This is a genomic window from Mesorhizobium sp. WSM4935 (assembly GCF_029625735.1).
Classification (GTDB): Bacteria; Pseudomonadota; Alphaproteobacteria; order Rhizobiales; family Rhizobiaceae; genus Mesorhizobium.
In genome coordinates, this window is the sequence record NZ_JARTVR010000010.1 from 53557 (window position 1) to 163266 (window position 109710).

Here is a 109710-nt window from a genome sequence, read left to right on the forward strand (position 1 = left end):
CGAGCGCGCCCGCTGCCGCCAGGCTGAGCACGATGAACGGTATGCCGATGCCATAGGCCGAGCGGATGCCCCAGTGGTCCGATACGAAGCCGAGCAGCGGCGGCCCAAGCAGGAAGGCGACGAAGGATATCTGCGACAGCGCCGCCACGTTGATCGCCGCGGGACGGTCGGTTCGCTGCGCCGCCGCCGAGATCGCCAGCGGGAAGATAGCGCTGCTGCCGATCCCGAGAAGCGCAAAGCCGAGCATCGAGATGACGGGCAGGGGCGAGAAGAAGACGATGAAGACGCCGGCCATCATTGTCGCCAACAGCACGCGCGCCACGCCGCTCGGCGAGTGGCGGTCAACGAAGCTGTCGGCGAAGAAGCGCGTCGTCGCCTGCGAGAAGGCGAACAACGCGACCGTGATCCCGGCAACGAACGGGCCCGAGTCGAACACGGTGCGCATATAGATCGCCGACCAGTCCATGCTGGCGCCTTCCATCAGCATGGCCGACAGCGTCACCCCGACGAGGATCAGGATCGGCAGCGTCGGCCGGGCGAACATCGGCGCTTTGTCGCCGGACGCGGCGAAGCGGGCAGGAGCCGGTTCGAAGCCGCTGAGGAACAGCGCCACCGCAACCGACACCATCGGCACCACCACCGCCAGATGCAGTTGCGGCGACAGGCCGAGATGCGCCAGCGCACCGCCGAACAGCCCGGCACCGAAGAAGCCGATGCTCCAGAACGAATGCGCCCGGTTCATGATGCGGCGTTTGAGCAGGAACTCGGTCCTGTCGGCCTCGACATTCAAGATGATCTCGATGCTGCCGATCATCAATCCGACCGGCAGCAGCATCAGAAACAGCGGCGCCGGGCCTGGCGCGTGCACGGCGAGGGCATAGGCAAGGCCAAGCAGCGGCACCAGCCACAGCAGCGCACGGCGAAAGCCGACGCGTTCAAGGAGCGGCGTCGCCAGCGTCAGCGCGACCAGGGTGCCGATCGGCGTGCCGATCAGCGCGAGCCCGAGCGTGCCGTCCTCGATTCCCATGGCACGCTTGATGTCGGGCAGTCGCGGGAAGATGTTGCCCATGGCAAAGGAATAGATCGCAAAACCGGCATAGACGCGGTGCTGCGGGGCGAGTTTCAGGCCAAGGGTCATCGCGGACAATCCAACAGGGAGATTTTGGGCGGGCCGCTCTCGGCCCCGCCAGCGGGTCCTTTCTTGCACAAACAGGCAAAACATGCAATAACATGCATAAATAAATAGGATCATGCATGCTCACCGAAGAACGCCACCAACTTATTCGCGACCAACTTGCGGCGGACGGAAAGGTGCTGGCCGGCGAACTCGCCAGCCGTTTCGGCGTCTCGGAAGACACGGTGCGCCGCGATCTGAGGGAATTGGCCAAGGCCGGGCTGTTGCGCCGCGTCTATGGCGGTGCGGTGGCTTCGGCGCCCTTTGCCGCGGCGAGCGTCAGCCAGCGCAGCGCTCATGCGGTCGAGGAGAAGGCACGCCTTGCGAAGACGGCGGTTGGGTTGCTTGTGGCGGGGCAGTCGCTGTTCATCGACGGGGGGACGACCAATGAGGCGATCGCCAGGGCGATCCCACGCGACATGGAACTGACCATTGCCACCAATTCGCTGGGCGTCGCCTCGGCGCTGGTCGATCGTCCTTTGGTCGAACTGATCGTGCTCGGTGGCCGCTATGTGCCCGATCTCGGCACCTGCGTCGGCGCCGATACGCTCGCCGCCGTGGCGCAGCTCGGCGCCGACCTGTTCTTTCTGGGCTCCTGCGGGCTCGATGTCGCGCGTGGCGTCACCGCCTTCGATTCGGCCGAAGCCGAGGTCAAACGCGCCATGGCGAAAAACAGTGCCGGCATAGTCATTGCCGTCACCAACGATAAGCTTGCGACTGCTGCGCCGTATCGTGTCGCCGGCGCCGATGCGATCCGCCATCTGGTGGTAGAAAAGACCGCGCCTCCCGCTACGCTCGCCGATTTCCAGAGCCTGGGTGCGCAAATCCACTTTGCCTGACGGCCGAAGCGCGTCCGTGCGACCGGTTGCCTTGACAAAGCCGGCCTCTCATGCGCTTTTCGCGCCAATTTTCGAGCCGGGCAGACGCCCGCAATTTCCGGACTTTTACCCATGACCACGCATCGTTACCGCAGCCACACCTGTGCCCAGTTGAGAAAGAGCGACGTCGGCAATTCCGTCCGCCTGTCGGGTTGGGTGCATCGCGTGCGCGACCATGGCGGGCTGCTCTTCATCGACCTGCGCGACCATTATGGCTTGACCCAGATCGTCGCCGATCCGGATTCGCCGGCCTTCAAGGTCGCCGAGACCGTGCGCGGCGAATGGGTGATCCGCGTCGACGGCGAGGTCAAGGCGCGGCTGCCGGAAACAGTCAATCCGAACCTGCCGACCGGCGAGATCGAGATTTTCGCACGCGAGATCGAGGTGCTCTCGGCGGCCAAGGAACTGCCGCTCCCCGTTTTCGGCGAACCGGAATACCCCGAAGACATCCGCCTGAAATACCGCTTCCTCGACCTGCGCCGCGAGACGCTGCACAAGAACATCGTGGCGCGGACAAAAATCATCGCCGAGATGCGCAAGCGCATGGGCGAGGTGGGCTTCACCGAATTCTCGACGCCGATCCTGACGGCGTCGTCGCCAGAAGGCGCGCGCGACTTCCTGGTGCCGTCGCGCATCCATCCCGGCACCTTCTACGCGCTGCCGCAGGCGCCGCAGCAGTACAAGCAGCTGATCATGGTCTCCGGCTTCGATCGCTATTTCCAGATCGCACCCTGCTTCCGCGACGAAGATCCGCGCGCCGACCGGCTGCCCGGCGAATTCTACCAGCTCGACCTCGAGATGAGCTTCGTCGAGCAGGACGACGTTCTCTCCACCATGGAGCCGGTGCTGCGCGGCGTCTTCGAGACCTTTGCCGCCGGCAAGCCGGTGACGCAGAAATTCCGCCGAATTCCCTATGACGAGGCGATGCGCACCTACGGCACCGACAAGCCGGATCTGCGCAACCCGATCGAGATGCAGGCGGTCTCGGATCATTTCCGCGATTCCGGCTTCAAGGTGTTCGCCAACATCCTGGCCAACGACGCGAAGGCCGAGGTGTGGGCGATTCCCGCCAAGACCGGCGGCAGCCGCGCTTTCTGCGACCGCATGAATTCCTGGGCGCAAGGCGAGGGACAGCCCGGGCTGGGCTACATCTTCTGGCGCAAGGAAGGTGAAAAACTCGAAGGGGCCGGCCCGATCGCCAAGAACATCGGCGAGGAGCGCACCGAAGCGATCCGCCAGCAGCTCGGCCTTGCCGATGGCGATGCCGCGTTCTTCGTCGCCGGGGACCCGAAGAAGTTCGTCAACTTCGCGGGCGCCGCGCGCACGCGCGCCGGCGAGGAACTGAACCTCGTCGACCGCGAGCGCTTCGAGCTCTGCTGGATCGTCGACTTCCCGTTCTATGAATGGGACGAAGAGACGAAGGCTATCGATTTCGCGCACAATCCTTTCTCGATGCCGCAAGGAGGCATCGAAGCCCTGACGACTAAGGATCCGCTCGAAATCAAGGCGTTTCAGTATGACATGGTCTGCAACGGCTTCGAGATCGCGTCGGGCGGCATTCGCAATCACTTGCCGGAGACAATGGTCAAGGCTTTCGAGATTCGTGGCCTAGATCGCGCGACGGTGGAGGAGCGCTTCGGCGGTCTCTATCGCGCCTTCCAGTATGGCGCGCCGCCGCATGGCGGCATGGCGGCGGGCGTCGATCGCATCGTCATGCTGCTCGTGGGGGCGAAGAACCTGCGCGAGATCACCATGTTCCCGATGAACCAGCAGGCCTATGACCTCTTGATGAACGCGCCCTCCGAAGCGACCCCGCAGCAGCTGCGCGAGCTGTCGCTGCGCGTCGCGGTGGCCAAGAAGGAAGGTTAGGACTCACAGTCAAGCCTTTCTTTCTTCTCGACGAATCAGGCCAGACAAAAAAGCCCGGCATCGGTGCCGGGCTTTTCGTTTGGGGCTGACGCGTCCGATCAGTCCTGGTTCGCCTTGACCTTGACGCCCAGCGTCTTCGGCAGGTCGAGCGGGTTGGACATGGCGCCGGCCATGATCAGCGCGAATGGCACCGACGACGGCGGCTCGGCCGAGATTTCCAGGCTCTTTGGGTCGTCGAGGAAGGTGTTGACGGCAGCCGACACCTCGGCCGTCAGCTCGGGATTGTTGAGCTGCGCCATGCCGAACGGCACGATCGCCTTGGCCTGGTTGGCGACGTCCTTGCCCGACATGCCCTGCTGCTTGCCGACATAGTCGAGCACTTTGCCGGTCAGCGAATCGTCCTTGTAGCGGATCGAAGCTCCGTTGAAGGAGAGCTGCTGCATCAGGCCGAGCATGGCCATGCCCTGCGCCGATTTGTCGGCGCCTTCCGGCTGCGAGGCGAGTTGCTTCTGCATGGCCTGCATCGACTTGATGAAGTCGAGCGTGTAGCCGCCGAGATTGAAAGTCACGCCGAGCGTGCCGGCATTCTCGACCGAGATGTCATATTTCGACAGTTCCATCTTGCCGTCGCTCGGCTGCCAGGTTCCGGCCATCGCGATGTTGCCGGAGATGTTCTGGTAGCCCAGCGCCTCGATCGCTTCCTTCGACTTGGGGTCGTCGATCAGCGACAGGTCAGCGGTGAATTTCTGGGTATTGGCGGTGAAATCCATCGCCTTGCCGTCGGCCGGCGGCGTGATCTGGACGGCAAGCCCGTCCATCGCGAACGCCGTCTTGTCGCCGACCTTGACCGTCATGTTGGAGAGCTCTGCCGATTTGTACATCATCAGCGAGCCGAGCGGGTCGGTGCTGCCTTCGGCCGGGACCTTCATGTCGTGGATGACCACCGGGCTGAGGTTGAGCGTCACGCCGTCCTTGCTGTGTTCGAAAGGCGAGGTCGAGACGGTGGCGATCTCATAGCCGCCATTGGCTTCGGTGACCCCTTCCAGCTTCACGTCGCCGATCGGCAGTGCTTCCTTCTCAGCCGCCGGCTTGATGGAAACACCTTGCAGCACGGCGTTCGAATCGTCGCCGGAGACGCCGGTCCAGGAAATGTCGACGCCTTGGACGGCGAGGGCTGCCTTGATGCGCTCGGCCACCGCCGGATCGGCGGCGAAGGCCGCATTGAGCGGCAGCGTCAGCAGAAAGGTCGAAAAGGCCAATTTCTTGAGCGTTGAGCGTTGGCTTGTCATGGCGAGTTCCCTGTCCTGATTTGGCTATGATGAAATTTGTTTTGAAACCTGCTTCATCCCATTCCGTGACGAACGGGACGGGAAAAAGGCATTTCCCGGCACATTTGTCGAAAATGGCGATGAAAGGCAAACGCGGCCGGCAGCCATTGCCCGATGCGGTGAATTTGTCATGAAGACCGCGGTATCCTCCGCCAGCGCGTTGCATGCCAGATAGCGGCCGCATGTAACGGATTGATGTTGGTCGGCGTGATGGTGCCGCCGCAGCCTGTTGCAGATCGGCGGCAAATTGCAGCCGCCGCGACGCGGCTTCCGTGAAATCCTTCACATCACGGTCGCGCTTACGGACCGCGACGAATGCGCCGATGTTCACGCGACGCTTGCCGCGAATCACCCGCTCGGCTAGTCCAAATTCATGGGAAAGAGGCATTTGCCGCCCGATGACAATGGCGGCGGCGACAAAATCGAACCGGTCGATCTGAAGGAAGCGCTCGAGCGGCGCTATCTCTCTTACGCGCTGTCGACCATCATGCACCGGGCACTGCCGGATGTACGCGACGGGCTGAAACCGGTCCATCGCCGCATCATGCATGCCATGCGGCTGCTCAGGCTCAACCCCGATCAGGGTTTTGCCAAATGCGCCCGCATCGTCGGCGACGTGATGGGTAAGTTCCATCCGCATGGCGACCAGTCGATCTACGACGCCCTGGTGCGCCTCGCGCAGGAATTCTCGATGCGTTACCCGCTGGTCGACGGGCAGGGCAATTTCGGCAATATAGACGGCGATAACGCCGCCGCCATGCGCTACACCGAGGCGCGCATGACCGAGGTGGCGACCGAGCTGCTTGCCGGCATCACCGAGGACGCGGTCGACTTCCGGCCGACCTACAACGAAGAGGACGAGGAGCCGTCCGTTCTCCCCGGCGCCTTCCCCAACCTGCTTGCCAACGGCTCCTCCGGCATTGCCGTCGGCATGGCGACCTCGATCCCGCCGCACAACGCGGCCGAGCTTTGCGATGCCGCGCTCCATCTGATCGAGCACCCGGAAGCGCCGGTGGCGAAGCTGATGGATTTCGTCCAGGGACCGGATTTCCCGACCGGCGGCGTCATCGTCGACAGCCGCGCCTCGATCCTCGAAGCCTATGAGACGGGCCGCGGCGGTTTCCGCGTGCGCTCGAAATGGGGCCAGGAGGACCAGGGCAGGGGCACCTGGAGCATCGTCGTCACCGAGATCCCCTACGGCGTGCAGAAGGCCAGGCTGATCGAGAAGATCGCCGAGCTGTTGATGGCGCGCAAGCTGCCGCTGCTCGAGGACATCCGCGACGAGAGCGCGGAAGACATCCGCATCGTGCTGGTGCCGAAGAGCCGCACCGTCGATCCCGGTATCCTGATGGAATCGCTGTTCAAGCTCACCGAGCTCGAAAGCCGGTTTCCGCTCAACATGAACGTGCTGTCGCGGGGCAAGGTGCCCAACGTCCTGTCGCTCAAGGGCGTGCTGAAGGAGTGGCTCGATCACCGCCGCGAGGTTCTGGTCCGCCGCTCGAAATATCGGCTGGGCGAGATCGAGAAGCGGCTGGAAATCCTCGCCGGCTACCTGATCGCCTATCTGAACATCGACGAGGTCATCAGGATCATCCGCGAGGAGGATGAGCCCAAGCAGGTGATGATGGCCCGCTGGTCGCTCACCGACAACCAGGCCGAAGCCATCCTCAACATGCGCCTGCGCGCGTTGCGCAAGCTTGAGGAGATCGAGATCCGCAAGGAGTTCGACGGCCTCACCGCGGAGAAGAAGCAGATCGAGGCGCTGCTGGCGTCGGACGCCAAGCAGTGGGCGACGATCAAATGGGAGGTCACCCAGCTTCGCGACAAGTTCGGCCCCGAGACAGAGCTCGGCAGACGCCGCACCCAGTTCGCCGATGCGCCCGAGCATGACCTGACCGACATCGCGCATGCGATGATCGAGCGCGAGCCGGTCACCGTGGTGGTGTCGGAAAAAGGCTGGCTGCGCGCCATGAAAGGCCACCTGACCGATCATTCGCAGCTCGCCTTCAAGGAAGGCGACAGCCTGAAGCTTGCCTTCCATGCCCAGACCACGGACAAGATCCTGGTCTTCACCACCGGCGGCAAGTTCTACACCATCGGCGCCGACCGGCTGCCGGGTGGACGCGGCCATGGCGAGCCGATCCGCATCATCGTCGACATGGAAAACGACCAGGACATCGTCACCGCCTTTGTCCATGATCCGAAGCGTAAGCTGCTGCTCGTCTCCTACGACGCCAATGGTTTCGTGGTTTCGGAGGAAGAGGTCGTCGCCAACACCCGCAAGGGCAAGCAGGTGATGAACGTCAAGGCGCCCGACGAGGCCAAGCGCTGCATCCCGGTGTCGGGCGATCATCTCGCCATCGTTGGCGAGAACCGCAAGATGCTGATCTTCCCGCTCGCCGAAATCCCGGAAATGGCGCGCGGCAAGGGTGTGCGCCTGCAGAAATACAAGGACGGCGGCGTACTGGACCTGAAGACCTTCACCCTGGAGACCGGCCTTTCCTGGCAGGATTCGGCCGACCGCACCTTCACCAAGTCACGCGAGGAAATGGCCGAGTGGATCGGGGCGCGGGCCGCCGCCGGCCGCATGGTGCCGAAAGGTTTCCCGAGGACGGGGAAATTTGGGTAGCAAGGCTCCCCTTCTCCCCTTGTGGGAGAAGGGGCCGAGCGAAACTCGGCCAGATGAGGGGTGTTGGAAGGATCGCTGCCTTTCAGACGCAAGCGCTTCAAATCCTTGAATGTTTTGGCGCCGCGTTCCTTCCAGCACCTCTCATCCGTCTCGGCGCTGCGCGCCGATCCACCTTCTCCCACAAGGGAGAAGGCAAGGCGCAACATTTGGACTATCGTCACGAATGCTGCACTATGGTGGTGCATAAGCATCCAATGAACCATTGGGCAGCGGAGAAACGCCGGGTTGAAGCGGACTGAAATCCAGAAGCCGGGACAGCGGCTGTTCGGCCTGTCGACGCCGCTGAGGGCTGCCGTCATCCCGCCGCTGTCGGCGGCGCGCTGGCTCCTGGTGCTGATCGTCGCCGCCGGCGTCTATTTCTTCCACGGTTTCCTGTTTCCCGTGCTGGCGGCCCTCGTCATCGCCTTCGCCAGCTGGCCGCTCTATCGAAGGCTGCTCGCAGCCGTCGGCGGCAATCGCACCGTCGGCGCGACTTTGGCGATCCTTTTCATCCTCACCTTCCTGGTGGTGCCGATCGCGCTTGCCGGCACCTATGCCATCAATGAGCTGCGCGAGTGGGTCACCTGGGCGATCGAGACCAATCGGCACGGCGCGGTGACGCCGCAATGGATCGCCACAATGCCGGTGATCGGCGAGTGGTTGAACGAGCAGTGGACGGCCTATCTCGGCCATCCCGGCGGCATCGGCGAGTTGATTCAGCTGATCAGCGGCTCCAACATCGGCACCATCTATCGCGGCGCCTTGGCCGCCGGCGGCAGCGCCTTCGGCCTGCTCCTGACGCTTCTGTTCATGATGATCGCGCTGTTCTTCGCCTATCGCGACGGCGAGTCTTTCGCGGCCCAGGTCGATCGCCTCGGCGAACGCATCCTGCCGACCCGCTGGGAGCGGATCTCGCGCGTCGTGCCGGCCACCATTTCCTCGACCGTGACGGGCATGACCATCATCGCGATCGGCGAGGGCCTGGTGCTGGGCGTCGCCTATTGGCTCGCGGGCGTGCCGTCGCCGGTCACGCTCGGCGCGCTCACCGGCATCATGGCGTTGATCCCTGGCGGCGCGCCGCTCTCCTTCACCCTGGTGTCGATCTACCTCGCCGCCAGCGGCAAGCTGATCGCCGGCGCGGCGCTCTTCATCTGGGGCGCGGTCGAGCTCTTCATCGTCGACAAGACGCTGCGGCCCAAGCTCGTCGGCGGTCCGATCAAACTGCCTTTCCTACCGACCTTTTTCGGCCTGATCGGCGGCGTAAAGACGATGGGTTTCCTCGGCCTGTTTATCGGCCCCGTCTTGATGGCGCTGCTCGTCGCCATCTGGCGCGAATGGCTGCGCGAGGTGGAATTGATGGACGAGATTCCTCCGGTCGCCGACGAAGCCGGCGCGCCGCCCCGGATCGAGGCGACCCCCGAACCGAGGAAAATTCAGACAGGGTGATGCACTGCCAGGTCGGTCCGGCGCTTGCGGCCCTCATGCAATTGCCAGAGCGAATGCGCCACCAGAGTCACGATCAGGATCGTGCCGCCGATCAGGCTGTTGCGTGAGGGCACCTCGGCGAAAATCAGCCAGACCCAGACCGGAGCAAACACCGTCTCCAGCAGGTAGAACATAGCCACCTCCGGCCCGGAAACGTATTTCGGTCCGTTGGCCAGGCAGAAGAATGAGATCGGCATGATCACGGCGCCGTTGAGGAGGATCCACCATGGCGCCTCGACATAAAAGCCGGTCTTGGAAACCATGAAGAGTGCCACAGCGAACGGCAGGATCACGCCCACGAGGGAGGTGAAGCCCATCTCCCTGCCGCTGGCTCGTGAGACAGTGATGGCGCACGCGACGCAGAGCGCGGAGCACAATGCCATCATGTCGCCGAACAGGTTTCCGGTGCCGATCGAATCCCCGACGATTATGGCGACACCGACGATCATCAGCGCCAGCGCCGCGAGCGTCACCGGTCGCGGCCTTTCCTTCAGAAAAAGCCAGGACAGCAGCGCCGAGAACATCGTTGTGAAGGCTAGGATGAAGACGAGATCGGCGGTTGAGGTGTGATAGACGGCGGTAATGAACGCGATCGAGCCGAGCCCATAGAGCGCGGCGACCACCAGGCCCAAGAAGCCCGGGATGAGCTTCGGCGCCCTGTCGTTCAACGAGCGCCAGACCGCCCAGATGACAAGCGCGGCAATGAACATGCTTCCGGTGCGCAGCAGAAGGATTGTCCAGGCCTCGCCATGAGCAAGTCGGATCAGCGGAATATCGACCGTGAGCGTCACCCCGCCAAGGGCGGTAAACAGCAGGCCTTTCTGGTGGTCGGTATGGGCGGACACGCGGTTATCTCGCAACAATTTGAGGGGGGCGCACAGCAGCTGTGCCGCAGTGCTTCCGGCCTGGCGGCCGAAAGACCAGCGTCCTCCTCCTTGAAACAGTTTAAGGATGAAGCGTAAGGCGGGTCAGCGGCTGACCGCTTCGTGGTCGTAGCGTTCCCACCCTTTCGGGCCGAGATGCTCCTGCGGCATGAAGCGCATCTTATAATTCATCTTGCGCGAGCCGTTGACCCAGTAGCCGAGATAGACGTGGGGCAGGCCCATCGCCTTGGCGCGGGCGATGTGATCGAGGATCATGAAAGTGCCGAGCGAGCGGTCCTCGAAGTCCGGACTGAAGTAGGAATAGACCATCGACAGGCCATCGGCCATCTTGTCGGTGAGCGCGACAGCTATCAGCTCGCCATGGCCCTTGCCGGTGATGAACGTGTCGGGGCCGCGACGCCGGTATTCGATGATCTTGGTGTCGACATGCGTGTCCTCCACCATCATCGCATAGTCGAGCACGGTCATGTCCGACATGCCGCCGCGACGGTGGCGGGCATCGAGATAGGCGCGGAAGAGCGAGTATTGCTCGGTCGAGGGCTGCGCGTCATGCATGGCCCCGACGAGGTCGGCATTGCGCTGGATGACGCGACGCATGTTGCGGCTGGGGGCGAATTCCTGCGCCAGGATGCGCACCGAGACACAGGCGCGGCACGATTCGCAGGCCGGGCGATAAGCGATGTTCTGCGAGCGCCGGAAGCCGCCTTGCGTGAGCAGGTCGTTCATCTCCGGCGCCTTGTCTCCGACAAGGTGCGTGAACACCTTGCGCTCGAACTGCCCCTCCAGATAGGGGCATGGCGACGGCGCGGTCAGGAAGAACTGCGGCGACTGGGTCGGATGCTGCGTCATCTAATCTTGGAAACGCTCCTGCGAATCGCTCTACCTTTGGCCCGGTCCGCGAAAAATTCAACAGGATTGTGCTGCCGCGATGGCCCCGGCCTGTTCATATTTAAGCACAGGTGACGCAGCGGTTCGATGAACGCGGCTGTCGACACGCTCAGACGTCGGTGCGGGTGACCACGGTGCCGAGCAAAAGATCGTGCAGCGTGCGCTTACGGTCGGAGAACAGCGTGACGAGCAGCACCAGCGGCGTCAGGATGACGTTGCCGGCCCAGAACAGCACCGAGTGAACCACGGCCGTCATGCCGTCGATGCGGCTGCCGTCAAGCTTTTCAAGGCGGATGCCCATGATCTTCATGCCGGTCGTCGCCTGGTCGCGGCTGCCCAGCGTGTTCCAGATGTAGAGAATGGCGACCATCGGCACCAGCACCGAAAACAGCGCCCAGCCGAGGCCGAAAGTCAAAAGCCCGAGAATGGCGACCAGGATGGCGAAAGGAATGGTCAGCAGCGCGACGAAGAAATAGTCGAGGAGGAAGGCAAAGATACGCCTTGTCCGCACACCGCGATAGGCGCGGGTGTCCTCGAACCTGGTCGTGATGATCTCGCCGTCCAATACGCGTGCGTTCATGTCCGTTCCTCGATCGCGACATCCGCATGAGGGATGCCTGCCGCCTTCTCAAATGGTGAGAGCGGCCCGGAATTCAAGGAACATACCCGTCGGCGGACCGGCGCGGTGTCAGAAAATCCCGGGGCAGAGCCTGTAGCGGACCCGCTCGAGATAGGCGCGATATTCCTGCGTCAGCGCCAAGATACGTTCTTCGCGCAGGATGCGATGGATCTGGAACAGCGTGATGATCGCATAGACGGCGAAATTGTAGACCGAGAAGCTCGACAGCAGGAAAAGGATGTGTCCCGCCAGGTAGCCGGCATAGATCGGGTGGCGAACGAAGCGATAAGCGCCGCCGGTGACGACGCCGCGATTGGCAGGCAGGATGGCGAAGGAGCGGCCGAGCGACATCTTGCCCCAAATCACCAGCCATAGCGCCAGGAACTGCAGCGGCGCCGCGATGTATAGCGGGACGATCTCGACGCCCTCCTGCAGCGATACGAAGCCCGAGCCAAAGCCTGCGGTCAGCGAGATGAAGACAGTGAAAGGGCTCCAGTCACGCACCAGCGGGCGGCGCGCCAAGAGCAGCCAGATAAAGGTGAGCGTCTCCGAGATCAGCAGCATCAGGACGTTGAGCCGGCCGCTGTCGATGACGAGGTTATTCACGCCGCGGTAGATGAAGATTGCCGCGACTGTGAGCGCGATGAAACGGAACAGACCCTCGCGGAGGTCGGTGAGGACCGCGCTGCTCTGAAGGCCGGACCAGAAACCCGTCTCTGCGCCAGGCAGCGCCTCGCTTTTGGAAATCGCCAACTCTGCTACCCCGGTGGTCCCCTCATCATGGACCATCGCACGGCAAGCGTTGCCGTCCGGTTAAGGGTTTCGCGTGCTTTGGCTACATCGGCGGATTGGTCTGCCGAGGGAATGGTGTTGCCTGTTGAACATGACATTCCTCCCGGTCTAGCTTGCTGCGGCGCACAAAGGGAACGGGGACATGGACTACGACATGCTGGTCATCGGCAGCGGCCCTTCGGGGCGCCGCGCCGCGGTGCAATCGGCCAAGCTCGGCAAGTCGGTGCTGGTGGTCGACAGGGGCCGCCGCCTGGGCGGCGTCTCGGTGCATACCGGCACCATCCCATCGAAGACCCTGCGTGAGACGGTGCTCAACCTCTCGGGCTGGCGCGAACGCGGCTTCTACGGACGCGGCTACCGGGTCAAGCAGGATATTTCGATCTCGGATCTGGTCGACCGTTTGCACAAGACGCTCGACCACGAGGTCGAAGTGCTGCAGCACCAGTTCATGCGCAATACGGTGAAGAGTGCGCGCGCCGCGGTGAAATTCCTCAGCCCGAACAAGGTGAGCCTGACCACCGACAATGGCGACTACAGCGAGGTCGGCTTTGCCAACGCGCTGATCGCCGTCGGGACCAGGCCGCACCGTCCGGCCGACGTGCCTTTCGACAAGAAGCGCGTCTTCGACAGCGACGAGATGCTGGAACTCCATCATCTGCCGCGCACGCTGACGGTGATCGGCGCCGGCGTCATCGGCGTCGAATACGCCACCATCTTTTCCGCGCTCGACGTGCCGGTGACACTGGTCGAGCCGCGCAACACCATTCTCGACTTCATCGATCGCGAGATCGTCGACGACTTCATCCACCAGATGCGCGACCGCGGCGTGACCATCCGGCTGGGCAGCACGGTGAAGGAGATCGCCTCGAAACCCGATCATGCCGAGGTGACGCTTGCGGATGGCCGCACCATCCGCTCCGAGATGGTGCTCTACGCAGCCGGCCGCACCGGCAATGTCGCCAGCCTCGGCCTCGAGACGGTCGGCATCGAGGCCGACGCCCGAGGCCGCATCAAGGTCGACCCGCACACCTTTCAGACCAGCGTGCCGAACATCTACGCTTCCGGCGACGTCATCGGTTTCCCGAGCCTCGCCTCGACGTCGATGGAGCAGGGAAGGGTGGCGGCCTGCCACGCCTTCGGCGTCAACCTGCCGCCGCCGCCCGAGAGCTTTCCCTACGGCATCTACGCCGTGCCGGAGATCTCGACGGTCGGCCTTTCGGAAGAGCAGGTGCGCGAAAGCGGCGCCGCCTATGAGGTCGGCGTCGCGCGTTTTCGCGAGACCTCGCGCGGCCACATCATGGGCGTCTCAAGCGGTTTCCTGAAGCTGTTGTTCTCGATCGAGACGCGCCGCCTGCTCGGCGCCCACATCGTCGGCGAGGGCGCCACCGAGCTCATCCATATCGGCCAGGCGGTGATCAATCTCGGCGGCACGGTCGACTTCTTCGTCAACAACACCTTCAACTATCCGACGCTGGCGGAAGCCTACAAGATTGCGGGTTTGGACGCCTGGAACCGGATGGGGCAGGGCTGAGGGCACTCGCCGGGGGGGATCGAATAACTCCTTAACAGGTGCCTGGCCGGCGCAGTCATGCGATCGCTATGGGAGCTGCCACCCACTGCCGCACGATCGCGCCGTCCGCATCGCCGAATTCATGGCCCGAGGCGACGATGCGCGCGTCGACCTCGGCGTGGCGCTGGCTGAACAGCGTCACAAGGGCCGGCGCGAACGGGCCGTAGGTCTGGTCGGTGGCGCCGGCGATGATCAGCACGCGCGTTCCGCCGAGATCGGTCATCGGCGAAATGTCGAGCACCGGCATCGCCCGCAGGAGCGCCGCTTGCCGGACCAAGCCGGGATGAAGCAGCATCAGGCTGGACACGACATTGGCGCCGTTCGAATAGCCGAGGAAGGTCGCGCGCTGCAGGCCGAGTCCATGTTGCCGCGCTGCTTCCGTCGCGAACCGGGCAAAGGCGGCTGTCTCGGCATGGATGCTGGCCTGCTCGAAACTGGTCGGCGTGATTCGCTCGAACCAGCGAAATCCCTCCTCTTGGCGGATGCGGCCGCGCGCTGCGACGACCACTGAACGCGGCGCAATCTGCCTCGCCAGCGGCAGCATCGTCGTCTCGTCGACACCGGACCCGTGCAGCACGAACAGGCACTCGCCGCTTGCGTTTGCCGGCCTCAGCAGACGGTAGGGGAAGGTGAGGTCGCCGCGCAGGATACTGTTTTCGTCGCTATATTCGGAAGTACTCATATCCGATTGATTCCATAAGAGATTTGTTGATTTGCCGGCTTCAAAACGGAATATTTTTGCGCTCCGCGAAAGTTGATTGAACCAGGCGCATTTCGGTCCGTTTCTGCGCCGATACACTCCCGATGGGAGGAATCGAAGCGGTGCGCCCCGGGGGTCGCATTGCTGGCTATGAACAACCAGCTTTGAGGCCTTTTGTCGATGACCACCCCTGTTCCCAACGATCGCGATAAGCGTGTCGGAGAGCGTGACACACGTATCGACGTGCTGCGCGCCCTCGCGCTGCTCACCATTTTCGTCGACCATGTGCCGGGCACCGTCTTCGAGAACTGGACCTACAAGAATTTCGGCTTTTCCGATGCAGCCGAAGCCTTTGTGCTGATTTCCGGCATCTCGGTGGCGCTGGCTTACGGCACGAAGTTCAAGCCGGGCGGCCGGTTGCTCGCCACCCTGAAGATGTGGCGGCGCGCTGGTGTGCTCTACGTCTCCCACATCGTCATCACGATGCTGGTGATCGCGCTGTTCTGCGCCGCCGCGCTGTTCGCGCACCGTCCGGAAATGCTGACGATGATCAACATCGAGCCGTTGATGAAGAACACGCCGCAGGTGCTGCTCGGCATCGTCACGCTTGGCCACCAGCTTGGGTACAACAACATCCTGCCGGTCTATGCGGCGCTACTTCTGGCGGCGCCCGCATTCGTGCTGTTCGTCAGCTATCGTCCGGTGCCGGCGCTGATCGTGTCCGGCCTGCTCTGGCTCGCCGCCGGCATCTGGCAGATCGCGCCGCCCAACTATCCGGAGCCTGGCCTCTGGTTCCTCAACCCGCTGTCCTGGCAGTTCCTGTTCAACATCGGCCTTGCCGCCATGCTGCATGTGAAGCGCGGCGGTCGGATCCCGGTCAATCCATGGCTGTTGGGTGCTGCCGGCGCCTATGTGATCGGCGCGGCGATCTGGGTGCGCAGCCCGCTCTGGGGGCAGATCACCTGGTTCGACCTGCCGGTGGTGATCGGTGGTTTCGACAAGACCTTCCTGTCGCTGCCGCGGCTCTTGCACATTCTGTCGGTCAGCTATCTGATCGTGGCGCTGCCGGCGGTCTCCAACTTCTTCCGCGTCCGGCCCGACAATCCCCTGGCGATCCTGGGCAAGCGCTCGCTGCCTGTATTCATCGCCGGCACGCTGCTTGCCATGGCGGCGCAGGTTCTGAAGCTGATCAACCCGGGCGGCCTGGCCTACGACACGCTGCTGATCGCGGCCGGCATCGCCATGCAGCTTGCGCTTGCGCTCTACCTCGAATGGCTCGCCGGCCTCGGCCCGTCCCGCGCCAAGCCGGCGCGCGAGGAGCCTGCGCGTGCGCCGTTCGGCGCGCAACCGGTGCCGGCGAGGATGGGCTACTGATCGTGGAGCAAGGAAGGTGCCCGGCGGTGTGGCCGGGCGGACCACCTGAGATTGCTCAGGCTTTCGGGGCCGGACCGGTCGAGCCTCTGACGACGAACTCGACCCCCATCGTCTCGCGCCGCACGGCGCCGTCATGGTCGAGGATCATACGCGCGGCGCGGCGGCCGATCTCGGTGATCGGCTGGGCGACCGTGGTCAGCGGCGGCGTGGACAGCGCGCCGTCCGGCACGCCGTCGAAACCGACGATGGAGACATCGCCAGGGACGTCGAGCCCTTTTGCTCTCAGCCAGTCGATGGCGATCAGGGCCATGCGGTCGGACATCGCCAGAATGGCGGTCGGCGGTTCGCCCCTGGCGAAGATCGCCTCGAGGCCGGCCCTGGTGCTTTTTTCCTCGTTCTCGGTCTCATAGACCGGGATGGTCGCCGTATCGATGCCGAAGCGGGAAAGCTCCTCGAAATAGCCGGCAAGGCGATCGCGCGTACCGGTGTAGACCGCGCTGCGCACGACGTCCGGCGTCGCGAAGCCGGTGCGATTGTCGGCGAAGCCGAGCGACAGGACGGCGAAGCGGCGATGGCCGAGCTCGGCTAGATGCCGCGCGGCGAGCTTTGCGCCGGCGACATTGTCGACGCCGATCGCCGATACGGTCTCGTCCTGGAAACCGAGTTCCAATGCAACAAAGGGTAGCTTGCGCTCGCGCGTCAGGTCGACGAGGCGCGAGCCGCCTTCGATGCAGAACAGCACAAAACCGTCGACCAGCGCGCTCCGGATGTTCCAGGCGAGCTTTTCCTGATTGGCGGCCGACACCAGCGCGATGCCCGCACCGGTGGCGTCGCAGGCTTCGGAAATGCCGGCCATCATCACGCGCGCGAACGGATCGTCGAAGAAGTAGGAGAGGGGCTCGGTGGTCGCGACGCCGATGGCGTTGACCTTGCCGGCCCGCAGCAGCCGGCCTTTCGGGTCCGGCCCGGCATAGCCCATCTGCTCCGCGACCGCCTTGACCCGCTCGCGCACCTCGGCGCGCACGATCTCGGGGCGGCTGAAAACATTCGAGGCCGTACCGTGTGAGACGCCGGCTGCCTTGGCGATATCGGCCAGCCTGATCGGTCTTGTCTGGCCTTCGAGGAGTGATGCCATGTCGTTCCTCCGAATCCGGTCACGCGACGAACATGACCGCTGAATTGCTGCCGGTCATCTAACATTTTTGTTGGATCGATTCAAATTTCGCTTGACCTTACGTGATCGAGGGCTATGATTTGAATCGATCCAAGATACCGCCTCAATGGTGAGCGGGTTTCAAAGGGAGGGTGCCATGCATCCGGTGAGCTATTTGTTCGAAGACATCTACCGCAACGATTGGGGCATCGCCTCGGCCGCTGTCAGTGAGAAGCGGCGGGGCAGAGTGGGCCCTTGGCGTCGCGAGCCGCGCTTCCTCGTGGAGCGCAAGCGCGGCTGAACCCCAGCCATTTTCCGCACCTAGGTGTTGGATCCATTCAATTCAAGGAGGAGCAGCCATGCATCCGATTGGTCATCTGTTTCAGGACATCTACCGCAACTACTGGGGCATCACGCGCGGAACCGAGCAGCCCGAACGACGACGCCGCGACGAACCGCCTGCGTGCTCGCACAAGCGGCGAACCGGCCGAAAATAGCCTAGGGGCGAGGGCGCCATAGCGCCGAGACGGCGATCGCCACCCAGCCAGCGATCAGCAGGGTGCCGCCGATCGGCGCCGACATCGGGAACAGCCGCGAGGCGAGGAAGTCGCGGGTGAGCAAATCGCCGCAAAACAGAAGCAGGCCCGCGAGCAGGACGAGGCTGGCGATCCTGAGACAGCGGTTGCCGCCGGCCAGGCCGATGGCAAGAAGTACCGGCGCATGCATCAGCAGGAAACTGGCCGCCGTGCCGGTGAAGGCGCCGCCGCGATGCGCGGCCGCCGCCGACAGCGCCACGCCGGCCGCGCCGACGAGGCCGGCTGCCAGCACAAGGACGCGACTCCCGTTGTCTGGCGTTTGCCCGGTAAGGCTCATCTTGGATGCTCCATGCTGCGGTTGGGCGGAGGCGCCGATCAGGATTCACCGGCCTCGAGCAGCATATGCCGTGCCCGACGCGACTGGACAATCCAGTTGTACACCGCACCCAGCGCCATCAGCACCGCTGTGCCCAGAAACACCGAGCGCATGCCGAAATGCCCGCCGACGAAGCCGCCGGACAGCGGTCCCGCGACCTGGCCGACATATTGCGCCGAGATCGCCAGGCCAAGCACATTGCCGCCGATCCCGTCGGGGATGTTGTGACGGATGACGCTGGTGATGCAGGGCAACAGTCCGCCCAGCGCCAGACCCATCAGGAAGCGCAGGCCGATCAACTGCCAGCCATTGGTGACGAAGGCTTGCGGGATGAGCAGCAATGCCGAGACCGCCAGCGCGCCGACCACAACGTTCCAGTGGCCGATGCGGTCGGCGAGTTTCCCCAGCCAGGATGAGGACAGGATGGTGCCGAGCGCCGCCGCGGACATGACGACGCCCGCGACCATGGTCACCTTGCTCTGATCCTTAACGAGCTGCTGCACATAGACGGTGATGATCGGCTCGATCGACATGGTGGCGAAGGCGAGTAGCATGCCGGTGGCCAGCATGGCGACGATCGGCCGCTTGTCGGGGATCTGCGACCAGCCGCTTTTCGGCTTCGCCGTCGAGGCGGGCTTGAGCGCCGGCGGATTTTCCTTGATCAGGAAAGTCGTCGCCAGGAAAGCCAGGAAGATGACGCCGCCGGAAAGCAGGAAGGTCGCGCGAATGCCGATCAGCGGCGGCAGCAGGCCGCCGAGCAATGGTCCGACCAGCGAGCCCGCCGTGATGCCCGCCGCCAGCACGCCCAGCGCCCAGCCCGAACGCTCCTTCGGCGTTTGCATCGCCACCAGGATCGTCGAGCCCGAGGAATAGCCGCCGGCAAAACCGATCAGCAGCCGGAGCAGCACCAGCTGCCACACGCTCTGGACCATGCCGGTCAGCGACATGCAGATCGCCATGCCGAACGAAGCGCGCACCAGCATCAGCTTGCGGCCGTAGCGGTCGCCAAGCCGCCCCCACAAGGGCGCGACCAGCGCGGCCGCGAAGAAGGTCGCGCCATAAGCGATGCCCGACCACTGCGCGATCGCCGCGTGGCCGTCGGCGCCGAGCTGCTCGACATAAAGCGGCAGGAACGGAAGCAGCAGCGTCATGGCGACAAGTGTGCTGAACGACCCGGCGAAGCATACGGCGAGGTTGCGCCGCCAATGGATGTTGAAGCCGCTTCGTTCGGATTCGCTGGGCGCCATGTCATGCATGCCAATGCTGGGTTGTTACGAATACCAACTTGGGATACCAAGTCGGTATCCGTCATGGACCCTGGCACTTGCCGCTGTCAATGCGGCTTTGAAGAGCGGAACGACAATGTCGCAGATGCAGAATGTCGAAAGGCAGCTTCGCGAGATGATCCTCGGGCTGGAGATCGGCCCGGGCGAACGTTTGACCGAGCGTTGGATCGAGAGCCGGTTCGGCGCTTCTCGCACCCCGGTGCGGGCGGCGCTGCTGCGCCTGGAAACGGAAGGGTTGATCGGCCGCGACGGCCGCGGCTGGACGGTGGCGCCGATCAATCTTGCCGAACTTGGGCAGATCGCCGTCTACCGTGAAGCGGTCGAGGTGGCTGCGGTCCGCCTGACGGCGGCGCTCGAAGACCGCAGCGGGATCGACGTGATTGCGGCGATGCTCGATTCCTGCGACGCCGAGACGCCGCGTGAAGAATGGCATCGCGTCGGCCTGGATTTCCACATCGAATTGGCAAGGCTGTCCGGCAATGAGTTCCTGCTCAGGGCCGTGCGCGACGCGATGACCAGGCTGTCGCGGGCGCGTTGGTTGGAGGTGCGGGACGAGAAGGCGCTCGGCCGCGCCTGGGCCGAGCACCACGCCGTCCTCGCCGCCGTCAGGAGCGGCGATGCCGACGAAGCGGCGCGGCTGCTTTCGGCTCACATCGCGGGCAGTCGCGATCGGCTTGTCAGCTCCTTGCATGACGACCGGCGCGGCTTGCGCGCCAGAGGGTTCGCCGTCGTCGCGGCCTAAGTTGCCTTGTGGCCATTCGCATTAGCAGGCTTGCAACATGGCCGAGAGAATGCTGTAGGGGACGAGGGGGATGAAGGCCGACTACCATTGATTATCTTGCTGAACTCGCGGACGCATGGCCACACTCTCCCGAACCGCCGCAAAGCTGTTCTACTACGCGCGCAATTTCGCGCGCGACCGCGCACCGCAATCGCTGTTCCGCGACCGCCTCGCCAGCCGGCTTGAGCAGGCGAGGCTTTCAGGCAAGACGGTTCGCGAGCGACTGAACTACTACAACAAGCTGGAACAGCCGTTCGTGCCCAGTCCGGACGCCATAGCCGTCGGCAAGCTGCCGACCTCTTCCAGCATGTATTATTACGACCTCAAGGAATTCGCCCGCTATTTCGATCCCGGTCTGCTGATCGACTTCGAGTTCGGCGACGTCGTCGGCGTTCCGGAACTCCCTAGGATCGTCAAGGACCGGCCCATCGGCGACTACAACGCGAACGCCGTGCTGATGAAGCTGAACAAGTTCCGTCACTTCTACATGCCGCCCGACAGCCTGTCTTTCGCCGACAAACGGCCTATGGTGGTCTGGCGCGGTCATCTCAACAATCCGCTTCGCACTCGCTTCGTGGAAAAAGCCGCCGACCTGCCGATTTGCGATGCGGGTTCCCACAGGGCCGATGCGCCCGACGGATACCGCAAGCCGTTCCTGAACATCGAGCAGCAGCGGCGCTATCGCTACATCGTCTCGCTGGAGGGCAACGATGTCGCGACGAACCTGAAATGGATCATGAGCTCCAATTCGCTCTGCCTGATGCCGGAACCGACCTACGAAACCTGGTTTGCGGAAGCCCAGGTCGAGCCCAACGTCCATTATGTGCCGCTGCAGCCGGATTTCTCCGACCTGGTCGACAAGGTCGCCTATTTCGAAAAACATCCCGCCGAGGCGGGACGGATAACCGCCGCCGCCAACGCCTATTGCCGCAAATTCGGCAATGAGCAGGACGAGCAGGCGATCTCGCTGCTCGTCCTTTATAAATATTTCGTGCTGAGCGGGCAGATAAAGCCCGACCCGGAAGTCTGGTGCTTCATCGCCGGCTAGGCATGGGAGCGGTCGAGCACCTGATCGGCCGGGCCAAACCGGTCCCTGGCGGTGAATTGCTGGTGCCAGTAGGGATAAAGCACCGGCGGCCGGCTGACCGCGTCAAGGCGCTGCCGTTCCTCCTCGGAGAGCGACAGACTGGCCGCGGCGAGGTTGTCCTTGAGCTGCGCCTCATTGCGGGCGCCGATCACCAGCGAGCTTACCGCCGGACGGCCGAGCAGCCAGGCAAGCGCCACCTGCGCTCCTGAGACACCCCGTGCCTTGCCGATGTCGGAGAGCACGTCGACGATGCGCCACAGACGGTCCTCGTCGCGGATCGGCGGCTCCGTCCAGCCGCCGAGCTGGCGCGCCGTCGGGCTGTCGCGGTGGTATTTGCCGGAGAGCAGGCCACCGGCCAGCGGGCTCCAGACCAGCACGCCGAGGCCCTGGTCGACCGAAATCGGCAGCAGTTCGTATTCGGCCTCGCGGGCTTCCAGCGTGTAGTGGATCTGCTGGGTGACGAAACGGGCCTGATGGCGGCTGTCGCTGACGGCAAGCGCCTTCATCACCTGCCAGCCCGACCAGTTGGAGCAGCCGATGTAACGGATTTTGCCCTGGTTGACCAAGGTGTCGAGCGCCGCGATCGTCTCCTCGACCGGCGTGAGGCCATCCCACTGATGGACGAAGTAGATGTCGATGACGTCGGTCCTCAGCCGCTTCAGGCTCTTTTCGCATTCGCGGATCAGATGATGGCGCGACAGGCCTTCGTCGTTGGGGCCGGTGCCGATGCGCATGCGCGCCTTGGAGGCGATCAGCACGTCGTTCTTGCGCTTGCCGCCAAGCGCCTCGCCGATGATCTCTTCCGACAATCCGTTGGAATAGACGTTTGCCGTGTCGATGAGATTGATGCCGGCATCGATACAGGTGTCGATGATGCGGCTGGCCTCCGCGAGGTCGGAACTGCCGACGGCGGCGAACGGGCCGGTACCGCCAAAGGTCATGGTGCCAAACGTCAATGTCGAGACTTTCAAGCCGGATCGGCCCAGCGTGCGGTATTCCATGTCGTCCTCGCGATTTTGTTTGAAGAGGCGCGGTGGCGCCCTGAAAGAGGCGAGGGGATTTGTAGGACAATTCCCGCCGCTTGTCGCCCCGCTATCGATACGGTTCGATCACATATCGGCTACATCGATCCGCGCGGGCGGGCGCTTGCAATAAAACCGTCATTGCGCCTCTGTATCTCAGTCGGCTTACGGAGTTGCGTTTGCGGTTCGCGGCCGGGGCGCATCCGAGGCGAGGTGGCTGGCAGGCAGGAGCTGCGCGATGAACGAACTCAAAACAAATTCCGGGGCGAAGGACTGGCTCGAAGCCGAACTCGAGGATACGCTCGACGAGGATTATGAGCTGGAGATTTCCGAACCGGCACTCTCGCTCGAGATCGCCAAGATCTACAAGAAGTCGCATCCGCCTTCCATCGATCGGATGACCTATTTCCGCGAGCTGCTCCGGCTGCAGTCCGAACTGATCAAGCTGCAGTCATGGGTCGCCTACCACAAGAAGAAACTGGTGGTTGTCTTCGAGGGCCGCGACTCAGCCGGCAAGGGCGGCGTCATCAAGCGCATCACACAGCGGCTCAACCCGCGCATCGCCCGCGTCGTGGCGTTGCCGGCGCCGACCGAGCGCGAGAAATCGCAATGGTATTTCCAGCGCTACGTGCCGCATCTGCCGGCAGGCGGCGAGATCGTGCTGTTCGACCGCTCCTGGTACAACCGCTCCGGCGTCGAGCGCGTGATGGGCTTTGCTACGCCGGATCAGGTCGAGGAGTTCTTCCACGACGTGCCGGAATTCGAGCGCATGCTGGTCCGCTCCGGCATCACGCTGGTGAAATACTGGTTCTCGATCACCGACGAGGAGCAGCAGATGCGCTTCCTGATGCGCATCCACGATCCGATGAAGCAGTGGAAGCTCTCGCCCATGGACCTGCAGTCGCGCGTGCGCTGGGAGCAATACACCAAGGCCAAGGAAGAGACCTTCGCCCGCACCAACATTCCGGAAGCGCCCTGGTTCATCGTCGAGGGCAATGACAAGAAGCGCGCACGGCTGAACTGCATCGACCATCTCTTGCAGCAAATGCCGTATGAGGAAGTGCCGCATGAGGAGATCACGCTGCCGGAGCGTGTCTTCAACCCGGACTACGAGCGCCAGGTGCTGCCGCGCGAGCTCTACGTGCCGCAGAAATATTGAGGCGGCTTTCCTTCTCCCACAACAACTGGAGTAGGAAAGGGCGCTACGCCCGCCCGATCATCACATGTGTCGCATCGGCGGTCGCCACCTGCCCGGTGCAGCGATATCCCAGCTTCGGCATGTCGAGTCCGGCGAACAGATGCTCACCGGAGCCGAGCAGGACAGGCGAGATCGCCAGGTGCATTTCGTCGATGAGCTTCTCTTGCAGATATTGACGGACGGTCGAGACACCGCCACCGACCCGCACATCCTTGCCGTCGGCCGCCGCCTTCGCCTGCTCGAGCGCCGAACGGATGCCGTCGGTGACGAAGTAAAAAGTCGTCCCGCCTTCCATCTCGATCGGCGTGCGCTTGTGATGCGTCAGAATAAAGGTTGGCACGTGATAGGGCGGGTTGGCGCCCCACCAGCCTTTCCAATTATCGTCCGGCCATTCGCCGCGGCTCGGCGCGAACATGTTGCGGCCGAGGATCCAGGCGCCGACATTCTCGAAGCTGCGCACGGCAAAATCGTCGTCGGTATCCGTCGTCCCGCCCTCCTTGCCGATCATCTGGTGGAACGAGCGGGTTTTGATCATCCATTTGTGCAGGTTTTCGCCGCCCACGCCGAGCGGGTTATTGAGGCTCTGGTCGGGGCCAGCGCCGTAGCCGTCGAGCGACAAGGTGAAAGCGTTGACACGCAGCTTGGACATGGCCGCCTCCTTAGCTAGTTGCAATTCGCAAGCGGTTATGGACTAGCCTGACTGATTGCATAATGCAAGCGGCATTTTCCGGCGGGCTACTTGCGAACCTATTGGTCGGCGGCATCAAGAATGCGTTCGATGGCAACGCGTAGCGCCGGCAAGTTGTCCGTCACGACGGTCCAGACTATTGCGTCGGAAGTCTTGTGATATTCATGACGCAAAATGTTACCTATGCCCCGGACCTGCTTCCAGGGGATTTCCGGAGCAAGAGCAGTCAGGTCGTCTGGAAGGTGCCTCGTCGCCTCGGAAATGATCTCGATACCCCGCTCGACGCCGTGGCGAAGCAGCCAATCGCGGCGGAAATCTTCCAGCGTCTTGTCAGCCGTGGCGTTGGCGATGCCATCCAGGGCCGCAATGATCTCTGCGAGGATCGGCTTGATCCGACGTGGTGCCATTAAAACACGCGCACGGCCGATCGTTCGATATCCGCCCTCAGCATCGGGTGAAGGCTATCCCTTGTGGTGATGTCGATTTCGGTCGACATCTTCTCTTCCAGAAATTGTTTGATGCAGACGAGATCGATCAGGGAAAAACGCCGCGCCGGATCATAGTCTATGAAAAGATCAAGATCGCTGTCCGAACGTGCATCGCCGCGGGCGGCCGACCCGAACAGATAAAGCGATATCGCGCCCATGCCCCTGATTGCATCTGCGTTCTTCTGCAACTGTTCGATGACTTCATTCCTGCTCATGGATGCATTCTAACGAATCCCGCTAGAATTCCAAAATCGCGAAGTGGACCTAACCCTTCAGCATCTGCGCCACCACGGGCGCGAAATAGGTCAGCACGCCGTCGCAGCCGGCGCGCTTCAGCGAAAGCAGCGATTCCAGCATCGCCTTCTCGCCGTCGATCCAGCCATTGGCGCTAGCTGCCTTGATCATGGAATATTCGCCCGACACCTGATAGGCGAAGGTCGGCATCTGCAGCTCGTCCTTCAGCCGGCGGATGATGTCGAGATAGGGCAGGCCGGGTTTCACCATCAGCATGTCGGCGCCTTCGGCGAGGTCCTGCTCGGCCTCGCGCACCGCCTCGTCCGAATTGGCGTGGTCGATGTAATAGGTCTTCTTGTCGCCCTTGAGCAGGCCGGCGGTGCCGACCGCCTCGCGGTAGGGCCCGTAGAATGCCGAAGCGAACTTCGTCGCATAGGACATGATCGCCACGTCCTGGAAGCCGTTGGCGTCGAGCGCGTCGCGGATGGCGCCGATGCGGCCGTCCATCATGTCCGAAGGCGCGATGATGTCGGCGCCGGCCGCTGCCTGGATGACGGCCGCGGCGGCGACCTGCTCCACCGTCTCGTCATTGACGATGATGCCGTCGCGCAGGATGCCGTCATGGCCGTGGCTGGTGAAGGGGTCGAGCGCGGCATCGGTGATGATGCCGATCTCCGGCACCGCGTCCTTGATGGCGCGCGTGGCGCGGTTGATGACGTTGTCCGGGTCGAGGATGTGCGAGCCGGTCTGGTCGCGCAGCGCAAGCTCGACATTGGGGAATGTGGCGATGGCCGGAATGCCGAGCTTGGCCGCGCGCTCGGCTTCCTTCACCGCGAGGTCTACGGACAGGCGATAAACGTCCGGCATGGCGGCGATCGGCTCGCGCGTGTTCTTGCCGTCGATGACGAAGATCGGCCAGATCAGGTCGTTCACCGAAAGCTGGTTCTCCTGCACCAGCCGGCGCGACCAGTCGGCCTTGCGCATGCGCCTGAGCCGCCGGCTGCCGGTGATCTCGTCGACGCTGCGCGCGCCGGCAGGCTTTGCGGGGGTGAATTTGTTCATCGCCGAAACTCTCTTTTGGCCTGGCTTTTACCACGCGTCTCCGCCGCTGACCAATGCGACACGATTGTGCCAGTCACGCGCCAAGGCAGGGTAGGTTGAGATTCAGGTCAGGCCGAGTCGAAAACGGTGGCCGCCGAGAACCGGAACGGAGCGTACGTTCGGGTACGCGAGAGCGTTTCACCGTTTCACGGAAGCGGCTAACCGCTCTATCTCCTTGTTTTTACGCAATTCCGAACGGAAAACCGCTCACACTTTTCTTGGAATTGCTCGAGTACCGGAAGCGCAGGAAGCCGCCGCTTGCAGACCGGCATCACCTGAATATCAAGCTGCCCTAGGGCTGCCCGTGCCCCGACAAGATCTGCGCAGCGCCCCTGATCGCAACCCGGAAGGCCTCGTCGAAGCTGACGCCGCGCACCTGCCAGCGATAGGTCTTGCCGCGGTCGGCCAGCCGCCAGTCGGCGACCCAGCCCAGGTCCTTGTCGCTCCACACGATGCTGCCCGCGAGCGCCCGGGCCGCCCCCGCCTTTTTCGCGAGCTTGTCCAGCCTTGCCATATCGGCTCCGGAGAGCGCCTTCTCATCGAGACCGCCAAGCTGCGCGGCCTTTGGAAAGGTGACGCGCATCAGCAGCGGAAAGGTGGCGTTGGAAAAGGATTCACGCATCGTCTTGCCCCGATCCTCATCCGCCGTCAGCACGAAATGCCGCGAGCCTTGCTCGGCGGTCATGAAGACGGCGATCACAGGTCGCTCGCCGAGCCAGGGCCTGCTGCCGAGCTGCGCCAGGAGCTTGTCGACGACGGCCGGCTTGTAGATGCAGGTCAGGTCGTGCGGCCTGTCATGCGTGCCTTGCTCGTCATGGATCGGGATGCCTTCGAGCCGGTCGCGATAGCGGAAGGACTGGACGAAGTCGGCCGCCTTGTCGCGCAGCGCCAACATCTCCGTCTTCTGCGTCAGCCGTTGGTCGCCCGAGACCTTGACCAGCACCTTGTCCAGGCAATCCTTGAACCCGATCTGCCGGTTCACGTCCCCGGTGCCGGTAACGATCGTTTGCGCCTGGTAGAGCTCGGCGATCGCCGCCGCGCGGACGGGCACTCCCAGACACAGGAGACCGACCAATCCAACCACGAAGCGGGAAATTCCAGGCATGTCGATCTGCTCGAAACCGGCCGGACACAGTCCTTTGCCGGTTACCTAACACTTGGCGCGGCCGCCCGCCAGCGCAACAACCCCGCCCAGGAACCGCTACCATTGACGCGTCTCCATGCCGCCTTTAGCACTTCTCTCCCCCGACGGGCGGAAAGAGGGATTTTCTGGCGATGGATTTTGGCGGAGGCGACGAGATCCGCTTCGAGCAACTGGGCAGAGCGGGCGTGGTCACGTTGACCCGGCCTAAGGCGCTCAACGCCGTCACGCACAACATGGTGAGGGCGCTCGGCAAGGCGTTGGACACTTGGGAGCAGGATCCGGGCATCGGGGTCGTCGTCGTGAAGGCCGAGGGCAGGGCGTTTTCCGCCGGCGGCGATATCCTGCACATCTATGAAGCCGGCCGCGCCGGCAAGCCGCCGGTCGATTTCTTCGCCGACGAGTACCGGCTCAACGCCCGCATCGCCCGCTTCCAGAAACCCTATGTCGCGCTGATCGACGGCATCGTCATGGGCGGCGGCGTCGGCATCTCCTTCCATGGCTCGCATCGGGTGCTGACCGAGAATGCGCAGTTCGCCATGCCGGAGGTCGGTATCGGCTTCTTCCCCGATGTCGGCGCCAGCCACTTGCTGCCGGATCTGGGCGGCTCTTTCGGCATGTATCTCGGGCTGACGGGAAATCGCATCCGCTATGGCGACGCGCTGTGGTCGGGGCTGGCCACCCACACCATAAAGGCCGAGGACCAGGCGGGCCTGCTCGACGAATTGGCGACGAGCGGCGACGCCAATGCGGAGCTGCGCGATTTCTTCATGCCGGCCAAACGCGAGACGGAGCGGCAGGACCTGGAGGCGATCGCGCGCCATTTTTCGCAGAGCTCGCTGGCCGGCATCATCGACAGTCTGGAGCGGGCAGGGGCCGAGGATGCTTTTGCCGCAAAGACGCTGGCGACGCTGAAAACCCGCTCGCCGACCAGCCTCAACGTCGCCTGGCGCCAGATCAGCGCAGGGTCGACGCTGTCGATGGACGAATGCATGAAGATGGAGTTCCGCATCCTCAACCGCATGCTCGCAGGACATGATTTCTACGAAGGCATCCGCGCCGCCATCATCGACAAGGGGTCGACGCCTGAGTGGCGGCCCGCAGGCCTTGCTGATATCAGCGTAGCCGACATCGACGCCTATTTCGCGCCGCTCGGGGATAAGGAGCTCGCCCTGTGAGCGAGGTCACCTCCCGGCGCGTGGTGCTGCAACCCTCGACCACCGAGGTCATCTTCGCCTGGTTCCAGCGCGTCATCGCCGGCTACTGCCTCTTGTTCGGCATCCTTTACTGGATCCGCCTGATCGGCATCTACCCCGGCGCGCTATGGCGCTTTGATCTGATGCCGGTGCATTGGCAGGTGGCGGCCGCGACGCTTGCCGTCTTCTTCCCCTTCGCCGCGGCGGGTCTGTGGATGCTGGCGTCCTGGGGGCCGGTGATCTGGTTCATCTGCGCGGTGACGGAGACGGTGATGTATGCCGGCTTCCCCGATCTCTTCGGCCACCGGATTCTGATCGTGATCTCGCACGCATGCGTCGCGCTGCTTTACGTCGTCTTCCGCGTGGCCATCTGGCTGCGGAAGCGCCAGCTCCGGCAGTAATGCATTCGCCCGAAAGTGGGCAGCGATTTGGGGAGAACGACATGCATCAAAAGAAGGCCTAAAGCGCGTCGCCTGGATCCACTTCAGCGCGACGCGCTTTAGGTTGCCGGGAGGCTCCAGGGCCTAGATTCGGAGTTGGCGACTGCCCAAAACCGTTGGCTAAATCTTTAGGTTAATTGTTCTTGCTCGGGTGACCGATCGTTAAGCGTCTTCCGAAACCTCTTACCGGTAAGCTCTTGTTAGCCCTGGCGTTTAAGTCGAATTTTATGAGTATTCGATAGTGTCGCGATCAAGGTGAAAAACAAAAAATCACCAAGGCGACAAACGAGAGGCAAAGACAATGATCAATTCGCGTCCGGCGGCGAAAACCGCAAACGTATCCGACGATCGCCGCGAGGCTATCCGTTCGCTGTACATGGAATCGCTGCAGCTGGTGGAGCGCCTGCACCGCCGTCTGCTTGACGTGATCAAGGACGAGTTCGACCGCAACGGCCGTTCCGACATCAACGCCATCCAGGCGCTGCTGCTCTTCAACATCGGCAACTCCGAGCTGACCGCCGGCGAGCTGCGCTCGCGTGGCTACTATCTCGGCTCGAACGTCTCCTACAATCTGAAGAAGCTGGTCGACCTCGGCTTCATCAACCACCAGCGCTCGCGCATCGACCGCCGTTCGGTCCGCGTCTCGCTGACGCCGAAGGGCAGCGAGGTGGCCGACGTGGTCGCCGGCCTCTACGAGCGCCATGTCGGCTCGATCGAGGCGGTCGGCGGCATCAACACCGACGAGTTCAAGCAGATGAACCGCGCGCTGCAGCGGCTGGACCGTTTCTGGAACGACACGATCGCGTATCGGATGTAAGTGGTTCGGAATTTGACGGGAAAGCCGTGCCGAAGAAGCGCAGCCCGGGGAAAGAACATGGGGCCGGTGCCGAAACGCGCCGGTCCTTTCTTTTCGCGAAGGCGGCATCCGCGGGAGTTTGACCGTCGCTTCGCGCGCATTCAAGCTCTACGCGTGAAGGGCGCAGACTTCGCAAGGACACGTCAGCACCCGCCGATGCAAAAAAGCATCGCTGTCATTTCTTCATCTGGCGGGCGCATGCAAATCGCGGGGCAAGGCCACGTTGCCGCCATAATCCCGTTGGAAGCGGATTGCGGGTGATGCTGCGGGCCTATGCCCTGCACTCCTTGGAACTTGCGTGGCGGCAGCGCGTTTCTGGCGGCCGAACGATGCGGGTCATGGTTGGCGAATTGTTAAGTTTGCCGCCCCTAGAGTGCGGACAAGCCGCCCGGCAAGCGATTGAGCGAGAGCGATCAAACAAAGAATGTCTGCCATGAGAACCAGCCGCCGTTTCTTCCTTACCGGAGCCTCCGCGCTCGCCGCCGCCGTCGTCGCCGGCCATGCGAGCGCCCAGGACGTGATCGGGGATATCCTGAAATCCTCGACCCGCGGCAATTGGGACGACCAGTTCGATGCCCGCGCCAACGACACCAACAAGGTCGCCTCGACGCTGCCAATCTTCAGCCAGCAGACGGTGGCCTTCACCGAGCAGGCAGTGGCGCAGTACCAGAACATCGTCTCCCAGGGCGGCTGGGAACAGGTTCCGGCAACCAAGAAACTGCAGCTCGGCGATGACGATCCCGATGTCGTGCCGCTGCGCAAGCGCCTGATGGTCTCGGGCGACCTGCCGCAGAGCGCAGGCATTTCGACGGCCTTCGATTCCTATGTCGACGCGGCGGTCAAGCGCTTCCAGCTCCGCCACGGCCTGCCGGCCGATGGCGCCATGGGCAAATACACCTATGCCGCCATGAACGTGTCGGCGCAGGTCCGGCTCGGCCAGTTGCAGACCAACCTGCAGCGTCTGAAGGAAAAGGCCGGCACGCTCGGCAACCGTTATGTGCTGGTCGACATTCCAGGCGCCCAGGTCGAAGCGGTCGAGAACGACCGCGTCGTGCTGCGCCACACGGCAATCGTCGGCAAGATCGACCGCCAGACGCCGATCGTGAACTCGAAGATCAACGAGATCATCGTCAACCCGTACTGGAACGCGCCGGTCTCGATCGTGCGCAAGGACATCATTCCGCTGATGCGGAAGGACCCGAACTACCTCAAGGACAGCCACATCCGCCTGTTCGCGCCCGACGGCAGCGAGGTCGATCCGATGACCATCGACTGGTCGACGGACGATGCCGCGAAATACCGTTTCCGCCAGGATCCGGGCAGCAACAACGCCATGGCCTCGGTCAAGATCAACTTCCCGAGCCCGGACGGCGTCTATATGCACGACACGCCGCAGCAGAGCCTGTTCGGCAAGCTGATGCGCTTCGATTCCTCCGGCTGCGTGCGCGTCCAGAACGTGCGCGACCTCGTCACCTGGATCCTGCGCGACACGCCCGGCTGGGACCGCCAGCATTTCGAGGCGGCGATCAAGACCGGCGAGAACACGCCGATCCAGGTCGTCAACCCGGTGCCGGTCCACTTCCTCTATATCTCCGCCTGGTCGACCGCGCCTGGCGTCGTGCAGTTCCGCGACGACATCTACGGCCTCGACGGCGCCAGCGAGCTGCAGATCAGCTCTGCGCTGTAAGTAGCTAATCTTAAAACAAAAAGGCCGCTCTCGTAGCGGCCTTTTTGTTTAGGGTCGGCCGCGCGGCTACCGGCAAGCGGAACGACAGCCTCGGCGCTGGACGGCGGGCGTTCGATTGCGCATGGTTGGATTGATTTAGCTCGGCAATCGGGCAGCTGGAATCGCGCCATGGACGTCGCCGTCTTCATCCTCGTCGTGCTCGCCTTCGTGACGGTCTCGGGCGCGCTGGTGCGGCTGGTGCGCGTGCCGCTGCCGGTGCTGCAGATCGCCATCGGCGCCGCCCTTGCCTGGCCTGCGCGAGGTCTTCACATCGAAGTGGATCCGGAGCTTTTTCTCCTGGTCTTTATTCCGCCGCTTCTGTTCGGCGACGCCTTTTCGGCGCCGAAGCGTGAACTGATGGCGCTGCGCGGTCCGATCCTCGACCTCGCCATCGGGCTCGTCTTCTTCACCATCGTCGGCTTCGGCCATGCGTTGCACTGGCTGGTGCCGAGCATTCCGCTGGTGGTGGCCTTCGCTCTGGCCGCCGTGCTGTCGCCGACCGACGCGGTCGCCGTGTCTTCGATCGTCGACCGCAATGTCGTCCCGGCGCGGCTGATGCACATATTGGAAGGCGAGTCGCTGCTCAACGACGCCTCCGGCCTAGTGATGTTCCGTTTCGCCGTCGCGGCGGCGCTGACCGGCAGCTTTTCGCTAGCCGCGGCATCCCTGAGTTTTGTCTTTGCCGTCGCGGTCGGTATCCTCGCCGGCCTCGCGGCGTTGTTCATCGCCGCGAAGTCTTTGCAGATCCTCAGCCGCATCACCAGCACGCCGGCCGAAGCGCAGGTGCTGGTCATGGTCTTGCTGCCCTTCGTCGCCTATCTGCTCGCCGAGCATTTGAACGCGTCGGGCATTCTCGCAGCGGTCACGGCCGGCCTTCTGACCGGCTACTCCGGCATCGTCCGCCATATGGCGGTCTCGGCGCGTATCCAGACGATCTCGCTCTGGTCGATGCTGATCTTCATGTTCAACGGCTCGCTGTTCATCCTGCTTGGCCTGCAACTGCCCGACATCATCCGCAAAGTGCCGCCGGAGCTGACCACCCGGCATTGGCTGTTCGAGCCGGCATTGACCGTGCTGTTGCTCACGCTCTGCCTCATTGGTCTTCGCTTCGTCTGGATCTGGATCGGGGATATCAGCGCCATGCTTGCCGCGCGGCTTGGCAAGCGCAAGGCTGAACCCTTCGGCTTCCGCGTCAGGCTCGCCGGCTCGATGGCCGGCGTGCGCGGCGCCGTCACACTGGCCGGCATCCTGTCCCTGCCGCTCACCTTGCAGGATGGCTCGCCCTTTCCCGCGCGAGACCTCGTGATCTTCCTCGCTGCCGGCGTCATCATCTGCTCGCTGGCGATTGCAAGCCTTGCCCTGCCGGCGGTCGCGCGTGGTCTCGTAGAACCGGGCGAGCATCCGGGTGCCGCCGAAGAGCGCAGGGCCAGGGTCGGCGCCGCCAATGCCGCCATCGCCAGGATCGAAACCTTGGCCAGCGACGGCAATGAAGGAGAGGGGGCTGAGATGAAGCTCGCAATCGCCGAGAGCGTCGCCTCCATCTACCGGCGCCGCATCTCGCTCTCCGACGGCGCCGACGAAGCGCGCGCCGAGGCCCGCGAATCCGGCCGGATCGAGATGGAGCTCAGGCTTGCCGGCATTGAGGCCGAGCGCGCCGAGCTGCGGGCCATGCTTCGCCGCGGCGACATCAACGACCAAACGGCGCGCAAGCTGTTCACCGAGATCACCTTCTCGGAAGCGGTCCTCAGGGGCCGCGAGCCGCGGAATTAGAACCGGCTGCGCCGTCTTGGCGCAAACCGGCCAGCAAATTTCGCGCCGCAAACGTGGCGGCCCGAAAACAACTGTGTTAATGGCGCGGCGACCTCGCAGACCTCCGGCCCCAAGGGAAAGCAAGCCATGTCAAATGCCGCGGCAGCCTCCAGCACATTCGAATCCTTCTTTGAGACAACGCTTGCCGACGCCGATCCGGAAATCTTCGGCGCCATTCGCAACGAGCTCGGTCGTCAGCGTCATGAGATCGAGCTGATAGCATCGGAAAACATCGTATCGCGCGCCGTGCTCGAAGCGCAGGGCTCGATCATGACCAACAAATATGCCGAGGGCTATCCGGGCAAGCGCTACTATGGCGGCTGCCAGTTCGTCGACGTGGCCGAGGAACTGGCCATCGAGCGCGCCAAAAGGCTGTTCGGCTGCAACTTCGCCAATGTCCAGCCGAATTCGGGCAGCCAGATGAACCAGGCGGTGTTCCTTGCGTTGCTGCAGCCGGGCGACACCTTCATGGGCCTGGACCTCAATTCGGGCGGCCATCTCACCCACGGTTCCCCGGTCAATATGAGCGGTAAATGGTTCAAGGTCGTCTCCTACGGCGTGCGCAAGGACGATCATCTCCTCGACATGGATGCCATCGAGAAGACCGCGCACGAGACGAAGCCGAAGCTGATCCTCGCCGGCGGCACCGCCTATTCGCGTATCTGGGACTGGAAGCGTTTCCGCGAGATCGCCGATTCGATCGGCGCCTATCTGATGGTCGACATGGCGCATATCGCGGGTCTGGTCGCCGGCGGTATGCACCCGTCGCCGCTGCCCCATGCCCATGTCGTGACCACGACGACGCACAAGTCGCTGCGCGGCCCGCGCGGCGGCATGATCCTGTGCAACGACGAGGAAATCGCCAAGAAGATGAATTCGGCGGTGTTCCCGGGCTTGCAGGGCGGTCCGCTGATGCATGTGGTCGCCGCCAAGGCGGTGGCGCTCGGCGAGGCGCTGAAGCCGAGCTTCAAGGTCTATGCCGAAAGCATCGTCGCCAACGCCAAGGCGCTCGCCTCCAGCCTGCAGGAGACCGGCCTCGATATCGTCTCGGGCGGCACCGACAACCATCTGATGCTGGTCGACCTGCGCCCGAAGAACGCCACCGGCAAGCGCGCGGAGGCAGCCCTCGGCCGCGCCAACATCACCTGCAACAAGAACGGCATCCCGTTCGATCCGGAAAAGCCGTTCGTCACCTCGGGCGTGCGCCTCGGCACGCCGGCCGGCACCACGCGCGGCTTCGGCCAGGCCGAGTTCCGCGAGATCGGCAAGCTGATCGCCGAGGTGCTGGACGGGCTGAAGGTGGCGAATTCCGACGAGGGCAATGCGGCGGTCGAGGCCGCGGTGAAGGCCAAGGTCACTGCGCTGACCGACCGCTTCCCGCTCTATCCTTACCTCGGTTGATTCTTCCGCCGGCTGGCCGCCCTCGGTTGACCGGGCGCCGCGTGTCATCTTTTATCCTTGCGCTTCGCGCCGCTTACGATCCGGCGGCGCGGCTTACCGGAGACTTGATGATGCGCACTTCCCGCCTTGCCGCCTTGGCCCTGTTCGGCTCGCTGTCTGCTTCCGGCGCGGTCGCCCAGGAGCAGACGAACGCCGATTTGCCGGCCACCAATACCTTCGGCAAATGGACCACCATCATCGATACGCTCGATACCGGGCAGGACGCGCACAAGACCTGCGCTGCCTCGACGGCTTTCCTCGACGGCACCGGCAATGCGGGCTCCCTGACCCTGTCGATCTCGACCGGCGACGCGCTGCCGCCGGACGCGTATCCGGCCATCATGTTCATTATCGACAACAAGACCCTGCCGACCGGCAAAAAGATCGCCGCGACCTTCGGCGACCCCGGCGTGAAGGTTGCCGCGACCGTAAGCTCCAACGCGGCCGCAGGCGGTCGTCCCAGTTGGATGGTCGACAGCGATGCCAAGACCAGCCTTGCCTTGCTGCGCGCCATGCGCAAGGTTACCTCGCTCGATGTGGTCTTCGGTAAGCAGACCGTCGCGAGCATCCCGATGGACGGGTTCACCAAGGCCTATCGCAATCTCGGCACGTCCTGCGGCTTTTCGACCAAGGACGTCGCGCCCTGACACATGCCCGCCGGCGGGCAGGGGTGCTGGCAATCTTGCTCCTGCCTCGCTATCTCTGAGGCATAAAAGGCTCTAAGCCATCGCCGACCAGAGTGAGATGACGCTTCCTTGAATCGCCCTCTCACTCTAAAATTTTGTTTTTGAAACATGATCTTCTCCGAAAAGTCTGCAACTTTTCGGGATCATGCCTGAATCGCGAAACCCAAGGCTCTCCATGCGCTGTCCCTATTGCCAGTCCGAAGATACGCAGGTGAAGGATTCGCGTCCCGCCGAAGACGGCGCGGCGATCCGCAGGCGGCGGGTGTGCCCCGATTGCGGCGGCCGCTTCACCACTTTCGAGCGCGTCCAATTGCGTGACCTCGTCGTCATCAAGAAGTCTGGCCGCAAGGTGCCTTTCGACCGCGACAAGCTGCTGCGCTCCGTCGAGATCGCCGTGCGCAAGCGCAATGTCGACCCCGAGCGCATCGACCGCGCCGTTACCGGCATCGTGCGCCAGCTCGAAAGCTCCGGCGAGACCGAAATTGCGTCGGGCGAGGTCGGCCGGCTGGTCATGGAAGCCCTTAAATCGCTGGATGACGTCGCCTATGTCCGCTTCGCCTCGGTCTATCGCAATTTCCGCGAGGCCAGGGATTTTCACGAGCTCTTGGGCGAATTGAAGGGCGACGAGGAAAAGAGCGAAGAGGACGCCGGCTGATTATGGTGGGACCGCGACTGGATGAGGCCGCGCAGGCGGCCCTTGATCGCCGTTTCATGGCCGCGGCTATCAGGCTGTCGCGCCGCAATGCCGGCCGAACCTCCACCAACCCCTCCGTCGGCACCATCATCGTGCGCGACGACGGCGCCGGCCCGATGATCGTCGGCACTGGCGTGACGGCCGTGGGCGGGCGCCCGCATGCCGAGACCGAGGCGCTGGCCGAGGCCGGAGACCTCGCGCGTGGTGCCACAGCTTACGTTACTCTGGAGCCTTGCGCCCATCACGGCCGCACGCCGCCTTGCGCCAACGCGCTGGTCAATGCCGGTGTCGCGCGCGTCGTTGGCGCGGCCAGCGATCCCGATCCGCGCGTCTCCGGCAAGGGCTACGCCATCCTGCGCGCCGCCGGTGTCGAGGTGGTTGAGAAGGTGCTGGCCACCGAGGCCGCCGAGCAGATGGCCGGCTATCTGACTCGCTCTCGGAAGAAGCGCCCGGAAGTAACTCTGAAGCTTGCGCTTTCGAGCGACGGCAAGATCGGTCGCAAAGGCGCCGGCCAGGTTGCCATCACCGGCGAGATCGCGCGCCGCGATGTTTATCTGATGCGCGCCGAGGCAGACGCCATCCTGGTCGGCATCGGCACTGTGCTGGAGGATGATCCGGCGCTGACCGTGCGCCTGCCGGGACTGGAGAACCGCTCGCCGGCGCGCATCATCCTCGATCGGCAGATCCGGCTGCCTGAAACATCGAAGCTTGTTTCCGGCGTCGACCGCGTGCCGCTCTATGTCGCCGCTTGTCTGGAGGCCGACCCGCATCGGCGCGCGGCCCTCGAGCGCGCAGGCGTGCGCTTCATCGGCACCGAAACATATCAGAGCGAAGTGGCCTTGCCGGAATTGCTGGAAGACCTTGCCGCGCTTGGCATGGCAAGCGTCTTGGTCGAGGGCGGCGCCAAGGTGGCCAAGGCCTTCCTGAAGGAAGATCTTGTCGACCGCATTGTCCTTTTCCAAGGTCCGGACGCCATTGGCGAAGACGGTATTGCATCGCCCATTGACGCCGACCATATCCCGGCTGGATTTCGCAAACTGCGCGACATGCGCTTCGGCGAGGACAGTTACGCCGAGTGGGTAAGACCATGACCCCAAGAAGCGGGAACCGGTTGTTGGATCAGATCATGGTCAAAACGAAAGACACTCCCTGATGTTTACCGGAATTGTCACGGACGTGGGCACTGTCGCTTCGGTAAAGCCGTTGGCCGAAGGCGTCGGCCTGCGCATCGACACGGCCTATGATCCCGAAACCATTGCGATCGGCGCTTCGATTTCCTGCGGCGGCGTCTGTCTCACCGTCACGGCGCTCCCGGAACACGGCTCGAATGCGCGCTGGTTCGAGGTCGAGGCCTGGGAGGAAGCACTGAGGCTGACCACCGCTTCGAGCTGGAAATCCGGCACCCGGATCAATCTCGAACGCGCGCTGAAGATCGGCGACGAGCTCGGCGGTCACATCGTCTCTGGCCATGTCGACGGTACCGCCGAGATCGTCGAGCGTAAAGAGGAGGGCGATGCCGTGCGCTTCACGCTGGAAGCGCCGCGCTATCTGGCAAAATTCATCGCGCCTAAGGGATCGGTCGCGCTCGACGGCACCTCTCTCACCGTCAACAAGGTCGAAGGCACCCGCTTCGACGTGCTTCTCATCCATCACTCGCTGAGCGTCACGACCTGGGGCGAGCGCCAGGCCGGCGACCGCGTCAATATCGAGATCGACACCATGGCCCGCTACGCAGCGCGCCTGGCGGAGGCGGCGAAAGAAGGGCTTTGAACACGGTCCGGCGAGGCGGCGACCAAAGCAGGTCGTGAGGGCAGCGCCGTTCAGAACGGCTTCCCGCTTCACTTCTGCCCAGACCCCACGTAAGCTTTCCCCTGGTGGAGGGGAAAGCCATGAGCAGCCCATCGCAACAAGCAGCGAAGCTCGGCTTCGGATTTGCGGTGTCGCAGGCGCTGCGCGTCGTTATCGAACTCGGCATTCCCGATCTTCTGGTTTCCGGCGAGCAGTCGGTTGAAGACTTGGCTGCCGCCACGAAGGCGGATGCGGAGCCGCTCTACCGCGTGATGCGGCTTCTGGCACCGGAGGGGGTCTTCACTGAGAATCGCCCTCGTCATTTTGCCTTGACGGAGGTCGGCGCGGCGCTTCGTTCCGATCGGCCCGGGCCACGCGATTTCATCCGGATGATCAACAGCGAGGCTTACCTCGCCTTCGAGCAGCTTCTGCATTCCGTCCGCACCGGAAAGCCGGCCTTCGACAAGGTATTCGGAAGCCCGAGATTCGATTGGCTTTCGGCCCACCCGGAACAGGCCGCCCTGTTTCAGCGCGCCATGGTCGCGTTGAGCCAAGGCACCAACGAGGCGGTCGCCGACGCCTATGATTTCAGTCGATACACACGGGTCGTCGATGTCGGCGGCGGACATGGGCAGCTTCTCTCGGCTATCCTCGCCCGCAATCCCCATTTGAGCGGCGTTCTGCTCGATCTGCCGTCCGGGGTGGCGGCGGCGCGCCGGGGCGCGGGCGGCGATCTGCCGCGCACCGACTTCGTCGCGGGCGACTTCTTCGAGAATGTCCCGGCTGGCGATATCTATGTGATCAAGAAGGTCATCCACGACTGGAACGATGAACGTGCGGGGCTGATCCTGCGACGTTGCCGCGAGGCCATGCCAGCCCATGGCAGGGTGCTCGTGGCCGAAACACTCGTGCCTCCGGGCGATGAGCCGGATCAGATCAAGGCCATCGATGTGGTCATGCTCGCGGTCACAGGCGGCCTTGAGCGGACCGAGGCACAATACGCCAGGCTGTTCGACGGTGCGGGACTGAAGCTCGAACGGGTGATCGGCACCCGAGCAGCGATCTCGATCCTCGAGGCTGCGCCTGCCTAGCCAAAGAAAGTGCTGATAGATCGTGCTGCGCGGGGTCTGGACCTGTCGAGAGACGCGGCGGCAGTGCCGCTTCGGCAATCTTGTGCTTGCGATCAATCCGGCTTCGGCCTAAGTCACCGGCAACCCCCGGAGACTTTTATGGCTGGCACATCCCAACACGGCAAAGCGTTCATTCGCCCGAAGGCGAGAGCGCATCTGCTCATCGTCGAAGCGCGCTTCCACGATGACCTTGCCGACGCGCTTCTGGAAGGCGCGACAGGCGCGCTCGATGAGGTCGGCGCCACCTATGACGTGGTGACGGTTCCCGGTTCGCTCGAAATACCGGCCGTCATCACCTTCGCGCTCGATGGCGCCGCCGAAGGCGGCACGCATTATGACGGCTTCGTCGCGCTCGGCACCATCATCCGCGGCGACACTTATCATTTCGACATCGTCGCCAATGAATCGAGCCGCGCGCTGATGGACCTTTCGGTGCAGGAGGCGATCGCGATCGGCAACGGCATCCTGACCACAGAGAACGACGCGCAGGCATGGACGCGCGCGCGAAAGGCGGAAGGCGACAAGGGCGGCTTCGCCGCGCGCGCGGCGCTGACCATGATCGCGCTCAAAGAGAAATTCGGAGCCCGATCGTGACCGAGCCTGCCTCGACCGGAGCGGTGCGCCACGCCAACAAACGTGGGGCCGCCCGACTTGCCGCCGTCCAGGCGCTCTATCAGATGGACGTAGCCGGCAGCGGCGTCTTCGAGATCACGGCCGAATACGAAGCCTTCCGTCTCGGCAAGGAAGTCGATGGCGCGCTCTATCGCGAGGCGGACGCGCAATGGTTCCGCGCCATCCTGACCGGCGTCGTCGAGAACCAGAAGACCATCGATCCCGTCATCCGCCAGGCGCTGACCGAGGACTGGCCGTTGTCGCGGCTGGATTCGACCCTGCGCGCCATCCTGCGCGCCGGCGTCTATGAGCTGATGAAGCGCGAGGATGTGCCGGTTGCCGTCATCGTCTCCGAATATGTCGACATTGCCAAGGCGTTCTACGAGGAAGACGAGCCGAAGCTGGTCAACGCCGTCCTTGATCGCGTCTCGCGCCGGGTACGCGGCGAGGGACGTGGCAAGGACGCTTCGTGACAACCGCGACGGCGGCGGTCGCCGAGGCCGGCAGGGAAGGGCGCCGCACTGCTATCCTGCTCGCCGCCGCGCAGGCGATCGTCGGTTCGGCCGCTCCGATCGCCATTTCGCTCGGCGCGCTAGCCGGCCAATACCTGCTCGGTCCCGACAAGTCGCTGGCGACGGCTCCGATCACGGGTTTCAACATCGGCGTGGCGCTCGGAGCGTTGCCGGCCGCCGCCATCATCCGCAGCCTCGGCCATCGCGGCGGCTTCATGACCGGCACCGTGGTCACCGCGCTTGGCGGCCTGATCTCGACCCTCGCGCTCTTCCAGGGCAGCTTCTGGCTGTTCGCCTTCGGCCTCTGCGTCATCGGCGTCGGCGGCGCCTTTGTCCAGCAGTTCCGCTTCGCCGCCGCCGACAACGCGCTGCCCGAATTCAAGGCACGGGCCATCTCCTTCGTGCTGGCCGGCGGCATCATCACAGCCGTCCTCGGGCCGCAGATCGTCATTTACACGCGTGAACTGCTGGCCCCGGTCATGTTCGCGGGGTCCTTCGCCTCGATCCTGCCCCTGGCAGCGGTTGGCGCGGTCATCCTGTCGTTCCTGCATGTGTCTTCAAGGGCCAAGGCCGTCACGGAGACCGCCGCAAGCGATGCCCGCCCGCTGATTGAAATCGTCACTCAGCCGCGCTTCGTCGCTGCACTTTTCTGCACCGTCGGAAGCTACGCGCTGATGAGCTTCGTCATGACGGGCGCGCCGCTCGCCATGGTCGGCTGCGGTCTGTCGGAGGACAATGCCACGCTCGGCATTTCCTGGCACGTCATGGCCATGTTCGGGCCGAGCTTCTTCACCGGTGCTTTGATTCATCGCTTCGGCGCCGAGCGCATCGTCGCCACTGGCCTTATCCTGTTGATCGGCTGCGCCGCCGTGGCGCTTTCCGGACTGGCGCTGTGGCAGTTCTGGACCGCGCTGATCCTGCTCGGGCTCGGCTGGAATTTCGGTTTTATCGGCGCCACGGCGATGGTCGCCGCCAGCTATCGGCCCTCCGAAAAGAGCAAGGTTCAGGGCTTCCACGACTTCGTTCTGTTCGGCTCCGTCGCCTTTGCCTCGCTGATGTCGGGCGCGATCTACAATGCCTGGGGCTGGACCATGTTGAACTGGATCGTCTTCCCGGTCGTACTGCTTTGCTTCATCGCGCTCGGCACGTTGAAGTTCGTGGGCGTTCCCAAATTCTGAAGAAGGTGCCCGACCAGCTCTTTCGGCCACTTGAACAATCTCCTGCAACGACCAGCATCATGCGTCCGGCGGGAGCACCTGCAGGACCCGCGCGATGAACATGTGGAACTCCTGCATATAGTTGCGCAGGAATGTCTTTGTTGACTCCACCGTCACCTCGCCATCATCGGTGATCAATCCCGGAGTGAATTGAATGTAGGCTTCGGGCGAGTTCATCTGCGGTGCGTTGCAGAAGCTGAGCACGCTGCGCAGGCTCTGCTGGGCGACAGCGGTCGCGATCGCGCCGGGTGACGTTCCGATGACGGCAGTCGGTTTGCGGGCAAAAGAGTTCTTGCCGTAGGGGCGACTGGCCCAGTCGATCGCATTTTTAAGGCCGCCGGGGATCGATCGGTTGTACTCCGGCGTGACGAAAAGCACCGCCTGGACGGACGCGATGGCCTTCTTGAACTCCAATGCGACCGGCGGAAAGTTGGCATCATAGTCGTAGCTGTAGAGCGGCAGGTCCTTGAAGGAGATTTCCGTCATTTCAAGTTCGGGCGGCGCCAGTTTCACGAGGGCCTTCGCAAGCTTGCGGTTGATGGAGCCCTTGGCAAGGCTGCCGATGAGGTAGCCGACTTTATGTTTGGCCATGACACACTCCTGTTTTGGCCGCCGACCCGCCTTTCCTAATATTCCGCAGAACAGGACAAGCCGCCAGCCGGCCTTAGGTCAGCATTGCGCCATGTCGGGTGGAACAGCGCTTTTGTCGGATCGAACAAAATTATTGCGCCTTTCCCCTTGGTTATGAAACCGTGTACCCCGACTGCCCATTATAACCGTGCTCATATGCAGCCACCGGTCAATCGGTTCATAGCAAGGGATTTCACAATGTTTTCAATCGGGAAGCTCGCCGTAGCAGCCATCGCGCTCGGCCTTGCCACTGCCTCGGCCAGCGCCCAGGTGGTTGTCTCCTCGAAGATCGATACCGAAGGCGGCGTGCTGGGCAACATCATTCAGCTCGTGCTCAACGCCAACAACATCAAGACCACCGACCGCATCCAACTCGGCGCGACGCCCGTGGTGCGCGAGGCGATCATCGCCGGCGAGATCGACATCTATCCCGAATACACCGGCAACGCCGCCTTCTTCTTCCAGAAGGCCGACGATCCGGTCTGGAAGGATGCCGCCAAGGCTTACGAAACCGCCAAGAAGCTCGACTATGACGCCAACAAGATCGTCTGGCTGTCGCCATCGCCGGCCAACAACACTTGGGCGATCGCGTTGCGCAAGGAAGTGGCCGACGAGAACAAGCTCGTCACCTTGACGGACTTCGGCAAATACGTCTCGGGCGGCGGCAAGGTTGTGCTCGCGGCCTCCGCCGAGTTCGTCAATTCTGCGGCGGCGCTCCCGGCCTTTCAGACCACATACGGCTTTACGTTGAAGCCCGACCAGCTGATCACGCTCTCCGGCGGCGACACCGCGGCGACCATCGCGGCTGCCGCCAACCAGACCAACGGCGCCAACGCCGCCATGGTTTACGGCACCGATGGCGGCATCCAGCCCTCCGGCCTTGTCGTTCTCCAGGACGACAAGAACGTGCAGCCCGTCTACCAGCCGGCACCGATCATCCGCGAGAAGGTGCTGAAGGAACATCCCGAGATCGAGACGCTGCTGAAGCCGGTCTTCGCCAAGCTCGACCTGACCACGCTGCAGCAGCTCAACGGCCGCGTGCAAGTGGGTGGTGAGCCTGCGAAGGGGGTGGCCGAGGACTTTTTGAAGAAGAACGGGTTCTTGAAGTAGATAGCGGCAGAATAAATGCGAGCCGGAGAGGTGCGGCTGGCGGAACTGCTGATCTCCCCCCGCAAGGGGGAGATTGGATGTCGCTTGGGCTTTCGCCAATCACCAAAGACGGAAAACTTTCATCTGACTGTTGGGCGGGGCTTCGATGATGCCGCGCTTCGATAAGCTCGGCGTCGTTATCGCCGCGATCGTCGCTTACGCTGCCTTGGCGGCACCCTTCGCTACGTTTCGCGCCAACCGAATCGTGCCCGGACAGGCGCGCTCCATCCTCGAGGCCCTGCCGTCTCCGCTCGGCATCCTGCTGCTGGCGATAGTGATCGCCGGCGGCATGGTCGCGCTGCTGAGGACGCCGCTCGTCCCGAGGCTCGCTACCGGCATCGTCGGGCTTGTCGCTCTCGCGATCCTGATCGGCGTCGCCGGCGGTTTCCTGACGCCCGACGGTAACACGTTCGCCCGCATCGCGCCGGCCTCCGGTTTCTGGCTGCTGATCTTTGCCTTCGCCTTGCTTCTGGCCGATGTGCTGACTAGGCTGAGCCTGTCGCCTTTGGCGCGCATCGGCATTCTTGCCGTCGCCGCGCTCGCCATCGGCGCGTTGCTGGCATCGGGGCTTTGGGACAGTCTTTCCATCCTCAAGGAATATTCCAACCGCGCCGATAGTTTCTGGGCCGAAGCGTCCAAGCACGTCACGCTGGCGCTCGGCTCGCTGGCGGCGGCGGTGGTCGTCGGAGTGCCGCTCGGTATTCTCTGCCACCGCGTCGAGCGGCTGCGGGATGGCGTCCTCAATGTGCTCAACATCATCCAGACCATTCCGTCGATCGCGCTCTTCGGTCTGCTGATCGCGCCGCTCGGCTGGGTCGCTCTGCATGTGCCGGGTGCCGCAGCGATCGGCATCAGGGGCATCGGCACCGCGCCCGCCTTTGTGGCGCTCTTCCTCTATTCGCTGCTGCCGGTGGTGGCGAACACCGTCGTCGGGCTGGCTGGTGTACCCCGCGGGGCCAACGATGCCGCGCGCGGCATGGGCATGACCGATCGCCAGCGTCTGCTCGATGTCGAGTTCCCGCTTGCCTTTCCTGTAATCCTCACCGGCATCCGCATCGTTCTGGTGCAGAACATCGGCCTGGCCACGATCGCGGCGCTGATCGGCGGCGGCGGCTTTGGCGTGTTCGTCTTCCAGGGCATTGGCCAGACGGCGATGGACCTGGTGCTTCTCGGCGCGGTGCCGACCGTGGCGCTGGCCTTCGCCGCGGCCATCATCCTCGACGCGATTATCGAAATGACCTCCACCAAGCGCAGGACGGACTCCGAATGATCGAGATCCAAGGCATCACCAAGCGCTACAACGGAACGGCGGTCGTCGACGATGTTTCGATGGTCATCGAGCCGCGCACCATCGCGGCCATCGTCGGCACGTCGGGATCCGGCAAGACGACGCTGCTCAGGATGATCAACCGGCTGGTCGAGCCGACCTCCGGCGTCATCAAGATCGACGGCGCCGACAATCGCTCGCTGCCTGGATACCAGCTGCGCCGCAGCATCGGCTATGCTATCCAGGGCCATGGCCTGTTCCCGCATCGCACGGTGGCCCAGAACATCGCCACGGTGCCGCAGCTGCTCGGTTGGGACAAGGACCGCATCAAGGCGCGCGTCGAAGAACTGATGACGCTCTACCAGCTCGATCCGCAGGCCTATGGTCCGCGCTATCCCCATGAGCTCTCCGGCGGCCAGCAGCAGCGCGTCGGCGTTGCCCGCGCGCTCGCCGCGGAACCCAATGTGCTTTTGATGGACGAACCGTTCGGGGCGCTGGACCCGATCATACGCACCAAGGCGCAGGAGGATCTGCTGGCGATCCAGAAGCGTTTCGGCACCACCATCATCCTGGTCACGCACGACATGGAGGAAGCGGTGCATATGGGCGACAAGATCGCCGTCATGGACGCCGGCAAGGTGCTGCAATACGCCAAACCGGCGGAGATCCTGGCGAGGCCGGCAAATGGCTTCGTCGAGACCCTGGTCGGCTCCAGCGAGCGGCCGTTCCGGCTGCTTTCGCTCGGCCGCGCGCGCGATGCCGTGGAGCCCGGCGGCGCGGAGGGCGAGGCGATCCCCGCCGACGCCAGCCAGCGCGACGCTTTGGCCGAACTTCTGTGGTCGGGTCGCCCGGCGCTGCCGGTGAAGGACGGCAACGGCAAGCTCATCGGACGCATCACCATGGAAGGGCTGGTGAAGCGGGCGAGGCCGGCATGAAGGCCTGGCTGCCCGCGCTGCTGAGACTGGCCATTTTCGCGCTGCTGGTGGTCTTCATCACCAGCCCGAACTGGTTCGAGCCGCTGCTGAAGCCGCTGACCGAGAACGGCGCGCCGGCGATCTATAACCAGGGCAGCCTGCTGACGCTGACCCTGCAGCATCTGCGCACTGTCTTGGTCGCGACGGTGGCGGCGACGATCGTCGCGGTGGCCCTGGCCATCCTGGTCACCAGGCCGGCCGGCGCCGAGTTCCTGCCCTTGTCGCGCAGCCTGGTCAATATCGGCCAGACCTTTCCGCCGGTTGCCGTGCTGGCGCTTGCGGTGCCGGCCGTGGGTTTCGGCGAGAAGCCGACGCTGATCGCGCTCTTCCTCTACGGCCTGCTGCCGATCTTCGAAAACGCGCTGACGGCGCTCACTACGCTGCCTGGCAATGTGATGGAGGCAGCGCGCGGCGCCGGCATGACCGGCTGGCAAAGGCTGGTGAAGGTCGAGCTGCCGCTGAGCGCCCCGGTGGTCCTCGGCGGCATCCGGCTCTCGGTGGTCATCGGCCTCGCCACCGCGACCATCGGCTCGACGGTTGCCGCCAAAACATTGGGCGAGGTGATCATCGCCGGCCTGATCTCGAACAATCTTGCCTTCGTTCTGCAGGGCGGCCTGATCGTCGCGGCGCTCGCGGTGCTGATCTATGACGGGCTGTCGGCGATCGAGCGCTACGCCGCGCGGCGGATGGGCCAGGAAGCGGAGTAAGCCGCGGGGTTCTGGGTCAAAACGAGCGGGCAGGGTGGTCCAGCGTCAGCTCGAGCGTTGCGCCGGCTCCGCTGGCGATCCAGCGGCGACGGACGATGGCGAAGTCGTGTCTGGTGCCGGTGTCTTCCAGCGAAACAAGATCACCTACCGCGCAATCGCTATCGAGACGAAGCGCTGCCAAGATCCCGGCGATCGAATGCTTGCCGGCATAACGGCTTGCCGCCGATGTGAGTGTGATGATGACCGGCCGACCAGTTGCGCGATCTTCGGGACTCGGCGATTGATCTTCTTGATGCCCCGACCTTTCAGCAGGAGTTCTTGCCATGACCTTGCGTCTCTCCAAGATCGTCATGTGTCTGTGTCTTGCGGCGTTCGCCTTCCTGGTCGCCTTCGGCAACATCACCGATTACGGCTCAAACTTCGCCTTTGTCCAGCATGTGCTGAGCATGGATACGACCTTTCCGGGCAACGCCCTGATGTACCGCTCGATCACCAACCCGGCGCTGTGGACAGCCGGCTACTGGCTGATCATCCTCGGCGAGGCGTTGACCTGCCTGCTCTACCTCATCGCCGCCTCGGCCCTGTGGCGGGCGCGCAAAGCCAGCGGGCAGGACTTCAACGATGCCAAGAAATTCGCCGTCATCGCCGCCACCATGGGCTTCCTGATCTGGTATTTCGGCTTCATGGTTGTGGGCGGCGAGTGGTTCGCCATGTGGCAGTCGAGCATATGGAACGGCCAGCAGAAGGCGTTCATGTTCTACATGACCATGCTCGCCGTGCTGATCTTCGTGCGCGCTGATTTACGCAGCGTGATTTCAATCGATCTAAAAGGACGGTGGGTGTCCGCCCATGAGTTGCCGCCGTCCTCTTTTGGGCGAAAGCCGGGCAAAAACCGAACAATATCTTGACGTTCCGAGCCCTGTTTCGCATACACGCCAGCGAAGGGGCGGATTCCGGCTGCCGGCAATCCGTCTCCCGTTCAAACGGCCCAGGGAGGGGTTCTTTTGGGCCATCAATCGAGGAAAATCCGGCAATGACCATCATTACCGCCGTCATCGCCTGCGGCTTGCTGTCAGTTCTGTACGCCATTTGGGCGACACGTTCGGTCCTTGCGTCCGATCAGGGCAATCAGCGCATGCAGGAAATCTCCGCGGCCATCCGCGAAGGCGCCCAGGCCTATCTGGCGCGCCAGTACACCACCATCGCCGTCGTCGGCATTGTCGTGCTCCTGCTCGCCTGGTGGCTGCTCTCGATCACCTCCGCGATCGGCTTCCTGATCGGCGCCGTGCTTTCGGGCGCCGCCGGCTTCATCGGCATGCATGTTTCGGTGCGCGCCAATGTGCGCACCGCGCAGGCCGCATCGAACAGCCTGGCCGCCGGCCTCGACATCGCCTTCAAATCCGGCGCCATCACCGGCCTGCTGGTCGCAGGCCTGGCGCTGCTCGGCGTCTCGATCTACTACGCCATCCTGACCGGCCCGATGGGACTGCAGCCGAATGACCGCGTCGTCATCGACTCGCTGGTTTCGCTCGGCTTCGGCGCATCGCTGATCTCGATCTTCGCTCGTCTCGGCGGCGGCATCTTCACCAAGGGCGCGGATGTCGGCGGCGATCTCGTCGGCAAGGTCGAGGCCGGCATTCCGGAAGACGATCCACGCAACCCCGCCACCATCGCCGACAATGTCGGCGACAATGTCGGCGACTGCGCCGGCATGGCGGCTGACCTGTTCGAGACCTACGCGGTGACGGTTGTCGCCACCATGGTTCTGGCCGCCATCTTCTTCGGCGGCACGGCGGTTCTGGGTGCGGCAATGCTCTATCCGCTCGCCATCTGCGGCGCCTGCATCCTGACCTCTATCGTCGGTACCTTCTTCGTCAAGCTGGGCTCCAACGGCTCGATCATGGGCGCCCTCTATAAGGGCCTGATCGTCACCGGACTGCTGTCGATCGTCGGCTTGGCCATTGCCACCTCGGCGGTACTGGGCTGGGGTGAGATCGGCAATGTCGGCGGGCTCGCCATCACAGGGAAGAACCTGTTCATCTGCGGGTTGATCGGCTTGGCCGTGACCGGCCTCATTGTGGTGATCACCGAATACTACACCGGCACCAACAAGCGCCCGGTGAACTCGATCGCTCAGGCGTCGGTGACCGGCCACGGCACGAACGTCATCCAGGGCCTCGCCGTCTCGCTGGAGGCGACCGCCCTGCCGGCCATCGTCATCGTCGGCGGCATCATCGCCACCTACCAGCTTGGCGGCCTCTTCGGAACGGCAATCGCCGTCACGACCATGCTCGGCCTCGCCGGCATGATCGTGGCGCTCGACGCCTTCGGCCCGGTCACCGACAATGCCGGCGGCATCGCCGAAATGTCCGGCCTGCCCAAGGAAGTGCGCCACTCGACCGACGCGCTCGACGCGGTCGGCAACACCACCAAGGCGGTCACCAAGGGCTATGCCATCGGCTCGGCCGGCCTCGGCGCGCTGGTGCTGTTCGCGGCCTACTCGAACGATCTCCGGTTCTTCGCCGCCAATGGCGACAAGTACCCCTACTTCCAGGGCATGGGCGAGATCTCCTTCGACCTCTCCAATCCGTATGTCGTCGCCGGCCTGATCTTCGGCGGCCTGATCCCCTATCTGTTCGGCGGCATCGCGATGACAGCCGTCGGCCGCGCCGCGGGCTCCATCGTCGAAGAAGTGCGCAAGCAGTTCCGCGAGGACAAGGGCATCATGGCCGGCACGTCCAAGCCGAACTATGCCCGCGCGGTCGATCTTCTGACCAGGGCGGCAATCCGGGAAATGATCGTCCCGTCGCTGCTGCCGGTGCTTGCGCCGCTCGTCGTCTATTTCGGCGTGCTCCTGATCTCCGGCTCCAAGGCCTCGGCCTTCGCGGCGCTCGGCGCCTCGCTGCTCGGCGTCATCGTCAACGGCCTCTTCGTCGCCATCTCGATGACGTCCGGCGGCGGCGCCTGGGACAACGCCAAGAAGTCGTTCGAGGACGGCTTCACCGACAAGGACGGCGTCAAGCACCTGAAGGGCTCCGAGGCTCACAAGGCCTCGGTCACCGGCGACACCGTCGGCGATCCCTACAAGGATACCGCCGGCCCGGCCGTCAACCCGGCGATCAAGATCACCAACATCGTCGCGCTGCTTCTGCTCGCCGTTCTCGCGCACGGCTGATGGCGGCGATGTTCCAGGACAAAGCCCGCGGGAGCGATCCCGCGGGCTTTTTTCGGCACCACATCATGCATTCTGCGTTCCGCCGGGGCACTCAACTGGCTTCCGGCCTTTCGCTGCCATGGCTGTAGCGGGCGAGCAACTCGTCGGCATCCGGTTCTCGCTCTGGCATCGGCGGTAAGCCGCGTGTCTGGCGCAGCATGGCCATGAACGCGCCGCGGCGAAATTGGCGGCGGAAGGAACGCGCCCGCGGATGGACGCCGAGGGCAGCCAGCAGCCTGCGTTTGAGGTAGCGGGAGCGCTTGAGGGGAGCAGGTTCTTCGGCGTTGCCGAGAATCCTCACGCGCAACGCGTCTGGCGCATTCATCGCGTCCATGAGTTCTTCCTGCTCCCGCGCCGTGTCTCGCGCATAGCTGCCTTCGCGCTTGCCCGAATGCAGCATGAGCACGGTCAAATGAGGCATAGTCGCGATCACCGCACCCTTGCGCCAGGCACGGAACAGCCAGTCCTGGGAACTTTCGCAAACGCACTGGCTGGCCGGGCGCCATGGCCCAAGCCTTGGCAGCGACGTCCGCCGGATCATTTGCGCGGAGCCGAATCCGACGGTGGTGACCGGATCATAGAAGCCGTCACGCCCCATCCCGAGGATCATATGCCTGGAACCTTTGCTCTCGGACGACTCGATGACTGCTCCTCGGGCGATCACCACATCGGCGCCGGTGGCGTCGATCCAGCCGCTCATGGACGTCAGATGGTCGGGGAACCAGAGGTCGTCATGGTTCAAGATGGCCACGAAACGGCCGCGTGCTCTGGCAAAGCCGATATTGTTGGGCCCCGACTGCTCGCCAAAATTCACGGGAAGATCGATATAGGAGATCCGGGCGTCGCCGAAAGCGGCGACCGTTGTCGCGGTGTCCGGCCGGCAGGCGTCGCCAATGACTATGGCTTCCCAGTTCTGCAGAGTCTGACCGACGAGGCTCTTCAGCGTCTGGCGCAGGACCGCCGGGCGGTTGTGCGTCGCGATGACGACCGAGACAAGCGGTTCGATCCGCCCTGTTGGCGCGTCTTGACCGGCCTGTTCCACGCTACACCAGCTTGTAGGGAATCTGTTCCGTGTCCGGCGGCAGGCGCCAATGATCGGGCGCGTCATAGGCGTAGGCCTTGTCGACGAGGTTGAGCACCAACGCCGTTTCCGGTCCGAGCGCGACCACACCGTGCCAGACGCCGGGCGGAATGACGACGATGGCGGGCCTGACCGCTCCGACAATCTTGTGCCAAAGCGTGCCGAATGTCGGCGAGGCCTTGCGACCGTCGAACAGTGAGATGCGAACGCTGCCCGCCGAGCAAAAAAGCCGGTCGGTTGTGACGCCATGGGCATGCCATCCCGTCACCGCGCCGGGATAAAGCGTGCGCTGAAACACCTGTCCAACGGGAAGTCCGTCGAGATCCCATTCTTCGCGAAAGACCTCAGTGAGGTAGCCGGTCGAAGTCGCGACAGGTCGGATTTCCTTGAGCGCGACGCCGTCGATTGTCGGCGGATCGACGACAAGCCAGTCAGGTGTCACGGTCTGCCGGTCAGGCGTGCCCGTCGCCATCCAGCCTTGCGGCACAGTGCGATCGCTGTTGCTCATGATAGATCCCCAATCCCCAGCAAATTGATAGGGGGACGCCGGAATATAAGCAAGTATGCGTCCTGGCCGCGCGTAAACAAAACCCGCCGGCGAGGCGGCGGGTTCTGATTGTTCTGCAGCCGTCGATAGACTTAAGGCGTACCCCCGCTGCCGCCGCCGGGGATGCCGGGTGCCAGCTTGCTCGCACCGCTGATGATCTGGCTGAGGAAGTTCTGGTCCTTGCCGCCGGTCGGCGTCGTCCGCGAGATGAAGTCGAAGATCTTGCCGTCCTTGAGACCATAATTGGCGATCTGGGTGACGCGGCCGTCCGCGCCGAAATAGACCGCCAGCACATGCTGGTCGATGATCCGGGGGTTGTCGAAGGCGACGTAGCGCTTGCGCGTTTGCGAGATGTAGTAGAAGGCCTCGTTATCGAAGGTCGCCGTCGTCGACGGCGTGCCCAGCGCCAAAAGCACCTGTTCGCGGCTCGACCCGACCGGTACCGAATCGATCGCCTGCTGGTCGATGACGTAGCCTTTCGTCAGCGTCTCGCTTGGATGGAGATCGCCGAACATCTTGGACGAATTGCAGGCGGAAAGCGCTGATACCACGACCAGCAGCGAAGCCACGCCCACCTGGGCGGGCGCAAAGAACGACTTGAATTTCAGCGCACCCAACAACAATTCTCCATAACATCCCCGCAACTTGCGCTGGGCCGCAAAACCGGTAAACCAGCTTCGATGCCGATGCAACAAGGCCAAATTAAACAACAGGTCCCCGGGAGACCGCCCTCGATGTTCCAGCGCCTTTTTGGCCGCGAACGCAATGCCAACCGCGCTATCACCGACGCGCTCTACGCACAAATCGTGGCGGCGGCGCGGCAAACGGTGTTTTATTCCGACTGGAATGTGCCGGATACGCCGCTCGGCCGCTTCGAGATGCTGTCGCTGCACATGTATCTCGTCCAGCATCGGCTGCATGGCGAGCAAGGTGTGGCCGCCGAGGTCGCGCAAGTGCTGATCGACGAGTTCTTTCTCGATGTCGAGCATTCGCTGCGCGAGCTCGGCATCAGCGATGTCGGCGTGCCCAAGCGCATGAAGAAGCTGGCAAAGATGTTTTACGGCCGCACGGCCGCTTATGACGACGCGCTCGGGCAGGACGATCGGGTGGCGCTTGCGGCGGCACTTGCCCGCAACGTCAGGCCGGACGCCGGTTCCTGGCCGCACGCGCCGCTGCTGGCGGACTATGTCCGCGAGGCCTCGCGGAAGCTTGCCGCGCAGCCGACCGAATCGATTGTCGCCGGCACCGCCGCGTTCCCGGCCGCCGGGACCGCGTGAAGGAGGCGCTGATGAAAGACGCCGAATTGCAAAGCCCGGTATCCTTTGTCGCCAATGTCGCGCGGCTGCCGCAAAAGGGCCTGCCCGTCGTGGTCGAGGCCGATGAAGCCCAGCGTCAATCGCTTGCCGCCGAACATGATCTGCTTTCGGTCGAAAGCTATCGCGCCGAGCTGCTCGTGACCTCCTGGAAACGCAATGGCGTCAAGGTCACCGGCCGCGTCGAGGCCGACATCACGCAAGCCTGCATCGTCACCCTGGATCCGGTTGCCGCGCATATCGACGAGCCGGTCGAGGCGCTGTTTCTGCCCGAGCAGTCGAAGCTTGGGCGCGAAGGTTTCGAGGGCGGCGGCGAGATCATCCTCGACGCCGACGGACCGGACAGTCCGGAGACATTTTCCGGCGACACCATCGACGTCGGCGCGCTGGCGGAGCAGTTTTTCGGCCTGGCGATCGATCCCTATCCGCGCAAGCCGGGGGCGTCGCTCGATGTTGCCGGCGACGACCAGCCTGAGGAAAGCGAATTCCAGAAAAAGCTGCGTTCGCTGCTTGGAAAATCCTGAGGTTGGTCCGGATTTTGGAAAAGTTGGTTGTGCGTCAGCCCAAAACCGCTATTTTCGCCGAACCTTCGCGAGCCCCCTTACCTTGGCAGGCGTTCGCCGCAAGCCAGGCAAACCGTGAGAAAAATACCACGTGATCAGGATTTCCATCGATGCCATGGGCGGCGATCACGGACCGAGCGTGGTCATCCCGGCGCTGATGACGGTCGCCATACGCCGTCCTGACATCCGCTTCGTCATCTACGGCCGCGAGGACGTGGTGCGTCCCGAGCTTGCGAAATTTCCGAAACTCGGCGAGGTGAGTGAGTTCGTCCATTGCGAGGTCGCCGTGCGCATGGACGACAAGCCGAGCCAGGCCTTGCGCCACGGCCGCTGGAAGTCGTCGATGTGGAAGGCCGTCGAGGCGGTCAAGAACGGCGGGGCGCAGGCCTGCATCTCGGCCGGCAACACCGGCGCGCTGATGGCGATGTCGAAATTCTGCCTGCGCACCATGGCCACCATCGACCGCCCGGCGATCGCGGCGCTCTGGCCCACGACGCGCGGCGAAAGCGTGGTGCTCGATGTCGGCGCCACCATCGGCGCCGATGCGCATCAGCTTATCGATTTCGCCATTCTGGGCACCGGCATGGCGCGCTCGGTGTTCGGCGTCGAGCGGCCGAGCGTCGGCCTACTCAATGTCGGCGTCGAGGAGATCAAGGGCCAGGAAGAGGTCAAGGAAGCCGGCCGCATGCTGCGTGAGGCCAACATGGCCTCGATGAACTATCGCGGCTTCGTCGAGGGCGACGATATCGGCAAGGGAACGGTCGACGTGGTGGTCACCGAAGGCTTTGCCGGAAACATCGCGCTCAAGACGGCCGAAGGCACCGCAAGGCAGATCGCCGGCTATCTGCGCGCCGCCATGAGCCGCACGCTCATGGCCAAGATCGGCTATGTCTTCGCCAAGGGCGCCTTCGACAGGCTGCGCGAAAAGATGGATGTCGGTCGCTCCAATGGCGGCGTCTTCCTGGGGTTGAACGGCATCGTGGTGAAGAGCCATGGCGGCGCCGATTCGGATGGCTTCGCGGCAGCCATCGAGCTCGGCTACGACATGGTGCGCAACAATCTGCTTGACCGGATCGAGGCCGACCTCGATCTGTTCCATGCGCGCAACCCGACTGCGCAGGCAAACAGGAAATCCGGTGTCGCCGCCGACGCCGAGGAATAGGAACGAGCTTTGATCAGATCAGTCGTGCGCGGCAATGGTGCCGCGCTGCCCCGCCGCATCATGAAGAATGCCGATTTCGAAGGCATGGTCGAGACCTCCGACGAGTGGATCGTCCAGCGCACCGGCATTCGCCAGCGCCACGTCGCGGCCGACGACGAGACGACGGCCTCGCTCGGAGAGGCGGCCGCGCGCGCCGCGCTCGACAGCGCCGGCATGACACCCGCCGATATCGACCTCATCATCCTGGCGACCTCGACGCCCAACAACACGTTCCCGGCGACTGCCGTCGAAATCCAGAACCGGCTCGGCATGCATCACGGCTTCGCCTTCGACATGCAGGCCGTATGCTCGGGCTTCGTCTACGCCGTCGCCACCGCCGACCTTTATATCCGCGGCGGCCTCGCCAAACGCGTCCTGGTGATCGGCTCGGAAACATTCTCGCGCATCCTCGACTGGAGCGACCGCTCAACCTGCGTGCTGTTTGGCGACGGCGCCGGCGCGCTGGTTCTCGAAGCGGAAGAGGGCGCCGGGGCGATCACCGATCGCGGCGTTTTGGCGGCAAGCTTGCGCTCGGACGGCGTGCACAAGGACAAGCTCTTCGTCGACGGCGGCCCTTCGACCACGGGAACCGTCGGTCATCTCAGGATGGAAGGCCGTGAAGTGTTCAAGCATGCCGTCGGCATGATCACCGATGTCATCGAGGCGACCTTCGGCCAGGCCGGCATAACGGCCGAGGACCTCGACTGGTTCGTGCCGCATCAAGCCAATAAACGGATTATTGACGCTTCCGCCAAGAAGCTCGGGATTGCCGAAGAGAAAGTGGTGGTCACCGTCGATCTACACGGTAACACCTCGGCTGCCTCGGTGCCGCTCGCTCTCTCGGTGGCCGTCGCCGACGGCCGCATCAAGAAGGGCGACCTTGTGCTTCTCGAGGCGATGGGTGGAGGTTTCACCTGGGGCGCGGTATTGCTCCGCTGGTAAGTGCCGAACGCGCCGGTTCGGTTCTTGACCTTGCCGGATCAATTACTTAGGCTCTGCCTTTACCTGTATCGATTTACGTGTTGCGAGCAGATGGGACGGTCGCATGGGGGGAAAGACACTTACGCGTGCCGACCTAGCTGAAGCCGTTTACCGGAAGGTTGGCTTGTCGCGAACTGAATCGGCCGAGCTCGTCGAGGCCGTCCTGGATGAGATCTGCGAGGCCATCGTTCGAGGCGAGACGGTGAAGCTGTCTTCCTTCGCCACCTTCCATGTCCGTTCCAAGAACGAGCGCATCGGCCGCAATCCCAAGACGGGCGAGGAAGTGCCGATCCTGCCGCGCCGGGTGATGACGTTCAAATCGTCGAATGTGCTCAAGAACCGGATCCTGCGTTCGCACCAGAACAGCAAGGGCAAGGGCAGCAAGTAGTTTGCTGGCGAATACGGTTGAAAACCGCCGGCGGTTTTGACGCTGGGCTTGAATATCGTTTCATAAATCGCTGAAATAAGGGGCGATTCGGTATCATGCCCGGATCGTGGTCCAGTGTGGAGGATTGGCCCATGGACAAGAGCCCCGATGCTTTCCGCACCATCAGCGAAGTCGCGGAAGACCTCGATTTGCCGCAGCATGTGCTGCGTTTCTGGGAGACGCGCTTCACCCAGATCAAGCCGATGAAGCGTGGCGGCGGCCGGCGCTACTACCGGCCGCAGGACGTCGAGCTCATCAAGGGCATCAGGCATATGCTCTATGATCAGGGCTACACGATCAAAGGCGTGCAGAAGCTGTTGCGCGAGAACGGCAACCATTTTCTGGTCGCCATTGGCAATGGCGACATGGCCGCCGTGGAGGCGATCGCCCAGCGCCGCCAGGCCGAGCAGGTGCCGCTGACGGCGGCCGCCCAGCCGCGCGGCGACGAGGACGCGCTGGTCGGCCAGCCCAAGGTTAAGCCCAGCCGCCGTTTCTTCGGCCTCGGCAAGAGCGACGACGAAGGTCCGGTCCAACCCGACTCCTCGAAATTGTCGCGTGACAATCGCGCCCTGCTGCAGGAGGCGCTGTTCGATCTGCTGGAGTGCAAACGCCTGCTCGACCAGGTCCGTTGAACGGTCCGCTTGATGGGGCGCGGTCGGCCCGCAGGAACTGGCTTGTCGTCCATGCGTTAGGCCTTCTCGAAGAGAAGGACAACAAGCATGGCATCGTTTTCGACACTCTCCGACGTCGATATCGACAAGCAGGTCGCGGCGCTTTCGCGGCAATTGCACGATCTCAAGAAAGTTTTGGCCAGGCGCGGTGGCGCCTATTACGAGGACGGCAGCGAGATGGCGTCCGACTATTACACGCAACTTGCCGATCGCCTCCAGGAGGCGTTACCGGCAATGAGCCGCAGGGGCAGGGCGATCGAGCGTACGGCGCGCGATCATCCGGCAACGGCGGTGGCCGTCGGCCTTGTCGTGGTCGGATTGCTTGCCGGGCTTCTTATCAGCCGGCGCTGATCGATCTACGAGATTGAAACAGAAATGGCGGCCATCCTCGACGGCCGCCATTTCCATGCCACTCGGCTACAGATGATCAGTTCGCCAGCTTGAGCCGGGTCTTCGGGTCGGCCTTCATGACCTGGCTGCACTTGCCGTAGACGGTGCCGTTCTTGTCGGTGGCGTCGGTATAGGTGCCCTTGCAATCGAGCTGCAGCACCAGGCACGAGCCGTGGCCTTTACAGACCGCGCCGCCGTCGCCGGTCGGATGCGTGCCCGCGAAAGCCGGCGCCGAGACCGAGCCGAACGCCGAGACGACGAGAGCGGCGGCGAGCGTGATACGCTTGAAGTTGGTCATTTTGAGCATTTCCTTCCATTGGTTGAGGGATCGCCGTCCAGGCGTCCCGTGGGGTTGAGGAGCGCCTTCGCGGCGCCCATGACCGCTTAGTGCTGCCACCGATGGAAAGGTTCATGTGCCGCGCGATTTTTTCGATTGGCCGGCGATATCGGCGGACTGGACGGTCCGGGGTGCGTCTCTTGTTGCCGTTGCGCGGCACGCATTCCTGCGCGCATCGCCCGGCAAAGAAGCGGCTCACTTCGCCGCCAGCTTGTCGGTCAGCGTCACGACCAGCGGATTGCGGCGACGATCTTCCGCCACAACATTATCTGGTTGTAGCGCGTCGGGTGGCGGGATTTGGCAGATAGCCGAGCTTCAGGCGAAGCGGGCAAAGCCGGTTGGCCGGCGTCAGGAGGACACAGCAGACCGCCGACATCAGGCGGTGTCTGGCCGGCGGATCAGGGATGCTTAAGGAGACAGATCCGATGGGAAGGCTGGTCCGCTCTGGCAGCGAAGGCCTGCCTTCCCATCGGCAAAAAGGAAGGATCAGGCCTTCTTCGGAGCCATCTTGTGGTGGTGGCGATGATGATGGTGACGGTGGTGATGCCTGTGGTGATGACGATGATGATGATGCTTCTTCATCGGGGCCGCGTCGGCACTGGTGGTGCCGAGGATCGGCATGGTGAAAGCCAGCGCCAGAGCCAGCCCGAGCGCGGAGAGAAGGGACTTCTTCATGACTTCGTTTCCTTTTTACGCGGGCGTTCCGAGAGTCACCGGAGCAAATCGGTGACCCAAGCCTCGCGATAGGGACTATCCTCCTGGTTTTTTTCGACAATTTTTCCCAAATGTAGATTTTTGTTTCTGGATTGTTTCTGAGGAGACCTGTTGCGCTGGGTGCCCGCCCCGAGAGGCGAAGATTGCGCGATCTTTTGGAAATCCGAGGATGCGGCCGCTTGGGCTCACATGGGCGGCGCGACACCATGATTCCCGACCACGACGCGATTGGCGACGAGCTTGCCGTCGCCGCCGCGCTCGGCGTTGACGAACACTGTTACACCCGGCGTGAGATCCGCCGGTGTGGCGGTGGCGAACGTCACGATCGGTGTGGTCTGCGGGATCGCGATCCGTTTCTTCTGGCCATTGTCATAGGTGAGCGTGACCGTGCGGCCCTCGATTTCGGTGACGTCTGCGACGGTGCCGTTGGTCATGCGGCTGTTGGGCTGCAAATCCCAGTCGCGATCGCCTTCTCCCGTACCCTTCAGTGTGGCCGGGAAGATCACGACTTCCAACGCGCCGCTGCCGCCGTCGGCCTTGGATATCGAGGCGATGCCGAGAAAATCACCCTGCTTGATATCGGCCCCCGATGCCTTGGCGACACCCGAAATCTTCCAGCCGTCCGCAAGCGTGATCGTATCGGTCTTGCCGTTGCGATCCTTCACCGTCAGCTTTGATCCGGCGACGCTGACGACAGTGCCTCGAACACGCACTGCATCCGCTGCCCATGCTTGCGTCGCGCCGATGATGCTTGAGATTGTGCCAAGCACAATTGCGAACGATTTCAAATTCATGGCATCCGATCCTTTCGAGAAGCTTCCGGCGCCGTCTGTCGGCAGCCGGTGACGGCAAGCTAACGAATCGGAATGTCGAAAATGCCGGCGAATCCGGTCTCGGACCTTCAAAAGAACTTGATCGAGCGCCACGCGACCTTACATGTGCAGAGCCTGAGGCATTCGGCCAAAACGCCGCTTCACGATGGCGTGACGCCGCATCGGTGCTCTTGGCAAATCATGTGTTAACGAGCATTCTCCCGCCCGTCTCAGGCAACACCATTTCATCAGACCCTGTTTCATCTCAAGGAGTTGCCATGCCCAACACCGCACGAAACACTGTTTCGAACGACGTCATTGCCGCGTCCGGCCTCAACCCGTTGAAAGCCGCTCGCGAAACGAGGGGATATACGATCGAGGAGCTTTCTTTGACCTGCGGCCTGGCCGTGGGCGAGATCGTCGACATCGAGGACGGCAAGGACGCCGACCCCGCCAAGCTCCGCCGCATCGCTTCGGCGCTGCAGATGCCGGAAGATGAATTGATCAAAGTGCCGGCCGAAGAGAACCGGCCTATCCAGCAATAGAGACGCAAAAAGCGTCCACCGAAAAGCCCGCCGGGATTTCGCCCGGTGGGCTTTTTAGTGCCTGCACGCATAGGCGCTGGCTCTTGCCAAGATCGGCCGCATCATGCGATTCGCCGACCGCCGCTGTTCGACAAACTTGACGAGGGGTTCATCATGAGCTTGGAATCGGTTCGCGCCTTCTTTGCCGAGCGCGCGCCGGACGTGGAGGTCGTCGTCACCCAGGCGAGCTCGGCCACTGTCGCGCTGGCGGCGGAGGCGCATGGCGTCACGCCGGCGCAGATCGCCAAGACGATCTGCTTGCGCGTCGGAGAAGAGACCATGCTGGTCGTGACCAGTGGCATCGCGCGGCTCGACAATCGCAAATTCAAGGACAGGATGGGCGGCAAGCCTCGCATGCTCGGCGGCGAGGAGGTGCTGGCCGTCACCAGTCATCCGCCGGGCGGCGTCTGCCCGTTCGGCCTGCCGGCGCCGCTGCCGATTTATTGCGACCTGTCGCTCAAGCCCTTCGATGAAGTCGTTCCCGCCGCCGGCGCCACCAATGCCGCAGTGCGCATCACGCCCCAGCGCATGGCCGATCTGGTCGGCGCCGTTTGGGTCGACGTTTGCCAGTAACAATTGCCGCCTAGATATCCTTTCGCGGCCCGCGAAAGGGCCGCCGCGCGCCTTGAGCGGCGCCCGGTCGCGAGCGCTCGTTTTCCATTTGGCTCGGTACAGGGGGCTCGCCGTCGACGCGTTTAGCCGTTGCGCCCCGACCACCCCGAAAAGAGTCGATCGATGGCCAAATTGTGGACATTAGTCTTGACAGGAATACATATGTTCAATACCCGTCAAGCAACCGAACAGCATGCGATATGGGAGGAATACACGGTATGGCGTCCAATATTTCGTTGACGGGCCTTGCCCACGATCTCGAGGAACGAGCCAGGTCCGGCAAGCCCATCCGCATCGGCCTGATCGGTTCCGGTGAAATGGGCACCGATATCGTCACCCGTGTCGCCCATATGTCCGGTATCGAGATCGGCGCCATCTCCGAATTGAACCTTCCCGCGGCCAGCAAGGCCGTCGACATCGCCTTCCAGGAAACCGGGCACGCGCGGGAAGTGTCGAACGCCTCGGCGATGACGTCGGTCATGGAGGCCGGTAAGATCGCCGTAACCAACGACTCCAGCCTGATCATCGGCAACGAGCTGATCGACGTCGTCATCGACGCGACCGGCGTTCCGGCCGTCGGCGCCGAGATCGGTCTGCGCGCCATGGAGCACGGCAAGCATCTGGTGATGATGAATGTCGAGGCGGACGTCACCATCGGCGCCTATCTTAAGAGCGAAGCCGACCGCCTTGGCGTGACCTATTCGCTGGGCGCCGGCGACGAGCCGTCTTCCTGCATGGAGCTGATCGAGTTCGTCTCCGCCATGGGCCACCCGATCGTTGCCGCCGGCAAGGGCAAGAACAACCCGCTTAACATCGACGCCACGCCTCCGGACTATGAGGAGGAGGCGAACCGCCGGCATATGAATGTGCGCATGCTGGTCGAGTTCGTCGACGGTTCGAAGACCATGGTCGAGATGGCGGCGATCGCCAACGCGACCGGGCTCGTTCCCGACAAGCCCGGCATGCACGGTCCGTCCGCGACGCTCGGCGAATTGTCGAAGGTGTTGGTGCCCGAGAAGGACGGCGGCGTGCTGTCGAAGGTCGGTGTCGTCGACTATTCGATCGGCAAGGGCGTGGCGCCTGGCGTCTTCGTCGTGGCCGATATGTCGCATCCGCGCATTTCGGAGCGCATGGAAGACCTGAAGATGGGCAAGGGTCCGTATTTCACCTTCCATCGCCCCTATCACCTAACGTCGCTGGAAGTGCCGCTGACCTGCGCCCGCGTCGTGCTCTACGGCAAGGCCGACATGGTGCCGCTGGCGAAGCCCGTGGCCGAGGTCTGCGCGGTCGCCAAGAAGGATCTGAACCCCGGCGACAAGCTCGATGCCATCGGCGAATATTGCTATCGCGCCTGGATCATGACGGCGCCGGAAGCCCATGCGGCGCGCGCCATCCCTTGCGGCCTGCTGCAGGGCGGCTCCGTCACGGCGCCCGTCAAAAAGGGCGAGCTCATCACCTATGCCAACGCCGCGCCCGCGCCGGGTTCGAAGATCGCCGAACTGCGCGCCCGCCAGGACAAGCTCGTCTACGGCGCTGTGGAGGCGTGATCATGGCCGGAGCCAGCAAAGCGGTCGTGGATAGCCGGGCCAACCTGCCTTTCGTCTATCGCCAGTACAGCCCCGAGCAACTGAGGCAGGTGCTCCATAAGATGTACCTCATCCGCCGTTTCGAAGAGGGCGCGGAAGAGTGCTACATGCGCGGCCTCATCCACGGCACCATGCACCTGTCGATCGGCCAGGAAGCCAGCGCCATGGGCATCTGCATGCCGCTCGCCGAGGATGACCAGATCACCTCGACGCATCGCGGCCATGGCCATTGCATCGCCAAGGGCGCCGAGGTCAGCCGCATGTTCGCGGAGTTCTTCGGCAAGACCACGGGCTACTGCAAGGGCCGCGGCGGCTCCATGCACATCGCCGACGTCGCCAAGGGCAATCTCGGCGCCAACGGCATCGTTGCCGGCGGCATTCCGATCGCGGTGGGGGCCGCGCTTTCGTCCAAGATGATGAAGACCGGCAAGGTGGTGGTCTCCTTCTTCGGCGACGGCGCCAACAATGAAGGCGCCTTCCACGAGGCGCTGAACATGGCGGCGATCTGGAAGCTGCCGGTGATCTTCGTGTGCGAGAACAACGGCTACGGCATGTCGACCTCGACGGCGCGCTCGACCGCGGTGAAGAACATCGCCGAGCGTGCGGCCGCCTATTCGATGCCCGGGGTCATCGTCAACGGCAACATCTTCTCCGAGGTGGCCGAGGCGTCCTTCAAGGCGGTCGAGCGCGCGCGCGCGGGCGAGGGGCCGACGCTGATCGAATCCAAGACCTACCGTCATCGCGGCCATTCCAAGAGCGATCGCAACCGCTACCGCACCAAGGAAGAGATCGAGGATTGGATGGCGAACCGCGATCCGATCACGCTGTTCGAGACCGAGCTGCGCGATTTCGGCTTCATCGACGACCAGGGCATCCAGGCAATCCGCGACGCGGTCGCCAAGGAGATCGCAGACGGCATCGAGTTCGCCAAGGAGAGCCCGGCGCCGGAGATCGCCACTCTTCAGAATTATGTTTACACGGAGCATGCGTGATGGACGCCGCGGTGCGTGAACTGAGCTACGCCCAGGCGATCCAGGAAGCCATGGCGATCGCCATGGATATGGACGAGCGCGTCTTCCTGATGGGGGAGGACATCGGCGTCTATGGCGGCGCCTTCCAGGTGACCGGCGATCTGGTCGAGCGCTACGGCACCGACCGGGTGATCGACACGCCGATCTCCGAACTGGGCGGCGCCGGCGTCGCGGTGGGGGCGGCCGTCACCGGCATGCGGCCGATCTTCGAATTCCAGTTCTCCGATTTCGCCACGCTAGGCATGGAGCAGATCGTCAACCAGGCGGCCAAGATGCGCTTCATGCTCGGCGGCGAAGTCTCGGTGCCGGTGGTCATGCGTTTTCCCGCGGGTTCCGGCACCGGTGCCGCGGCGCAGCACAGCCAGAGCCTGGAGGCCTGGCTCGGCCATGTGCCCGGCCTCAAGGTCATTCAGCCGGCGACACCGCACGATGCCAAGGGCATGCTGCTTGCCGCGATCGCCGATCCGGACCCGGTCATGATCTTCGAGCACAAGCTCCTCTACAAGATGAAAGGCCATGTGCCGGAAGGCCACTACACCGTTCCGATCGGCAAGGCCGAGACCCGCCGCGAGGGCCGCGATCTCACCATCGTCGCCACCTCGATCATGGTACAGAAGGCGCTCGATGCCGCGGCCGCGCTCGAAGGCGAGGGCATCGACATCGAAGTGGTCGACCTGCGCACGATCCGCCCGATCGACCGGCAGACCGTCATCGACAGCGTGAAGAAGACCTCGCGCCTGCTCTGCGTCTACGAAGCGGTGAAGACGCTGGGCATCGGCGCGGAAGTGAGCGCGCTGGTCGCCGAAAGCGAGGCCTTCGACTATCTTGACGCGCCGATCGTACGCCTCGGCGGCGCCGAGACGCCGATCCCCTACAATCCGGATCTGGAAAAGGCCACCGTGCCGCAGGTTCCCGACATCATAGCCGCCGCCCGCGACCTCGTGAAAGGGGTTCGCTGAGCGATGCCGACCGAAGTCATTCTTCCCAAGGTCGACATGGATATGGCGACCGGCCAGATCTCGCGCTGGTTCGCCGAGGAGGGCGCTCACGTCAAGAAGGGCGACGTGCTCTTCGAGATTGAGACCGACAAGGCGGCGATGGAGATCGACGCGCCGGCCAGCGGCACGCTGCGCAACGTCACCGGCAAAGAGCGCGTCGACATTCCCGTCGGCGAGCCCGTCGCATGGATCTATGCCGACGACGAGGTTTATGAGGCCAAGCAGGGTGAGGCGCCAATCTCCCCCCTCGTGGGGGAGATGTCGGCGCAGCCGACAGAGGGGGGCGCTGTCCCGCCAACGTCTCGTTCCTTCGCCCCCCCCTCTGCCCTGCCGGCCATCTCCCCCACAGGTGGGGAGATCAGCCAATCGCCGTCGACCGCGCGTGCAACGCCGCTTGCGCGCCGTTTGGCGCGCGAGGCGGGTCTTTCGATTGCCGGCATAAAAGGCAGCGGTCCGCGCGGCCGCGTCGTGCGCGCCGACGTTGAAGCCGCAGCCGCCGCGAAAGGCGCGGCCGCCCCTGCCCAGCCGGCCGCCGAGATTGCGGTTGAAGTCCCGTCCGCTCCGGTGCCCGCGCCGAAGCCGATGTCGGACGACCAGGTGCTGAAGCTGTTCGCCGAAGGTTCCTACGAGCTCGTGCCGCATGACAACATGCGCAAGACCATCGCTCGCCGCCTGGTCGAGGCAAAGTCCACCATCCCGCATTTCTATTTGACGCTGGACTGCGAGCTCGATGCGCTCTTGGCGCTGCGCACGCAGTTGAATGCCGCCGCCCCGATGAGAAAGACCGACAAGGGCGAAGTTCCGGTCTACAAGCTCTCGGTCAACGACATGGTCATCAAGGCCATGGCCATGGCGCTGATGGCGGTGCCGGATGCCAACGCCTCCTGGACCGAGAACGCCATGGTCAAGCACAAGCACGCCGATGTCGGCGTTGCGGTGTCGATCCCCGGCGGCCTGATCACGCCGATCATCCGCAAAGCGGATGAAAAGACGCTGTCGACCATCTCCAACGAGATGAAGGACTTGGCGAGCCGCGCCAGGAGCCGCAAGCTGACGCCGGAAGAATATCAGGGCGGCACGACGGCGGTGTCGAATCTCGGCATGTTCGGCATCAAGGACTTTGCCGCCGTCATCAACCCGCCGCATGCGACGATCCTGGCGGTTGGCGCGGGCGAGGAGCGGGCTGTGGTGAAGAAGGGCGAGATCAAGATTGCAACGATCATGTCGGTGACGCTCTCGACCGACCATCGTGCCGTCGACGGCGCGCTCGGCGCGGAGCTGCTGGGCGCCTTCAAGCGCATGATCGAAAACCCGATGGGCATGCTGGTGTAAGCCGACCCAGCCGGCTGTTGATCCGGCTTGTTCTTACGCCTTTGATCACCGACTTGTCAGGCCGGCAACTTGCGTGAATGCCGGCCCGGTGCTTGAAGCCGCCGTTATTTCGTTCCACATCGGGCGCAATGAACGGCAAGATGCGGGAATGGTTTCGGAATTGGCGGTGGGCCCTGGCCGCATCGCTGTTCCTGCATGCCCTGATCGCACCGTTCTTGTTCTTGGGCTTGCCGAGACCCGACCAACAGCCGGACCAGCAGGAACAGCCGGTCAACGTCGCGATCGTGCCGCCGCCCGATCAGCCCAAGCCGAAGCCTGTCCCAAAGCCGCCGGAGCCGACGCCTGAAAAGAAGGCCGAAAAGCCGCCTGAGCAGCCCGTGCAAAAGCCACCGCCTCCGCAGCCGCCGAAACCGCAGGACATACCGGTTCTGAAGCGGGTCTTTCAGTATGGCGAGAAGGATACCGGCCCGCAGAAATCTCCCGACGGCGGCAGCGCGCCAGCCAACGCCCCGTCGCCGGCCAAGGATCAACCCGCGAAGCGGCCTGAGGCATCGCAGCCCGCGCCCAACCAGTCCGCTCCGCCTGCAACACCCGAACAGCAGGCGGACACGAATAGGGCTAAAGAGAAACCGGGAACCGCCGCGCCGGAGGAAAAACCCGCACAAAGCGAGGAGACCGATACACAGCAGCCGGAAACGCAGGAGGCAGCTCCGCAAACCGCGGAAAAGCAAGCTGCCGAAGCGCCAAAGCCCTTGGCGGCCCAAGCCGGCGACAAGCCTGCGCCGGCCGAAAAGGCAAAGCCTAAAGCTTCCAAGGCAACGAAGTTCAAATCCGCACGGGCTTTGAGAGCGCCAAGCGGGAGCCCGGCAAGATCAAACCCCGCCGGCAGCGAGGTCGCGGGATCGCCGATCTATTCCGGCCTGCCGGGCGTCAGAAAGCTTTACTCGCCGGGTGCCACCGGCAACGCGCTGGCCACAAGCTCAATGGAGAACGTGCCGCGCGATCAGCGCGTTGCCAATCTTTGCGCTAATGTGCTGAACCAGGAATTGCAAAGCGCCGATTACTCGCCCAAATGGCTGCCGACCATTCCGCTGAAGCAGGGCAATGTTCTTAACCCTACGCAGACCGCCTTCAGCACGACAACCCAATGGTACGATCTGAGCTTCCGCTGCGAGGTCGACGCCGACGCGACGAGGGTCCTGTCCTTCAACTTCCGCGTTGGGGGATTGGTCCCGCCCGGTGAGTGGACGCGGCGTCGCTTCCCCAGCCTGCGCTAGAGCATCACCCGAACCGAAGGTCAGCGAACGCAAAAGTGGGAACCGGTTCGGAGAAGATCATGCTCCAACAAAGAGTTAGCTCAGGCCGGCACGCCCAGTCTTGGCTAACTCTCGGCTGACTTCGTGCCAGTCGGCGCAAACAAAATCCGCGCCGGCTGCCTTCAGCCGCGCGCTGTGTTCGGGATAAGTGTGCCCGCCGCCGGTATAGCCGATCGCGATCATGCCGGCCGCCACCGCGCCCTGAATGCCGAAAGGCGAATCTTCGATCACGATGCAGTCGGCCGGCTTCGCGCCCATCTTTTCGGCGGCGTGGAGGAAGATGTCGGGCGCCGGCTTGCCGTTCTTGACCATCGAGGAGGAAAAGATCGCCTCGCCGAAGAAGCGCGACAGTCCGGTCACCGACAGGCTGTGGTTGATGCGTTCCACCGACGACGACGAGGCGACGCAGCGGTTCCCGGCAAGCTCGCTCAGGAAAGGTTCGATCCCCGGCGTCGGTTTCAGTTCCTCGGAAAAGAGCAGCTTGGTTTCCGCCCAGATGTCGCCGTCGGCTGCCGGCGGAAACTGATGGCCGGTCAATTCCTTGATCTTCATGATGATGTCGGACTGCTTCATGCCAATGCATTGTGCAATGATGCCGCCATGGACGCCGGGCATGCCGTGTTTCTCGTAAACGCGCTCATAGGCCTTGGCGGCCAGCGGTTCGCTGTCGACGAGAACGCCGTCGCAGTCGAAAATCATCAGTCTAGCTTGCGCCACGCGCCACTCCCGGCCTCGGTTCGAACCCGCACATCGCTATCGATAAAAAGTCAGATGTTCAATAGTAAGGCCCCAACGCCTCAAAGCTGGCGCAGCGCCTCGCTGACTGGCGAGGATCCAAGCGCACGCTGCATGGCCTGGCGCGACTGCGCGCGGTCGGGGGTGATCCAGTTGGGCTCGGCGCCGAGGAACCGGTCGAGGAAAGCGACCGCATAGGCGGGCATTTCCGTCGCGTTCTCGCGGTAGGACCACCAGGTGCGCAGGTCGTCGGCGCATTTGTCGATGCCGGGCGCCGTGCCGAACTCCTGCTCGTGCACGGCAAGAATCGCCGACACGCAATAGTTCGTATAGAGAAATCCCTCCGGCCAGAAGCGCACGATTTCCGCCGTGCCGGCATTGGCTTCGGTCTGGATCATTTCGCCTAGGCCTGAGACCTCCCGCGCCGGCGCCTGCCGGATCAGCTCGCGCAGCACCAGCCCGGCGGCGAAGACGATGAAGTCCGCGCGGTCGACCGCGGCGAATCGCTTCTGCGCTTCCATGACTTCGATCCAGTCGAGAAAGGCGCGCGTCAGCTTGGCCTCATCGATCTCGAAACGAACGCCAAACGTTTCCGACACCACCTTCGCGCTGCTGCGGAAGGTGGCGCGAAACCAGCGCAACTGCCGCAGCCGGTGGCGAAGGTCCGGCATAAGCGCGAGTTCGTGCCTGAAAGGCAGATCCATGTCTCATATCCCGTTTGAAGACAGGCTAGCACAGGGGCCGCCAATGCCGAAATCGGCCAGCCGGCTGTGGAGCGGTATAGCGGCTAATATAATACATGTTGACATTCGAGGAAACAAATGTTCTCACTTTCGGGTCGTCTCCGCTCCGTTCAATATGTGCCGGAGAAAGCGACTCGGGAGGAAACCGAAATGGCGATCTGGCAGTGGGCGCTGCTTCTGCTGTTTGTTGTCTGGGCGCTGCAATCGCTCGGTGTCTGGCTGCAGATGCGGCATTATTCGGACGTCTTCAAAGGTGTCACCGGAGAGTTCAAGGACGGTTTCGTCGGCGCGGGCAATTTCCGCGGACGGCTGGCCAAGGGCACGATTGCGCTGATCGTCGTGACGCCGGATCTCATCGTGCGCCGCATGATGGTCATGAGCGGCCGTTCGGTGCTGACCAAGTTCAAGCGACATGAAGAATTCGAGGGCATCCCCCTCGATCGACTCCGGTCCAACCCTGCGATCATGGGGGAGGGGGAACCCGGTGTGGCCGAGGCCGTGAAACGGGCGATCGAGCAGATCGATCGCGCGCGGTCGGAGCCGGGGAAGAAGCCGGGCCTGTCCGGCTTGAACGTAGCAAGGGCATAAACGGACGCCGGCAGCCGGCTGGGAACGACCGGCGGGGGTCATAAGGAGGAGAAATGTCTGTAATCACATTATTGGCGCAGCATGCCGACCTGGCGGTGCATAACCTGCATGTCGCAGGCACCATGGTCTCGGATGCAGCCTGGCACGGCAAGCTCGGCGTCGAGCATGCCACCGATCATCTCGTGGTCCTGGCGCAGGCGACCACCGACAATGCGCCGGTCACCGCCGATCAGCTGAAGGAACAGCTGAAGAACGTGCAGCAGGAAGAGCAGCTCGGCTGGCTGACCGCGATCGGCAAGTATTTTATCGGCATCTTCCAGAAGGGCGGCGAAGTGTTCGCCGGCTTCCTCACCGGCATCATCCCGACGCTGGTGGTGCTGATGACCGCCTTCTATGCCGTCACCGAACTGGTCGGCGAGCAACGCGTCCACGGTCTCGCCCGCGGCGCCGGTCGCATCGCGCTGACCCGCTATACGGTGCTGCCGGTCCTGTCGGTGTTCTTCCTCACCAACCCGATGGCCTATACCTTCGGCTCCTTCCTGGAAGAAAAGCACAAGCCTGCCTTCTATGACGCGGCGGTGTCCTACGTGCATCCGCCGCTCGGCCTTTTCCCGCATATCAACCCCGGCGAATATTTCGTCTGGGGCGGCATGCTGGTCGCGCTGCTCGATCTCGAGAAGCGGGGCGTCATCGCCAACGGCTATCACGTCAAGGTGGCGATCTGGTACGCCATCGTCGGCCTCGTCGTGATCCTGCTGAAGGGCATCCTGACCGAGCGCATCACGGCCATCATGGCACGCCGCCAGGGCGTCGATCTCTAAGGGCGGGAGGACACCATGGCCAAGACATATAAGGCAGTAAAGATATCGAAGGGCTCCACTGGTTGGGGCGGCCCTCTGGTCATCGAACCGACCGAGCAGCGCAGCAAGGTCGTGTCGGTGACCGGCGGCGGCATTCATCCGGTGGCGCAGCTCATCGCCGACATGACCGGCGCCGAGGCCGTCGACGGCTTCAAGTCGCCGCCGATCGAAAGCGAGATGGCTGTCGTCGTCGTCGACTGCGGCGGCACAGCGCGCTGCGGCGTCTATCCGCGCAAGCGCATCCCGACCGTCAACCTGACGCCGGTCGGCCAGGCGGGTCCGCTCGCCCAGTTCATCACGGAAGACATCTACGTTTCGGGCGTGAAGCCGGCCAACATCACAATGGCGGACGGATCCGAAGCGGTCACCACTGCGGGGGGAGCAGCATCGATGAGTTCAAGCAACAACACCACTGCCAGGGCTGCCGAGCCGCTGCCGAGCGAAGGCGGGCTTATCGGCCTGATCAGCTCCATCGGTCGCGTCATGGGCCGCGTGGTCGGCATCTTCTTCAACTCCGGCCGCCGCACCATCGATCAGGTTGTCCGCAACGTGCTGCCTTTCATGGCCTTCGTGACCATGCTGATCGGCCTGATCCTCTATACCGGCATCGGCGACGTGCTGGCGCAGCCGATGGGTCCGCTGGCCAACAACATCGTCGGCCTGCTGGTCATCTCGGCCATCTGCGGCCTGCCGTTCCTGTCGCCCATCCTGGGGCCAGGCGCGGTCATTGCCCAGGTCATCGGCGTCGCCATCATCGGCCCGCAGATCGCCAACGGCACCATCTCGCCCGCAATGGCTCTGCCGGCGCTGTTTGCCTACAACACCCAGGTGGGTTGCGATTTCGTCCCCGTCGGTCTGGCGCTCGGTGAGGCCAAGCCGAAGACGATCGAAATCGGCGTGCCGGCGGTGCTCATCAGCCGCCAGATCATGGGCCCGGTCTCCGTGCTGATCGCATGGGTCGTCTCCCTGATCGTGTTCTAAATCACAGGTAAAACGAGGTTCGCCATATGTCGGTTCTTCTCAAGACACGGGTCACAGCCATCGGACCCGAAGTGGCGGACCTCGCCGAGGGCGGCGTGATCATCCTTTTCGCGGATGGCTCGCCTCCCGAACTGGCCGAAGTTTCCGTGCTGCACAAGACGGAGGAAGGCCCAAGCGACGAGGCGCCGGCGACGGGCGCCTCGATCACGCTCGGACCGGTGTCGGCGACGATAACGGCGGTCGGCTCCACGGCCTGGAGCAAGGTCCGCGAGATGGGTCATGTCGTGATCTCCTTTAATGGAGCATCCGAGGCCGAAAGGCCGGGCGAGGTTTGCGCATCCGAGGTCGATACCGGAGCGCTCGTGGCTGCCCTGACACCGGGCGCTGTCATCACCATCGCCGCCTGATAATATCCGCGCCGTCTGTCGACGGCGCCCAAACCTAGAGTATTGCCATGGAACGCTCGACCATCGTCAGAGTGCACGAAGGTTTGCACGCCCGTCCCGCCACGCGGTTCGTGAAACTCGCCAAGGGTTTCGAATCCGATGTCGAGCTGGTCAAGGACGGCAAGGCGGTCAGCGCCAAGAGCTCGGTCAAGCTGATGCTCCTGGCGGTCAAGGAAAACCAGGAAGTCACCGTGCGCGCCAACGGTGCCGACGCGATCGAGGCGATCGAGGCACTGATCGGCTATCTGGAGAACCCGCGCGCCGGCCTCGACGACGAGAACGAGGCGGGTGAAGCTGGCTCGGAAACCGCAGCCGCGGCGCCCGCTCCCGAGGCCGCGCCGCCCGCCGCCGCAGCGACGGATGGAACCCCGAAACTTAAAGGCGTCGCCGCCAGCGAGGGCGTGGCGATCGGGCCGGCCTTTGCCCATTTCCCACCGGAGATCGAGGGACCGGGCAGGCGCCTGCAGGCCGATGAGATCGAAGGCGAGCTCGAGCGCTTCCGCGGCGCCGTCGCCAGCGTGCAGGCGCGTATGGACCGCACGCTTGCCGAGAACAATCTCTCCGCCGGCGACCGTGGCATCATCGCGGCCTTGCGCGACATTGCCGCCGACGACGGCCTGACCGGCGAAGTCGAAAGGCTGATCAAAGGCGGTGACGATGCGGTCTCGGCGGTGATTGCGGCCGCGGCCATCATTGCCGCCGATTTCAGCGCTGTCGACGACCACTATCTCAACGCCCGCGCCGACGACGTCCATGCGGTCGGCCGGCAGATCTGCCTGGTGCTGCTCGGCCAGGACGAGGTCAGCCTGGAAACCATACCGCAAGGCGCGATCCTCATCGCCGACGACATCGGCGCCTGGGACCTGGCGCGCGCGCCGCTGAAGCGCATCGGCGGCGTGGTCTGCGGCCATGGCGGCGCCACCTCGCATATCGCCATCATCGCTCGCTCGCACGGCATCCCGGCCGTGCTGGGCCTCGGCGACAAGATCAACGAACTGCGCACCGCCAGGGAGGTGGCGATCGACGGCAATGCCGGCCATGTGATCGTCGATCCGAACCAGGCGACGCGCGCTGATTTCACCCGGCGTGTCGAGGCAGCGGCGCAGGAGCGTGCCGGCCTCAAGGTATTCAAGAGCGTGACGCCTACCCGCGCGGACGGCACCGTGATCGAAGTCGCGGCCAATATCGGTTCGCTGGAGGAGATCGAGGCGGCACAGGAAGCCGGCGCCATGGGCGTCGGGCTGTTCCGAACCGAGCTGCTCTTCATGCGCCACATGCATCTGCCGTCGGAAGACATGCAGGCCGAGACCTACAGCGCGCTGGCCAAGGCGTTTGCGCCGCATTCGGTCATCGTGCGCACGCTCGATATCGGCGGCGACAAGCCGATCGCCGGTATCGAATTTCCCGACGAGGAAAACCCCTTCCTCGGCTGGCGCGGCATCCGCATGTGCCTGGACCGGCCTGACATCTTCAAGCGTCAGTTGCGGGCGCTGCTCAGGGCCGCCGTGCATGGCAACATCAAGGTGATGCTTCCGATGGTCTCGGAGATTGCCGAGGTCACGCGCACCCGCGCCTTGGTCGCGGAATGCGCGGCTGAACTGAAGGCCGAAGGCGTGCCGCATGCCAATTTCGATCTCGGCGTCATGATCGAGACGCCGGCCGCCGTGCTGATCGCGCCGGCGCTGGCGAAGGAAGTGGCGTTTTTTTCGATCGGCACCAACGACCTGACGCAGTACATCATGGCCGCCGACCGCCTCAACCCAACAGTCGCCAAGCTCAATGACGTCACCAATCCGGCGGTGATGTCGGCGATCGAGCTGACGGCCAAGGCTGGCGTCGGCGCCGGCATCATGGTGGGCATGTGCGGCGAGGCCGCCGGCCGCCCGGACCTGATCCCGGCCTTCATCAAGATGGGCCTGACCGAACTCAGCATGAGCCCGGCCTCGATCCAGCGTGCCAAGAAGACGATCGCTGCAATGGCGACTGAGCGGTAGCGATTGCTGTCGGCGGTTACGTCAGATGCGCGAGCAGGGTGGCGAGAACCGGTGTCAGCTCCTGGACGGCATTGGCATGGGCGCAAGCCTGCCGGATGCGATCCTCCCGCACCTCGGCCGCCAGCACCGCTATCTCGAGAATGTCGGGCTCGGGCGTACCGCCATCCGCCTTGGTCGCCAGTCCGCAGGCCAGCACCACGGGCGCAAGGCACCTGATGTCGAGAGACCGGTCACCGGCTATCGCCGGGCCTGCCACGATTTCGCCAGGCTGGACCGGGCGGTGGTTGAGGCACTCGAGGAGGAGAGCCGCGCAGGCCGCCGCGACCTGATCCGTGGATGCCGTTTCCGCCGCCGCGGCAGCCAGAAGATCCGCATGGCGCTTGCGCATCGCGACATGCACGGCGGAAAAACTCGCCTCGTGAACGCGGGGGTTGTCGATGCCGTAGCCGGAGAGAACCGCCCGGGTCAGGTAATACATGTCACGCCTGAACTGACGCTCACCGCCGATCTGCCGGTCTTCATCGCCTTGCGGGAAGTAGGCCCGCAGGCTTTTCACGGTCGTGCCGTCGACCTTGAGCGGCCGGGAATGCGGAACGAAGGATTCGGCGATCGTCAGCGCCTCGTCGACGGCGCTTGCGGCATGACCGAGCAGGCTGCGGCCCGGAAAGGGCGGCAGATTGCCGGCGATGTCGTGAGAGCTGCCGCCGGCGCTGTCGTGACGGCTTTGGCGGATCGCGTCGCGCAGTTCCCGAAGCCGGTCCTTCAGGTTGGCGCGGACATCCTCGGAGATTTGTCGCAGCATCGCCAATCGCCTCGAAATGCTGAAGCCGCTCACGGCTTGGGGCGTCAGTCGCCCTCTCTAGATTGTTCGTCTCGCTTGGTAGATCAATAGACGATATTTAACCAGCATGCAGAATCGGCGAGGCGGTGTCATCGCCGCAGTTGGAGGGGAACTTGGGCAGGCGACGGCAGGGCGAACCAGAAAACGGCAGGGCGGCGGCCGAAGCATCGGAGCAGGTCGTCAGCGAAAGCCGGACCGACCGCCTCAGGATCCGCGCCGCCTGGATGTATTTCGTCGAGCAGATGACGCAAAACGAGATCGCCGACGTGCTCGGCGTCGGCCGCGTCACTATCGTGCGCATGCTGGCGGAGGCGAGGGCGCGCAATGAGGTGAAGATCACCATCGAGAGCGAGCTTTTGGAGATCGTGCGGCTGGAGCGCGCGCTGGAAAGGACCTTCGGCCTGCAGCAGGCACTGGTCGCGCCGCTCTCCGACCCCAAGGCCGATCCGATCCCGGCGATCGCCGCCAAGACCGGCATGTTCCTGTCCGATGCGATGAAATCCGGCATGCGGGTCGGCGTCGGCTGGGGCGTGACGTTGTTCAACACCTTGCCCTTCATCAGCGCCAAATCGCTCACCGATTTCAGCGTGATTTCGCTGCTTGGCGGCGTTGGCATCGCGCGGCGTGTCAATCCGGCGGAATTCGCCTGGCGCTTTGCCCAGATCTTCCAGGGCGACGGCTATCTGATGCCGACGCCGGCCGTCGTCGACAGCGTCGAGACCAAGATCGCACTGGTTGAGCGCTGCGGCCTGCAGGAGATCTTCGAGATGGCCGACGCGCTCGATGCCGTGCTGCTCAGCGTCGGCGGCATCGCTTCGGCCACCACCTTCTCGCGCGGCGGCTTTCTCAAGGAAGCGGACCGCGAGGCCCTGCTGGCGCGCGGCGCCGTCGGCGACCTCCTGTTCCATTTCTACGACCGCAACGGCGATCTGGTCGACCATCCCGTCAACAGCCACGTGATGTCGGTGGATGTCGACCGCCTGCGCAAGGCGCCGATCCGCATCCTCACCTCCGGCGGTGAGGAGAAGACCGACGCGCTGCTCGGCGCCATGAACCTGATTGCGCCGACCATCCTGATCACGGACGAGGAAAGCGCGCGGCGCATGCTGGCGGCGCATGCGGGCTAATCGGCGGGCATAAGCTCGCCTGGCACGTTCGTGCCGCCTTCGCGGGGGATTTCAAGGATTTAAATGGTCGGAGTGGCCGGATTCGAACCGACGACCCCTTGACCCCCAGTCAAGTGCGCTACCGGGCTGCGCTACACTCCGGACCGGGTGGCGATGTATCGTGATAAGGCGGTGCGGGTCAACCGAATTCGGTGCCTATCGCGCTGGTGAATTCCCAAGGAGGGATACCGGCCTCGCGAGCCGCAATTCCCGCTGGTGCCGGTACTCCAGCGCGATCGCGCCCCAGACCAGGCCGAGCAGCAGGTAGAGATGGCGCCAGTGGTCGATGTCGATGAAGGCCCCGAGTCCGATATTGCCGAGATAGGCGACATAGGCGCAAAGCAGATAGGGCTGCCATGGCCGGTCGCGCAAAAGGATGCGGAAGCCGGCGCCGATCGTCCATAAGGTCAGCGTCAGGAACGAGACGAAGCCCAGCCAGCCATAATCCATCAGCGCCTTCAGCCAGATGTCGTGCGTGTCCTCGCCATAGATCGTGCCGAAGACCAGCGGGCCGATGCCGAACGGATGCTCCATCGCCAGTTGGAAGCCGATCGTGTAGCGGGCGAAGCGGCCGAGTCGCGCCGAATCGTAGCTCTGCTCGAGCTGCGCGCGCTGGGTGAACATATCCGACACGCCGGGCAGTTGCAGGATGATGAGGAAGGCGATGACCAGCAGCGCCAGGGCCGCGATCGTCATAACCACGACCCGCAGCCGGAACTTGCCGCTGGCGCTCTGCAGGAACAGGCACGCAGTGAGCAGCACCGCCGACACCGCGAACATGCCCCACGCGCCGCGCGAGAAGGAGAAGAAGATGCCGGCGGCGATGATGAGCAGCGGCACGGCCAGAAGCGGCATACGCGATACAGGGCCGGTCAGGAGCAGATAGAGCAGGTAGGTGCCGGGCAGCACCAGGAACGGGCCGAACACATTGGGGTCCTGGAAGGCGCCGGCGGCGCGGTCGTATTTGGTGAAGATTTCCGCGCCGGGAAAGGCATGAAAATAGCCGGCGATGCCGAGCAGCGACGTCGCCACAGCGGAGGCGACATAGGCGATGAAGATCAGCCGGTAGAGGCTGGGCTGGACCGAGGTCACGGAGGCGAAGAACACCGCGCTGAAAGCCAGAAACAGGGAGACGGCGAGATAGAGCGGCGTGTTGGCGAGATCCGCCATCTGCGTCAGGGCGATCATGCCGCCGATGTTCATCGTCACCAGAAGCACCAGCAAGGGCACGATCGCGCGCGAGATTCGAAGCCCGAACAGCGCCCAGACCGCGATCAGCCCGGCCATATAGATTTCGTAAGGCGCGGGCTCGCTGATGACGAAGCCGGAGAGCAGGATGCCGATGCCGATCGCCGCCGACGCGATCAGCGAAATCAGCTTGGCGTTGATCGCCGACGCCGGCAACTCATGGGCGACGGCGCTCAATAGGCGTTTTCCGTGTTGAGCAGGCGGATCGGCGTCAGGAACAGGATGCGCAGGTCGAACAACATCGACCAGTTCTCGATGTAATAAAGGTCGTATTCAGTGCGCATGCGGATCTTTTCGTTGGTGTCCATCTCGCCGCGCCAGCCGTTGATCTGCGCCCAGCCGGTGACGCCGGGCTTGACCTTGTGGCGGGCGAAGTAGCCGTCGACCACCTCGTTGTAGAGCAGGTTGTGCGACTGCGCGGCAATGGCGTGCGGACGCGGCCCGACCAGCGATAGCGAGCCGAGCAGCGAATTGAAGAACTGCGGCAGCTCGTCGATCGAGGTCTTGCGGATGAAGCGGCCGACGCGGGTGACGCGCGGATCGTTCTTGGTCACCGTCTGCTTGGCGGTCGGGTCGGACCGGTCGGCATACATCGAGCGGAACTTGTAGACCTCGATGATCTCGTTGTTGAAGCCGTGCCGCTTCTGCTTGAAGAGCACCGGACCCTTGCTGTCGAGCTTGATGGCGATCGCGGTGGCGAGCATCACCGGCGAGAACAGGATGATGCCGACAAGCGAGAAGACGATGTCGAAAGCGCGCTTGGCGACCGAATCCCAGTCGTTGATCGGCTTGTCGAAGATGTCGAGCATCGGCACCGAGCCGATATAGGAGTAGGCGCGCGGCCGGAACTGCAGCGCGTTCGAATGCGCCGAGAGCCGGATATCGACCGGCAGCACCCAGAGTTTCTTCAGAAGCTGCAGGACGCGCGATTCGGCGGTCAGCGGCAGCGACACGATCAGCATGTCGATGCGCGCGATGCGAGCGAATTCGATGAGCTCCGAGATCGTGCCGAGCTTCGGATAGCCGGCGACGATCGGCGGCGAGCGCTTGTCGTTGCGGTCGTCGAAGATGCCGCAAATGCGGATGTCGTTGTAAGGCTGCTTCTCGACCGAGCGGATCAGCTGTTCGGCGGCCTTGCCGCCGCCGACGATGAGGGCGCGGCGCTCCATGCGGCCGTCGCGCGCCCAGCGGCGGATGAGCCTGGACATCACGAGTCTCAGGCCGAAGATCATTACGAAGCCGACCACGAACCAGGTGCCGAACAACAGGCGCGAATAGTCTTCCGACGCCTTGATGGCAAAGGCGGTCAACGCCATCAGCGCGAAGCTGCCGGCCCAGACAAGCAGCACCCGGCCGAAATTGGCGAGCGGGCGCATCAGCGCCGCGATCTGGTAGCTGTCGGTTACGTCGAGCAGCACCACGGCCAGGAACGACGTGGCGGCGATCGCGAGCGGATATTGCCAGGCCAGATAGTTGAAGAAGCCGACATAATAGAAATAGACGCCGAGCCCCGACAGGAAGAGCACCGCGAACTCGACCATGCGCAGCACGCCGCTGACCATGATCGGCGACATGGTATCGCGCCGGTATTGCGAGGCGACCTGGCGCGCCACGTCGTTGATGCCGCCGGCCTTTTCGCTCTCGGCGGGAGCGTCGTAGTTGCGTACCGCATCCATGGAAAAGCGGTGCGCGGGGTCGATCTCATTCATGGGAACTGTCCGCGAGCTTCGCGGAACTGCATAGCAAAAGAGAGCTAAGAAAGCCTTGAAACAACCGGTGGTTTTGAAGCTGTCGGGCCTGCCGCGTGCCTACTTGTCCAGCGCGGCGAAATAGGCCTTCTCGATCTCGGCCGCCATCACGTCGGCTCCGAATCGGGCCTTGAGCTCATCCGTCTGCGGCATCGTCTTCCGGTACGCGCCGCGGTCGCCGAGGGCCGTTTCCATTTTGCCCGCAAGCTGCGCTGGATCCGGCCGGATCAGGGCAGGGGAGCCGTCGCCGAAGATTTCGGGAATGCCGCCAACCGCGGTCGCGATCATGGGCATGCCGGCGGCCAAAGCCTCGAGCACGACATAGGGCATCGCCTCCGCGCGCGACGGCACGACGATCAGCCCGGCCAACGCGAAAGCCTCTCTCGCCGGCATGGGCGGCAGGAAACGGACATGCCTCTTCAAGCCGAGTCGTTCCACTTGCGTATGGTAGCGCGGCAGGTCGTCGCCGTCGCCGACCATGACGGCGCTCAACGGACGGCCCAACGCGCTGCCGGCCAAGGCCAGGGCATCGATGAAGATATCCGGGCCTTTCAGGTCGCGCATCATGCCTATGTAGAGAAAATCGGCGGCATTCGCCGCCGTCGCCACGGGTTCGAATTCGGCGGCGCGCAGACCGTTATAGACAAGCATGTTGGGTATGGGCGGCTCGCCGACCTTGCGGCGGTAGGTGTTGCGCTCATAGTCGGAAACGAACAGCAGGCAGTCGGTGAAGCGCGCCATGAAGCGCTCCAGGCCGAAGAACAACTTTCCCGTCGCCGTCGTTTCGTCGTAGTGGAGGGAGCCGCCATGCGGCGAATAAAGGCGGGCAACGCGAGACCTTGACACCCGCAACAGTGAGCCGAACAGCCGGGCATAGGCGCCACCCTTGGCGCCGTGCCCATGCAGCACGTCCGGCCGCAATTCCTTGATGATTCTATAGGTGCGCCAGGCCGAGGCGAGGTCGCCCGGCCCGACATGGCGCTGCATCGGCGTACGATGGATGCCGAGCGCGAGGCTGTCCTTCATCGCCTCGAAGAACCGCTCCTCATAGTCGCCGCCGGTCGTCGAGTCGCAGACGATTCCCACCGCATGGCCGGCGGCGACCTGCGCCTCGGTCAGGTCGCGCACGTGCCGGAAGATTCCTCCGACAGGTGAGCGAAAGCAGTGGACGATCCTGAGATTCACCGCCACGACGGATTTTTCAGAACAGGCGTTCGCGGACGTAGACGGTGTCGCCGGGCAGGAGCGGATCAGATGTCAGCACCCGTCCGGTCATCACCTTGCCGTTGATGTCGCGGGTGATGTCGACGCTCTCCTGGTTGGCGCGCGGCGTGAAACCGCCGGCAATGGCGACAGCCTTTTGCACCGTGAGTCCCGGCACATAGGAATACTGGCCTGCGGCGCCCACTTCGCCCATCACGAAGATCGGCCGGTAGCGGTCGATTTCGACCGAAACGTCGGGGTCGCGCAGATAGCCTTGGCGCAGCTTGTCGGCGATCTCCTTTTCCAGCTGCTGCGCGGTGTGGCCGCGCGCCGGCACCGCGCCGACCAGCGGGAAGGAGAGATAGCCGGACTGGTCGACGCTGTAGGTGTTTGTCAACCCGTCCTGCTCGAACACCGTGACGCGGACGCGGTCGCCCGCGCCGAGCCGATAGGGCTGGTCGAGCACCTCGTGAAAGGCGGCGGGTGTCGGGCGGTAGCTCGAGCAGCCGGTGAGCAGCGACAGGGCAAGCAAAGCGCGAAAGAGGGAAGCAGTGCTTTTCATGACCGGCCAGGAACCTTCATCGCTCTTGCCGCAAGCCGCGGCACAACCCCAGGAAAGTGCGACCGTTATCATCCTGTTAGGGTTAATGGGTGGTAAAGGAGCGCGGTTCGGATCGCGTTGAACGGCAAAAAGTCAAATTGTTCTATTGCTTTCGAACAGTCTTCTTTGAGTGACCTCTAATAAGCATGCGTTCTGATCTTAACGGGTGAGTTACCATAGTTGTTTACGGTCCATCCTCGACTCAAAGTTCGGAGCAGGATGCATGTCCGTTCAGTCCGCGGCCGCAGATGTCGATGTCGATCTGAGACAGCTTTTCGCCAGTCTGGCGCGAAACTGGCTGCGCATTGTTCTCGTGACCCTCGTGGTCACCGGGCTCGCCTTCGCCTTGGCCTGGCTCGCGACGCCTTATTATAAGGCGACGGCCAAGCTGGAGATCGGCACGCGCGAATCGGAATACACCCGGCCGCCAGGCACCAACGACGACGAAAAGCCGATTCTCGACGAACAGGGCGTGGCCACCCAGGTCCAGATCATTTCCTCGCCCGACATCCTCAAGCAGGTGGCGACCAAGCTCAATCTGGACAAGCTGCCTGAGTTCGACGAAACGTTGAAGATGTCGGCGCTCGGGCGCATGCTCGTTCTCGTCGGCTTGAAAAGCGATCCCTTCGATATTCCCCCGGAAGAGCGCGTGCTGAATGCCATGCACGACAAGCTCAACGTGTACGCCGTTGAAAAGACGCGCGCGATCGCGATCGAGTTCGCCTCGAAGGATCCCAAGCTTGCCGCCGAGATCGCGAACGGCATCGCCAACGCCTATATCGCCTCGAAGGGCGACGCCAAGCTCGAATCGAACGCCGCGGCCACCGACTTCCTGGCGCCGGAAATCGCCGACCTGCAGAAGCGGGTGAAGGACGCCGAAGCCAAGGTCGCGGCTTTCCGTGCCCAGTCCGACCTTCTGATGGGCGGCAACAATGCGGTGCTGCCCACTCAGCAGCTCGCCGAACTGTCGAGCGAGTTGTCGCGCGTGCGCGCCAGCCGTGCCGCCGCCGAGGCGAGTGCCGAGAGCGTGCGCCGGGCGCTGCAGAACGGTGGTTCGCTGGACAGCGTGCCGGAAGTCCTGTCTTCCGAGTTGATCCAGCGCCTGCGCGAGCGCCAGGTGGAGCTCCGGGCCAACATTGCCGATCTTTCCACGACGCTGCTGGACAACCATCCGCGCATCCGGGCGCTGAAGTCGCAGCTCGCCGATCTCGACGGCCAGATCCGCAACGAGGCTCAGAAGATCATAAGGGGGCTGTCGGCCCAGGCTCAGACGGCCAAGGCCCGCGAGGACCAACTGGTCGCGGACGTCAACACGCTGAAAGCCGCCTCGGCGCGCGCCGGCGAGCAGCAGGTGCAGTTGGATGTCTTGCAGCGCGACGCGAACGTTCAGCGCCAACAGCTTGAATCCTATATGGCAAGTTACAATGCGGTGGTCTCGCGCAAGGATCGCAGATACTCGCCCGTCGCGGCGAGCCTGATTGCGAGCGCCCAGGTGCCGTCCCAGCCCTATTTTCCGAAGATAGGGCCGATCACCGGGGCCGCTGCCGCCGCTTCGCTGCTGCTGATGGCGATCGGCACGCTGCTTGGCGAACTGTTCTCGGGTCGCGCCATGCGTCCGGCCGCCGGCGCCCGCTTCACCGATATCGAGCAGGTGGCGATGCCTGCGGCCAGGGTCGAACCCACAGTCGCCGAGAAACATGATGGGGGTCGGGCTTTTGGGCCTTACGAGCAAGGCGCGGCAGGATATTCAATCGCTGAAGCGGAGCTCCCGACACCGCCCGAGAGCGGGCCGACGGAGGATCGTGCAACCGCAGTGGAAGCCTCCGAGCCAAGCGAATCGATGCCTGAGCCAAGGCCGTCCAGGCTGGGCGAAATCGATGTCGAAAAGGCCGCGGAGAAGCTGATTGCCTCTGGCGCCGCGCGCGCGATCTTCGTCTCGCCGGAAGGCGACGAGGCGGCCGCGTCCGCCGTGCTCGTGGCGCGCGAAGTATCCGACGCCGGCCTGCGTGTGCTGCTGCTCGATCTGACCGCGTCGGGTGCTGCGTCGCGGCCGATGCTGGACTCGGGCCTGTTCCCGGGTATCACCAATCTGCTCGCTTCCGAAGCGCAGTTCAGCGATGTCATCCATCCCGATCTCTATTCGGATGCGCATGTTATTCCGGTCGGCACCGCCGATCCGGTCCGCGCCATGCGCGCCGCCGACAGGCTGCCCATCATCATGCAGTCGCTGACCACCGCCTACGACCTCGTCGTGGTCGAATGCGGCGCGGCCGATGCTCACGGCATCAGCCGCCTGGTCGGCGAGGGCACCGAAGTCTTCTTGTCGATGCTCGAAGCCGACGACCAGGTGACGCAGGCCGCGGTGAAGCTGATCGAGAACGGCTATCCGGACGTCACGCTGGTCACACCGGTCGGCCATGAACCGCCGGGAACGCCGGTGCCGGGCAAGCGGTCGGCCGCCTAAGCATGGCGAAAGTGCGACACTGCTGAAGCCGCGTCGTCCGTTTGAAGCGTGATGATCAGTTATCGTCCTCGGCTGTGGCAGGTGCTGCCTGTCCGGCAGCCTTGCGGCGCAGCATCTTGGTCAATTTCCAGACCGTCGGATTGTTCTTGATGAAGGCCTTCGCCCGCGCGCCTTGCCGCAGCGCTGTCGCCAGCACCCGGCCCTTTAGCGTCAGCGGCGCAAGCACCTCGAAATGCCGGACCTCGATATCGCACCAGAGCCGTTTGTAAGGCTCGTCGCCAACCGAGAAGTCGTAGACGTCGAAGCCAAGCTCGCAGGCTTGCTGGATGTTGTCGAAGAACAGGAAATCGCCAGGGCTGGTGAAGGCGAGATCGTCGTCGGCGATGGCGCCGAATTCGCAGATCAGCCGCTTGCCGGACCGGCTGGAGCCGGTGACGGCGCGCAGTTTTCCCGCCACCTCCAGGCCATGCAGCAGGAAGGGCGGCTTTTCCTCGGACAGCGCGTCGGTAAACAGCGCCCGGAAGAAGTCGCGTACGTGGCTGTCGCCGAAGACATTGGCGATGCCCATCTTGGCGAAACGCACTTCCTTCATCTCGAAGAAGGCATCGAGCAGCCTGTCGACCTCCTTGCGGGTGCGGGCCTCGATGCGGCGGAAGGTTCCGACAGCCTCGAACTTGCGCGTCTGCGAGCGGTGCTTCTTGCGCTTGCGCTTGCCGCTCGCACGCGACAGCAACGCGTCGAACCCGCCGTCGAGATCGACCGCCAGAGCGAGGTTCGGACTTGGGAAGCCGGGGAGCATGGCAAGCGGATTGGCGACGCCATCGAGGTCGGGCAGCAGCCTTTCCAGCGAGATCAGGTCGATGTCCGGCCGCGCTCGGGCGATTGCCTTGAGCATTGCGCGGATCGCCAGGGCGTCGATGGCGGGCAGGAAACGCGGATCGGCGGCGGCGAAATTGCCGTTGGCGTGCCGACCGCCGGCGAAACGGGCAACCTTGAACGGGCCGCGTCGTACCACTTCCAATGCGAGCGAAAGCGCCGGGCGGCCGTCGCAGGCAAGCGTGGCGACAACCATGTCGGCGCCGGTTGCTGTCGCCCAGTTGCTCACCCAGGATGCGCTTTGCGCCGGCGCGAACAGCGCCGAAGCGCAGAATTGAACGTAACCGGCAAGACCGGCGCCGTCGCTTGCGGTCGCAGCCCACCGGCTCGGATAGGCTCCAATCGGTCGCGCGGAAACCTCGTTGGCCGCGACCCGGTTGCCGTCAAATGACGCGGCGGCGTCAACCATCCCTCAATCCTTAAGACGTATTGGTTCCGACTTGGGGGTTCGCATAGGCGAATGTCATGCTTCGTTGAGCCTAGGCGCAAAAGGTGAAGGAATGATCGACGGGGGCGAGGCAATCCGGAAACTGGCGTTGAACCTTGCCCGCTACTCCGGTCTCGCGCCCTTGGCGCGGCCGTTCGTCGGAGGCATCGGCGCGATCCTGATGCTGCACCGCGTCACCGCCGCACCGGAGAAGCCGAACAGCGTCAATCGGCATCTGAACATCGCTCCCGCCTTCCTCGACAGGTTGATCGCGGACATGAAGGGGCGGGGATATGCCTTTGTTTCCCTTGATGAAGCGATCGAGCGCATCAGGACGGGCGGCAAAGGCGGCCAGTTCGCGACGATCACCGCCGACGATGCCTATCGCGACAACATGACCGAGGCGCTTCCCGTGTTGGAAAAGCACGGCGCGCCGATCACCATTTACGTCGCCCCCGGCCTAATCGACGGCGCCGTCGAACTCTGGTGGGACGTGATCGAGGATATCGTCGACACCAGTTCACGCCTGATGCTGACGATGGCGGGCAAGCCGACGGTGATCGATTGCTCGACACCAGGCAGGAAAATCCAGGCCGTCGCGCGGCTGAACGCCTGGCTGACGTTGGAGGTCTCCGAGGAAGAGCAGGGTGCGGTACTGCGCGATCTGGCCCGTTCGAACGGCTATCAATTCGGCGCAGGCCGCCCATGCACCTTGATGAATTGGGATGAGCTCCGCGCCATGGCCGCCCACCCGCTGGTGACCATCGGCGCCCACACCGTCAATCATCGGAACCTGAAGCGGCTGTCCGAAGCCGACGCCCGCCATGAAATCGGCGACGTCCGGCGTATCCTCAGGGAAAAGCTCGGCGAGGAGCCTCGCCATCTGGCTTACCCCTATGGCTATGCCAGGGCCGTCGGCTGCCGCGAGGTGGGCTTTGCCCGCGACGCGGGCTATGCCTCGGCGGTAACCACGCGGCATGGCGTGCTGCGCGCCCAGCATGCCGGCTTCCTGCACGCGCTGCCGCGCATATCCGTCAACGGCCGATACCAGAGCCTGGCGCATATCCGCACGATGCTGTCCGGCATCACGACGCCGCTCGCCAATGCCGGCAAGATGGTGGTCACCGTCTAGCCGGCATCCATCGTCAGCACCTATGGAAGTATCGGTAAGTGTCCGGCGCGCTCATCCATTTGAAGTTCGCCGAGAGTCCGCCATGCGCGTTGATCCACCCCCTGATGTCGGATGCATAGGCATTCCAGAGCATCCCGGTCGCGTCGGTGCGGTGTGCCAGGTGGAAGCCGAAGCTCGCCGCCGGCGTCACGCAGATGCGGCTGCGCGGAATATAGCCGAGCAGCACGGTGCAGGCCGACTGGCACTTGCCGACAATCCGCACATCGACGCCGCGGGCGGCAAGCGCCTTCCAGCGCCGGCTGTAGGCGGCGACGCTGCCGCCATGTGCGTCCGAGACATTGATGGTTTCCGCTGTCGCGATCGAAGCGGCGAACGAGCCGATCAGAACGATCAGCATCGCGAACATGGTTCTCAGCATGCCAAGCCTCCCTGCCAAGTTATGGTGAGGCAAGGTAGGCGCGCGCCCGATCACGTCTGAATCACATTCGCGTTTTGCCTGACGTCGGCGAGGGTCAGCCCTTCGGGCGCGGCTCGATGATCAGCCATTTGATGATTGCCATCGCCGGCAGAACCCAGAGAAAGCCGCTGAGCAGGAAGAACAGGAGATGCGCCGTGGGCCCGTATTCGGCAAGCCTGGTGACCGCGACGGCGGACGCGATCAGCGCATAGATGACGACCAGCGCCACCAGCAAGATGGTTCCGATCAGCTTTTTCAGGCGAATGGGCATGTCGCGGTTCCGTTGACCCGCCCCGCTTAGGCCGAATGAAGAAAGCGCGCAACCGTCGCAGCGCGGCGCGACGGCGTGCCGCGCTGTCCAGTCTTGCCAGTTGAGCGGCCTTGGTCCACCAATCGCGCGTTTCAACCACCGGGAAAGCGAAATGGCTGCCATCACCGCTACAGCCCCCTATGCCGCACGCGACCGCGACCTCCACAACCGCGCTTTGGTGCGCGGCTGGCTCTATGTCGTGCTGCTGGTGCTGTTCGCGCTGGTGCTGGTCGGCGGTTCCACCCGTCTCACCGGCTCGGGGCTGTCGATCACTGAGTGGCAGCCGATTCACGGTGTCATCCCGCCACTCAACGAGGCCGAATGGCAGGAAGAGTTCCAGCGCTACCAGCAGATCCCGCAATATACCGAGATTAACAAGGGCATGAGCGTCGCGGACTTCAAGTCGATCTTCTGGTGGGAATGGGCGCACCGCATTCTGGCGCGCAGCGTCGGCGTGGTCTTTGCCGTGCCGCTGCTATTCTTCTGGGCGACGCGCCGGATCGAACGCGGCCTCGGGCCGAAGCTCATCGGCATCCTTCTGCTCGGCGGATTGCAAGGCGCCATCGGTTGGTGGATGGTGGCTTCCGGCCTTGTCGACCGTGTTTCGGTCAGCCAGTACAGGTTGGCCACGCATCTGACGCTTGCCGCGTTGATCTTCACCGCCACCATGGTGGTCGCGCGCGGGCTGGCGCCGCATTCGGAGCCCGCCGCCGACCGGTCGACGCAGCGGCTCGCCGGCTTCATCGTGCTTTTGGCGCTGTTCCAGATCTATCTCGGCGGGCTGGTCGCCGGGCTGCATGCGGGCCTTTCCTACAACACATGGCCGCTGATGGACGGAAAGGTGATCCCGTCCGATCTGCTTCTCCTGAAACCCGCCTGGCTGAACTTCTTCGAAAATCCGAAGACGGTACAGTTCGTCCACCGGCTGGGCGCTTATACCATCTTTGTCGTGGCGCTCTGGCATATGATCGCGACGTGGCGGCGCCAGACCGGTACCACCCATGCCCGCCGGGCCACGCTTCTGTTCGCGCTGGTGGTCGTCCAGGCCTCGATCGGCGTCGGCACGCTGCTGATGCAGGTACCGCTGCACATGGCGCTGGCGCACCAGGCGATCGCGCTTGTGTTGCTCGGCTTCGCCGCCGCGCATTGGCGCGGCACCAAGGGCGCCTATCCGCTGCCGACCGAGATAAACGTCAGAAGTTGACGACCGGCGATCGGTACTTCGATCGAACCTTTCGAACGGCCTCGGCGACGGCCAGTTCCCGATTCTCGTCGACTGCGTTCTTGTCCTCGCGATGCCATGCGGCCGACAGGCAGCCATAGGCGATCGCATGGTCGAGAATGGCGCGCGGCGACTGTCGGAGCGTCTTTCCAAACGCTTCGGCCATATGCGCGATCCGGCGCGGATCGAGGCAGAGATCGTCGCGGTCGAGCGGATTGTAGAACATGTTGGCCGCATCGAAGCCAGGATCGCCGAGCACCCCCTTCGGATCGATCGCCAGCCACCCGCGCGGGCCGAAGAGGATGTTGTCGTGATGCAGGTCGCCATGCAGCGGCTTGATCTCGTGCGGATCGGCAAGCAGCCGCTCCGCGATGCCTGCGGCGTGGACATAGAGGCTGGTTCGCCCGGCAGCGCGGTCGGCCTTGGCCACCCGAAACAAGCTGACATACCGTTCCCGCAGCGGCTGCAGGTCGGGCGGAGGCGTATGCTCTGACGCCGACAGCAGCCTCGCCATCACGTCGGCGGCAATCGCGGTCGCGGCATCGTCGCTATGCTCCGCAAGATGCTCGGAGAGCAGCCTGTCGCCGGCATATTCGAGCAGCATGCGATTGCCGTCACGGCCGAGCAACCGCACCACGCCTTCGCCGCGCCGCCAGGCGAGGTAATGTTCGCCGCGCAACTCGTCCGCGACGTCGTCGAAGGGCTTCAGGTCCTTGACGATCGCCGGCGAACCATCCTCGCGCATCACCTTCCAGATCCGGCTGGAAAAGGTCTCGGCAATGAGTTTGGGAGCGCTGACCTTCCAGCGCTCGGGAAACGCTTGCATTGCCGCTCAGTGCTTGATGCCGAGCATCAGGTCGAGATTCTGCACCGCGGCGCCCGACGCGCCCTTGCCGAGATTGTCGTAGACGGCCATCAGCAGCGCCTGCGCCCTCTCGTCATTGGCGAACACATAGACCTTCATCCGGTTGGTGCCGTTATAGATCTCCGGATCGATCTCCGGGATGCGCTCCACATGGGTGTATGGCGCGACCTCGACCACGCCGCCCTCGATCGAGGCATAATGGTCGGCGATCGCCGCATGGAGTTGCGCGCCAGTCGGTACGCGATCGAGTGCGCCGAGCTGCAGCGGCACCACCGTGATCATGCCCTGCGCGAAATTGCCCACCGCCGGCTGCATGATCGGGTCGTGCGACAGCTTCGCATAGGTGCGGAGCTCCGGCACATGCTTGTGCTGCAGCGTCAGCCCGTAGGGCAGGAACTCGGGCGCGTCCTCGCCCTTGCCGACATAATCCTCGATCATCGGCCGGCCGCCGCCGGAATAGCCGGAGATGCCGTTGACGGTGACCGGGAAGTCGGCCGGCAACAGGCCGGCGCAGACCAGCGGCCGCAGCGTCGCGATCGGCCCTTGCGGCCAGCAGCCCGGATTGGCGACGCGTTTCGCGCTGCCGATCTTCTTCGCCTGGTCCTTGTCCATTTCGGCGAAGCCATATTCCCAGCCCTCGGCGACGCGATGCGCCGTCGAGGCGTCGATCACCTTGGTCGTGTCGTTCGTAATCAGCGACACGCTTTCCTTCGCCGCCGCATCCGGCAGGCAAAGGATCGCGACATCGGCCGCGTTGAGGAATTCGGCGCGGGCGGCGGTCTCTTTGCGGCGCTCGGTCGGGATGGAGATGATCTCCAGGTCGCCGCGGTCGGCAAGCAGCGCCCTGATCTGCAGGCCTGTCGTTCCGTGTTCGCCGTCAATGAAGATTTTCGGTTTCATCGCTTACCAAATTCCCTGCGATTCCAATATACTATATGGCGTGAGCATGATTTATCACGGCATGACTGCCGTTGTTCAACTCTTCCGCCCGGGCCTTTCGCTCTGCCAGCAAGCCGAGATAATGCATGGCGATGATCGATCCTGCGATTGCCGTTATATCGGCATGATCATAGGCGGGCGCAACCTCGACGATGTCGGCGCCGACGATGTCGATCTGGCCGAGCTGGCGCAGTGTCGACAGCATCTTTGCCGAGGAGGGGCCGCCGGCAACCGGCGTGCCGGTGCCGGGCGCGAAGGCCGGGTCGAGGCAGTCGATGTCGAAGGTGAGATAGGTCTTCTTGCCGCCGGTGCGCTCGACGATCGCATAAGCGATGTCGGAGGCCCGCATTTCCTCGACCTCGTGGCCGTAGAGGATCTTGATGCCGAACGTGCCGGGCGCATGGGTGCGGATGCCGATCTGGATCGAGCGGTCGGGATCGATGATGCCTTCATTCACCGCCCGGGCGACGAAGGAGCCGTGGTCGATGCGCTTGCCGTCATCCGGCCAGGTGTCCTGATGCGCGTCGAACTGCACGAGCGCCAGCGGCCCATGGATCGCGGCATGCGCCTTGAGCAGCGGCCAGGTGACGAAATGGTCGCCGCCGAGCGTCAACAGGAAAGCGCCTGATTTCAGGATCTTGGCCGCCTCGCGCTCGATCGTGCCCGGCGTCTTCTGGTGATTGCCGCTGTCGAGCAGGCAATCACCGTAATCGACCACCGAGAGGTGCTCGAACAGATCGCGCGAGAACGGATATTGCGGGTCGTTGTCGAGGATCGCCGAGGCGCGGCGGATCGCCTGCGGCCCGAAGCGCGCGCCCGGCCGGTTGGTGACGGCGGCGTCGAAAGGAATGCCCCACACGACCGCGTCCGCGCCCTTCACGTCCTTCGTGTATCTGCGCCGCATGAACGACAGCGCGCCGGCATAGGTCGGCTCGAACGACGCGCCCGTCTTGGAGCGGGCGGTGAAGGCGTGGTCGATCTCTTTGTTCGCCATTACGGATCCTCGGTGTTCATCGGGGCAGCCACAACTACAGAACCGGCACGCAACATGCCAGCCATAGCTTGCGGAAAGGAAGCGGCGCTCGGCGAGTGCCACGGCAGCACAGGATCTGTATCATTATGGCTGAGACGGCTCTGCTCAACCTTGCGCCCGCAGCCGCGGCGACCCGTGTCGGCACGATCGCCGGCGAGCGCTTCCTGGTGCTGGATTCCTGGCGCGGCATCTGCGCGCTGCTGGTGGCGCTGTTCCATTTCCCGACCACCTCGGCGATTTCGCAAAGCGCCTTTGTCGGCGGCTCCTATCTGTTCGTCGATTTCTTCTTCGTGCTTTCCGGCTTCGTCATCGCCAGCGCCTATGGCAGCCGACTGAACGAGCAGGACGACCTTGCCCGGTTCGCGCTGGTGCGCTTCGGCCGCATCTATCCGCTGCATGTCCTGATGCTTGGCGCTTTCGCCGGCTTCGAGGCGCTGCGGCTCGTCCTGCCGGCTCTGCACGGGACAGGTCCGGCACCCTTCACCGCCGGCTTCGACCTGAAAAGCCTCGTCGCCAACCTGTTCCTTTTGCAAGGCATGGGCGTTGAGGACCATCTGAACTGGAACGCGCCGAGCTGGAGCATTTCGGCCGAGTTCTTCACCTATCTGCTCTTTGCCGCCGTCGTCTTCACCGCCGGCCAACGCGCCTGGATATGGTTCGTAGCCGCCGCCGTGACGGCGCCGCTTTTCCTGCTCACGGTCTCGACGCGTCATATGGACGTGTCCTTCGATTTCGGCTTCATCCGCTGCCTTTACGGCTTCTCGCTCGGCGCCCTGCTCGCCTGGTTTCAGCACGATTCCATTGCAGGGGCGCGACAGGCGCTCAGCGGCGGGGCAGGGCGCCTGGCCTGGACGCTTGCCGAACTGACGATGATCGCAGTGATCGCGCTGTTCGTCTCCATTGCCGGTACCAACGACATCGGCATGGCGGCGCCGGTCGTCTTCGCTCTGGCGCTTTACCTGTTTGCGCATGAGGGTGGCCTGGTCAGCGCCCTGCTGCGCAGCCGGCCGATGCTGCTGCTCGGCTCGCTCTCCTATTCGATCTACATGGTCCATATCTTCGTCCAGGCCCGCATGATCAATGTCGGCGGCCTGATCGAGCGCAAGCTCGGGCTCGGCATCGTCGGCGACCTGATGCTGCGCGGCGACCACGCGACCGGCTTCGGCACCGGCTCGCCCTGGATCGGCTTCGCGGCTTTGATCGCGATGCTGATCGCTGTCATCGTCGCTTCCTGGTTCACCTGGCGCTTCGTTGAAATGCCGGCGCTGGCCTGGTTCCGGTGCCTCGCGAAGCGAATTTGACGGACTTCAATGCGAAACAGCTAGCCGGCTTCGTTCACCGGCCTGTCATGGGCATCGCCTAACCGGGTCCCGACCCGGAACGGAGCGATTCCCCGATGCGAACACTCTGGCTGAGCCTTCTTCTGTCCGCCGCACTTGCCGCTGTCTCAGGCCAAAGTTTAGCCGGCGAGACGCGCGCGTCCCAAATCCTCGACCGCTTCGAGCACGCCAACCAATGGCGCGACCACGTGATGATCGCCGCGCATCGCGCCGGCAGCATGCAGGCCGGCAAGACGCTTTATGCCGAGAACTCGTTGGCCGCCGTCGAAGGTTCGATCGCAATCGGCGCCGAGATCGTCGAGGTCGACGTCCGGCGCGCGAAGGACGGCACCTTCGTTATCATGCATGACAGCTGGCTCGACCGCACGACCACGTGCAAGGGCGAGGTGGTGAACTACACGCTTGCCGAGTTGAAGAAGTGCCGGCTGGTCATCGAAGGCACGGGCGCCGTCACCAACGAGACCGTGCCGACATTGCGCGAGATGCTGCTGACGACCAGGGACAGGATCCTGATCAACCTCGACAACAAGCTGGAGGTGACGGAGCTGCCTGGCATGATCGCGGAGGCGCGCGATCTCGGCATGGCCGATCAGGTGATCGTCAAGGAGAACCTCTGGAACCGGCAGCGCATCGATGCAGCGAGCGCTGCACTTGCCAAGGCCGGCGGCGGTTTCCAGTTCATGCCGATCCTCGCCGACGACGCCGTGCATGACGCCGCCTTCGCCGGTGAGGTCGACAAGGCTTTCGCGCCGCGCGCCATCGAACTGATCAACTGGCGCAACGGCGCCGAGACGCTGACGTCGACCGGCGGGCCGCTGTTCAGCAATCATATGCGGGCGGAAGCGGCCCGCGGCGATTGGCACCTTTGGGCCGACACTTATGCGATCGTCAAAAAGCCGGGCGGCTTCCTCGCCGGCGGCCGCGGCGACGAACTGGCCGTCGCCGCCAGCCTGCCGCGCGAAGCCTGGGGTTTCTGGGTCGACCGCGGCGCCACCATCATCCAGACCGATGAGCCGAAGGCGGCGATCGAATGGCTGGCGGCGAATGGTTATCGCGTGCCTTACACGACGGATACCAAGCCAGCCGAGCCGGCGCATACGGCGAGCATCAATTGATTGATGCCGGCGCTCCGCCCACCCGGTGCTTCGCGCCGACCTCCCCATCGAGGGGAGGTAGAGCGTCGTGCCAACCTGCCGTCGCTGCATGCCTGCGACATCCATGAATGCGAAACCAGCGTTTGACGCGCGGCGCCTTACCTCCCCTTGATGGGGAGGTCGCGCCGCAGGCGCGGGCGGGGCGACAGCACCGATCTCACGCCGCTTTCGCCACGCCGTCCAGCTCGTTCAGCACCTGCGCCGACAGCTCCAGTTCCGCCGACGCCAGGTTCTCCCGCAGATGCCCGACGGACGAGGTGCCCGGGATCAGGAGGATGTTGGGCGAGCGCTGCAGCAGCCAGGCGAGGGCCACCTGCATCGGCGTCGCTCCAAGCCGTTCCGCCACACCGGACAGCGTCGAGGACTGCAACGGGCTGAAGCCGCCGAGCGGGAAGAACGGCACATAGGCGATGCCGTCGCGCGCCAGTTCATCGATCAGCCGGTCGTCGTCGCGGTGCGCGAGATTATACTGGTTCTGCACGCAGACGATGTCGCAGATCTTGCGGCCTTCCGCGATCTGCGCGCGGGTGACGTTGCTCAAGCCGATATGGCGCACCAGGCCCTTGCGCTGAAGCTCGGCAAGCTTGGTGACCTGCGCCTCGATGGAGCCCTCCGCTGGACCATGAACCCCGAACATGATGCGCAGATTGACGACGTCCATCACCTCGAGGCCAAGGTTGCGAAGATTGTCGTGCACGGCCTGTTCGAGCTCATCGGCTGTGAAGGCCGGCAGCCAGGAGGCGTCTTCGCCGCGGCGGGCGCCGATCTTGGTGGCGATGGTCAGGTCGTCGGGGTAGGGCGCCAGCGCCTCGCGGATCAGCTTGTTGGTGACGTACGGACCGTAATAGTCGCTGGTATCGATATGGTTCACGCCTTGCGCTATCGCCTCGCGCAGCACGGCGATGGCCGCGTCATGATCTTTCGGCGGACCGAACACGCCTTTACCGGCTAGCTGCATGGCGCCGTAGCCGAGGCGACGGACCGAGCGGTCGCCGAGTTTATAAGTGCCGGATTTGTCTACGCTGGACATCGTGGTTCTCCTTCGCTGTCGACGACGGAGATAGGGCATGGCCGCTGTCCCGATAATCAGCTATATTCGGCACGGCTTGTGCGGAATAAAGGACAATGGCGACTGACCTCAACGATCTCCAGGCGTTCATGGCCGTGGCGCGCGCCGGCGGCTTTCGCGAGGGTGCCCGCGCCACGGCCGGCAGCGCCTCAGCGCTCAGTGAAGCCATCCGCCGGCTGGAAGCCCAGCTCGGTGTGCGGCTCTTCAACCGCACCACGCGCAGCGTCGCTTTGACCGAGGCTGGTGCAAGCCTGCTGGCGCGGCTTGGCCCGGCGCTTGGCGAGGTCGAGGCGGCGCTCGATGTGGTGAATGGCTTTCGCGACCGGCCCGCCGGCACCTTGCGGCTCAACGTGCCGATAAGCGCCTCGCGGCTGGTGCTGCCAAGAATCGTTCCGGGATTTCTCGCGGCCTATCCCGCCATTCGCCTGGAGGTGATTGCCGAAGAGAACTTTATCGATCTGCTGGTGGCCGGCTGCGATGCCGGCATCCGCTATGACGAGCGGCTGGAGCAGGACATGATCGCCGTGCCGATCGGACCGCGCACGCAGCGCTTCACCACCTCCGCTGCGCCGTCCTACCTTGACCGTCATGGTCGGCCGCAGCATCCCCGCGACCTGCTTGGTCATGCCTGCGTGCGCGGCCGCTTCCCGAGCGGGGTCATGACGCCCTGGGAGTTCGAGCGGGACGGTGAGGTGGTGCGGGTCGATACCACGGGACCATTGGTCGTCAGTATCGGCGGAGGCGTCGATCTCGCCATCGATGCGGCGATCGCCGGCGTCGGCGTTCTCTGGCTGTTCGAGGACTGGGTGCGTCCGCATTTCGAGAGCGGCGTGCTGGAACCTGTGCTGGAGCCGTGGTGGCAGGAATTTTCCGGGCCTTTCCTCTATTATCCCGGACGCCGTCTGGTGCCGGCGCCGCTACGTGCCTTCATCGACTACATAAAAACGGCAGGGCACTGGTGACGGAAACAAAAAGGCCGCCCGGAGGCGGCCTTTCGAGATTTGCTTCTCTTGGCGCTTAGCGCTTCGAGAACTTGGCCCCAAGCGCCTATTAGCGCTTTGAGAACTGGAACGAGCGGCGGGCCTTCGCCTTGCCGTACTTCTTGCGCTCGACCACGCGGCTGTCGCGGGTCAGGAAGCCGCCCTTCTTGAGCACCGAGCGCAAGCCCGGCTCGTAGTAGGTCAGCGCCTTGGAGATGCCGTGACGCACGGCGCCCGCCTGGCCCGAGAGGCCGCCGCCGATGACGGTGGCGACGATGTCGTACTGGCCGGCGCGGTTGGCCGCGACGATCGGCTGGTTGAGGATCATCTGCAGCACCGGACGCGCGAAATAGGTCGCGAATTCCTTGTCGTTGACGGTGATCTTGCCGGAGCCCGGCTTTACCCAGACGCGCGCGATGGCGTTCTTGCGCTTGCCGGTGGCATAGGCGCGGCCCGACTTGTCGAGCTTCTGGACATGCACGGGCGCGGCCGGCTGCGCGGCGACCGTGCCGAGTTCTGCGAGCGAGGAAAGCTCAGCCATTACGAGGCCCTCTTGTTCTTGGAGTTCAGCTTGGCCACGTCGAGCGTGACGGGCTGCTGGGCGGTGTGCGGATGCTCGGCGCCGGCATAGACGCGGAGATTCTTCATCTGGCGACGGCCAAGCGGGCCGCGCGGGATCATGCGCTCGACGGCCTTCTCGACGACGCGCTCGGGGAAACGACCCTCGAGCAGTTGGCGCGCGGTGCGCTCCTTGATGCCGCCGGGATGGCCGGTGTGCCAGTAATAGACCTTGTCGGTGTACTTCTTGCCGGTGAACACCACCTTGTCGGCATTGATGACGATGACGTTGTCGCCATCATCGACATGCGGGGTGAAGGTAGGCTTGTGCTTGCCGCGCAGATGGTTGGCGATGACAGTGGCCAGACGACCGACGACGAGACCCTCGGCGTCGATCAGCACCCACTTCTTCACCACATCCGCAGGCTTCTGCGAAAAGGTAGCCATGGTTTTCTCTCACGTTGGACCTTCCAGACCCGAAGGAAAGAAGGCGTTTCTTGTTGCTTGGATTGACGGGAAAGCCGGAGCCACCGCCAATAACAAAACGGCGGCCTTTGTGGGCCGCTGCTTCGCGAGGGCTTATAGGCGAGGGCGTCTGACGCGTCAAGTATCAGCTACGGCCTAAGACCGCAAAAATCTATTTAAATTCAACGGCTAACGAGAATGGTATTATTTTACCACATATGCGGTAACTTTCTCTCGTTCACCGCCGCCCGGCCACAGCGGCAAGAAGGAGCCTGGCGCCGATGGCGACCATCAAGGCTCCTGCCAACCTTTCCTGCCAAACGAGGAACGCGCCTCGGCGCGCCAGCCAACCGCCGACCGCGCCAGAGGTCAACGCAACCGCGCTGAGAACAACCAGTCCCATCATCTTCATGGTCGTGCCGAGAATGATGAACTGCAGCGCAGCCGAGCCGCCCCAGGGATGGACGAATTGCGGCAGCACCGCCAGCATGAAAGCGAGCGTCGTCGGATTGGTGAGATTGCATATCATGCCTTGCCGGAAAGCGGCCGGGATGCCGCTCGTCTTGGCAAAGGCAGACACACCGCCATCTTCGCCCAGTCGACGCGCCAACAGGAATTTGATCCCGATGGCGATCAGATAGATGGCGCCGACGATCTGAAGGAAGCTGTAAAGAGATGGGGAGGATGTGATCAGCGAGGCAAGTCCCATTGCCAGCAACGGAATCTGGACGACGCCGGCCGACACGCAGCCCGCTGCGGTCGCCAAGGCGTGGCGCCAGCCTTGCCCGACGCCGCGGCTGATCACCAGCATCATGTCGGGACCGACACCGGAAAGCTGATAGGCGAGCACGGCGCCGACAAAGGCAAGGTAGGTTGTAACATCGGGCATGCCGCAGAACGAACGTGTCGACTGGGAGTTCCGGCAACACGTCAGGCCGGCTTGTCGGTTATCCGCTTCCTCGGAATCGAATAGGTGCCGGTGGCGTGCGCTACCGTTTGCCCGTCCGGCCCCGCCACGATGTCGATGTCGAACACCATCAGGCTTTTGCCAAGCTTGAGGATGCGGCAATGGCCGTCGATCGGCCCGGCCGCGGCCTTGCGCATGAAATTGATGTCGAGGTTGACCGTCACCGACAGTGCGTCCGGTCCGGCGTGGCTGAGCACGCAGACATAGCCGCCGATGTCGGCCAGCGTGAACAGCGACGGACCCGACACCGTTCCGCCGGGGCGCAGATGCCTCTCATCAGCGTTGAGCCGCACCGTGCAGCCGCCCGGAAACACGTCGATCGCCTCATAGGAGGTGAAGCTGTCGTTGAGCTGCGGATAGACGCTTGCCATCAGCGCATTGACTTCCGCCGCGTTGAGCATTGGTTTCAGATCGCTTTGGGCGGGCATGATGGCGTCCTATATGAATGGCAAGCTCCAGGCGATGTGCCTGGACCAAACGGTGCGACGGAGAAAACACGTCTCTCGGCTGTTCTTCAACCGGCAGCGTGCTAGTTCTGTTGCTCCATGCGCCGCGAGCGCTGACCCCGAAAGGTTGGACATGGCTGAAGTCGTCGCCATCAAACCCGCCGTCGCCGACGGCCCCGTTCTTGTCGCCCAGGAGAAGGGCGTCCTGCGCCTCACGCTTGCCAGCCCGCCGGCCAATGCGCTGTCGCTGGCGACGATGGCGGCACTGCAGGCCGAGTTCGATCGCGTCAAAACCGACAAATCCGTGCGCGTCATCATTCTGGCGGCGTCGGGAAAAGTGTTCTGTGCCGGTCACGACCTTAAGGAAATGACGGCGCATCGCGCCGACGCGGATCGCGGCAAGGCCTTCTTCGAAAAGACCTTCGCGGCCTGTGCAGCGTTGATGCAGACGATCGTGCGCCACCCAAAACCGGTGATCGCCGAGGTCGACGGCCTGGCGACCGCCGCCGGTCTGCAACTGGTCGCCAGCTGCGACCTTGCGATCGCCTCGCACGAGGCCACCTTCTGCACGCCGGGCGTCAATATCGGCCTGTTCTGCTCGACGCCGATGGTGGCGCTGTCGCGCAACGTCTCGCGCAAGCAGGCGATGGAAATGCTGCTTACCGGCGAGACGATCGACGCCGCGACCGCCAAGGAATTCGGCCTGATCAACCGCATCGTGCCGCGCGAGTATCTCAATCAAGTTGTCAACAAATACGCGCAAACCATTGCTTCCAAATCCTCTTCGGTGGTCAGGACCGGTAAGGAAGCCTTTTACGCCCAGGCCGAAATGGGACTCGCCGACGCCTATGCCTATACCGGCCGGGTTATGGTCGAGAACATGTTGGCGCGCGACGCCGAGGAAGGCATCGGCGCCTTCATCGGTAAGCGCAAGCCGGAATGGGCCGACGAGTAGCCGGTTGAATGAAGCCGAGCCGTTCTATCGCTGAAGGTTCCATGTGGCTGCCCGCAAGCAACTGACACGGCTCAAAGCGCCCTATCTCAAGCGTATCCTGCTTGAGCCCTCGCGCGTTGCCGACTGGGAGCAATATCCCTGGAACCTGCCGATCTTTCGCGATCGCGGGTTCGAGTTCGAATTCCCCTCGGCCATAACCATCATCGTCGGCGAGAACGGCACCGGAAAATCGACACTGCTCGAAGCCATCGGCGCGCTTGCCGGCTATGACGAGGCGGGCGGCGGCAAGGGCTACATGCCGGTCGACCATTCGCGTGCCGTCGACAAGAGCGGTGCCGCACTCGGCGCCACGCTTCGTGCCCACTGGCTTCCCAAAGTCACCGCTGGATGGTTCTTTCGCGCCGAATCCTTCTACTCCGTGTCGCGCTATCTCGACCAAGCCGCGCTGGATGTCGGGGCGGCGCCACCGGATTTCCTGTCATGGTCGCATGGCGAGGGCTTCATCCGCTTCTTCGAGGAGCGTTGCCGCAGGCAAGGCATCTATATCCTCGACGAGCCCGAAAGCGCGCTGTCGCCGACGCGCCAGATCGAACTGTTGAAACTGCTTCAACGCATGGAACAATCCGGCACCGCGCAGGTGATCATGGCCACACACTCGCCGCTGCTGATGGCTTGCCCGAACGCGCGGCTCTTCCGCATCAGCCGCTTGGGTCTCGACCCGATCGATTTTCAGGATACCGATCATTTTCGCATGATGCGCGACTTCTGCAGCGATCCGCAGATGTTTATGGAGGAGGCGCTGCGGGACGACGATGAGTAGCGGTGGGCGCATGAACCGGGACGATCTCAGTTGGGAAGTGGAACAAGCCTGTCGCGAGGCATGGCCTGCCGCGCTTGAGACTGTCGCTCTCGGATGGGTGTTTCGCCGCTCAGGCGGGCGGATAAGGCGGCCGAATTCCGCCAACCCCTTGCCTGGCCAGCGCGGCGCGCCTGAGAGAGTGATCGACGCCGCCGAGGCGTTCTACGCCGGCCATGGCCAGGCCCCGCTGTTTCGCGTTCCCGACATCGCGCCCGAACTGGAACTCGAACTCGACCGTCGGGATTACGGCCGCGAAGGCGGGACGATACACCTTCATGCCGAGATCGATGCGCTTCAGGGGCACAGCGATGACGACATCACGGTCTCGGCAGCGCCAACCGAGAATTGGTTCGAGGCGCGTTTCCGTACCGGCGGCTACGACAATGCGGAGCGCCGCATCTTTCGCCATATGACGGGCTTGATCATGGGCGACAGGGCATTCGTGTCGTGTGAGCGTGATGGCCAAATCGCGGCCTTTGCCTTTGGCGTCATCCGCAACCGGTTGCTCGTCCTCGAGGCGGTTGAAACCGAAGCCGGATTCAGGCAGCAGGGGCTCGGCCGCAGGACGGTCGGCAGGCTGATCGGCTGGGCCAGGTGGGCGGGCGCAAAGGCCGGGTGCCTGCAGGTGGTCGCCGACAACGCGCCCGCACGCGCGCTCTACGCTTCCCTCGGCTTCAGCCGCGAGCTCTATCGCTACCATTATCGCAGGAAGACCATCGCAGCATGAATCACGACGCATACGACAACGCCTACATCGCCGGCATCCTGAATTCGGTGAGGACGATCGCCATGGTCGGCGCCTCGCCCAACGACGTGCGGCCGAGCTATTTCGTGCTGAAATACCTTTTGGCCAAAGGCTTTTCGGTGCTGCCGATCAATCCCGGTCATGCCGGTAAGCAGATCCTCGGACAGACGGTCTATGCGAGCCTCGCCGATCTGCCGCGTCCAGTGGACATGGTCGACATTTTCCGCGGCTCCGCGGCGGTGCCCGGCATCATCGACCAGGTGCTGAAGCTCGACCCGCTGCCCAAGGTCGTCTGGATGCAGCTTGGCGTGCGTCATGACGAGGCGGCTGCCCGCGCCGAGGCCGCGGGCATCAAGGTGGTGATGAACCGCTGCCCGAAGATCGAATATGGCAAGCTGTCCGGCGAGATCGGCTGGACCGGTGTCAACTCCGGCGTGCTGTCGTCGAAGAAGCCTTTGATGAGGCAGGGCTTCCAGAGCTTCGGCGTGCGGCAGAAATAGGCCGCTGGCCTGGCTTGGAAAAATTATCCCGGAAGAATTGGATTTTTCCCGGCGTTGGTCGCAGATCGCGCCCCGAAAGGCATTTTCTTCTTTGCATTCCAACTCGGGCTTCGCCAAGAATGCCCGGCAATTTTCGAAAGATCAGGAGAGGTAGGTTTTCGATGACCCGTACGCCCGGTTTCAACACTTTAGCCGTTCATGCCGGCGCAAAGCCCGATCCGGCAACCGGCGCCCGCGCCACGCCGATCTACCAGACCACCTCCTATGTCTTCGACGATGCCGACCATGCCGCCTCGCTGTTCGGGCTGAAGGCCTTCGGCAACATCTACACCCGCATCATGAACCCGACGCAGGCGGTGCTCGAGGAGCGCCTTGCCGCGCTGGAAGGCGGCACCGCCGCGCTTGCCGTCGCCTCCGGCCATGCCGCCCAGGTGCTGGTCTTCCACAATCTGATGCAGCCGGGCGACAATTTCGTCGCCGCCAACAAGCTCTATGGCGGATCAATTAACCAGTTCGGTCATGCCTTCAAGAATTTCGGCTGGGAGGTGCGCTGGGCTGATCCGATCGATCCCTCGACCTTCGAGAGCCAGATCGACGACAGGACCAAGGCAATCTTCATCGAGAGCCTTGCCAATCCCGGCGGCGTCTTCGTCGACATCGAGAAGATCGGCGACATCGCCCGCAAGCACGGCCTGCCGCTGATCGTCGACAACACGTTGGCCTCGCCCTATCTGGTGCGGCCGATCGAGCACGGCGCCGACATCGTCGTGCATTCGTTGACCAAGTTCATCGGCGGCCACGGCAATTCGATCGGCGGCGGCATTATCGATGGCGGCACCTTCGACTGGTCGAAGTCGGGCAAATATCCGATGCTGTCGGAGCCCCGTCCCGAATATGGCGGTCTCGTCCTGCACGAAACCTTTGGCAACTTCGCCTTCGCGATTGCCGCGCGCGTGCTCGGCCTGCGCGACATCGGCGCCGCGATCTCGCCCTTCAACGCCTTCCTGCTTTTGACCGGCCTGGAAACGCTGCCGCTCAGGATGCAGCGCCACTGCGACAACGCGGCGAGCGTCGCGGGCTGGCTCTCCAATCATCCCAAGGTTGCCTGGGTGAATTATCCCGGCCTTCCCGGCGACAAGAACAATGCGCTGCAGAAGAAATACTCGCCGCAGGGCGCGGGCGCCGTCTTCACCTTCGGCCTCAAGGGCGGCTACGAGGCCGGTGTCAAATTTGTCGAGGCGCTTGAGCTCTTCTCGCACCTCGCCAATGTCGGCGACACCAAGTCGCTGGTCATCCATCCGGCCTCGACCACGCACCGTCAGCTTTCCGACGAGCAGAAGGTCAGGGCCGGCGCTGGGCCGGATACGGTACGGCTGTCGATCGGCATCGAGGACGTCAACGACATCGTCGCCGATCTCGAACAGGCGCTCGGCAAGGTCTGATATGTCGGCCTTTCTTGCGATCAATGTCGAAAGCGTCGAACCGGAGGCCGGCGCGGCGGCCCCGGACCGGGTAATCTCGGGCGATCCGAAATTCCGCACCTGGAATGTCGAGGAGCGCGAGGGCGGCCTTTATGCCGGTGTCTGGGAAGCGACGCCGGGCAAATGGCGCATCGTCTATGACGAATGGGAATTCTGCCACATCCTGTCCGGCGTCTCGGTGATCGCGGAGGACGGCGGCGAGGTGCGCACCGTGCGGGCCGGCGACAGTTTCGTGCTGCGTCCGGGATTCAAGGGCACCTGGGAAGTGCTGGAGACGACCCGTAAGGAATATGTGATCAAGTTTTGACGGCTTCGGCCGGCTCATAGCAGCCTATCGATATCACCGTCGGAAAAGCCGTATTCGCTCATCATCTTGCGGTGCCAGGGACCGCCAAGCAATTCATTCAGGCACCGATCCACTTTTTGACGCAGCGCGGGATTGCTCCTGGCCAATGCGAACGCACCGGCGGCAGGCTGCTTCTCCGATGCAGGAACCTCGACGACATCGAGCCGCTCGTCGGGGCGCTGGGCAATGTAGCCGCGATGCGCCATGGCGACGCTGGCATAGGCCTGTGCCATACCCTTCGCCACGGCCTCCGCCGCCTGAGCCTGCGTCGCGAACATTCTAACCCGATCGGGCGGAACGCCGTTCTGCAACGCGGTTTGATGCTGAACCTGATCCGATATCACGCCAAGTACCGCTGAAGGATGCCGGGCAAGCGAGCGGTAGCCCTCCAGCCCCAACGGATTGTTCTTCGCGACCATCAGTCCGTCAGGCAATGACCAGATCGGGCGCGTAAACTCGACGAGCCTTTTGCGCTCGTCCGAGATGAACAGACCGGTCGTCATATCCCAGCGGCCGTCGGCCACGCCAGGCAACAGTTCGGCGAACTCCGCCTCGATCGGCGAGAAGTCCTCCAGGTCGAGCATCCGGCAGATTTTCGCGGCGAGCTCCGTGTCGCAGCCACCGACCCTGCCGGAAACATCGGTGAAGCAGAAGGGAGGTTCCTGCAGGAACGCGAATCTCATTTCTGGTTGTCCCGAAGAGCGATCGTCAGCCTCTCCAGCCCGTGGAAATGATAGGTGTCGCGGAATCGTGGCGCCTCCGCCGGGCGTAGATTCGGCAACCGGTCGAACAGCGTCTTCAGCGAGACTTGCAACTCAAGCCGCGCCAGCGGCGCACCGATGCAGAAATGGATGCCGGCGCCGAAGGAGACGTTCTTCTGGTCCCTGCGGGCCGGGTTGAAGATGTCGGGCTCGGAAAAAGCCAGGGGATCGTGATTGGCCATGCCGAGCAGCAGCGCGACCATCTCTCCGGGTTTGACCAGGATGCCCGGCGAAACCTCGATCTCCTCATAGGCATAGCGTAGGAACATATGCAGCGGCGCGTCGTAGCGGAGGCATTCTTCGACCGCCGCGACGTTTCTCTCCGGCGTTTCGAAGAAGCGACGCGGATCGCCGCCTTGCGCGAGGATAGAGCGTACCGCATTGCCGGTCTGGTGCACGGTCGCCTCGTGGCCGGCATTGAGAAGCAGGATCGCCGAGGACACCAGCTCGTCCTCGGAAAGCTTCTGGCCGTTGTCTTGGGCTTCGATCAAGAGCGACAGCAGGTCGTCGCCGGGCTTCTTGCGCCGCTCGGTCACGTAACCGCGCAGAAAGGCAGCGAAATCGCGCGCCGCGCGATTGGCCGTGTCCTCGATTTCGCGCGTTCGGCCATGCATGTACATGGCGACCATTTGGTGCGACCAGTCGAGCAGTTGCGGCCCCATACCGACCGGAACGCCGAGCATCTCTGCGATGATGGTGATCGGCAGCGGCGAGGCATAGGCCGGCAGAAGGTCGACGCTGTTTGGTTCGAAGCGATCGATCAGCTCATTGGCCAATGCATCGATGCGTCGCCTCAGCCGCTCGACTTGGCGGGAGACGAAGGCGCGGTTGACCAGCGTTCTGAGCCGCGTATGCACCGGCGGCTCGAGCTCCAGCATGGAATTGGCCTCGATGGCATCGAAGGCGACGAGATGCGAGCGGTCGTCGCCGACGCCGCGGCTGTCCGGAATGCCGGCCGGGTTCTGCCGGCCGAAGCGGCGGTCGCGCAGCAGCCGGCTGACGTCGTCGAAACCGCCAAAACACCAGAAACCATAGTCTTCCCAGAAGAACGCGTTGGCAGCGCCATGCAGGAAGGCATAGGCCTCATAAGGATTCTGCACGAAGGCGGGTTCGTGCGGATCGAGCCGCAGACGGCGGCCGGCTGAGTCGAAGTCGAGATAGGCTGGCATCATGCCTGACCATTAGCGCGCCTTGTCAGCCCGATGCCAGACCGTATCTTGGCGCCCGTCGTGCCAATACATTGAGCCAGGTAAGGAGACAGGGCGGCGTGCACGATGCTCCGGCGCCGCGCTTCAGCGCCCGGTCTTGAGGATGCTCGCCACTTTCGTGGCGATTGCCGCGTCGAGCGCCGGCCAGTTCGCCAGCAGCTCGCGTGGAAAACGGTAGGTCAGGCTGAGATCGTCGCCGACCTGAATATCGCGTTCGCAGGGCGCCAAAGATTCTTCCGCGCTCGGGCCGCTCAGGCAGCGGGCGACGAACGGATCCTTGCCGGGGCGTTCGGCGACGGCCAGTACTTCGTTCAGATAGCCTGACTTTTCCGTGAAGGTATAAATCGTCGTGCCGCCCGGGCCGGGCTTGCCCGGCTTTTCGATCAGGGCGCTGTAGATCGGCGCGAAACGGCCGCTCATGTCGCGCGACATCATCCGCGGCTCGAATGACAGGAAGATGATCTTCCTGGTCGTCGTGTGGTTGAAGTCGTCGCGCGCGGCCGTGCTGTAGCCGTCCATCTCGGGATAGCGCAGATAGAGATCGAGTCGGGAAGCGATGCCGTCGCGCCTGGCCTGGTCGAAGCGGATGAAGTTTGCCGGCACGCTGATGAGATTGTTGCCCATGACGATCTGGCGCACCGTGGTGTCGTCCGTATAGCCGGCCATGGCGATCGATCGTCCAAGCCATTTGCCGCCGGCGCTGATCGCCACCGAAAGCAGCGCCAGCGCCGCGAAGATGTAGAAGACCCGCTTCATCAGGGCCGAATCGACGAGCTCGAAGTCCGGGCTCTCGGCAGCCGTTGCGTCTTTCATTTGCTCTTCCCCGATCCGTCCGCCTGTCCTTCGGCGGCACAGCCGGCGCGGCATGGCTCTTGCAGCGCGTTGGCACGACTGTGCGTTTTCATGGTAAACGGTTGGTAAACACGGATCCCGTTGTGCTTGTTCTTTACGCGTTTGCGGTTGGCGTCACGGCTTGCGGACTAGCCGGCTCGGCCATGGAACTGCTGTCCGGCCGGCGCCTGGCCTTTGCCGAACCCTATGTTTCGCCCGTCCATATCCTGCGTTCGCTGGCAGCGACGGCTTGCGCCGGGCCGTTCATGCTCACCAACGAGGCCTTGGCCGCCCGCCGCGAAGGCCGCATCGGCACGATGGCGTTGTTGTCCTGCGGCTGCACGGCCATCGCTTGGGCGCTGGCGCTTGGCGTCGTGCTTATCGCCATTGCTTCCTGGGCGACCGAGAATTTAGGGTCCTTCGAATTCGCTGCTTGAGACGATTCGGAGTGGAAAAATGCCGGTCTATGCGATCGATGGGAAAGCGCCTGAGTTCGAGGACGCCGACACGAACTGGATTGCGCCGGACGCCACGCTGATCGGCAACATCCGGATCGGCCGCAATGTCGGCTTCTGGTTCGGCGTCGCCATCCGCGGCGATGGCGAGCCCATTACGATCGGCGCCGACACCAATGTGCAGGAACATACGATCATGCACACCGATCCCGGCTTTCCGCTGACCATCGGCGAAGGCTGCACGATCGGTCATAGAGCGCTGCTGCATGGCTGCACGATCGGCGACAACAGCCTGATCGGCATGGGTGCCATCGTGCTGAACGGCGCCAGGATCGGCAACAATTCGTTGGTCGGCGCCGGCGCGTTGGTGACGGAAAACAAGGTTTTTCCGGGCAATTCGCTGATCGTCGGCTCGCCGGCCAAGGTGATCAGGACGCTGGACGAAGCGGCGATCGAGCGGTTGCGCGTCTCGGCGGCGCACTATGTGGCCAACGCAAAACGCTTCAAGGCCAAGCTCAAGGCAGTGTGACGGCGGGCGGCCAGCCATCATGCGCGGCGATTGTTCAGCGCTTCACGCAGCAGAAAGATGCCGGCTTCGAAGCCGGCCTGCTCGGCGCCCTCCAGTGCCGTCTCATAATCGTCGATACGGGTTCTCAGTGACGGATCCGCGCCTGCCAGCAGCAGGAGACGGATCGCCTCGGCGTCGCGCCGGGACACTGCATAGTGCAGCGGCGTCCAGTCGTTCACGCCGCGCATATCCGGATCGGCGCCGTGCTCGAGCAGGATGTGGAGGACATCCAGCCGGTCCGGCCGCTCCGTCGACAACGCCGCAATGAGCGAAGGAAAGCCGGCAGGATCTTCATAGTTCGGATCCGACCCAGCATCGAGAAGCGCGGCGATGAACGCGGCAGGGCTCCAATAGATCGCATATTCCAGCGGATGGCCAAGGCCGAGCTCGAACGGCATTCTTTCGTCGAACCAGCGCGCAGAGCCGCCGAGCGCAACACCCAGGGCCGCGAAATCCCCGGCCTTGAAGGCCTCGTCTATAGTCTTGAAGAGCAAGTAGCGGGCGCCGCGATCCTCAGGGACTTCCAGCATCGCCTTCATCCGCAATGAACGAGCTATATTGCTCCCATCCACCTCGATCGGAAAGAGCACCCCGGCCAGCGGCGCTCGGCAGGGCGTCGGTCGTCTGTTCCCGACGGGCGCAGCCCGAAATGGCGGAGCCGGCCCCGGGGACAGGGGCCGGCTCCTAAAACCCGGTCGTTGGGGACGGGGAGGGTGGGGACTCGACCGGGCTTTCTCCCTGGGCACGTCGCGTCACGGGCGACGTACCCGATCGCTTTGGCGCCTTAGCGGACGCTGGCGACCGCGTCCTCGCGGCCGTCGTTGATCGTCACCCAAACGCCAGAATTCTCCGTCGATTGACGTTTGAGATATGTGTAGACCGTGTCGTTCCAGGCGAGCACTTTCGGCTCGAGATTGTCGAGGATGAATTCGCCGAGGCTAGTGCGCACCGTCAGCACCGCATGGCCGTCGCCATTCGGCTGGCGCACCACCGTCATCAACAGATCGCCGGCCGGCACACCGACGGCCATCAGCTCGCGGCGCTTCTCCAGCGCATAGTCCTCGCAGTCGCCATAGCCACTGTCGGGATAGGCCCAGTATTCCTCGACCCCGTAGATTTCCATATCGGTGCGCGGCTTGACGCGGACGTTGACCGAATTGTTGACGTTGACGATCGTCGCCCACAGCTTGCGCGTCAGCTCGACCGGCGGACCTTTCGGCGTCCGCTGGTTGCATTCGGCCGGAATACGCTGGCAGAAATCATAGTGACCGACCGGCTGGGTGGTGCGGCCACCCGTATGCATTAAAGCCGGTCCTGCGCTTGCCGTGCCCCACGCGGAAAGCTGCATCGCCATTGCTAAGAGCAACAGCTTGCCCCTCGTCATTTTCATTGTGGTAGTCTCCCCGTTTGAGGAGACTGTGCCACGTTGGGATTTATTTGACGCAAAAACCCGAAGTAGACATTGAGTAAAACGCCAGTAGAATAAGCATAAAATTTGAACTATCGCGTTCTCAGGCTATTCAGACTTGCGAGGTTCTGATGGCCGTCGGGTGGCCTGCTTCCGGAAGGCAAAATCTCGCAACAAAAAACCGGCCGCCGAGGGCCGGTTCTCTTTGTAGTCAGGATCGCGGCGCGTTGAATTCCTGGTCGAGCGTCTCCAGCCGCTGGATGACCGCGAACTCGATGGCGACGCCGTCCTCGAAATGGCGCACCACCTGGCCGCGCATCGTGCCGAGCATGACCTGGACGCCGATGGCCGGCTTGACGTCGATCTCGATCGCAGCGCCGGAGAGCGACAGGTCGATGATGCGGCACTGATACTGGCGCCCGTCGGTGAGCTGCAGGACACTCATCGGATTGCGCGGCGCCACGCGCTCGTGGCGGCGGTCCTCGGGCAGGTCGAGCTCATGCTTGTTGGCAAGCCAGGTGAGCTGCGCGGCAAGCTTGTCCTTCTTGCGGTCCGAGGCGATGACGGTCATGGCGAAGCCGTCCTGAGACGTGCGCGTCACGATGCCCTCGACACGACCGATATGGTCGATATAGGCGATGACCTTCTCGCCCGGCTTGCCGATACGGTCCGTGCGCAACGCAACGTTGCCTGGCGACATGTCGATCACCTGGCATGGATGTTCGGTGCGGTCTTCCAGCATGAAACGTCCGTAGATCTTGACGCGGACACGCTGGAAATTGCGCCGCTCAGCTCGTGACGGCGCATATTCTACCGCCGCTGACCTCATGACTGCCTACACCCCGTTGGCATTCCGCGCGACGATGCGGGGAATTTCGCTCAAAAAGCTACAGCAAGGCAGGTTAACAAACGGAAAAAATCGCCCGCAAAAGCCCGGGTCTGGAGGCATGCGGACGCGGAAAACTAACCGCGAGGGAAGGGCAAATCCCGCGCGGCAAGGTTCACTCGTGGCGCCCGCCGTCAAGGACGACGAGATGGCGGATGCGGCGCACGCGACCGAGCGCCGAAATGGTCTCCGGAGGATCGAATTCGGCCGGAACGAGCGAGGGGACGTCGATCGCCGGACGGTTCTTCAGGAACATCGGCTCCCTGTCGGGATCTATCACCCGGATCGTATCGATGAGCGCGTCGGCGATCGGATCGGCGCCAAGCCAGAAGGGCTTGTCGGCGGTGCTGATGATGCCGAGGCAGCGCGGGTTCTCGGCGCCTCCGTCCAGCGGCAGCGACAGGAGCTCGAACTTGTTAGAGCGGCCGTTGCGGCTGAACCCCTCGTAGGTCATGAGCAGGACCGACTTCTGATCGAAAACGCCTTGCATAAGCCGCGACATCAGTCGCTGGTCCTTCTCGCGCCAGAGCGAAGGGAAGGAGAAGCCCTTGAGCTCCCGGCCATAATAGGCGCAGAGCCTTGTGCCCGCGAGCCGGAACACCGCTTCGCCGCGCGTGTCGCGCTCGAGGATGAAGGTGTCGGCCAGAAGCGACTTGATGTCGGCCGGCTCCACCTCCGATCGCTTCGGGGCGAGGCGGCCATCACGCAGCCGGTTCCAATATTGGAACAGCGCGATCGATCCTTTTTCTTTCATGTCCATTCCGCTCCGCACAATCTGTCTTTTGGATGTTCCATCGGCGAACAGACAGGGCGCCCTCCGATGACCTTCATGCGGTGCGGAGCAGGATGCGTGCCAGTATCGTTAACGTTTGTTCACGCCTCGGGGTCGTTAAGGTTAACAAGTGGTTTACATTGCGCGCCACTGAGGTCTATGGCACACCAAAACCACTCCAAAACGGTCGTCTCGCAACGATCGGCAGCACTTCAGTCACGGGTTTATGGGGAGCAGGGGGACTCGACCGGCCGTTCAGGGAAATCCTGGACGGCCTTCTTTTTGATTCGCTGCTGTTCTGATTCGCCTCTTTTTCTGCGGGCCGGCTGTGGCGAATAGCCGTTTGTGATTCGAAAGGGCGTGATCTACATGCTCCTCGAATCCCTCGAGTCCCGGACCTGCAAGGGTGCATGAGCGAGCCCGCAAGCCCCACTGACAACGAACCGCTGCCGGACGAGGCTTCCGAGCCGCCGCGCCGCGAACCCGTGTTCAACCTGCCGCCTGCAGTGCTGGCGGTGATCGGCATCTGCGTGGCCGTCCACCTGGTGCGTGTTTATCTGTTGACCGACGACCAGGATTTTGCCCTGCTCGTCCGCACGGCCTTCGTCCCCATTCGCTATTCCGGCCGATACGACCTTGATTTCTATGCTTTTTCGACTCCCTTTACCTATGCCTTCCTGCATGGCGGCGTGGCGCATCTGTTGATCAACATGATCTGGCTTGCCGCTTTTGGTTCGCCTTTGGCCAATCGATTTGGCACGCTGCGCTTCGCCTTGTTCTTCGCGGCAACGGGCCTCGCTTCGGTAGCGCTCTTCTGGGCGCTGCATCCACTTGGCGAGATGCCGCTGGTCGGTGCGTCGGGCGCGATCTCCGGCATGATGGGGGCGGCGGCGCGCTATGGCTTTCGCGTCGACCGTTCGTCAGGCAGGGCGGCCTTCACCGGCGAGCCCTTGCCGATCACGGCGGTGTTGCGCTCGCGCGGCGTCATGACCTTTCTGGGGGTCTGGATGGTCATAAATCTCGCCACGGGCCTGCTCGGCTTCGCGCCGGGGATAGAAGGCCAGATCGCTTGGGAGGCGCATATAGGCGGCTTCGTCGCCGGCTTTTTCGGGCTGCGTTTCTTCGACCGTCCGCAGGCTGCCGCCTAGAGCAATTCCAGGAAAAGTGTGAGCGGTTTTCCGTCCTGAATTGCGTAAAAACAGATAGATAGGGCGTTTCGCCGTTTCCGTGAAACGGTGAAACGCACTCGTCCTTAGGCGCACTTGAAATGCAACCAAACACGGCGCACGATGTTGCCTGAGCACCCAGTGTCTTCCAGAGGGCGCCGGGGCTGAAAGCCGGTCAGGGCGGGAGCCGGCGTCAAAGGCTGTGGAGGACGCCATGACGGTTAAGGCAATTCTTGAAAGCAAGGGCCATGACGTGTTCACGCTCGGGCCCAATGAGAAACTCAGCGAGGCCATCCGCATGCTGGCCGAGCACAGGATCGGCGCGCTCGTCATCACCAATGGCGACCGAAAGATCGTCGGCATTCTCTCGGAGCGCGATATCGTCAGGGTCGTGGCCAAGGAGGGCGCCGCCGCGCTAGAAATCCCCGTGCGTTCGGCGATGACCCCGAAGGTCAAGATCTGCAACGAAAACCACACGGTCAACGAGGTCATGGAGATCATGACGAGAGGCCGCTTCCGTCATCTGCCGGTGGAGAAAAACGGCTTGCTCGACGGCATCGTCTCCATCGGCGACGTGGTCAAGCGCCGCATCGAGGAGGTCGAGCGCGAGGCCGAGGAGATCAGGGCCTACATCGCTACCGCCTGAGCAGGCGGGGCGGGGAAACCGCCGGCTGTTTCCAGCCGGCGGCCTGCTTTATCGGTTGTCGAGCTCGGCGCGGACGAGTTGGAGCCCGCGTCGGGTGATGCGGTAAGGGCCGCCATTCATCGACGAAACAGCTTTCTTGCGCCTCAGCTTCCGAAAGAGCTCTAGGTCGAAGCTCGGATAACGCCAGCCGTCACGGGTCAGGCACTGGACCGAGGCGATCTTCCTGCTCTCGTTCTTTTCGATTTCGATACGCCCGCCCTGCGCGAGCAGGTGCAGGATGCGCTGTTCGTTGCGCGATATGTCCATTGGAGAATTCCCGGGAAAACAACAAAGCCGCCGCCGCGACACGTCGCGGCACGGGTTTTCAGGTTTTTCTGCCCTGCCTCGCTCAGGAGGTCAGGG

Annotated in this window: 116 protein-coding genes, 1 tRNA gene and 1 pseudogene (1 of these 118 only partly in view); 67 read left to right on the top strand and 51 right to left on the bottom strand. The window is 63.6% G+C overall.

Going from position 1 to position 109710, the window contains the following annotated elements:
- Nucleotides 1–1138: the 5' portion of an MFS transporter gene (locus tag P9273_RS21595; protein ID WP_278050722.1), read on the bottom strand. Its footprint begins 89 nt before the window's first position; 1138 of the gene's 1227 nt are visible here — the first part of the coding sequence; the start codon lies at nt 1136–1138; its stop codon lies off the left edge, out of view.
- Between the two features lie 116 nt (nt 1139–1254).
- Between P9273_RS21595 and P9273_RS21600 the strand changes: the two genes are divergently transcribed.
- Both P9273_RS21600 and aspS read left to right on the top strand, forming a co-directional pair.
- Complete coding sequence (locus P9273_RS21600) at nt 1255–2013, top strand: DeoR/GlpR family DNA-binding transcription regulator (protein ID WP_040999958.1); 759 nt, start codon at nt 1255–1257, stop codon at nt 2011–2013.
- A 111-nt stretch (nt 2014–2124) separates the two neighbouring features.
- Nucleotides 2125–3921, top strand: a complete 1797-nt coding sequence (gene aspS, locus P9273_RS21605) for an aspartate--tRNA ligase (protein WP_278050723.1) — start codon at nt 2125–2127, stop codon at nt 3919–3921.
- Nucleotides 3922–4019: 98 nt separating this feature from the next.
- On the opposite strand, the gene P9273_RS21610 is transcribed toward aspS, so the two are convergent.
- Nucleotides 4020–5210: a hypothetical protein gene (locus P9273_RS21610; RefSeq protein WP_278050724.1), complete on the bottom strand. Its 1191-nt coding sequence runs from the start codon at nt 5208–5210 to the stop codon at nt 4020–4022.
- A gap of 412 nt (nt 5211–5622) precedes the next feature.
- Here P9273_RS21610 and parC point away from each other — a divergent pair, with 412 nt between their 5' ends.
- Together parC and P9273_RS21620 are read left to right on the top strand one after the other, a co-directional pair.
- Nucleotides 5623–7878, top strand: a complete 2256-nt coding sequence (gene parC / locus P9273_RS21615; protein ID WP_278050725.1) for a DNA topoisomerase IV subunit A — start codon at nt 5623–5625, stop codon at nt 7876–7878.
- Between the two features lie 285 nt (nt 7879–8163).
- On the top strand, nt 8164–9363 hold the full coding sequence (locus P9273_RS21620) for an AI-2E family transporter (RefSeq protein ID WP_040999954.1): 1200 nt from the start codon (nt 8164–8166) through the stop codon (nt 9361–9363).
- Here P9273_RS21620 and P9273_RS21625 read toward each other — a convergent pair.
- From P9273_RS21625 to P9273_RS21640, 4 genes are all read right to left on the bottom strand, one after another.
- Nucleotides 9351–10247: a DMT family transporter gene (locus P9273_RS21625; protein ID WP_278050726.1), complete on the bottom strand. Its 897-nt coding sequence runs from the start codon at nt 10245–10247 to the stop codon at nt 9351–9353. The genes P9273_RS21620 and P9273_RS21625 overlap by 13 nt on opposite strands.
- 123 nt (nt 10248–10370) lie before the next feature.
- On the bottom strand, nt 10371–11135 hold the full coding sequence (locus tag P9273_RS21630) for an arginyltransferase (protein WP_278050727.1): 765 nt from the start codon (nt 11133–11135) through the stop codon (nt 10371–10373).
- 148 nt (nt 11136–11283) lie between these two features.
- On the bottom strand, nt 11284–11754 hold the full coding sequence (locus tag P9273_RS21635; RefSeq protein ID WP_278050728.1) for an RDD family protein: 471 nt from the start codon (nt 11752–11754) through the stop codon (nt 11284–11286).
- Between the two features lie 108 nt (nt 11755–11862).
- Complete coding sequence (locus P9273_RS21640; protein ID WP_278050729.1) at nt 11863–12546, bottom strand: methyltransferase family protein; 684 nt, start codon at nt 12544–12546, stop codon at nt 11863–11865.
- Nucleotides 12547–12727: 181 nt separating this feature from the next.
- Here P9273_RS21640 and sthA point away from each other — a divergent pair, with 181 nt between their 5' ends.
- A complete protein-coding gene (sthA, locus tag P9273_RS21645; RefSeq protein ID WP_278050730.1) occupies nt 12728–14116 on the top strand; it encodes a Si-specific NAD(P)(+) transhydrogenase in 1389 nt (462 codons plus the stop codon).
- Between the two features lie 55 nt (nt 14117–14171).
- Here the strand turns inward: sthA and P9273_RS21650 are convergent, their stop codons facing one another.
- Nucleotides 14172–14837 carry an alpha/beta hydrolase gene (locus P9273_RS21650; protein ID WP_278050731.1) on the bottom strand — a complete coding sequence of 222 codons (666 nt, stop codon included), beginning with the start codon at nt 14835–14837 and terminating at the stop codon, nt 14172–14174.
- A 198-nt stretch (nt 14838–15035) separates the two neighbouring features.
- Here P9273_RS21650 and P9273_RS21655 point away from each other — a divergent pair, with 198 nt between their 5' ends.
- Nucleotides 15036–16229: an OpgC family protein gene (locus P9273_RS21655; RefSeq protein WP_278050732.1), complete on the top strand. Its 1194-nt coding sequence runs from the start codon at nt 15036–15038 to the stop codon at nt 16227–16229.
- 55 nt (nt 16230–16284) lie between these two features.
- Here P9273_RS21655 and P9273_RS21660 read toward each other — a convergent pair whose 3' ends face one another.
- Nucleotides 16285–17364 carry a LacI family DNA-binding transcriptional regulator gene (locus tag P9273_RS21660; RefSeq protein WP_278050733.1) on the bottom strand — a complete coding sequence of 360 codons (1080 nt, stop codon included), beginning with the start codon at nt 17362–17364 and terminating at the stop codon, nt 16285–16287.
- 175 nt (nt 17365–17539) lie between these two features.
- On the opposite strand from P9273_RS21660, the gene P9273_RS21665 reads away from it, so the two are divergent.
- On the top strand, nt 17540–17683 hold the full coding sequence (locus P9273_RS21665) for a hypothetical protein (protein WP_278050734.1): 144 nt from the start codon (nt 17540–17542) through the stop codon (nt 17681–17683).
- Between the two features lie 197 nt (nt 17684–17880).
- On the opposite strand, the gene P9273_RS21670 is transcribed toward P9273_RS21665, so the two are convergent.
- Together P9273_RS21670 and P9273_RS21675 are read right to left on the bottom strand one after the other, a co-directional pair.
- Nucleotides 17881–18255, bottom strand: a complete 375-nt coding sequence (locus tag P9273_RS21670) for a DUF423 domain-containing protein (RefSeq protein ID WP_278050735.1) — start codon at nt 18253–18255, stop codon at nt 17881–17883.
- 38 nt (nt 18256–18293) lie between these two features.
- Nucleotides 18294–19541: an MFS transporter gene (locus P9273_RS21675; RefSeq protein WP_278050736.1), complete on the bottom strand. Its 1248-nt coding sequence runs from the start codon at nt 19539–19541 to the stop codon at nt 18294–18296.
- Nucleotides 19542–19656: 115 nt separating this feature from the next.
- Between P9273_RS21675 and P9273_RS21680 the strand changes: the two genes are divergently transcribed.
- Nucleotides 19657–20322: a GntR family transcriptional regulator gene (locus P9273_RS21680; protein WP_278050737.1), complete on the top strand. Its 666-nt coding sequence runs from the start codon at nt 19657–19659 to the stop codon at nt 20320–20322.
- Between the two features lie 115 nt (nt 20323–20437).
- Nucleotides 20438–21409 (top strand): glycosyl transferase family 90, encoded by a 972-nt coding sequence (locus tag P9273_RS21685; protein WP_278050738.1) that lies wholly within the window; start codon nt 20438–20440, stop codon nt 21407–21409.
- Here P9273_RS21685 and P9273_RS21690 read toward each other — a convergent pair.
- Entirely contained in the window at nt 21406–22449 is a 1044-nt protein-coding gene (locus tag P9273_RS21690) for an aldo/keto reductase (RefSeq protein ID WP_278050739.1), read from the bottom strand. The two genes, P9273_RS21685 and P9273_RS21690, sit on opposite strands and share 4 nt — an antisense overlap.
- Nucleotides 22450–22708: 259 nt before the next feature.
- Here P9273_RS21690 and ppk2 point away from each other — a divergent pair, with 259 nt between their 5' ends.
- The gene (ppk2, locus tag P9273_RS21695) at nt 22709–23629 is read left to right on the top strand and encodes a polyphosphate kinase 2 (RefSeq protein WP_040999941.1); all 921 of its coding nucleotides are present in this window, start codon (nt 22709–22711) and stop codon (nt 23627–23629) included.
- 43 nt (nt 23630–23672) lie between these two features.
- Here ppk2 and P9273_RS21700 read toward each other — a convergent pair whose 3' ends face one another.
- The 5 genes from P9273_RS21700 to P9273_RS21720 form a co-directional block, all read right to left on the bottom strand.
- A complete protein-coding gene (locus P9273_RS21700; RefSeq protein WP_278050740.1) occupies nt 23673–24317 on the bottom strand; it encodes a dihydrofolate reductase family protein in 645 nt (214 codons plus the stop codon).
- 98 nt (nt 24318–24415) lie between these two features.
- Nucleotides 24416–24763, bottom strand: a complete 348-nt coding sequence (locus P9273_RS21705) for a HepT-like ribonuclease domain-containing protein (RefSeq protein WP_040999939.1) — start codon at nt 24761–24763, stop codon at nt 24416–24418.
- Nucleotides 24763–25059: a nucleotidyltransferase family protein gene (locus P9273_RS21710; protein ID WP_278050741.1), complete on the bottom strand. Its 297-nt coding sequence runs from the start codon at nt 25057–25059 to the stop codon at nt 24763–24765. The genes P9273_RS21705 and P9273_RS21710 overlap by 1 nt, the downstream gene beginning before the upstream one ends.
- A gap of 49 nt (nt 25060–25108) precedes the next feature.
- Nucleotides 25109–26140, bottom strand: coding sequence for a porphobilinogen synthase (gene hemB / locus P9273_RS21715; RefSeq protein WP_278050742.1), 1032 nt, complete (start codon nt 26138–26140; stop codon nt 25109–25111).
- A gap of 331 nt (nt 26141–26471) precedes the next feature.
- Nucleotides 26472–27284 (bottom strand): DUF2066 domain-containing protein, encoded by an 813-nt coding sequence (locus tag P9273_RS21720; protein ID WP_278050743.1) that lies wholly within the window; start codon nt 27282–27284, stop codon nt 26472–26474.
- Between the two features lie 170 nt (nt 27285–27454).
- Between P9273_RS21720 and P9273_RS21725 the strand changes: the two genes are divergently transcribed.
- The 14 genes from P9273_RS21725 (at nt 27455) to P9273_RS21790 (ending at nt 41387) form a co-directional block, all read left to right on the top strand.
- A complete protein-coding gene (locus P9273_RS21725) occupies nt 27455–28498 on the top strand; it encodes an enoyl-CoA hydratase/isomerase family protein (protein ID WP_278050744.1) in 1044 nt (347 codons plus the stop codon).
- Nucleotides 28495–28917 carry a DUF6163 family protein gene (locus tag P9273_RS21730; protein WP_278050745.1) on the top strand — a complete coding sequence of 141 codons (423 nt, stop codon included), beginning with the start codon at nt 28495–28497 and terminating at the stop codon, nt 28915–28917. Before P9273_RS21725 ends, P9273_RS21730 begins: the two co-directional genes overlap by 4 nt.
- A 340-nt stretch (nt 28918–29257) precedes the next feature.
- Nucleotides 29258–29773, top strand: a complete 516-nt coding sequence (ldtR, locus tag P9273_RS21735) for a transcriptional regulator LdtR (protein WP_040999933.1) — start codon at nt 29258–29260, stop codon at nt 29771–29773.
- Between the two features lie 472 nt (nt 29774–30245).
- On the top strand, nt 30246–31499 hold the full coding sequence (locus P9273_RS21740; RefSeq protein ID WP_040999932.1) for a L,D-transpeptidase family protein: 1254 nt from the start codon (nt 30246–30248) through the stop codon (nt 31497–31499).
- A 168-nt stretch (nt 31500–31667) separates the two neighbouring features.
- Complete coding sequence (locus P9273_RS21745; protein WP_278050746.1) at nt 31668–33308, top strand: Na+/H+ antiporter; 1641 nt, start codon at nt 31668–31670, stop codon at nt 33306–33308.
- 126 nt (nt 33309–33434) lie between these two features.
- On the top strand, nt 33435–34748 hold the full coding sequence (gene glyA / locus P9273_RS21750) for a serine hydroxymethyltransferase (RefSeq protein WP_278050747.1): 1314 nt from the start codon (nt 33435–33437) through the stop codon (nt 34746–34748).
- A gap of 110 nt (nt 34749–34858) precedes the next feature.
- A complete protein-coding gene (locus P9273_RS21755) occupies nt 34859–35434 on the top strand; it encodes a hypothetical protein (protein WP_442920251.1) in 576 nt (191 codons plus the stop codon).
- A gap of 214 nt (nt 35435–35648) precedes the next feature.
- Nucleotides 35649–36128, top strand: coding sequence for a transcriptional regulator NrdR (gene nrdR / locus P9273_RS21760; protein ID WP_040999929.1), 480 nt, complete (start codon nt 35649–35651; stop codon nt 36126–36128).
- A 2-nt stretch (nt 36129–36130) separates the two neighbouring features.
- The gene (gene ribD / locus P9273_RS21765) at nt 36131–37258 is read left to right on the top strand and encodes a bifunctional diaminohydroxyphosphoribosylaminopyrimidine deaminase/5-amino-6-(5-phosphoribosylamino)uracil reductase RibD (protein ID WP_278050749.1); all 1128 of its coding nucleotides are present in this window, start codon (nt 36131–36133) and stop codon (nt 37256–37258) included.
- A 61-nt stretch (nt 37259–37319) separates the two neighbouring features.
- The gene (locus P9273_RS21770) at nt 37320–37937 is read left to right on the top strand and encodes a riboflavin synthase (protein WP_278050750.1); all 618 of its coding nucleotides are present in this window, start codon (nt 37320–37322) and stop codon (nt 37935–37937) included.
- A 119-nt stretch (nt 37938–38056) separates the two neighbouring features.
- The gene (locus P9273_RS21775) at nt 38057–39046 is read left to right on the top strand and encodes a methyltransferase (protein WP_278050751.1); all 990 of its coding nucleotides are present in this window, start codon (nt 38057–38059) and stop codon (nt 39044–39046) included.
- Between the two features lie 138 nt (nt 39047–39184).
- The gene (gene ribH, locus P9273_RS21780; protein ID WP_040999925.1) at nt 39185–39679 is read left to right on the top strand and encodes a 6,7-dimethyl-8-ribityllumazine synthase; all 495 of its coding nucleotides are present in this window, start codon (nt 39185–39187) and stop codon (nt 39677–39679) included.
- A complete protein-coding gene (gene nusB, locus P9273_RS21785) occupies nt 39676–40170 on the top strand; it encodes a transcription antitermination factor NusB (protein ID WP_040999924.1) in 495 nt (164 codons plus the stop codon). Before ribH ends, nusB begins: the two co-directional genes overlap by 4 nt.
- On the top strand, nt 40167–41387 hold the full coding sequence (locus P9273_RS21790; protein ID WP_278050752.1) for an MFS transporter: 1221 nt from the start codon (nt 40167–40169) through the stop codon (nt 41385–41387). Before nusB ends, P9273_RS21790 begins: the two co-directional genes overlap by 4 nt.
- Before the next feature lie 57 nt (nt 41388–41444).
- On the opposite strand, the gene P9273_RS21795 is transcribed toward P9273_RS21790, so the two are convergent.
- Nucleotides 41445–42017, bottom strand: a complete 573-nt coding sequence (locus P9273_RS21795; protein WP_278050753.1) for an NADPH-dependent FMN reductase — start codon at nt 42015–42017, stop codon at nt 41445–41447.
- 237 nt (nt 42018–42254) lie between these two features.
- On the opposite strand from P9273_RS21795, the gene osmF reads away from it, so the two are divergent.
- The 4 genes from osmF to P9273_RS21815 all read left to right on the top strand — a co-directional run bounded on the left by osmF (nt 42255) and on the right by P9273_RS21815 (nt 46153).
- Nucleotides 42255–43166: a glycine betaine ABC transporter substrate-binding protein OsmF gene (gene osmF, locus P9273_RS21800; RefSeq protein WP_278050754.1), complete on the top strand. Its 912-nt coding sequence runs from the start codon at nt 42255–42257 to the stop codon at nt 43164–43166.
- 145 nt (nt 43167–43311) lie between these two features.
- Complete coding sequence (locus P9273_RS21805; RefSeq protein WP_278050755.1) at nt 43312–44475, top strand: ABC transporter permease; 1164 nt, start codon at nt 43312–43314, stop codon at nt 44473–44475.
- Nucleotides 44472–45407 (top strand): ABC transporter ATP-binding protein, encoded by a 936-nt coding sequence (locus P9273_RS21810; RefSeq protein ID WP_278050756.1) that lies wholly within the window; start codon nt 44472–44474, stop codon nt 45405–45407. The genes P9273_RS21805 and P9273_RS21810 overlap by 4 nt, the downstream gene beginning before the upstream one ends.
- Complete coding sequence (locus tag P9273_RS21815) at nt 45404–46153, top strand: ABC transporter permease (RefSeq protein WP_278050757.1); 750 nt, start codon at nt 45404–45406, stop codon at nt 46151–46153. The genes P9273_RS21810 and P9273_RS21815 overlap by 4 nt, the downstream gene beginning before the upstream one ends.
- Before the next feature lie 16 nt (nt 46154–46169).
- On the opposite strand, the gene P9273_RS21820 is transcribed toward P9273_RS21815, so the two are convergent.
- Nucleotides 46170–46478: a hypothetical protein gene (locus P9273_RS21820; RefSeq protein WP_278050758.1), complete on the bottom strand. Its 309-nt coding sequence runs from the start codon at nt 46476–46478 to the stop codon at nt 46170–46172.
- Here P9273_RS21820 and P9273_RS21825 point away from each other — a divergent pair.
- Together P9273_RS21825 and P9273_RS21830 are read left to right on the top strand one after the other, a co-directional pair.
- Nucleotides 46477–46944 (top strand): annotated as a pseudogene (locus tag P9273_RS21825) (DUF2165 family protein); the annotation flags it as partial. The gene P9273_RS21820 and the pseudogene P9273_RS21825 overlap by 2 nt on opposite strands.
- Before the next feature lie 242 nt (nt 46945–47186).
- Complete coding sequence (locus tag P9273_RS21830; protein ID WP_040999916.1) at nt 47187–49328, top strand: sodium-translocating pyrophosphatase; 2142 nt, start codon at nt 47187–47189, stop codon at nt 49326–49328.
- A 91-nt stretch (nt 49329–49419) separates the two neighbouring features.
- Here P9273_RS21830 and P9273_RS21835 read toward each other — a convergent pair whose 3' ends face one another.
- The 3 genes from P9273_RS21835 to P9273_RS21845 form a co-directional block, all read right to left on the bottom strand.
- The gene (locus P9273_RS21835; protein ID WP_278050759.1) at nt 49420–50409 is read right to left on the bottom strand and encodes a glycosyltransferase family 2 protein; all 990 of its coding nucleotides are present in this window, start codon (nt 50407–50409) and stop codon (nt 49420–49422) included.
- Nucleotide 50410: 1 nt separating this feature from the next.
- Complete coding sequence (locus tag P9273_RS21840; protein WP_278050760.1) at nt 50411–50956, bottom strand: dTDP-4-dehydrorhamnose 3,5-epimerase family protein; 546 nt, start codon at nt 50954–50956, stop codon at nt 50411–50413.
- A 131-nt stretch (nt 50957–51087) separates the two neighbouring features.
- The gene (locus P9273_RS21845) at nt 51088–51612 is read right to left on the bottom strand and encodes an outer membrane protein assembly factor BamE (RefSeq protein WP_040999914.1); all 525 of its coding nucleotides are present in this window, start codon (nt 51610–51612) and stop codon (nt 51088–51090) included.
- Between the two features lie 117 nt (nt 51613–51729).
- On the opposite strand from P9273_RS21845, the gene P9273_RS21850 reads away from it, so the two are divergent.
- From P9273_RS21850 to P9273_RS21880, 7 genes are all read left to right on the top strand, one after another.
- The gene (locus tag P9273_RS21850) at nt 51730–52272 is read left to right on the top strand and encodes a ubiquinol-cytochrome C chaperone family protein (RefSeq protein ID WP_278050761.1); all 543 of its coding nucleotides are present in this window, start codon (nt 51730–51732) and stop codon (nt 52270–52272) included.
- Nucleotides 52273–52283: 11 nt separating this feature from the next.
- Nucleotides 52284–52832 (top strand): YceD family protein, encoded by a 549-nt coding sequence (locus P9273_RS21855; RefSeq protein WP_278050762.1) that lies wholly within the window; start codon nt 52284–52286, stop codon nt 52830–52832.
- Nucleotides 52833–52962: 130 nt separating this feature from the next.
- Nucleotides 52963–54033: a phosphate acyltransferase PlsX gene (plsX, locus tag P9273_RS21860; protein ID WP_040999912.1), complete on the top strand. Its 1071-nt coding sequence runs from the start codon at nt 52963–52965 to the stop codon at nt 54031–54033.
- 9 nt (nt 54034–54042) lie between these two features.
- Nucleotides 54043–55014, top strand: coding sequence for a beta-ketoacyl-ACP synthase III (locus P9273_RS21865; protein WP_040999911.1), 972 nt, complete (start codon nt 54043–54045; stop codon nt 55012–55014).
- 103 nt (nt 55015–55117) lie between these two features.
- Nucleotides 55118–55441, top strand: coding sequence for an integration host factor subunit alpha (locus P9273_RS21870; protein WP_040999910.1), 324 nt, complete (start codon nt 55118–55120; stop codon nt 55439–55441).
- A gap of 131 nt (nt 55442–55572) precedes the next feature.
- Complete coding sequence (locus P9273_RS21875) at nt 55573–56112, top strand: MerR family transcriptional regulator (protein ID WP_040983239.1); 540 nt, start codon at nt 55573–55575, stop codon at nt 56110–56112.
- Nucleotides 56113–56199: 87 nt separating this feature from the next.
- Entirely contained in the window at nt 56200–56502 is a 303-nt protein-coding gene (locus P9273_RS21880) for a glycine zipper domain-containing protein (RefSeq protein ID WP_278050763.1), read from the top strand.
- 76 nt (nt 56503–56578) lie between these two features.
- Here the strand turns inward: P9273_RS21880 and P9273_RS21885 are convergent, their stop codons facing one another.
- From P9273_RS21885 to P9273_RS21895, 3 genes are all read right to left on the bottom strand, one after another.
- Complete coding sequence (locus tag P9273_RS21885; RefSeq protein WP_278050764.1) at nt 56579–56839, bottom strand: hypothetical protein; 261 nt, start codon at nt 56837–56839, stop codon at nt 56579–56581.
- 525 nt (nt 56840–57364) lie between these two features.
- On the bottom strand, nt 57365–57553 hold the full coding sequence (locus P9273_RS21890; protein ID WP_040999907.1) for a hypothetical protein: 189 nt from the start codon (nt 57551–57553) through the stop codon (nt 57365–57367).
- 224 nt (nt 57554–57777) lie between these two features.
- Entirely contained in the window at nt 57778–58386 is a 609-nt protein-coding gene (locus P9273_RS21895; RefSeq protein ID WP_278050854.1) for a hypothetical protein, read from the bottom strand.
- Between the two features lie 296 nt (nt 58387–58682).
- Between P9273_RS21895 and P9273_RS21900 the strand changes: the two genes are divergently transcribed.
- From P9273_RS21900 to P9273_RS21930, 7 genes are all read left to right on the top strand, one after another.
- Nucleotides 58683–58949, top strand: coding sequence for a helix-turn-helix domain-containing protein (locus P9273_RS21900; protein WP_278050765.1), 267 nt, complete (start codon nt 58683–58685; stop codon nt 58947–58949).
- 153 nt (nt 58950–59102) lie between these two features.
- Complete coding sequence (locus P9273_RS21905) at nt 59103–59561, top strand: YbaK/EbsC family protein (protein ID WP_278050766.1); 459 nt, start codon at nt 59103–59105, stop codon at nt 59559–59561.
- A gap of 257 nt (nt 59562–59818) precedes the next feature.
- Nucleotides 59819–61147, top strand: a complete 1329-nt coding sequence (locus tag P9273_RS21910) for an NAD(P)H-dependent oxidoreductase (RefSeq protein ID WP_278050767.1) — start codon at nt 59819–59821, stop codon at nt 61145–61147.
- A 2-nt stretch (nt 61148–61149) separates the two neighbouring features.
- Nucleotides 61150–62178, top strand: coding sequence for a thiamine pyrophosphate-dependent dehydrogenase E1 component subunit alpha (locus P9273_RS21915; protein ID WP_278050768.1), 1029 nt, complete (start codon nt 61150–61152; stop codon nt 62176–62178).
- Nucleotides 62178–63176 carry an alpha-ketoacid dehydrogenase subunit beta gene (locus P9273_RS21920; protein WP_278050855.1) on the top strand — a complete coding sequence of 333 codons (999 nt, stop codon included), beginning with the start codon at nt 62178–62180 and terminating at the stop codon, nt 63174–63176. The genes P9273_RS21915 and P9273_RS21920 overlap by 1 nt, the downstream gene beginning before the upstream one ends.
- A 3-nt stretch (nt 63177–63179) precedes the next feature.
- Nucleotides 63180–64547 carry a pyruvate dehydrogenase complex dihydrolipoamide acetyltransferase gene (locus P9273_RS21925; RefSeq protein WP_278050769.1) on the top strand — a complete coding sequence of 456 codons (1368 nt, stop codon included), beginning with the start codon at nt 63180–63182 and terminating at the stop codon, nt 64545–64547.
- A 128-nt stretch (nt 64548–64675) separates the two neighbouring features.
- Nucleotides 64676–65824, top strand: coding sequence for a DUF930 domain-containing protein (locus tag P9273_RS21930; protein ID WP_278050770.1), 1149 nt, complete (start codon nt 64676–64678; stop codon nt 65822–65824).
- Between the two features lie 75 nt (nt 65825–65899).
- Here P9273_RS21930 and P9273_RS21935 read toward each other — a convergent pair whose 3' ends face one another.
- Both P9273_RS21935 and P9273_RS21940 read right to left on the bottom strand, forming a co-directional pair.
- Nucleotides 65900–66580: an HAD family hydrolase gene (locus P9273_RS21935; RefSeq protein WP_278050771.1), complete on the bottom strand. Its 681-nt coding sequence runs from the start codon at nt 66578–66580 to the stop codon at nt 65900–65902.
- A gap of 80 nt (nt 66581–66660) precedes the next feature.
- A complete protein-coding gene (locus P9273_RS21940) occupies nt 66661–67302 on the bottom strand; it encodes a hypothetical protein (protein ID WP_278050772.1) in 642 nt (213 codons plus the stop codon).
- 189 nt (nt 67303–67491) lie between these two features.
- Here P9273_RS21940 and P9273_RS21945 point away from each other — a divergent pair, with 189 nt between their 5' ends.
- The 5 genes from P9273_RS21945 to ptsP are packed head-to-tail and all read left to right on the top strand — an operon-like array spanning nt 67492 to nt 72210.
- A complete protein-coding gene (locus P9273_RS21945; protein WP_224509260.1) occupies nt 67492–67929 on the top strand; it encodes a transcriptional regulator GutM in 438 nt (145 codons plus the stop codon).
- Between the two features lie 53 nt (nt 67930–67982).
- Nucleotides 67983–68750 carry a PTS glucitol/sorbitol transporter subunit IIC gene (gene srlA / locus P9273_RS21950; protein ID WP_278050773.1) on the top strand — a complete coding sequence of 256 codons (768 nt, stop codon included), beginning with the start codon at nt 67983–67985 and terminating at the stop codon, nt 68748–68750.
- Nucleotides 68751–68765: 15 nt separating this feature from the next.
- Complete coding sequence (gene srlE, locus P9273_RS21955; protein ID WP_040999896.1) at nt 68766–69770, top strand: PTS glucitol/sorbitol transporter subunit IIB; 1005 nt, start codon at nt 68766–68768, stop codon at nt 69768–69770.
- 26 nt (nt 69771–69796) lie between these two features.
- Nucleotides 69797–70177, top strand: a complete 381-nt coding sequence (locus tag P9273_RS21960; RefSeq protein WP_278050774.1) for a PTS glucitol/sorbitol transporter subunit IIA — start codon at nt 69797–69799, stop codon at nt 70175–70177.
- A gap of 47 nt (nt 70178–70224) precedes the next feature.
- Complete coding sequence (gene ptsP / locus P9273_RS21965; protein WP_278050775.1) at nt 70225–72210, top strand: phosphoenolpyruvate--protein phosphotransferase; 1986 nt, start codon at nt 70225–70227, stop codon at nt 72208–72210.
- Between the two features lie 16 nt (nt 72211–72226).
- Here the strand turns inward: ptsP and P9273_RS21970 are convergent, their stop codons facing one another.
- Nucleotides 72227–73012, bottom strand: a complete 786-nt coding sequence (locus P9273_RS21970; protein ID WP_278050776.1) for a hypothetical protein — start codon at nt 73010–73012, stop codon at nt 72227–72229.
- A gap of 152 nt (nt 73013–73164) precedes the next feature.
- Here P9273_RS21970 and P9273_RS21975 point away from each other — a divergent pair, with 152 nt between their 5' ends.
- Nucleotides 73165–74178, top strand: coding sequence for a sugar-binding transcriptional regulator (locus P9273_RS21975; RefSeq protein WP_278050777.1), 1014 nt, complete (start codon nt 73165–73167; stop codon nt 74176–74178).
- Between the two features lie 64 nt (nt 74179–74242).
- Here P9273_RS21975 and P9273_RS21980 read toward each other — a convergent pair.
- The 5 genes from P9273_RS21980 to P9273_RS22000 form a co-directional block, all read right to left on the bottom strand.
- Nucleotides 74243–74319 (bottom strand) — tRNA-Pro (locus P9273_RS21980).
- 54 nt (nt 74320–74373) lie between these two features.
- Nucleotides 74374–75642 (bottom strand): O-antigen ligase family protein, encoded by a 1269-nt coding sequence (locus P9273_RS21985; protein ID WP_278050778.1) that lies wholly within the window; start codon nt 75640–75642, stop codon nt 74374–74376.
- Nucleotides 75639–77174: an undecaprenyl-phosphate glucose phosphotransferase gene (locus P9273_RS21990; protein WP_278050779.1), complete on the bottom strand. Its 1536-nt coding sequence runs from the start codon at nt 77172–77174 to the stop codon at nt 75639–75641. The genes P9273_RS21985 and P9273_RS21990 overlap by 4 nt, the downstream gene beginning before the upstream one ends.
- Before the next feature lie 99 nt (nt 77175–77273).
- A complete protein-coding gene (locus tag P9273_RS21995) occupies nt 77274–78404 on the bottom strand; it encodes a glycosyltransferase (RefSeq protein WP_278050780.1) in 1131 nt (376 codons plus the stop codon).
- 10 nt (nt 78405–78414) lie between these two features.
- Nucleotides 78415–78978 carry a polysaccharide biosynthesis/export family protein gene (locus P9273_RS22000; protein ID WP_040983193.1) on the bottom strand — a complete coding sequence of 188 codons (564 nt, stop codon included), beginning with the start codon at nt 78976–78978 and terminating at the stop codon, nt 78415–78417.
- Nucleotides 78979–79240: 262 nt separating this feature from the next.
- Between P9273_RS22000 and P9273_RS22005 the strand changes: the two genes are divergently transcribed.
- Nucleotides 79241–81481, top strand: a complete 2241-nt coding sequence (locus tag P9273_RS22005; protein ID WP_278050781.1) for a GumC family protein — start codon at nt 79241–79243, stop codon at nt 81479–81481.
- A 55-nt stretch (nt 81482–81536) separates the two neighbouring features.
- On the opposite strand, the gene P9273_RS22010 is transcribed toward P9273_RS22005, so the two are convergent.
- Nucleotides 81537–82766 (bottom strand): GNAT family N-acetyltransferase, encoded by a 1230-nt coding sequence (locus P9273_RS22010; protein WP_278050782.1) that lies wholly within the window; start codon nt 82764–82766, stop codon nt 81537–81539.
- Nucleotides 82767–82857: 91 nt separating this feature from the next.
- On the opposite strand from P9273_RS22010, the gene P9273_RS22015 reads away from it, so the two are divergent.
- On the top strand, nt 82858–83916 hold the full coding sequence (locus tag P9273_RS22015) for a polysaccharide deacetylase family protein (protein ID WP_336619401.1): 1059 nt from the start codon (nt 82858–82860) through the stop codon (nt 83914–83916).
- 13 nt (nt 83917–83929) lie between these two features.
- Here P9273_RS22015 and P9273_RS22020 read toward each other — a convergent pair whose 3' ends face one another.
- Complete coding sequence (locus P9273_RS22020) at nt 83930–84334, bottom strand: hypothetical protein (protein WP_278050784.1); 405 nt, start codon at nt 84332–84334, stop codon at nt 83930–83932.
- Between the two features lie 94 nt (nt 84335–84428).
- The gene (locus P9273_RS22025; protein WP_040999884.1) at nt 84429–84644 is read right to left on the bottom strand and encodes a DUF2842 domain-containing protein; all 216 of its coding nucleotides are present in this window, start codon (nt 84642–84644) and stop codon (nt 84429–84431) included.
- Nucleotides 84645–84795: 151 nt separating this feature from the next.
- Here P9273_RS22025 and P9273_RS22030 point away from each other — a divergent pair, with 151 nt between their 5' ends.
- Entirely contained in the window at nt 84796–85887 is a 1092-nt protein-coding gene (locus P9273_RS22030; RefSeq protein ID WP_278050785.1) for a COX15/CtaA family protein, read from the top strand.
- Here the strand turns inward: P9273_RS22030 and P9273_RS22035 are convergent.
- From P9273_RS22035 to speB, 3 genes are read right to left on the bottom strand one after another with little or no spacing between them, the layout of a single operon-like run.
- Complete coding sequence (locus P9273_RS22035) at nt 85877–86731, bottom strand: aminoglycoside phosphotransferase family protein (RefSeq protein ID WP_278050786.1); 855 nt, start codon at nt 86729–86731, stop codon at nt 85877–85879. The two genes, P9273_RS22030 and P9273_RS22035, sit on opposite strands and share 11 nt — an antisense overlap.
- 6 nt (nt 86732–86737) lie before the next feature.
- The gene (gene argC / locus P9273_RS22040; protein ID WP_278050787.1) at nt 86738–87670 is read right to left on the bottom strand and encodes an N-acetyl-gamma-glutamyl-phosphate reductase; all 933 of its coding nucleotides are present in this window, start codon (nt 87668–87670) and stop codon (nt 86738–86740) included.
- 31 nt (nt 87671–87701) lie between these two features.
- Nucleotides 87702–88703, bottom strand: coding sequence for an agmatinase (gene speB, locus P9273_RS22045; RefSeq protein ID WP_040999881.1), 1002 nt, complete (start codon nt 88701–88703; stop codon nt 87702–87704).
- 125 nt (nt 88704–88828) lie between these two features.
- Here speB and P9273_RS22050 point away from each other — a divergent pair, with 125 nt between their 5' ends.
- Nucleotides 88829–90043 carry an acyltransferase family protein gene (locus P9273_RS22050; protein WP_278050788.1) on the top strand — a complete coding sequence of 405 codons (1215 nt, stop codon included), beginning with the start codon at nt 88829–88831 and terminating at the stop codon, nt 90041–90043.
- Between the two features lie 95 nt (nt 90044–90138).
- Entirely contained in the window at nt 90139–91197 is a 1059-nt protein-coding gene (locus P9273_RS22055) for a glycerophosphodiester phosphodiesterase family protein (RefSeq protein ID WP_278050789.1), read from the top strand.
- A 196-nt stretch (nt 91198–91393) separates the two neighbouring features.
- Here P9273_RS22055 and P9273_RS22060 read toward each other — a convergent pair whose 3' ends face one another.
- Nucleotides 91394–92266, bottom strand: a complete 873-nt coding sequence (locus P9273_RS22060; protein ID WP_278050790.1) for an aldo/keto reductase family oxidoreductase — start codon at nt 92264–92266, stop codon at nt 91394–91396.
- A gap of 95 nt (nt 92267–92361) precedes the next feature.
- On the opposite strand from P9273_RS22060, the gene P9273_RS22065 reads away from it, so the two are divergent.
- Nucleotides 92362–93267 carry a LysR family transcriptional regulator gene (locus tag P9273_RS22065; RefSeq protein WP_278050791.1) on the top strand — a complete coding sequence of 302 codons (906 nt, stop codon included), beginning with the start codon at nt 92362–92364 and terminating at the stop codon, nt 93265–93267.
- An 88-nt stretch (nt 93268–93355) separates the two neighbouring features.
- Here the strand turns inward: P9273_RS22065 and rpsI are convergent, their stop codons facing one another.
- The 4 genes from rpsI to P9273_RS22085 all read right to left on the bottom strand — a co-directional run bounded on the left by rpsI (nt 93356) and on the right by P9273_RS22085 (nt 95703).
- On the bottom strand, nt 93356–93826 hold the full coding sequence (gene rpsI, locus P9273_RS22070) for a 30S ribosomal protein S9 (protein WP_040999876.1): 471 nt from the start codon (nt 93824–93826) through the stop codon (nt 93356–93358).
- Nucleotides 93826–94290, bottom strand: a complete 465-nt coding sequence (gene rplM / locus P9273_RS22075; RefSeq protein ID WP_040983169.1) for a 50S ribosomal protein L13 — start codon at nt 94288–94290, stop codon at nt 93826–93828. Before rplM ends, rpsI begins: the two co-directional genes overlap by 1 nt.
- A 256-nt stretch (nt 94291–94546) precedes the next feature.
- On the bottom strand, nt 94547–95197 hold the full coding sequence (locus P9273_RS22080; RefSeq protein WP_278050792.1) for a LysE family translocator: 651 nt from the start codon (nt 95195–95197) through the stop codon (nt 94547–94549).
- 41 nt (nt 95198–95238) lie between these two features.
- Nucleotides 95239–95703, bottom strand: a complete 465-nt coding sequence (locus tag P9273_RS22085; RefSeq protein ID WP_278050793.1) for a PaaI family thioesterase — start codon at nt 95701–95703, stop codon at nt 95239–95241.
- 151 nt (nt 95704–95854) lie between these two features.
- On the opposite strand from P9273_RS22085, the gene P9273_RS22090 reads away from it, so the two are divergent.
- The 6 genes from P9273_RS22090 (at nt 95855) to P9273_RS22115 (ending at nt 100568) form a co-directional block, all read left to right on the top strand.
- On the top strand, nt 95855–96676 hold the full coding sequence (locus P9273_RS22090) for an enoyl-CoA hydratase (RefSeq protein ID WP_278050794.1): 822 nt from the start codon (nt 95855–95857) through the stop codon (nt 96674–96676).
- Nucleotides 96677–96719: 43 nt separating this feature from the next.
- Nucleotides 96720–97496 (top strand): AAA family ATPase, encoded by a 777-nt coding sequence (locus P9273_RS22095; protein WP_278050795.1) that lies wholly within the window; start codon nt 96720–96722, stop codon nt 97494–97496.
- A gap of 10 nt (nt 97497–97506) precedes the next feature.
- Entirely contained in the window at nt 97507–98262 is a 756-nt protein-coding gene (locus tag P9273_RS22100) for a GNAT family N-acetyltransferase (RefSeq protein ID WP_442920249.1), read from the top strand.
- Nucleotides 98259–98780 carry a CoA-binding protein gene (locus tag P9273_RS22105; protein ID WP_278050797.1) on the top strand — a complete coding sequence of 174 codons (522 nt, stop codon included), beginning with the start codon at nt 98259–98261 and terminating at the stop codon, nt 98778–98780. The genes P9273_RS22100 and P9273_RS22105 overlap by 4 nt, the downstream gene beginning before the upstream one ends.
- A 161-nt stretch (nt 98781–98941) precedes the next feature.
- Nucleotides 98942–100222, top strand: a complete 1281-nt coding sequence (locus tag P9273_RS22110) for an O-acetylhomoserine aminocarboxypropyltransferase (RefSeq protein ID WP_278050798.1) — start codon at nt 98942–98944, stop codon at nt 100220–100222.
- Between the two features lies 1 nt (nt 100223).
- Entirely contained in the window at nt 100224–100568 is a 345-nt protein-coding gene (locus P9273_RS22115; protein WP_278050799.1) for a cupin domain-containing protein, read from the top strand.
- A gap of 14 nt (nt 100569–100582) precedes the next feature.
- Here the strand turns inward: P9273_RS22115 and P9273_RS22120 are convergent, their stop codons facing one another.
- From P9273_RS22120 to P9273_RS22130, 3 genes are all read right to left on the bottom strand, one after another.
- Entirely contained in the window at nt 100583–101290 is a 708-nt protein-coding gene (locus P9273_RS22120) for a transporter substrate-binding domain-containing protein (RefSeq protein WP_278050800.1), read from the bottom strand.
- Complete coding sequence (locus P9273_RS22125) at nt 101287–102540, bottom strand: cytochrome P450 (protein ID WP_278050801.1); 1254 nt, start codon at nt 102538–102540, stop codon at nt 101287–101289. Before P9273_RS22125 ends, P9273_RS22120 begins: the two co-directional genes overlap by 4 nt.
- A gap of 120 nt (nt 102541–102660) precedes the next feature.
- Complete coding sequence (locus P9273_RS22130; RefSeq protein WP_278050802.1) at nt 102661–103389, bottom strand: hypothetical protein; 729 nt, start codon at nt 103387–103389, stop codon at nt 102661–102663.
- Between the two features lie 122 nt (nt 103390–103511).
- Between P9273_RS22130 and P9273_RS22135 the strand changes: the two genes are divergently transcribed.
- Both P9273_RS22135 and P9273_RS22140 read left to right on the top strand, forming a co-directional pair.
- Nucleotides 103512–103844, top strand: a complete 333-nt coding sequence (locus P9273_RS22135) for a DUF6949 family protein (RefSeq protein WP_442920250.1) — start codon at nt 103512–103514, stop codon at nt 103842–103844.
- A 19-nt stretch (nt 103845–103863) separates the two neighbouring features.
- Nucleotides 103864–104391 carry a gamma carbonic anhydrase family protein gene (locus P9273_RS22140; protein WP_278050804.1) on the top strand — a complete coding sequence of 176 codons (528 nt, stop codon included), beginning with the start codon at nt 103864–103866 and terminating at the stop codon, nt 104389–104391.
- Nucleotides 104392–104408: 17 nt separating this feature from the next.
- On the opposite strand, the gene P9273_RS22145 is transcribed toward P9273_RS22140, so the two are convergent.
- The 4 genes from P9273_RS22145 to P9273_RS22160 all read right to left on the bottom strand — a co-directional run bounded on the left by P9273_RS22145 (nt 104409) and on the right by P9273_RS22160 (nt 107478).
- Nucleotides 104409–105020 (bottom strand): ankyrin repeat domain-containing protein, encoded by a 612-nt coding sequence (locus P9273_RS22145; protein ID WP_278050805.1) that lies wholly within the window; start codon nt 105018–105020, stop codon nt 104409–104411.
- A 194-nt stretch (nt 105021–105214) separates the two neighbouring features.
- A complete protein-coding gene (locus P9273_RS22150; protein ID WP_278050806.1) occupies nt 105215–105820 on the bottom strand; it encodes a transglutaminase-like cysteine peptidase in 606 nt (201 codons plus the stop codon).
- A gap of 229 nt (nt 105821–106049) precedes the next feature.
- Nucleotides 106050–106667: a PilZ domain-containing protein gene (locus P9273_RS22155; protein WP_278050807.1), complete on the bottom strand. Its 618-nt coding sequence runs from the start codon at nt 106665–106667 to the stop codon at nt 106050–106052.
- A 172-nt stretch (nt 106668–106839) separates the two neighbouring features.
- Nucleotides 106840–107478: a PAS domain-containing protein gene (locus P9273_RS22160; RefSeq protein ID WP_040999973.1), complete on the bottom strand. Its 639-nt coding sequence runs from the start codon at nt 107476–107478 to the stop codon at nt 106840–106842.
- A 92-nt stretch (nt 107479–107570) separates the two neighbouring features.
- On the opposite strand from P9273_RS22160, the gene P9273_RS22165 reads away from it, so the two are divergent.
- The 3 genes from P9273_RS22165 to P9273_RS22175 all read left to right on the top strand — a co-directional run bounded on the left by P9273_RS22165 (nt 107571) and on the right by P9273_RS22175 (nt 109308).
- Nucleotides 107571–107798, top strand: coding sequence for a hypothetical protein (locus tag P9273_RS22165; protein WP_278050808.1), 228 nt, complete (start codon nt 107571–107573; stop codon nt 107796–107798).
- A 108-nt stretch (nt 107799–107906) separates the two neighbouring features.
- Nucleotides 107907–108644, top strand: a complete 738-nt coding sequence (locus P9273_RS22170) for a rhomboid family intramembrane serine protease (protein WP_278050809.1) — start codon at nt 107907–107909, stop codon at nt 108642–108644.
- Between the two features lie 232 nt (nt 108645–108876).
- Nucleotides 108877–109308 carry a CBS domain-containing protein gene (locus tag P9273_RS22175; RefSeq protein WP_278050810.1) on the top strand — a complete coding sequence of 144 codons (432 nt, stop codon included), beginning with the start codon at nt 108877–108879 and terminating at the stop codon, nt 109306–109308.
- Between the two features lie 48 nt (nt 109309–109356).
- Here P9273_RS22175 and P9273_RS22180 read toward each other — a convergent pair whose 3' ends face one another.
- Nucleotides 109357–109614, bottom strand: a complete 258-nt coding sequence (locus P9273_RS22180; protein WP_278050811.1) for a YjhX family toxin — start codon at nt 109612–109614, stop codon at nt 109357–109359.
- Nucleotides 109615–109710 lie beyond the last annotated feature (96 nt).

What these genes read in the sequence shown, in the direction of transcription:
- P9273_RS21795 (WP_278050753.1), bottom strand. Translation starts at nt 42,017, where the DNA reads ATGGCCAAACATAAAGTCGGCTACCTCATCGGCAGCCTTGCCAAGGGC.
- P9273_RS22030 (WP_278050785.1), top strand. Translation starts at nt 84,796, where the DNA reads ATGGCTGCCATCACCGCTACAGCCCCCTATGCCGCACGCGACCGCGAC.
- P9273_RS21665 (WP_278050734.1), top strand. Translation starts at nt 17,540, where the DNA reads ATGCATCCGGTGAGCTATTTGTTCGAAGACATCTACCGCAACGATTGG.
- P9273_RS21945 (WP_224509260.1), top strand. Translation starts at nt 67,492, where the DNA reads ATGGCGATCTGGCAGTGGGCGCTGCTTCTGCTGTTTGTTGTCTGGGCG.
- ribD (WP_278050749.1), top strand. Translation starts at nt 36,131, where the DNA reads ATGGTGGGACCGCGACTGGATGAGGCCGCGCAGGCGGCCCTTGATCGC.
- srlE (WP_040999896.1), top strand. Translation starts at nt 68,766, where the DNA reads ATGGCCAAGACATATAAGGCAGTAAAGATATCGAAGGGCTCCACTGGT.
- P9273_RS21855 (WP_278050762.1), top strand. Translation starts at nt 52,284, where the DNA reads ATGAAAGACGCCGAATTGCAAAGCCCGGTATCCTTTGTCGCCAATGTC.
- P9273_RS21700 (WP_278050740.1), bottom strand. Translation starts at nt 24,317, where the DNA reads ATGTCCAAGCTGCGTGTCAACGCTTTCACCTTGTCGCTCGACGGCTAC.
- P9273_RS21910 (WP_278050767.1), top strand. Translation starts at nt 59,819, where the DNA reads ATGGCGTCCAATATTTCGTTGACGGGCCTTGCCCACGATCTCGAGGAA.
- P9273_RS21805 (WP_278050755.1), top strand. Translation starts at nt 43,312, where the DNA reads ATGATGCCGCGCTTCGATAAGCTCGGCGTCGTTATCGCCGCGATCGTC.
- P9273_RS21915 (WP_278050768.1), top strand. Translation starts at nt 61,150, where the DNA reads ATGGCCGGAGCCAGCAAAGCGGTCGTGGATAGCCGGGCCAACCTGCCT.
- P9273_RS21710 (WP_278050741.1), bottom strand. Translation starts at nt 25,059, where the DNA reads ATGAGCAGGAATGAAGTCATCGAACAGTTGCAGAAGAACGCAGATGCA.
- P9273_RS21610 (WP_278050724.1), bottom strand. Translation starts at nt 5,210, where the DNA reads ATGACAAGCCAACGCTCAACGCTCAAGAAATTGGCCTTTTCGACCTTT.
- P9273_RS22090 (WP_278050794.1), top strand. Translation starts at nt 95,855, where the DNA reads ATGGCTGAAGTCGTCGCCATCAAACCCGCCGTCGCCGACGGCCCCGTT.
- P9273_RS21600 (WP_040999958.1), top strand. Translation starts at nt 1,255, where the DNA reads ATGCTCACCGAAGAACGCCACCAACTTATTCGCGACCAACTTGCGGCG.
- P9273_RS21675 (WP_278050736.1), bottom strand. Translation starts at nt 19,541, where the DNA reads ATGGCGCCCAGCGAATCCGAACGAAGCGGCTTCAACATCCATTGGCGG.
- P9273_RS21920 (WP_278050855.1), top strand. Translation starts at nt 62,178, where the DNA reads ATGGACGCCGCGGTGCGTGAACTGAGCTACGCCCAGGCGATCCAGGAA.
- glyA (WP_278050747.1), top strand. Translation starts at nt 33,435, where the DNA reads ATGTCAAATGCCGCGGCAGCCTCCAGCACATTCGAATCCTTCTTTGAG.
- P9273_RS21925 (WP_278050769.1), top strand. Translation starts at nt 63,180, where the DNA reads ATGCCGACCGAAGTCATTCTTCCCAAGGTCGACATGGATATGGCGACC.
- P9273_RS21960 (WP_278050774.1), top strand. Translation starts at nt 69,797, where the DNA reads ATGTCGGTTCTTCTCAAGACACGGGTCACAGCCATCGGACCCGAAGTG.
- P9273_RS21660 (WP_278050733.1), bottom strand. Translation starts at nt 17,364, where the DNA reads ATGGCATCACTCCTCGAAGGCCAGACAAGACCGATCAGGCTGGCCGAT.
- P9273_RS21745 (WP_278050746.1), top strand. Translation starts at nt 31,668, where the DNA reads ATGGACGTCGCCGTCTTCATCCTCGTCGTGCTCGCCTTCGTGACGGTC.
- P9273_RS22130 (WP_278050802.1), bottom strand. Translation starts at nt 103,389, where the DNA reads ATGAAAGACGCAACGGCTGCCGAGAGCCCGGACTTCGAGCTCGTCGAT.
- nrdR (WP_040999929.1), top strand. Translation starts at nt 35,649, where the DNA reads ATGCGCTGTCCCTATTGCCAGTCCGAAGATACGCAGGTGAAGGATTCG.
- P9273_RS21705 (WP_040999939.1), bottom strand. Translation starts at nt 24,763, where the DNA reads ATGGCACCACGTCGGATCAAGCCGATCCTCGCAGAGATCATTGCGGCC.
- P9273_RS22035 (WP_278050786.1), bottom strand. Translation starts at nt 86,731, where the DNA reads ATGCAAGCGTTTCCCGAGCGCTGGAAGGTCAGCGCTCCCAAACTCATT.
- P9273_RS22115 (WP_278050799.1), top strand. Translation starts at nt 100,224, where the DNA reads ATGTCGGCCTTTCTTGCGATCAATGTCGAAAGCGTCGAACCGGAGGCC.
- P9273_RS21775 (WP_278050751.1), top strand. Translation starts at nt 38,057, where the DNA reads ATGAGCAGCCCATCGCAACAAGCAGCGAAGCTCGGCTTCGGATTTGCG.
- P9273_RS22100 (WP_442920249.1), top strand. Translation starts at nt 97,507, where the DNA reads ATGAACCGGGACGATCTCAGTTGGGAAGTGGAACAAGCCTGTCGCGAG.
- P9273_RS21740 (WP_040999932.1), top strand. Translation starts at nt 30,246, where the DNA reads ATGAGAACCAGCCGCCGTTTCTTCCTTACCGGAGCCTCCGCGCTCGCC.
- ldtR (WP_040999933.1), top strand. Translation starts at nt 29,258, where the DNA reads ATGATCAATTCGCGTCCGGCGGCGAAAACCGCAAACGTATCCGACGAT.
- P9273_RS22180 (WP_278050811.1), bottom strand. Translation starts at nt 109,614, where the DNA reads ATGGACATATCGCGCAACGAACAGCGCATCCTGCACCTGCTCGCGCAG.
- P9273_RS22020 (WP_278050784.1), bottom strand. Translation starts at nt 84,334, where the DNA reads ATGCTGAGAACCATGTTCGCGATGCTGATCGTTCTGATCGGCTCGTTC.
- P9273_RS21895 (WP_278050854.1), bottom strand. Translation starts at nt 58,386, where the DNA reads ATGAATTTGAAATCGTTCGCAATTGTGCTTGGCACAATCTCAAGCATC.
- P9273_RS21870 (WP_040999910.1), top strand. Translation starts at nt 55,118, where the DNA reads ATGGGGGGAAAGACACTTACGCGTGCCGACCTAGCTGAAGCCGTTTAC.
- P9273_RS22085 (WP_278050793.1), bottom strand. Translation starts at nt 95,703, where the DNA reads ATGCCCGCCCAAAGCGATCTGAAACCAATGCTCAACGCGGCGGAAGTC.
- P9273_RS21720 (WP_278050743.1), bottom strand. Translation starts at nt 27,284, where the DNA reads ATGCCTGGAATTTCCCGCTTCGTGGTTGGATTGGTCGGTCTCCTGTGT.
- P9273_RS22050 (WP_278050788.1), top strand. Translation starts at nt 88,829, where the DNA reads ATGGCTGAGACGGCTCTGCTCAACCTTGCGCCCGCAGCCGCGGCGACC.
- P9273_RS21630 (WP_278050727.1), bottom strand. Translation starts at nt 11,135, where the DNA reads ATGACGCAGCATCCGACCCAGTCGCCGCAGTTCTTCCTGACCGCGCCG.
- P9273_RS21650 (WP_278050731.1), bottom strand. Translation starts at nt 14,837, where the DNA reads ATGAGTACTTCCGAATATAGCGACGAAAACAGTATCCTGCGCGGCGAC.
- P9273_RS22110 (WP_278050798.1), top strand. Translation starts at nt 98,942, where the DNA reads ATGACCCGTACGCCCGGTTTCAACACTTTAGCCGTTCATGCCGGCGCA.
- P9273_RS22010 (WP_278050782.1), bottom strand. Translation starts at nt 82,766, where the DNA reads ATGGTTGACGCCGCCGCGTCATTTGACGGCAACCGGGTCGCGGCCAAC.
- P9273_RS22055 (WP_278050789.1), top strand. Translation starts at nt 90,139, where the DNA reads ATGCGAACACTCTGGCTGAGCCTTCTTCTGTCCGCCGCACTTGCCGCT.
- osmF (WP_278050754.1), top strand. Translation starts at nt 42,255, where the DNA reads ATGTTTTCAATCGGGAAGCTCGCCGTAGCAGCCATCGCGCTCGGCCTT.
- P9273_RS21770 (WP_278050750.1), top strand. Translation starts at nt 37,320, where the DNA reads ATGTTTACCGGAATTGTCACGGACGTGGGCACTGTCGCTTCGGTAAAG.
- P9273_RS21880 (WP_278050763.1), top strand. Translation starts at nt 56,200, where the DNA reads ATGGCATCGTTTTCGACACTCTCCGACGTCGATATCGACAAGCAGGTC.
- P9273_RS21815 (WP_278050757.1), top strand. Translation starts at nt 45,404, where the DNA reads ATGAAGGCCTGGCTGCCCGCGCTGCTGAGACTGGCCATTTTCGCGCTG.
- P9273_RS22165 (WP_278050808.1), top strand. Translation starts at nt 107,571, where the DNA reads ATGCGTGCCAGTATCGTTAACGTTTGTTCACGCCTCGGGGTCGTTAAG.
- P9273_RS22065 (WP_278050791.1), top strand. Translation starts at nt 92,362, where the DNA reads ATGGCGACTGACCTCAACGATCTCCAGGCGTTCATGGCCGTGGCGCGC.
- P9273_RS22025 (WP_040999884.1), bottom strand. Translation starts at nt 84,644, where the DNA reads ATGCCCATTCGCCTGAAAAAGCTGATCGGAACCATCTTGCTGGTGGCG.
- P9273_RS22155 (WP_278050807.1), bottom strand. Translation starts at nt 106,667, where the DNA reads ATGAGGTCAGCGGCGGTAGAATATGCGCCGTCACGAGCTGAGCGGCGC.
- P9273_RS22125 (WP_278050801.1), bottom strand. Translation starts at nt 102,540, where the DNA reads ATGATGCCAGCCTATCTCGACTTCGACTCAGCCGGCCGCCGTCTGCGG.
- P9273_RS22080 (WP_278050792.1), bottom strand. Translation starts at nt 95,197, where the DNA reads ATGCCCGATGTTACAACCTACCTTGCCTTTGTCGGCGCCGTGCTCGCC.
- P9273_RS21885 (WP_278050764.1), bottom strand. Translation starts at nt 56,839, where the DNA reads ATGACCAACTTCAAGCGTATCACGCTCGCCGCCGCTCTCGTCGTCTCG.
- P9273_RS22150 (WP_278050806.1), bottom strand. Translation starts at nt 105,820, where the DNA reads ATGAAAATGACGAGGGGCAAGCTGTTGCTCTTAGCAATGGCGATGCAG.
- P9273_RS22005 (WP_278050781.1), top strand. Translation starts at nt 79,241, where the DNA reads ATGTCCGTTCAGTCCGCGGCCGCAGATGTCGATGTCGATCTGAGACAG.
- P9273_RS21850 (WP_278050761.1), top strand. Translation starts at nt 51,730, where the DNA reads ATGTTCCAGCGCCTTTTTGGCCGCGAACGCAATGCCAACCGCGCTATC.
- P9273_RS21970 (WP_278050776.1), bottom strand. Translation starts at nt 73,012, where the DNA reads ATGCTGCGACAAATCTCCGAGGATGTCCGCGCCAACCTGAAGGACCGG.
- P9273_RS21840 (WP_278050760.1), bottom strand. Translation starts at nt 50,956, where the DNA reads ATGAGCAACAGCGATCGCACTGTGCCGCAAGGCTGGATGGCGACGGGC.
- P9273_RS22160 (WP_040999973.1), bottom strand. Translation starts at nt 107,478, where the DNA reads ATGAAAGAAAAAGGATCGATCGCGCTGTTCCAATATTGGAACCGGCTG.
- P9273_RS21940 (WP_278050772.1), bottom strand. Translation starts at nt 67,302, where the DNA reads ATGGATCTGCCTTTCAGGCACGAACTCGCGCTTATGCCGGACCTTCGC.
- P9273_RS21830 (WP_040999916.1), top strand. Translation starts at nt 47,187, where the DNA reads ATGACCATCATTACCGCCGTCATCGCCTGCGGCTTGCTGTCAGTTCTG.
- ppk2 (WP_040999941.1), top strand. Translation starts at nt 22,709, where the DNA reads ATGAACGAACTCAAAACAAATTCCGGGGCGAAGGACTGGCTCGAAGCC.
- P9273_RS21725 (WP_278050744.1), top strand. Translation starts at nt 27,455, where the DNA reads ATGGATTTTGGCGGAGGCGACGAGATCCGCTTCGAGCAACTGGGCAGA.
- speB (WP_040999881.1), bottom strand. Translation starts at nt 88,703, where the DNA reads ATGGCGAACAAAGAGATCGACCACGCCTTCACCGCCCGCTCCAAGACG.
- hemB (WP_278050742.1), bottom strand. Translation starts at nt 26,140, where the DNA reads ATGAACAAATTCACCCCCGCAAAGCCTGCCGGCGCGCGCAGCGTCGAC.
- parC (WP_278050725.1), top strand. Translation starts at nt 5,623, where the DNA reads ATGGGAAAGAGGCATTTGCCGCCCGATGACAATGGCGGCGGCGACAAA.
- rplM (WP_040983169.1), bottom strand. Translation starts at nt 94,290, where the DNA reads ATGGCTACCTTTTCGCAGAAGCCTGCGGATGTGGTGAAGAAGTGGGTG.
- ptsP (WP_278050775.1), top strand. Translation starts at nt 70,225, where the DNA reads ATGGAACGCTCGACCATCGTCAGAGTGCACGAAGGTTTGCACGCCCGT.
- P9273_RS21635 (WP_278050728.1), bottom strand. Translation starts at nt 11,754, where the DNA reads ATGAACGCACGCGTATTGGACGGCGAGATCATCACGACCAGGTTCGAG.
- aspS (WP_278050723.1), top strand. Translation starts at nt 2,125, where the DNA reads ATGACCACGCATCGTTACCGCAGCCACACCTGTGCCCAGTTGAGAAAG.
- P9273_RS22175 (WP_278050810.1), top strand. Translation starts at nt 108,877, where the DNA reads ATGACGGTTAAGGCAATTCTTGAAAGCAAGGGCCATGACGTGTTCACG.
- P9273_RS21655 (WP_278050732.1), top strand. Translation starts at nt 15,036, where the DNA reads ATGACCACCCCTGTTCCCAACGATCGCGATAAGCGTGTCGGAGAGCGT.
- argC (WP_278050787.1), bottom strand. Translation starts at nt 87,670, where the DNA reads ATGAAACCGAAAATCTTCATTGACGGCGAACACGGAACGACAGGCCTG.
- P9273_RS21990 (WP_278050779.1), bottom strand. Translation starts at nt 77,174, where the DNA reads ATGAATGAGATCGACCCCGCGCACCGCTTTTCCATGGATGCGGTACGC.
- P9273_RS21930 (WP_278050770.1), top strand. Translation starts at nt 64,676, where the DNA reads ATGAACGGCAAGATGCGGGAATGGTTTCGGAATTGGCGGTGGGCCCTG.
- ribH (WP_040999925.1), top strand. Translation starts at nt 39,185, where the DNA reads ATGGCTGGCACATCCCAACACGGCAAAGCGTTCATTCGCCCGAAGGCG.
- P9273_RS21670 (WP_278050735.1), bottom strand. Translation starts at nt 18,255, where the DNA reads ATGAGCCTTACCGGGCAAACGCCAGACAACGGGAGTCGCGTCCTTGTG.
- P9273_RS22060 (WP_278050790.1), bottom strand. Translation starts at nt 92,266, where the DNA reads ATGTCCAGCGTAGACAAATCCGGCACTTATAAACTCGGCGACCGCTCG.
- P9273_RS22120 (WP_278050800.1), bottom strand. Translation starts at nt 101,290, where the DNA reads ATGAGATTCGCGTTCCTGCAGGAACCTCCCTTCTGCTTCACCGATGTT.
- P9273_RS21810 (WP_278050756.1), top strand. Translation starts at nt 44,472, where the DNA reads ATGATCGAGATCCAAGGCATCACCAAGCGCTACAACGGAACGGCGGTC.
- P9273_RS21905 (WP_278050766.1), top strand. Translation starts at nt 59,103, where the DNA reads ATGAGCTTGGAATCGGTTCGCGCCTTCTTTGCCGAGCGCGCGCCGGAC.
- P9273_RS22105 (WP_278050797.1), top strand. Translation starts at nt 98,259, where the DNA reads ATGAATCACGACGCATACGACAACGCCTACATCGCCGGCATCCTGAAT.
- P9273_RS21690 (WP_278050739.1), bottom strand. Translation starts at nt 22,449, where the DNA reads ATGGAATACCGCACGCTGGGCCGATCCGGCTTGAAAGTCTCGACATTG.
- P9273_RS21685 (WP_278050738.1), top strand. Translation starts at nt 20,438, where the DNA reads ATGGCCACACTCTCCCGAACCGCCGCAAAGCTGTTCTACTACGCGCGC.
- P9273_RS22015 (WP_336619401.1), top strand. Translation starts at nt 82,858, where the DNA reads ATGATCGACGGGGGCGAGGCAATCCGGAAACTGGCGTTGAACCTTGCC.
- P9273_RS22000 (WP_040983193.1), bottom strand. Translation starts at nt 78,978, where the DNA reads ATGAAAAGCACTGCTTCCCTCTTTCGCGCTTTGCTTGCCCTGTCGCTG.
- sthA (WP_278050730.1), top strand. Translation starts at nt 12,728, where the DNA reads ATGGACTACGACATGCTGGTCATCGGCAGCGGCCCTTCGGGGCGCCGC.
- P9273_RS22170 (WP_278050809.1), top strand. Translation starts at nt 107,907, where the DNA reads ATGAGCGAGCCCGCAAGCCCCACTGACAACGAACCGCTGCCGGACGAG.
- P9273_RS21755 (WP_442920251.1), top strand. Translation starts at nt 34,859, where the DNA reads ATGCGCACTTCCCGCCTTGCCGCCTTGGCCCTGTTCGGCTCGCTGTCT.
- P9273_RS21900 (WP_278050765.1), top strand. Translation starts at nt 58,683, where the DNA reads ATGCCCAACACCGCACGAAACACTGTTTCGAACGACGTCATTGCCGCG.
- P9273_RS22140 (WP_278050804.1), top strand. Translation starts at nt 103,864, where the DNA reads ATGCCGGTCTATGCGATCGATGGGAAAGCGCCTGAGTTCGAGGACGCC.
- srlA (WP_278050773.1), top strand. Translation starts at nt 67,983, where the DNA reads ATGTCTGTAATCACATTATTGGCGCAGCATGCCGACCTGGCGGTGCAT.
- P9273_RS21820 (WP_278050758.1), bottom strand. Translation starts at nt 46,478, where the DNA reads ATGGCAAGAACTCCTGCTGAAAGGTCGGGGCATCAAGAAGATCAATCG.
- P9273_RS21680 (WP_278050737.1), top strand. Translation starts at nt 19,657, where the DNA reads ATGTCGCAGATGCAGAATGTCGAAAGGCAGCTTCGCGAGATGATCCTC.
- P9273_RS21890 (WP_040999907.1), bottom strand. Translation starts at nt 57,553, where the DNA reads ATGAAGAAGTCCCTTCTCTCCGCGCTCGGGCTGGCTCTGGCGCTGGCT.
- rpsI (WP_040999876.1), bottom strand. Translation starts at nt 93,826, where the DNA reads ATGGCTGAGCTTTCCTCGCTCGCAGAACTCGGCACGGTCGCCGCGCAG.
- P9273_RS21875 (WP_040983239.1), top strand. Translation starts at nt 55,573, where the DNA reads ATGGACAAGAGCCCCGATGCTTTCCGCACCATCAGCGAAGTCGCGGAA.